Origin of the sequence: Gordonia lacunae, assembly GCF_002149015.1 — a bacterium.
Taxonomy (GTDB): domain Bacteria; phylum Actinomycetota; class Actinomycetes; order Mycobacteriales; family Mycobacteriaceae; genus Gordonia; species Gordonia lacunae.
The window spans coordinates 1-115,343 of the sequence record NZ_NGFO01000012.1; the positions used below are offsets into that span (position 1 = coordinate 1).

At 69.4% G+C, this 115,343-nt stretch carries 106 protein-coding genes and 1 riboswitch (1 of these 107 running past the window's edge); of the genes, 65 read left to right on the forward strand and 41 right to left on the reverse strand.

Features of this window, described 5'->3' with window-relative positions; translation table 11 throughout:
* Together CA982_RS11865 and CA982_RS27190 are read left to right on the forward strand one after the other, a co-directional pair.
* The coding region (locus tag CA982_RS11865) for an integrase core domain-containing protein (protein ID WP_144066021.1) at positions 1-529 on the forward strand (529 nt) is incomplete at its 5' end.
* A gap of 328 nt (positions 530-857) precedes the next feature.
* Positions 858-1,100, forward strand: coding sequence for an Ltp family lipoprotein (locus CA982_RS27190; RefSeq protein WP_244176233.1), 243 nt, complete (start codon positions 858-860; stop codon positions 1,098-1,100).
* 162 nt (positions 1,101-1,262) lie between these two features.
* Here CA982_RS27190 and greA read toward each other — a convergent pair whose 3' ends face one another.
* From greA to CA982_RS11885, 3 genes are all read right to left on the reverse strand, one after another.
* On the reverse strand, positions 1,263-1,754 hold the full coding sequence (gene greA, locus CA982_RS11875; protein WP_004020945.1) for a transcription elongation factor GreA: 492 nt from the start codon (positions 1,752-1,754) through the stop codon (positions 1,263-1,265).
* Positions 1,755-1,883: 129 nt separating this feature from the next.
* On the reverse strand, positions 1,884-2,660 hold the full coding sequence (locus tag CA982_RS11880; protein ID WP_086535540.1) for a queuosine precursor transporter: 777 nt from the start codon (positions 2,658-2,660) through the stop codon (positions 1,884-1,886).
* Positions 2,657-3,154, reverse strand: coding sequence for a DUF4307 domain-containing protein (locus tag CA982_RS11885; protein ID WP_086535541.1), 498 nt, complete (start codon positions 3,152-3,154; stop codon positions 2,657-2,659). The genes CA982_RS11880 and CA982_RS11885 overlap by 4 nt, the downstream gene beginning before the upstream one ends.
* A 48-nt stretch (positions 3,155-3,202) precedes the next feature.
* Between CA982_RS11885 and mca the strand changes: the two genes are divergently transcribed.
* Genes mca through CA982_RS11900 form a run of 3 tightly spaced genes read left to right on the forward strand, consistent with a single transcriptional unit; the run spans position 3,203 to position 4,948 of the window.
* Complete coding sequence (mca, locus tag CA982_RS11890) at positions 3,203-4,099, forward strand: mycothiol conjugate amidase Mca (protein WP_086535542.1); 897 nt, start codon at positions 3,203-3,205, stop codon at positions 4,097-4,099.
* Positions 4,099-4,422, forward strand: coding sequence for a hypothetical protein (locus tag CA982_RS11895; protein WP_086535543.1), 324 nt, complete (start codon positions 4,099-4,101; stop codon positions 4,420-4,422). The genes mca and CA982_RS11895 overlap by 1 nt, the downstream gene beginning before the upstream one ends.
* A 22-nt stretch (positions 4,423-4,444) precedes the next feature.
* A complete protein-coding gene (locus tag CA982_RS11900) occupies positions 4,445-4,948 on the forward strand; it encodes a TspO/MBR family protein (protein ID WP_086535544.1) in 504 nt (167 codons plus the stop codon).
* Here CA982_RS11900 and rocD read toward each other — a convergent pair.
* Positions 4,931-6,193, reverse strand: coding sequence for an ornithine--oxo-acid transaminase (gene rocD / locus CA982_RS11905; RefSeq protein ID WP_086535545.1), 1,263 nt, complete (start codon positions 6,191-6,193; stop codon positions 4,931-4,933). The genes CA982_RS11900 and rocD overlap by 18 nt on opposite strands.
* 97 nt (positions 6,194-6,290) lie before the next feature.
* On the opposite strand from rocD, the gene CA982_RS11910 reads away from it, so the two are divergent.
* Both CA982_RS11910 and CA982_RS11915 read left to right on the forward strand, forming a co-directional pair.
* A complete protein-coding gene (locus CA982_RS11910; RefSeq protein WP_086535546.1) occupies positions 6,291-6,737 on the forward strand; it encodes an Lrp/AsnC family transcriptional regulator in 447 nt (148 codons plus the stop codon).
* A gap of 247 nt (positions 6,738-6,984) precedes the next feature.
* Positions 6,985-8,073, forward strand: a complete 1,089-nt coding sequence (locus CA982_RS11915) for a 3-deoxy-7-phosphoheptulonate synthase (protein ID WP_086535547.1) — start codon at positions 6,985-6,987, stop codon at positions 8,071-8,073.
* A gap of 219 nt (positions 8,074-8,292) precedes the next feature.
* Here the strand turns inward: CA982_RS11915 and CA982_RS11920 are convergent, their stop codons facing one another.
* The 4 genes from CA982_RS11920 to trhA form a co-directional block, all read right to left on the reverse strand.
* Positions 8,293-9,861 (reverse strand): alkaline phosphatase D family protein, encoded by a 1,569-nt coding sequence (locus CA982_RS11920; protein ID WP_086535548.1) that lies wholly within the window; start codon positions 9,859-9,861, stop codon positions 8,293-8,295.
* A 111-nt stretch (positions 9,862-9,972) separates the two neighbouring features.
* Positions 9,973-11,460 (reverse strand): PepSY-associated TM helix domain-containing protein, encoded by a 1,488-nt coding sequence (locus CA982_RS11925; RefSeq protein ID WP_425269074.1) that lies wholly within the window; start codon positions 11,458-11,460, stop codon positions 9,973-9,975.
* 108 nt (positions 11,461-11,568) lie between these two features.
* Positions 11,569-12,120 carry a hypothetical protein gene (locus tag CA982_RS11930; protein WP_244176235.1) on the reverse strand — a complete coding sequence of 184 codons (552 nt, stop codon included), beginning with the start codon at positions 12,118-12,120 and terminating at the stop codon, positions 11,569-11,571.
* A gap of 59 nt (positions 12,121-12,179) precedes the next feature.
* Positions 12,180-12,848: a PAQR family membrane homeostasis protein TrhA gene (gene trhA / locus CA982_RS11935; RefSeq protein ID WP_086535549.1), complete on the reverse strand. Its 669-nt coding sequence runs from the start codon at positions 12,846-12,848 to the stop codon at positions 12,180-12,182.
* A 133-nt stretch (positions 12,849-12,981) separates the two neighbouring features.
* Here trhA and CA982_RS11940 point away from each other — a divergent pair, with 133 nt between their 5' ends.
* A complete protein-coding gene (locus CA982_RS11940; protein WP_086535550.1) occupies positions 12,982-13,764 on the forward strand; it encodes an isoprenyl transferase in 783 nt (260 codons plus the stop codon).
* Positions 13,765-13,792: 28 nt separating this feature from the next.
* Here the strand turns inward: CA982_RS11940 and pdxR are convergent, their stop codons facing one another.
* Positions 13,793-15,259 (reverse strand): MocR-like pyridoxine biosynthesis transcription factor PdxR, encoded by a 1,467-nt coding sequence (gene pdxR / locus CA982_RS11945; RefSeq protein WP_086535551.1) that lies wholly within the window; start codon positions 15,257-15,259, stop codon positions 13,793-13,795.
* Between the two features lie 83 nt (positions 15,260-15,342).
* Between pdxR and CA982_RS11950 the strand changes: the two genes are divergently transcribed.
* Entirely contained in the window at positions 15,343-16,122 is a 780-nt protein-coding gene (locus tag CA982_RS11950) for an SDR family oxidoreductase (protein WP_086535552.1), read from the forward strand.
* Positions 16,119-16,628, forward strand: coding sequence for a carboxymuconolactone decarboxylase family protein (locus CA982_RS11955; RefSeq protein ID WP_244176236.1), 510 nt, complete (start codon positions 16,119-16,121; stop codon positions 16,626-16,628). Before CA982_RS11950 ends, CA982_RS11955 begins: the two co-directional genes overlap by 4 nt.
* Here CA982_RS11955 and coaA read toward each other — a convergent pair.
* Complete coding sequence (gene coaA, locus CA982_RS11960; RefSeq protein ID WP_086535553.1) at positions 16,600-17,541, reverse strand: type I pantothenate kinase; 942 nt, start codon at positions 17,539-17,541, stop codon at positions 16,600-16,602. The genes CA982_RS11955 and coaA overlap by 29 nt on opposite strands.
* A gap of 97 nt (positions 17,542-17,638) precedes the next feature.
* Between coaA and CA982_RS11965 the strand changes: the two genes are divergently transcribed.
* The 5 genes from CA982_RS11965 to CA982_RS11985 all read left to right on the forward strand — a co-directional run bounded on the left by CA982_RS11965 (position 17,639) and on the right by CA982_RS11985 (position 24,347).
* Positions 17,639-18,871: a DUF885 domain-containing protein gene (locus tag CA982_RS11965; protein ID WP_086535554.1), complete on the forward strand. Its 1,233-nt coding sequence runs from the start codon at positions 17,639-17,641 to the stop codon at positions 18,869-18,871.
* 87 nt (positions 18,872-18,958) lie between these two features.
* On the forward strand, positions 18,959-20,266 hold the full coding sequence (gene glyA / locus CA982_RS11970) for a serine hydroxymethyltransferase (RefSeq protein WP_086535555.1): 1,308 nt from the start codon (positions 18,959-18,961) through the stop codon (positions 20,264-20,266).
* A gap of 44 nt (positions 20,267-20,310) precedes the next feature.
* Positions 20,311-21,177 (forward strand): acyl-ACP desaturase, encoded by an 867-nt coding sequence (locus CA982_RS11975; protein WP_086535556.1) that lies wholly within the window; start codon positions 20,311-20,313, stop codon positions 21,175-21,177.
* A gap of 356 nt (positions 21,178-21,533) precedes the next feature.
* Positions 21,534-22,826 (forward strand): RNA 5'-3' helicase PhoH2, encoded by a 1,293-nt coding sequence (phoH2, locus tag CA982_RS11980; protein ID WP_086535557.1) that lies wholly within the window; start codon positions 21,534-21,536, stop codon positions 22,824-22,826.
* Positions 22,827-23,369: 543 nt separating this feature from the next.
* Positions 23,370-24,347: a L,D-transpeptidase family protein gene (locus CA982_RS11985; RefSeq protein WP_086535558.1), complete on the forward strand. Its 978-nt coding sequence runs from the start codon at positions 23,370-23,372 to the stop codon at positions 24,345-24,347.
* Positions 24,348-24,728: 381 nt separating this feature from the next.
* Here the strand turns inward: CA982_RS11985 and CA982_RS11995 are convergent, their stop codons facing one another.
* Positions 24,729-25,634, reverse strand: coding sequence for a universal stress protein (locus CA982_RS11995; protein ID WP_086535559.1), 906 nt, complete (start codon positions 25,632-25,634; stop codon positions 24,729-24,731).
* A 136-nt stretch (positions 25,635-25,770) separates the two neighbouring features.
* Complete coding sequence (locus tag CA982_RS12000; RefSeq protein ID WP_086535560.1) at positions 25,771-26,418, reverse strand: response regulator transcription factor; 648 nt, start codon at positions 26,416-26,418, stop codon at positions 25,771-25,773.
* A gap of 159 nt (positions 26,419-26,577) precedes the next feature.
* On the opposite strand from CA982_RS12000, the gene CA982_RS12005 reads away from it, so the two are divergent.
* Positions 26,578-28,299 (forward strand): GAF domain-containing sensor histidine kinase, encoded by a 1,722-nt coding sequence (locus CA982_RS12005; RefSeq protein ID WP_086535561.1) that lies wholly within the window; start codon positions 26,578-26,580, stop codon positions 28,297-28,299.
* 323 nt (positions 28,300-28,622) lie between these two features.
* Here the strand turns inward: CA982_RS12005 and CA982_RS12015 are convergent, their stop codons facing one another.
* From CA982_RS12015 to glpX, 4 genes are all read right to left on the reverse strand, one after another.
* Positions 28,623-29,324 carry a PIG-L deacetylase family protein gene (locus tag CA982_RS12015; protein ID WP_086535563.1) on the reverse strand — a complete coding sequence of 234 codons (702 nt, stop codon included), beginning with the start codon at positions 29,322-29,324 and terminating at the stop codon, positions 28,623-28,625.
* A gap of 5 nt (positions 29,325-29,329) precedes the next feature.
* Positions 29,330-30,736 (reverse strand): class II fumarate hydratase, encoded by a 1,407-nt coding sequence (locus CA982_RS12020; RefSeq protein ID WP_086535564.1) that lies wholly within the window; start codon positions 30,734-30,736, stop codon positions 29,330-29,332.
* 6 nt (positions 30,737-30,742) lie between these two features.
* Positions 30,743-32,440: a fumarate hydratase gene (locus CA982_RS12025; protein ID WP_086535646.1), complete on the reverse strand. Its 1,698-nt coding sequence runs from the start codon at positions 32,438-32,440 to the stop codon at positions 30,743-30,745.
* Between the two features lie 117 nt (positions 32,441-32,557).
* Entirely contained in the window at positions 32,558-33,553 is a 996-nt protein-coding gene (gene glpX / locus CA982_RS12030; RefSeq protein ID WP_086535565.1) for a class II fructose-bisphosphatase, read from the reverse strand.
* 130 nt (positions 33,554-33,683) lie between these two features.
* Here glpX and CA982_RS12035 point away from each other — a divergent pair, with 130 nt between their 5' ends.
* Together CA982_RS12035 and CA982_RS12040 are read left to right on the forward strand one after the other, a co-directional pair.
* Positions 33,684-34,262, forward strand: a complete 579-nt coding sequence (locus tag CA982_RS12035; RefSeq protein WP_086535566.1) for a DUF4245 domain-containing protein — start codon at positions 33,684-33,686, stop codon at positions 34,260-34,262.
* A gap of 57 nt (positions 34,263-34,319) precedes the next feature.
* Complete coding sequence (locus tag CA982_RS12040) at positions 34,320-34,640, forward strand: hypothetical protein (RefSeq protein ID WP_086535567.1); 321 nt, start codon at positions 34,320-34,322, stop codon at positions 34,638-34,640.
* On the opposite strand, the gene CA982_RS12045 is transcribed toward CA982_RS12040, so the two are convergent.
* From CA982_RS12045 to CA982_RS12055, 3 genes are read right to left on the reverse strand one after another with little or no spacing between them, the layout of a single operon-like run.
* On the reverse strand, positions 34,641-34,886 hold the full coding sequence (locus CA982_RS12045; RefSeq protein WP_086535568.1) for an exodeoxyribonuclease VII small subunit: 246 nt from the start codon (positions 34,884-34,886) through the stop codon (positions 34,641-34,643). It abuts the gene before it with no gap.
* Positions 34,883-36,220 (reverse strand): exodeoxyribonuclease VII large subunit, encoded by a 1,338-nt coding sequence (gene xseA, locus CA982_RS12050; protein ID WP_086535569.1) that lies wholly within the window; start codon positions 36,218-36,220, stop codon positions 34,883-34,885. The genes CA982_RS12045 and xseA overlap by 4 nt, the downstream gene beginning before the upstream one ends.
* Positions 36,217-36,936, reverse strand: a complete 720-nt coding sequence (locus CA982_RS12055; RefSeq protein ID WP_086535570.1) for a lipid droplet-associated protein — start codon at positions 36,934-36,936, stop codon at positions 36,217-36,219. Before CA982_RS12055 ends, xseA begins: the two co-directional genes overlap by 4 nt.
* Before the next feature lie 52 nt (positions 36,937-36,988).
* Between CA982_RS12055 and CA982_RS12060 the strand changes: the two genes are divergently transcribed.
* The gene (locus tag CA982_RS12060) at positions 36,989-37,936 is read left to right on the forward strand and encodes a 4-hydroxy-3-methylbut-2-enyl diphosphate reductase (protein WP_086535571.1); all 948 of its coding nucleotides are present in this window, start codon (positions 36,989-36,991) and stop codon (positions 37,934-37,936) included.
* A 43-nt stretch (positions 37,937-37,979) separates the two neighbouring features.
* On the opposite strand, the gene mycP is transcribed toward CA982_RS12060, so the two are convergent.
* A complete protein-coding gene (gene mycP, locus CA982_RS12065) occupies positions 37,980-39,377 on the reverse strand; it encodes a type VII secretion-associated serine protease mycosin (RefSeq protein ID WP_086535572.1) in 1,398 nt (465 codons plus the stop codon).
* Positions 39,377-40,930: a type VII secretion integral membrane protein EccD gene (eccD, locus tag CA982_RS12070; protein ID WP_086535573.1), complete on the reverse strand. Its 1,554-nt coding sequence runs from the start codon at positions 40,928-40,930 to the stop codon at positions 39,377-39,379. The genes mycP and eccD overlap by 1 nt, the downstream gene beginning before the upstream one ends.
* A 97-nt stretch (positions 40,931-41,027) precedes the next feature.
* Between eccD and eccCa the strand changes: the two genes are divergently transcribed.
* The 12 genes from eccCa to CA982_RS12130 all read left to right on the forward strand — a co-directional run bounded on the left by eccCa (position 41,028) and on the right by CA982_RS12130 (position 56,279).
* Positions 41,028-45,107, forward strand: a complete 4,080-nt coding sequence (gene eccCa, locus CA982_RS12075; protein ID WP_086535574.1) for a type VII secretion protein EccCa — start codon at positions 41,028-41,030, stop codon at positions 45,105-45,107.
* A gap of 13 nt (positions 45,108-45,120) precedes the next feature.
* Positions 45,121-46,494 carry a type VII secretion-associated protein gene (locus tag CA982_RS12080; protein ID WP_086535575.1) on the forward strand — a complete coding sequence of 458 codons (1,374 nt, stop codon included), beginning with the start codon at positions 45,121-45,123 and terminating at the stop codon, positions 46,492-46,494.
* A gap of 237 nt (positions 46,495-46,731) precedes the next feature.
* Positions 46,732-47,175 carry a 50S ribosomal protein L13 gene (gene rplM / locus CA982_RS12085; RefSeq protein WP_058250710.1) on the forward strand — a complete coding sequence of 148 codons (444 nt, stop codon included), beginning with the start codon at positions 46,732-46,734 and terminating at the stop codon, positions 47,173-47,175.
* The gene (gene rpsI / locus CA982_RS12090) at positions 47,172-47,708 is read left to right on the forward strand and encodes a 30S ribosomal protein S9 (RefSeq protein ID WP_086535576.1); all 537 of its coding nucleotides are present in this window, start codon (positions 47,172-47,174) and stop codon (positions 47,706-47,708) included. Before rplM ends, rpsI begins: the two co-directional genes overlap by 4 nt.
* 2 nt (positions 47,709-47,710) lie before the next feature.
* Positions 47,711-49,057, forward strand: coding sequence for a phosphoglucosamine mutase (gene glmM / locus CA982_RS12095; RefSeq protein ID WP_086535577.1), 1,347 nt, complete (start codon positions 47,711-47,713; stop codon positions 49,055-49,057).
* Positions 49,054-49,758, forward strand: coding sequence for an HAD family hydrolase (locus CA982_RS12100; protein ID WP_086535578.1), 705 nt, complete (start codon positions 49,054-49,056; stop codon positions 49,756-49,758). The genes glmM and CA982_RS12100 overlap by 4 nt, the downstream gene beginning before the upstream one ends.
* A gap of 221 nt (positions 49,759-49,979) precedes the next feature.
* Positions 49,980-50,357 (forward strand): hypothetical protein, encoded by a 378-nt coding sequence (locus CA982_RS12105; protein ID WP_086535579.1) that lies wholly within the window; start codon positions 49,980-49,982, stop codon positions 50,355-50,357.
* On the forward strand, positions 50,354-51,574 hold the full coding sequence (locus CA982_RS12110) for a prolipoprotein diacylglyceryl transferase (RefSeq protein WP_086535580.1): 1,221 nt from the start codon (positions 50,354-50,356) through the stop codon (positions 51,572-51,574). The genes CA982_RS12105 and CA982_RS12110 overlap by 4 nt, the downstream gene beginning before the upstream one ends.
* The gene (locus CA982_RS12115; RefSeq protein ID WP_086535581.1) at positions 51,571-51,831 is read left to right on the forward strand and encodes a hypothetical protein; all 261 of its coding nucleotides are present in this window, start codon (positions 51,571-51,573) and stop codon (positions 51,829-51,831) included. Before CA982_RS12110 ends, CA982_RS12115 begins: the two co-directional genes overlap by 4 nt.
* Before the next feature lie 10 nt (positions 51,832-51,841).
* A complete protein-coding gene (locus CA982_RS12120) occupies positions 51,842-52,831 on the forward strand; it encodes a dienelactone hydrolase family protein (protein ID WP_086535582.1) in 990 nt (329 codons plus the stop codon).
* 100 nt (positions 52,832-52,931) lie between these two features.
* Positions 52,932-54,794, forward strand: a complete 1,863-nt coding sequence (gene glmS, locus CA982_RS12125; protein ID WP_086535583.1) for a glutamine--fructose-6-phosphate transaminase (isomerizing) — start codon at positions 52,932-52,934, stop codon at positions 54,792-54,794.
* 9 nt (positions 54,795-54,803) lie between these two features.
* Positions 54,804-56,279, forward strand: coding sequence for an NAD(P)H-hydrate dehydratase (locus CA982_RS12130; RefSeq protein ID WP_086535584.1), 1,476 nt, complete (start codon positions 54,804-54,806; stop codon positions 56,277-56,279).
* On the opposite strand, the gene CA982_RS12135 is transcribed toward CA982_RS12130, so the two are convergent.
* Complete coding sequence (locus tag CA982_RS12135) at positions 56,227-56,745, reverse strand: hypothetical protein (RefSeq protein ID WP_244176239.1); 519 nt, start codon at positions 56,743-56,745, stop codon at positions 56,227-56,229. The two genes, CA982_RS12130 and CA982_RS12135, sit on opposite strands and share 53 nt — an antisense overlap.
* Before the next feature lie 126 nt (positions 56,746-56,871).
* Between CA982_RS12135 and alr the strand changes: the two genes are divergently transcribed.
* The 8 genes from alr to groL all read left to right on the forward strand — a co-directional run bounded on the left by alr (position 56,872) and on the right by groL (position 64,152).
* On the forward strand, positions 56,872-58,056 hold the full coding sequence (alr, locus tag CA982_RS12140) for an alanine racemase (protein ID WP_086535585.1): 1,185 nt from the start codon (positions 56,872-56,874) through the stop codon (positions 58,054-58,056).
* Positions 58,053-59,192: an alpha/beta fold hydrolase gene (locus CA982_RS12145; protein ID WP_086535586.1), complete on the forward strand. Its 1,140-nt coding sequence runs from the start codon at positions 58,053-58,055 to the stop codon at positions 59,190-59,192. The genes alr and CA982_RS12145 overlap by 4 nt, the downstream gene beginning before the upstream one ends.
* The gene (gene tsaE / locus CA982_RS12150; RefSeq protein ID WP_086535587.1) at positions 59,189-59,665 is read left to right on the forward strand and encodes a tRNA (adenosine(37)-N6)-threonylcarbamoyltransferase complex ATPase subunit type 1 TsaE; all 477 of its coding nucleotides are present in this window, start codon (positions 59,189-59,191) and stop codon (positions 59,663-59,665) included. The genes CA982_RS12145 and tsaE overlap by 4 nt, the downstream gene beginning before the upstream one ends.
* Positions 59,662-60,372, forward strand: a complete 711-nt coding sequence (gene tsaB / locus CA982_RS12155; protein ID WP_086535588.1) for a tRNA (adenosine(37)-N6)-threonylcarbamoyltransferase complex dimerization subunit type 1 TsaB — start codon at positions 59,662-59,664, stop codon at positions 60,370-60,372. Before tsaE ends, tsaB begins: the two co-directional genes overlap by 4 nt.
* Entirely contained in the window at positions 60,369-60,878 is a 510-nt protein-coding gene (rimI, locus tag CA982_RS12160; RefSeq protein WP_086535589.1) for a ribosomal protein S18-alanine N-acetyltransferase, read from the forward strand. The genes tsaB and rimI overlap by 4 nt, the downstream gene beginning before the upstream one ends.
* The gene (tsaD, locus tag CA982_RS12165; RefSeq protein WP_086535590.1) at positions 60,875-61,921 is read left to right on the forward strand and encodes a tRNA (adenosine(37)-N6)-threonylcarbamoyltransferase complex transferase subunit TsaD; all 1,047 of its coding nucleotides are present in this window, start codon (positions 60,875-60,877) and stop codon (positions 61,919-61,921) included. Before rimI ends, tsaD begins: the two co-directional genes overlap by 4 nt.
* Positions 61,922-62,116: 195 nt before the next feature.
* A complete protein-coding gene (groES, locus tag CA982_RS12170) occupies positions 62,117-62,416 on the forward strand; it encodes a co-chaperone GroES (RefSeq protein WP_004019185.1) in 300 nt (99 codons plus the stop codon).
* 119 nt (positions 62,417-62,535) lie between these two features.
* Entirely contained in the window at positions 62,536-64,152 is a 1,617-nt protein-coding gene (gene groL / locus CA982_RS12175) for a chaperonin GroEL (protein WP_086535591.1), read from the forward strand.
* Positions 64,153-64,254: 102 nt separating this feature from the next.
* Here the strand turns inward: groL and CA982_RS12180 are convergent, their stop codons facing one another.
* Entirely contained in the window at positions 64,255-64,551 is a 297-nt protein-coding gene (locus CA982_RS12180; RefSeq protein ID WP_004019187.1) for a WhiB family transcriptional regulator, read from the reverse strand.
* 415 nt (positions 64,552-64,966) lie between these two features.
* Here CA982_RS12180 and CA982_RS12185 point away from each other — a divergent pair, with 415 nt between their 5' ends.
* From CA982_RS12185 to CA982_RS12195, 3 genes are all read left to right on the forward strand, one after another.
* Complete coding sequence (locus CA982_RS12185; RefSeq protein ID WP_086535592.1) at positions 64,967-65,908, forward strand: hypothetical protein; 942 nt, start codon at positions 64,967-64,969, stop codon at positions 65,906-65,908.
* A 175-nt stretch (positions 65,909-66,083) separates the two neighbouring features.
* Positions 66,084-66,671 carry a sigma-70 family RNA polymerase sigma factor gene (locus CA982_RS12190; RefSeq protein WP_086535593.1) on the forward strand — a complete coding sequence of 196 codons (588 nt, stop codon included), beginning with the start codon at positions 66,084-66,086 and terminating at the stop codon, positions 66,669-66,671.
* Entirely contained in the window at positions 66,655-67,740 is a 1,086-nt protein-coding gene (locus CA982_RS12195) for an anti-sigma-D factor RsdA (protein ID WP_086535594.1), read from the forward strand. The genes CA982_RS12190 and CA982_RS12195 overlap by 17 nt, the downstream gene beginning before the upstream one ends.
* 112 nt (positions 67,741-67,852) lie before the next feature.
* Here CA982_RS12195 and CA982_RS12200 read toward each other — a convergent pair whose 3' ends face one another.
* Positions 67,853-68,242 (reverse strand): DUF5319 domain-containing protein, encoded by a 390-nt coding sequence (locus CA982_RS12200; RefSeq protein ID WP_064571630.1) that lies wholly within the window; start codon positions 68,240-68,242, stop codon positions 67,853-67,855.
* 147 nt (positions 68,243-68,389) lie between these two features.
* On the opposite strand from CA982_RS12200, the gene guaB reads away from it, so the two are divergent.
* The 4 genes from guaB (at position 68,390) to CA982_RS12220 (ending at position 74,213) form a co-directional block, all read left to right on the forward strand.
* The gene (gene guaB / locus CA982_RS12205; protein ID WP_064571629.1) at positions 68,390-69,901 is read left to right on the forward strand and encodes an IMP dehydrogenase; all 1,512 of its coding nucleotides are present in this window, start codon (positions 68,390-68,392) and stop codon (positions 69,899-69,901) included.
* An 87-nt stretch (positions 69,902-69,988) separates the two neighbouring features.
* On the forward strand, positions 69,989-71,146 hold the full coding sequence (locus CA982_RS12210; protein WP_086535648.1) for a GuaB3 family IMP dehydrogenase-related protein: 1,158 nt from the start codon (positions 69,989-69,991) through the stop codon (positions 71,144-71,146).
* A 257-nt stretch (positions 71,147-71,403) separates the two neighbouring features.
* A complete protein-coding gene (locus tag CA982_RS12215) occupies positions 71,404-73,182 on the forward strand; it encodes a GMC family oxidoreductase N-terminal domain-containing protein (RefSeq protein WP_425269077.1) in 1,779 nt (592 codons plus the stop codon).
* 95 nt (positions 73,183-73,277) lie between these two features.
* Complete coding sequence (locus CA982_RS12220; RefSeq protein WP_086535595.1) at positions 73,278-74,213, forward strand: epimerase; 936 nt, start codon at positions 73,278-73,280, stop codon at positions 74,211-74,213.
* A gap of 26 nt (positions 74,214-74,239) precedes the next feature.
* Here CA982_RS12220 and CA982_RS12225 read toward each other — a convergent pair whose 3' ends face one another.
* Genes CA982_RS12225 through CA982_RS12235 form a run of 3 tightly spaced genes read right to left on the reverse strand, consistent with a single transcriptional unit; the run spans position 74,240 to position 76,184 of the window.
* Complete coding sequence (locus CA982_RS12225; RefSeq protein ID WP_086535596.1) at positions 74,240-74,842, reverse strand: energy-coupling factor transporter transmembrane component T family protein; 603 nt, start codon at positions 74,840-74,842, stop codon at positions 74,240-74,242.
* Positions 74,839-75,513 (reverse strand): energy-coupling factor ABC transporter ATP-binding protein, encoded by a 675-nt coding sequence (locus CA982_RS12230; protein WP_086535597.1) that lies wholly within the window; start codon positions 75,511-75,513, stop codon positions 74,839-74,841. Before CA982_RS12230 ends, CA982_RS12225 begins: the two co-directional genes overlap by 4 nt.
* Before the next feature lie 23 nt (positions 75,514-75,536).
* A complete protein-coding gene (locus CA982_RS12235; protein WP_086535650.1) occupies positions 75,537-76,184 on the reverse strand; it encodes a biotin transporter BioY in 648 nt (215 codons plus the stop codon).
* A 187-nt stretch (positions 76,185-76,371) separates the two neighbouring features.
* On the opposite strand from CA982_RS12235, the gene guaA reads away from it, so the two are divergent.
* Complete coding sequence (gene guaA, locus CA982_RS12240) at positions 76,372-77,919, forward strand: glutamine-hydrolyzing GMP synthase (protein ID WP_086535598.1); 1,548 nt, start codon at positions 76,372-76,374, stop codon at positions 77,917-77,919.
* Between the two features lie 76 nt (positions 77,920-77,995).
* Here guaA and CA982_RS12245 read toward each other — a convergent pair whose 3' ends face one another.
* Positions 77,996-78,241, reverse strand: a complete 246-nt coding sequence (locus CA982_RS12245; protein WP_086535599.1) for a hypothetical protein — start codon at positions 78,239-78,241, stop codon at positions 77,996-77,998.
* Entirely contained in the window at positions 78,238-79,860 is a 1,623-nt protein-coding gene (locus tag CA982_RS12250) for a PspC domain-containing protein (RefSeq protein ID WP_086535651.1), read from the reverse strand. The genes CA982_RS12245 and CA982_RS12250 overlap by 4 nt, the downstream gene beginning before the upstream one ends.
* A 171-nt stretch (positions 79,861-80,031) precedes the next feature.
* Here CA982_RS12250 and CA982_RS12255 point away from each other — a divergent pair, with 171 nt between their 5' ends.
* Together CA982_RS12255 and CA982_RS12260 are read left to right on the forward strand one after the other, a co-directional pair.
* Positions 80,032-81,321 carry an ATP-binding protein gene (locus CA982_RS12255; protein ID WP_086535600.1) on the forward strand — a complete coding sequence of 430 codons (1,290 nt, stop codon included), beginning with the start codon at positions 80,032-80,034 and terminating at the stop codon, positions 81,319-81,321.
* Positions 81,318-82,022 carry a LuxR C-terminal-related transcriptional regulator gene (locus CA982_RS12260; RefSeq protein WP_086535601.1) on the forward strand — a complete coding sequence of 235 codons (705 nt, stop codon included), beginning with the start codon at positions 81,318-81,320 and terminating at the stop codon, positions 82,020-82,022. Before CA982_RS12255 ends, CA982_RS12260 begins: the two co-directional genes overlap by 4 nt.
* Before the next feature lie 21 nt (positions 82,023-82,043).
* Here the strand turns inward: CA982_RS12260 and CA982_RS12265 are convergent, their stop codons facing one another.
* Complete coding sequence (locus CA982_RS12265) at positions 82,044-83,309, reverse strand: serine/threonine-protein kinase (RefSeq protein WP_086535602.1); 1,266 nt, start codon at positions 83,307-83,309, stop codon at positions 82,044-82,046.
* A 77-nt stretch (positions 83,310-83,386) separates the two neighbouring features.
* Here CA982_RS12265 and CA982_RS12270 point away from each other — a divergent pair, with 77 nt between their 5' ends.
* The 4 genes from CA982_RS12270 (at position 83,387) to CA982_RS12285 (ending at position 88,625) form a co-directional block, all read left to right on the forward strand.
* Positions 83,387-84,412 carry an Rv2578c family radical SAM protein gene (locus CA982_RS12270; protein ID WP_086535603.1) on the forward strand — a complete coding sequence of 342 codons (1,026 nt, stop codon included), beginning with the start codon at positions 83,387-83,389 and terminating at the stop codon, positions 84,410-84,412.
* 260 nt (positions 84,413-84,672) lie between these two features.
* Positions 84,673-85,503, forward strand: a complete 831-nt coding sequence (locus CA982_RS12275) for a hypothetical protein (RefSeq protein WP_086535604.1) — start codon at positions 84,673-84,675, stop codon at positions 85,501-85,503.
* Complete coding sequence (locus CA982_RS12280) at positions 85,503-87,185, forward strand: DNA polymerase Y family protein (protein WP_086535605.1); 1,683 nt, start codon at positions 85,503-85,505, stop codon at positions 87,183-87,185. The genes CA982_RS12275 and CA982_RS12280 overlap by 1 nt, the downstream gene beginning before the upstream one ends.
* A gap of 210 nt (positions 87,186-87,395) precedes the next feature.
* On the forward strand, positions 87,396-88,625 hold the full coding sequence (locus CA982_RS12285) for a UPF0158 family protein (protein WP_086535606.1): 1,230 nt from the start codon (positions 87,396-87,398) through the stop codon (positions 88,623-88,625).
* A gap of 1 nt (position 88,626) precedes the next feature.
* Here the strand turns inward: CA982_RS12285 and CA982_RS12290 are convergent, their stop codons facing one another.
* From CA982_RS12290 to CA982_RS12300, 3 genes are all read right to left on the reverse strand, one after another.
* Positions 88,627-89,709, reverse strand: a complete 1,083-nt coding sequence (locus CA982_RS12290; protein ID WP_086535607.1) for an alanine racemase — start codon at positions 89,707-89,709, stop codon at positions 88,627-88,629.
* Entirely contained in the window at positions 89,706-91,646 is a 1,941-nt protein-coding gene (locus CA982_RS12295) for an SDR family oxidoreductase (protein ID WP_086535608.1), read from the reverse strand. Before CA982_RS12295 ends, CA982_RS12290 begins: the two co-directional genes overlap by 4 nt.
* Positions 91,647-91,803: 157 nt before the next feature.
* Positions 91,804-93,813, reverse strand: coding sequence for a heavy metal translocating P-type ATPase (locus CA982_RS12300; protein ID WP_086535609.1), 2,010 nt, complete (start codon positions 93,811-93,813; stop codon positions 91,804-91,806).
* A gap of 93 nt (positions 93,814-93,906) precedes the next feature.
* Between CA982_RS12300 and CA982_RS12305 the strand changes: the two genes are divergently transcribed.
* From CA982_RS12305 to CA982_RS12320, 4 genes are all read left to right on the forward strand, one after another.
* Positions 93,907-94,269, forward strand: coding sequence for an ArsR/SmtB family transcription factor (locus CA982_RS12305; RefSeq protein ID WP_086535610.1), 363 nt, complete (start codon positions 93,907-93,909; stop codon positions 94,267-94,269).
* Positions 94,270-94,375: 106 nt separating this feature from the next.
* On the forward strand, positions 94,376-95,176 hold the full coding sequence (locus tag CA982_RS12310) for an enoyl-CoA hydratase (RefSeq protein WP_167383355.1): 801 nt from the start codon (positions 94,376-94,378) through the stop codon (positions 95,174-95,176).
* Positions 95,177-95,234: 58 nt separating this feature from the next.
* On the forward strand, positions 95,235-98,522 hold the full coding sequence (locus CA982_RS12315; RefSeq protein WP_086535611.1) for an error-prone DNA polymerase: 3,288 nt from the start codon (positions 95,235-95,237) through the stop codon (positions 98,520-98,522).
* Between the two features lie 70 nt (positions 98,523-98,592).
* Positions 98,593-98,820, forward strand: a complete 228-nt coding sequence (locus CA982_RS12320; protein WP_004021704.1) for a DUF167 domain-containing protein — start codon at positions 98,593-98,595, stop codon at positions 98,818-98,820.
* 56 nt (positions 98,821-98,876) lie between these two features.
* Here the strand turns inward: CA982_RS12320 and CA982_RS12325 are convergent, their stop codons facing one another.
* Both CA982_RS12325 and CA982_RS12330 read right to left on the reverse strand, forming a co-directional pair.
* The gene (locus CA982_RS12325; RefSeq protein ID WP_058250672.1) at positions 98,877-99,341 is read right to left on the reverse strand and encodes a tRNA (cytidine(34)-2'-O)-methyltransferase; all 465 of its coding nucleotides are present in this window, start codon (positions 99,339-99,341) and stop codon (positions 98,877-98,879) included.
* Between the two features lie 55 nt (positions 99,342-99,396).
* Positions 99,397-100,338, reverse strand: a complete 942-nt coding sequence (locus CA982_RS12330; RefSeq protein ID WP_244176241.1) for a serine/threonine dehydratase — start codon at positions 100,336-100,338, stop codon at positions 99,397-99,399.
* A 75-nt stretch (positions 100,339-100,413) separates the two neighbouring features.
* On the opposite strand from CA982_RS12330, the gene CA982_RS12335 reads away from it, so the two are divergent.
* From CA982_RS12335 to CA982_RS12345, 3 genes are all read left to right on the forward strand, one after another.
* A complete protein-coding gene (locus CA982_RS12335) occupies positions 100,414-101,289 on the forward strand; it encodes a bifunctional methylenetetrahydrofolate dehydrogenase/methenyltetrahydrofolate cyclohydrolase (protein ID WP_208617933.1) in 876 nt (291 codons plus the stop codon).
* A gap of 101 nt (positions 101,290-101,390) precedes the next feature.
* Positions 101,391-101,663 carry a DUF3017 domain-containing protein gene (locus tag CA982_RS12340; RefSeq protein WP_167383356.1) on the forward strand — a complete coding sequence of 91 codons (273 nt, stop codon included), beginning with the start codon at positions 101,391-101,393 and terminating at the stop codon, positions 101,661-101,663.
* Between the two features lie 167 nt (positions 101,664-101,830).
* Positions 101,831-103,396 carry an Hsp70 family protein gene (locus CA982_RS12345; protein WP_086535613.1) on the forward strand — a complete coding sequence of 522 codons (1,566 nt, stop codon included), beginning with the start codon at positions 101,831-101,833 and terminating at the stop codon, positions 103,394-103,396.
* Between the two features lie 50 nt (positions 103,397-103,446).
* On the opposite strand, the gene metX is transcribed toward CA982_RS12345, so the two are convergent.
* Together metX and CA982_RS12355 are read right to left on the reverse strand one after the other, a co-directional pair.
* Positions 103,447-104,601, reverse strand: a complete 1,155-nt coding sequence (gene metX, locus CA982_RS12350; protein WP_086535614.1) for a homoserine O-acetyltransferase MetX — start codon at positions 104,599-104,601, stop codon at positions 103,447-103,449.
* A gap of 16 nt (positions 104,602-104,617) precedes the next feature.
* Positions 104,618-105,955, reverse strand: a complete 1,338-nt coding sequence (locus tag CA982_RS12355) for a bifunctional o-acetylhomoserine/o-acetylserine sulfhydrylase (protein ID WP_086535615.1) — start codon at positions 105,953-105,955, stop codon at positions 104,618-104,620.
* Between the two features lie 62 nt (positions 105,956-106,017).
* Positions 106,018-106,138, reverse strand: a riboswitch (SAM riboswitch).
* Positions 106,139-106,406: 268 nt separating this feature from the next.
* Here CA982_RS12355 and CA982_RS12360 point away from each other — a divergent pair.
* The gene (locus CA982_RS12360) at positions 106,407-108,122 is read left to right on the forward strand and encodes a cutinase family protein (protein WP_086535616.1); all 1,716 of its coding nucleotides are present in this window, start codon (positions 106,407-106,409) and stop codon (positions 108,120-108,122) included.
* Positions 108,123-108,227: 105 nt separating this feature from the next.
* Positions 108,228-109,517 (forward strand): MFS transporter, encoded by a 1,290-nt coding sequence (locus CA982_RS12365; protein WP_086535617.1) that lies wholly within the window; start codon positions 108,228-108,230, stop codon positions 109,515-109,517.
* A gap of 73 nt (positions 109,518-109,590) precedes the next feature.
* Here CA982_RS12365 and bfr read toward each other — a convergent pair whose 3' ends face one another.
* Together bfr and CA982_RS12375 are read right to left on the reverse strand one after the other, a co-directional pair.
* Complete coding sequence (gene bfr, locus CA982_RS12370; RefSeq protein WP_004021693.1) at positions 109,591-110,076, reverse strand: bacterioferritin; 486 nt, start codon at positions 110,074-110,076, stop codon at positions 109,591-109,593.
* A gap of 100 nt (positions 110,077-110,176) precedes the next feature.
* Complete coding sequence (locus CA982_RS12375) at positions 110,177-110,359, reverse strand: (2Fe-2S)-binding protein (RefSeq protein ID WP_010841902.1); 183 nt, start codon at positions 110,357-110,359, stop codon at positions 110,177-110,179.
* Between the two features lie 144 nt (positions 110,360-110,503).
* Here CA982_RS12375 and CA982_RS12380 point away from each other — a divergent pair, with 144 nt between their 5' ends.
* The 3 genes from CA982_RS12380 to CA982_RS12390 all read left to right on the forward strand — a co-directional run bounded on the left by CA982_RS12380 (position 110,504) and on the right by CA982_RS12390 (position 113,611).
* A complete protein-coding gene (locus tag CA982_RS12380) occupies positions 110,504-111,355 on the forward strand; it encodes an exodeoxyribonuclease III (protein WP_086535618.1) in 852 nt (283 codons plus the stop codon).
* Between the two features lie 23 nt (positions 111,356-111,378).
* Positions 111,379-112,434 carry a tryptophan--tRNA ligase gene (gene trpS / locus CA982_RS12385; RefSeq protein WP_086535655.1) on the forward strand — a complete coding sequence of 352 codons (1,056 nt, stop codon included), beginning with the start codon at positions 111,379-111,381 and terminating at the stop codon, positions 112,432-112,434.
* A 76-nt stretch (positions 112,435-112,510) separates the two neighbouring features.
* Positions 112,511-113,611, forward strand: a complete 1,101-nt coding sequence (locus CA982_RS12390; protein ID WP_086535619.1) for a YhjD/YihY/BrkB family envelope integrity protein — start codon at positions 112,511-112,513, stop codon at positions 113,609-113,611.
* A 36-nt stretch (positions 113,612-113,647) separates the two neighbouring features.
* On the opposite strand, the gene CA982_RS12395 is transcribed toward CA982_RS12390, so the two are convergent.
* Positions 113,648-114,955 carry a D-alanyl-D-alanine carboxypeptidase family protein gene (locus CA982_RS12395; RefSeq protein ID WP_086535657.1) on the reverse strand — a complete coding sequence of 436 codons (1,308 nt, stop codon included), beginning with the start codon at positions 114,953-114,955 and terminating at the stop codon, positions 113,648-113,650.
* A gap of 10 nt (positions 114,956-114,965) precedes the next feature.
* Positions 114,966-115,343, reverse strand: partial view of a type 1 glutamine amidotransferase gene (locus tag CA982_RS12400; protein ID WP_086535656.1) — the 3' portion only. Its footprint extends 399 nt past the window's final position; 378 of the gene's 777 nt are visible here — the last part of the coding sequence; its start codon lies off the right edge, out of view — the gene reads right to left on this strand; it ends in the stop codon at positions 114,966-114,968.

The window sequence follows — 115,343 nt, forward strand, 5'->3', positions numbered from 1 at the left end:
GCGCATGCTCGGTCGAACCCAGGGCAATCACAACTCGCAAGCAGATAAAAGTTCAGGACGCCGTAGCACATGGGGCGATCCGCTGCGGGGACACCATTTCCTGCACACCGCCCTCGATGCCCACTCCCGACTGGTGTACTCCGAGATTCTGGCTGACGAACGCAAACAGACCGCCGCCGACTTCTGGGAACGGGCCAACGCCTGGTTCCTGGAGTGCGGATTCACGGTCCGGAATGTACTGACTGACAATGGGTCCTGTTACCGATCCCACGTCTTCCGTGACGCGCTCGGTGAGGTCAAGCATCGCCGGACCCGCCCCTATCGGCCACAGACCAACGGCAAGGTGGAACGGTTTCACCGCACGCTGGCCGATGAGTGGGCCTACGCGCGGCTCTACACCAGCGACGCCGAACGCTGCGCTGAGTACTCAAGCTGGCTGCATCACTACAATCACCACCGCGGCCACACCTCACTCAAAGGTCGATCACCCGCCGACCGCGTACCTAACCTCTCAGGTCAGTACAGCTAGATCTGACTGCCAGACCTCAACTCGACCGGCAGACCTCGATCGACGTCTGGCGGTCGCGTTGACGTCTGCCGGTCGAGTGCTGCGGATCGACATCACGAAGGGCCACAACGATGACCGGCCCCCAGAATGTCCGCTCCCACCGTTCTCCCGGTGCTACGCCGGCCGCATCACACCCGCCGGCGGCGCTCCGTATATGGCCCTGGCTCATCGCCGGAGTCAGCGGCGTCTGCGGAATTGCATTGACACTCGACGACGCACCAGCCACCGCGGCGTCCGGGTTCGGAGACACGTCGTACACCTGGCGAAGGCGAAGGACTACTTGTCGCTCATGGCGTTCTCGAAGACGGGTTTGATCGAACAGCTGGAGTACGACGGATTCTCGACTGCTGACGCGACGTACGCGGTGGCCCAGGTGGAGGCCGACGGAACGGTCGACTGGAACGATCAGGCTGTGAAGAAGGCCCGCGATTACCGGTCGAAGACGGCGTTCCCGCGGCAGGGCGTGATCGAGCAGCTCGCGTACGAGGGCTTCACCTCCGCGCAGGCGGTCTACGGGGTCGACAACGCTTAGGGTTCACCGACGCCTGGCTGCCAGACCCCAACTCGAATCCTGGACCTCGGTCGAAGTCCATCGGTCGAGTGGAGGTCTGCCGGTCATGGCATCAGAAACCCACAGTCCGAAAACACGAAGCCCGGGACGACGGTGTCGTCCCGGGCTCACATCGAGTGTCGATCAGCCGTGGTACGGCTCCGCGCTGACCAGGGTCACCTTGATGGTGGCGCCGCTGGGCACGGAGTACTCGCGGGTCTCGCCGACCTTGGCGTCGATGAGGGCGGCACCGAGCGGCGAGCTGGGGGAGTAGGTCTCCAGGCCGCCCTGGCCGCTCTCCTCGCGGGTGGCGATGAGGAAGGTCTCGGTGTCCTTCTCGTCACCGTCGTAGTAGACGGTCACGACGGAACCGGGCAGCGCCACGCCGGACTGGGTCGGCGCCTCGCCCACCTTCGCGTTGTTGAGCAGTTCCTGCAGCTGGCGGATGCGCGCTTCCTGCTGACCCTGCTCTTCGCGAGCGGCGTGGTAGCCGCCGTTCTCCTTGAGGTCGCCTTCTTCGCGGCGCTCGTTGATCTCGGCGGCAATGACCGGACGGTTGGCGATCAACGAATCGAGCTCGCTCTTGAGGCGGTCGTGCGACTCTTGGGTCAGCCAGGTCACCTGGGTGTCGGTCATCGGTCACTCCTTTGTGTTGTCCGCGGCCCCGGGCGACCGTTTACACCAGGGGCATATGGACTGCTATAAATGCAGCAACACGACCCCTCGCGGAGCCGTGTATCCGTTCATGGTACCAGGTGATGAGACCTATGGCACATCGGTTGCGCTGCGCGACGCCGTCTGGAGTGCGTCCTGATAGGTCGGTTCGGCCCGCTTGAGCCATCCCACAACGAAATACGTCAACGGCATGATGATGATCTCGACGAGCGTCTTCCAGATGAAGCCGACGATCGTGTAGTTGACGAAGTCTCCCCAGGTCGAGATACCCAGGGCGGTGGCAGCGATCGAGCAGAAGACGAGGGTGTCGGCGAATTCGCCGACAATCGTCGATCCCAGCAAGCGCGCCCACAGATGACGTTCCCCGGCGCGTTCCTTCATTTTGACCAGGACGAAGGAATTGAGGAATTCGCCCACGACATATCCGGCCAATCCGGCGAGCAGGAATTGTGGGACGACTCCGGCGACCGTCTCGAAGGACTCCTGGCCCTCGTAGAAATCGGCCGCCGGCAGATGAATGGTGAGCCAGAAACACAGTGAGGCGAGGATCAACACCGCAAACCCGGCGAGAATCGTCCGGCGCATGGCCCGGAACCCGTAGACCTCGCTGATCACGTCACCCAGGACGTAGGCGAGCGGGAACAGGAAGAAGGCGCCGTCGGTCACCAGGCCGTTCATCTGGATCGGACCCAGATCGATGTGGAGCCAGTCGTCGAACAGCACCACACCCTTGGTCCCGGTGACGTTGCTGATCAGCATGACGCCTACGAACAGTGCGACCAGGAGGGGGAAGTAGCGGCTGCCGATCGAGGCGAAGGCGGCGCGCGGTACCTGCGGTTCGTTGCGGCCGGTCGGGGGAGCGGTCACTGATCCGACGGTTTCAGGTAGGCGGGCACGTCGAGCGTGCAGCCGAACACCTCACCGATGACCGGCGGCCTCGACGTCGTGATCTCGGTGCGGACGCCGATGCGCTCGGCGGCGTCGGCGGGGATCAGGATCTCGCGCCGGCCGGTCTCTCCGCCGTCGCGCGAACGTCCGCGCACCACACAGGCAGCGGGCCGGCTCGGATCGGAACGTTCGACCGTGAACTGCACGGCGACGGTCGAGTCGTCGAGGATCTCGTAGCCGGTGGCCTCCCCGGTCACGTCGGCAGAGGAGAACTTGCTGTAGCCGATGACCGCGAGCGCCACACCCGCCACGACGACGAGGACCGACAGGGCGACGAACCAGCGACGACGACCCCGGGCGGTCTCCGAATGCTCCGGGTAGGTGGCGCGCGGACCGCTGTGCGGTCGTGCCGTGTCAGGCGTCGTGCGTGGTGCGTCACCGGCGTCTGCGGCGCCCCCGTCCGAACTGTTCACGCGTCAATACCTACCATGGGAGGAGTAGCGATCCGAAGGTGAGGAACTGTGACCGAATCCCACGTCGGCGACCCCAAGTCGGGGGTGTTCCGTCTGATGGCGGTGCATGCGCACCCAGACGACGAGTCGAGCAAGGGTGCGGCGACGACCGCAAAGTATGCGGCCGAGGGCAACGAAGTGCTCGTGGTCACACTCACCGGCGGTGAGCGTGGCGACATCTTGAATCCGGCGATGGACCGGCCGGGCATCAAGGAGCGGATGACCGAGGTCCGTCGCGAGGAAATGGCGAAGGCCGCCGAGTCGCTCGGTGTCCGGCAGACCTGGCTGGGCTTCGTCGACTCCGGGCTGCCCGAGGGCGACCCGCTGCCGCCGCTGCCGGAGGGGTCGTTCGCGACGGTGCCCCTCGAGGAAGCCACCGAGGCCCTGGTACGCGTGGTTCGCGAGTTCCGCCCCCACGTGATCATCACCTACGACGAGCACGGTGGTTATCCGCATCCCGACCACATCCGATGCCACGAGGTGTCGGTCGCGGCCTACGAACGGTCCGGCGATCCGGACGCGTTCCCCGGGACCGGCCAGCCGTGGACGGTGTCGAAGCTCTACTACACCCACGGTTTCATCCGCGACCGGATGGTGCTCTTCTCCGACGAGTTCGCGCGGCACGGCCAGGAGAGTCCGTTCGCCGAGTGGCTGAGCAAATGGGACCCGAGCCGCGGCGACCTGATGGGTCGCGTCACCACCCAGGTCGAGTGTTCGAAGTACTTCCCGCAGCGCGACGACGCCCTGCGTGCGCACGCCACGCAGATCGACCCGAACGGCGTGTTCTTCGCGGTGCCGCTGGAATGGCAGCAGCGCCTGTGGCCGACCGAGGAGTTCGAGCTCGCCCGGACCCGGGTCAAGACCGCGTTGCCCGAGACCGACCTGTTCGCCGGGATCGAGGCGTGATGAACAGCACCATCGTGAACACCGTGATGGTCCTGGCGGAGGAGCCGCAGGGTCCGGAGTTCGGCAAGGCCTCACCGCTGGGCCTGCTCGTGATCCTGTTGCTGCTCGTCGGCACCGCGTTCCTCATCTGGTCGATGAGCCGACAACTGAAGAAGCTGCCCGCCTCCTTCGACACCGAGCATCCCGAACCCGACCAGGCCTTCGACGAGGGCACCGACTCGCCCGGTCCGGCCGAGCCGGGCACCGCGACCCCGGACGTGCCCGGCTCCCCGGATGCCACGACGGCCGCCGGCACCGACGACCGACGGCCCGCCGACACCTGAGTCGAGGCGTACAAGTGGAGTCATGCGCATCTCCACCCTGATCGGTACGTCACTCGCGACCGCAGCCGCGGCGGCCGTCGGCAGCGTGGTGACCACACCGGCGGTCGAGACCTGGTACCCGAAGCTGGCGAAACCGTCGTTCGTGCCGCCCGACTGGGCCTTCCCGGTCGCGTGGACCGCGCTCTACGCCGACATCGCCGTGACGTCCGCCGTCACTCTGGACGACCTGGACGAGAACGGTGATCACGGACAACGGCAGAGGTATCTCGCGGCGCTCGGCGCGAACCTCGTGCTCAACGGCGGCTGGAGCTGGATCTACTTCGGCCGGGGCGCACTCGGAACCGCGTCGGTCGCGGCGGCGGCGCTCACCGTGAGCAGTGCCGATCTCGCCCGGCGCACCGCACAGACCAACCCGGCGGCAGGTGCCGCACTGGCCCCTTACCCGGCGTGGTGCGCATTCGCGGCCGTGCTCTCGACGAGCACCTGGTGGCTCAACCGTGGCCGGCGGTCACCGGCGGTCTCGTAGGGTCAGAGCGAATCGTTCCATCGCCCAGTCGATCTCGGACTCGGTGATGACCAACGGCGGCGCGAGACGCAGCGTCGAGCCGTGGGTGTCCTTGGCCAGGACGCCGCGTTCGGAGAGCTGCCGACAGAAGTCCTTGCCGGTGCCGAGCGCGGGGTCGAGGTCGATGCCCGCCCACAGTCCGAGACCCCGGACCGCCACCACACCGTCCCCGACGAAGTCGCGCAGCCGCTCGTGCAGGCGTTCACCGAGGGCGGCCGCCCGACGCTGCCAGGTTCCCTCGGCGAGCATGTCGACGACGGTGTGACCGACGGCGGCGGCGAGCGGGTTGCCGCCGAACGTCGATCCGTGTTCACCGGGATGCAGGACGCCGAGAACGCTGCGGTCGGCCACCACTGCCGACACCGGCAGCAACCCGCCGCCCAGCGCCTTTCCCAGGAGGTAGACGTCGGGTTCGACACCCCAATGCTCCACCGCGAACGTCCGGCCGGTGCGGCCGAGGCCGGATTGGATCTCATCGACGATCAGCAGCGCGGTGCGCTCGTTGCAGAGGGCCCGTGCCCCGGGCAGATAGTCGTCGGGCGGAACGATGACACCGGCCTCGCCCTGGACGGGTTCGAGGAGGACGGCCACGGTGTTCTCGTCGATCACCGCGTCGAGCGCGGCCAGATCGCCGAACGGGACGCGGACGAATCCCGGTGTGTACGGACCGAATCCGGTATATGCCGCCGGATCGTCGCTGAACGAGACGATCGTCGTCGTGCGGCCGTGGAAGTTCCCGCCGGCCACGACGATCGTGGCGCGGCCGTCGGGAACGCCCTTGACGTCGTAACCCCACTTGCGAGCGACCTTGATGCCGGACTCCACCGCTTCGGCGCCGGTGTTCATCGGCAGGACCATGTCCTTGCCGCACAGGGAAGCCAGTGCGGCGCAGAACGGTTCGAGTCGATCGGACCGGAACGCGCGGCTGGTGAGGGTGACCCGCGCGAGCTGATCGAGTGCCGCGGCGACGATGCGGGGGTGGCGGTGACCGAAGTTGACCGCGGAATAGGCGCCGAGACAGTCGAGGTGACGGCGCCCGCCGACATCGGTGATCCAGGCCCCCTCGGCGGTGGCCGCGGTCACCGGCAGGGGCGAATAATTGTGCGCTACATGAGGTTCGGGTAGATCGTCGGTGGTCGGCCGGCCGGCCGGAGCAGACGCGCCGAGCCGGCCGGGCGGGCCGGCGGCCGGGCTCGTCATTGTCATGGATCGAGCGTATCTTTGGGCTTCGGTGCAAACAATCGACGTTTCTTGCGCGATCATGCAACAGATCGTCGAGAATCGGTGACGGAGGGGGCTTCTGTTGCGACCACTGGACGATCTCGACGAGCAGGTACTCGCGTGCCTCACCCGGGATGCTCGCGCGACATACCAGCAGGTCGGGGACCGGGTCGGACTCTCGGCTCCCGCGGTCAAACGACGCGTCGACCGGCTGGTTGCCGACGGCGTCATCCGGGGCTTCACCGCCATCGTCGACCCCCAGGCGATGCAGTGGACCACCGAGGCCTATGTGCTCGTGTACTGCCGGGGCAACATCTCGCCCGAACAGCTCGAAGCCGCGTGGGAGCCGATCCCCGAAGTCGTGAGCGCCGCGACCGTCACCGGTCAGGCCGATGCCATCCTGCGCGTCATGGCCCGCGACGTACGGCACCTCGAGCAGGCACTCGAACGCATCCGAAGGGCGGGTCCGGTGGATCGATCGGAGTCCATTCTCGTCCTCAGCGAGCTGATCGACCGGGGACACCCGTGAAGACGGAACGCGAAAATCCTGTGCTAGTGTGGTCGCCGTGATCAGCACCGTGCGCGCGTATTGGCGCTTTATCGAGGCTCCGGGTGGGGCCACGATGAAGCGTTGATCTGACGCGCGTACGACACACCCGGAGCCCGAGCAGCGACCAGACGGTCGCTGCTCTTGTCATTTGAGCGGGGCTCCGACCACACCCAGGGCATGCCTCGTCACCACATCGACACGGGCATGACCTCGAAAGGCACACAACGTGACCACCTTGCCGGACCTCCCGATCCGATCCGACGACAACGCCGAATCGACCTCCGACCGTCGGATCCGGGCCTTCCGTCCGATCCCTTCGCCCGACACCGTCCGCAGCGAACTGCCGCTTTCCGCACGACGCGCCGTCGCCGTCCAGCGCGACCGGGACGAGATCGCCGACATCCTCGCCGGGCGTGACGACCGCCTGCTCGTCATCGTCGGACCCTGTTCGGTCCACGACCCGATCGCGGCCATCGACTACGCCCGACGCCTCGCGCCGCTGGCCGATGCCTACGCCGAGCGTCTCAAGATCGTCATGCGCGTCTACTTCGAGAAGCCGCGCACCACGGTCGGGTGGAAGGGTCTGATCAACGACCCCGGGATGGACAACACCTTCGACGTCGAGCGTGGCCTGCGCACCGCCAGGTCGCTGCTGCTCGACATCATCGACCTCGGCCTGCCCGTCGGTTGCGAGTTCCTCGAACCGACCAGCCCGCAGTACATCGCCGACGCGGTCGCGTGGGGTGCCATCGGCGCCCGCACCACCGAGTCGCAGGTCCACCGTCAGCTGGCGTCGGGTCTGTCGATGCCGATCGGGTTCAAGAACGGTACCGACGGCAACGTCCAGGTCGCCATCGACGGCGTGAAAGCCGCTGCGGCCGAACATGTCTTCTTCGGAGTCGACGACTTCGGCAACGGCGCCGTGGTGGAGACCGCGGGCAACGAGGACTGCCACATCATCCTGCGCGGCGGCACGCGCGGCCCCAACTTCGACGCGGAGTCGGTCTCGGCGGCCACCGAGTCGCTGGCCGCGGCAGGGCTGCCGGCCCGGGTCATGATCGACTGCTCGCACGCCAACTCGGGCAAGGACCATGTCCGCCAGGCGGAGGTCGCCACCGAGATCGCCACCCGCCTCCGCGCGGCGCGCGACGCCGGTGAGCCCTCGACCGTCAGCGGCGTCATGCTGGAGAGCTTCCTCGAGCCCGGCGCGCAGTCGACCGAGGCCACCCCGCTGGTGTACGGCAAATCCGTCACCGACAAGTGCATGGGCTGGGAGGCCAGCGCTCAGGTGTTGGCGGCGCTGGCGCGGGGGTAACCCTTCGTGGCCCGGCGGCGTGCGCTCCTCACAGCTCGGTATCTGCGGCCCGGCGGCCGTCGTGGACCACTCGAGCACTCCGCTCCCTGAGGAGGCCGGAGCTTGCGGAGGGCGCGTCAGGGAGCGCTGGATCAGCAGATCTCTCCGGCTCGGGACCAGGGGCTTCGCGGTGCTTTCGGATCAGGGATCAGGGATCGGTGGGTGTGTGCTTCTCTCGGATCAGACCACGTCGACCTCGGCGGTCGCGTCCGGGATCGTGATGAGTGCTCGACGCCGTAGCGTTCCGCGCGGTGACCGTACGGACGGCGCCACGCGGAACTCGGCCTCCCACCGGTCGGAGTGGATCCGATTCAGCAGGTAGCCGCGCTGTGAGTTGCCGAACCGGACGTGGGGCGAGGCCTCCTTCAGGCGGCGGTCGCCGTCGTCGCTGTCCTCGCCGTCGCCGCCCGAGGTGATCGACGTCGCGGCGAGTTCGACTCCGCGCGTGGTTGATTCATCGGTGTACGAGGTCCGGAGGTCGGCGACCACGCTGCGGTGGATGTCGCCGGCGAGGGACACCAGGTTGCGAACGCCGCGATCCGCGGCGCCGTCGAGCACACGGGTGCGCGAGGCCTCGTAGCCACTCCACCCGTCCATGCTGACCGCTCGGGTCGCACCGACGGTCCGGGCGAGGTCGGCCATCGGAACCTGCTGGGCGAGCACGTCCCATCGGTGTCGGGAGGACGCAAAGCCGTCGAGCAACCACCGTTCCTGCTCGGCGCCGAGGATCGTCCGGGACGGGTCCGCGGTGAACGCGTTCTGACCGGTGTCGTTGTCCCCGTTGGCCTGATCGCTGCGGTGACTGCGGGTGTCGAGAAGGGTGAGGTCGACGAGGTCCCCGAAACCCAGCCGCCGGTGCGCACGGATGACTGTTCCGTTCGGCCGGGCGGCGATCCGCACCGGGGTGTTCTCCCACCAGGCGCGGAGGGCGCGTGCTCGACGGAGCGCGAACGCGGTCAGCGGTGTGCGGTCCTCGGGAAACGCTCCCGCCCAGTTGTTGTCCACCTCGTGGTCGTCGAAGGTGATCACGAACGGCGCCATCGCGTGGGCGAGTTGCAAGTCCGGGTCGGACTTGTACAGCGCGTACCGTTCCCGGTAGTCCTCGAGGTCGACTGCCTCCCGGGTCGCCGAGAGAGGAAGAGTGGCAGCGGTTCTCGCGCCACCCCGGGCGGGGATCGGCTTCTCGTAGATGTAGTCGCCGAGGTGCAGGACCACATCGGGCGCATGGGCGGCCAGGTCGGCGTAGGCGTGGTAGTAACCGTCGGCCCAGTTCTGGCAGGACGCCACGGCCAGCGTGAGCGTGTCGACTCGTGCGAACGGGGCCGGCGCCGTTCGGGTTCGCCCGACGGGGGAGATCTCGCCGAGGGCCCGAAAACGGTAGAAGTAGTCGGCGCCGGGCGCGAGGCCGCGGACGTCGACGTGCACGCTGTGTCCCCACTCCGGCGTCGCGTGGACGGTTCCGCGTCGCACGACCCGCGTCATCGACTCGTCGGCGGCGACCTCCCAGTCGACCCGGACCGGCCGCGGACCCATGCCGCCGCCCGGCGCGAAGGGGTTGCGGGACAGGCGCGTCCACAACACGACCCCATCGGGGAGGGGATCGCCGGACGCGACGCCGAGACCGAACACGCCGCCGGAATGGGCCGGGGAGGGTACTGCCGGCGACGTGCCACCCAGCAGACCCGGGGTGAACGCCAGACCGGTGACGAGCGCCGACCAACCGAGGAATCGACGTCGCGATGTGCCCATGGGCCCACCCGACCAGGATCACCTGACCTGGATCGCACACGCAGGCGGCGGGGACATGATCGGGAGGTGAAGTCTGCGACCACCGCGCCCACCGGCCCCGCCGCCTGACGGTCAGTTCAAGAGCCGGTTCGATTCGGCCCGGGAGCGTCTCTGTCGCTCACGGATTCCGAGAGCGACGTCGACCGCGAGGAAGGCCAGCAGGCTGAGTCCGAGCAGCGGCACGAACCAGCCCACGACGACCGCCACCACGCAGACCGCGATGGCCGCCGGTACGGGCGCCCGCCGCAGCGCGCCGCGAGCCGGGGGCCGGCCCACCGCGAGTGCGCCGGAACGTCGTGGCCGTCGTTGCCACCACATCTGGTAGCCGCGCACGATGAGCACCACCAGCGCCATCGCGAGGAGCAGGAGCGCGAGCTGGCTCACCCAGCCGAACAGGATTGCCATGTGCAGCGCGATGCCCCAGGTGGTGAGTTTCGCGGCGAGCGGCCAGTCGGCGAACCGGGAGACGTCCACGACCCCGCCGGTCGCACCGTTCACCGCGACCGAGTCCTGGCCGAACTGCCAGGGTTGCCTGGTCTGCGCGACGGTGAACGCCGTGTCCGGGGTGGCCGGCACGGTCACCTCGACCTTCCCGTCCACTCCGGCGCGCCGGGCGGTGTCGAGGACGCGATCGAGTTGTGTCACCGATTCCCCGGACGCACTCGGCAGGTCCGGCATGTGCCCGCTGCGGTCCCCGTCCCCGTGGCCGCCGTGGTCCCCGTGACCGTCGGGTGCCGACGGCGTCGCCGACAACGCGGTGTCGACGCCGGGCGTCGTCCAGCTCAGGGCGGTGCGGAGTTCGGAGACGTTCTCGCCCGCATACTTCGACCACGTGAGGCCGGTCGCGGACAGGAAGACGAGTCCCACCGCGATCCACACGCCGATCACCCCGTGGCGGTTCCGGGTTCGGTTGCGTCCGGTCGCCGACCGGTCGACGGTGACCAGTTCGGCGAGACGTCGCCGGCGTCGGGCGCGGAATGCCGTGATCCAGAGGACGAGACCGCCCAGGGCGATCACCCACAGCCAGGAGGCGGCGAGTTCGCTGTAGATCCGGCCCGGTTCGCCGAGATGGAGATTGCGGTGCAGTTCGCTGAGCCAGGTGCGCAGCGGCAACGACGCACTGCTGCCGTAGGACACCAACTCGCCGGTCGACTCGAGGGTCACCGGGTCGATGAACACGGCGAGACGCTTCGACGCCCCCAGCGCCGGGTCGTCGAAGAGAACCCGGGTGGTGTCGCCGGTCTCGGTCGATGGTCGTACCGCGGACAGGGTGAGGTCCGGACGGAGCCGGACCGCCGCGTCGACCTGTTCGGCGACCGGGCGGGTATCGCCGGTGCTGTCGGTGTGCAGCTGGTCGCGGTACACGACCTGTTCGACCGACGGTGCGATCGCGTAGAGCCCGCCGGTGATGGCCGCGACGACCAGGAACGGGGCGATGAAGACACCGGCGTAGAAGTGCAGGCGTCGTACCAACGGCTGCCAGGTGGATGGCGCGGGGGAGTGGACGGCGGCGTCGCCGCCCTGGTGGTTGTCGGGACGGGACAGGTTGGGTAGGGACACGTGTTGGCCTCTCGAGCGGAAGACGGCACGCGGCATCGACCACGATCAGATGGGATGACGGACGCGCACCGACCGGCCCGTCGGGTGACGGGTCGGCGGAGGAATGGATCAGCGCGTGAGTGCCGGCGGGCCGCGGGTGTCGAGAGCGGCGATGGCGCGCAGACGGGGCCGCGCATCTGGGTGGGCCGAGCGGGGGACGAGCCCGGTGAGCTCGTCGGCGGGAGGATCGAGAACGGCTCGGATCAGCGCCACGATCGCGGTCAGAACGGCCAGGAGAGCCGGTTCGGCGACCCGGATCGCGGCCGCTGTGAGTAGTGTCGCGACCGCATGCACCAGCAGCATGGACTGGCCGGGGGCATGCGTGACCGCCGCCGCGGCCGTGTGATGGGCGGCGGACGCGTCGAGCGCGGTGAGAGAGACGTGCGCGAGCAACTGTCCGGCCGCCAGGAGACCCATCGTGGTGAACCACCCCGGACGGCGCCGGGACATCGCGCCGATCGCCCAGCCGAGTGCGGTGCAGGCCGCGGTCATGATCACGAGCGACGTCGTGGCGGGAAGAGCGCCACCCGCGAGTCCGTGCGCGGCCACCGCGGTACTCGCCGACAGCGCGCCCACGACCCCACCGCGGAGGCGGTGGATGGCGCGCATGTCCGGGTTCACGCAAGAAGCATAGCGATGGCGGACTCGTCCGGACCGCGCACGGTCACCGAAAGGGCAGGTCAGCCCAGTACGAGGAGCCAAGCAGCGACGTAGTGCAGCAGGGCTGCGACCGCCGTGCAGGCGTGGAACACCTCGTGATGGCCGAACGTCTCCGGCCACGGATCGGGCCAGCGCGCCGCATAGAGGATGCCGCCGACGCTGTACAAGACGCCGCCGAGCGCGAGCAGGACCATGACGAGGACGCCGGTTTCCCCCACGAGCGCCGGGGCCACGGCCACGATCACCCAGCCGAGCACGATGTAGAGAGTCACCCCGAGCCAGCGCGGCGCCCCGGGCCACGCGATCTTGAGGGTCGCACCGGCCGCGGCGCCCGCCCAGACGATGCCGAGCACCCACCAGCTCGTCGGCGAGGGCAGGCCCAGAGCGCAGAACGGTGTGTAAGTGCCGGCGATGAACAGGAAGATCATCGCGTGGTCGGCGCGCTTCATGCGGGTCCGGGCACGTGCCGTCTTCCACGGAATCCGGTGGTAACCGGCACTGATCGCGAAGAGCCCGAGCACGGTGACCGCGTAGACGGCGCACGGCACGACGGCGACCGGGTCGCCGACCGTGGCCGCGCCGATGACCAGGGCGAGACCGGCGACCGCTGCCACATAGGCGGAGTAGTGGTGGATGACTCCGCGCAGGCGTGGGCGGACGTCGGCCGGCGCATTCAGCAACGTGCTCACCCAACCTACGGTACCGTAACTTCGCGCATCGGCGGCATGGCCGGCCGCACCGCCGGTGGCCGGCGGGATGCGTCCCGGCGCGTAAGGTGTCCTGCGTGACACGAGGCCGAGACGACGCCGGGACGATCCGACGATGAAGCTACTGCCGGATCGACTTCGACGCCCCGTCCTCTCGGTCTACGAACGCCGGCTCATCCAGCTGCTCGACACCGAGCGTCTGCCGCGTCACGTCGCGATCATCTGCGACGGCAACCGCAGGTGGGCCCGCGAAGCAGGTTTCGAGGACGTCAGTCACGGGCACCGGGTGGGCGCACAGCGGATCGCGGACATGCTCGGCTGGTGTGCGGGCCTGGGTATCGAGGCGGTCACCATCTACCTGCTCTCGACCGAGAACCTCAACCGATCGTCCGACGAGCTGGACGCGCTCCTCGAGATCGTGCCGGACATCGTCGACGAGATCTCCGCGCCCGAGGGCGAGTGGCGCATCCGCATCGTCGGCACCCTCGACGCACTGCCCGAGCCGGTGGCCGGACGCCTACGGGCGGCCGCCGACCGGACCGCCGAACGGCGCGGGATGAACGTCAATGTCGCGGTCGGGTACGGCGGGCGGCAGGAGATCGTGGACGCGGTTCGCGCGCTGCTCGAGGAGAAGGTGGCTGCCGGGGCGAGTGCCGCCGAGATGGTGGACGCGGTGACCGTGGAGGCGATCGACGCCAATCTCTATACGAAGGGTCAGCCCGACCCCGACCTGGTGATCCGGACGTCCGGGGAGCAGCGGTTGTCGGGATTCCTGTTGTGGCAGAGCGCCTATTCGGAGATCTGGTTCACCGACGCCTACTGGCCGGAGTTCCGCCGCGTGGACTTCCTGCGCGCCCTGCGCGACTATTCCGCGCGGAGCCGGCGGTTCGGCAAGTAGCTCATCCGGCCTCGGCCCGGTCCGGTGGTCAGCGGCCGACGTAGTCGGCCAGCAACCCGGTCAGAGCGCCCAGGTCGGTGCTGAAGGTCGACGCCGCGGGAGTCCCGAAACCGACACCTATCCCACCGGAGGGCAGCGGATCGGCATCGGGATGCCGGAACAGGGACTGTCCGGTCACCGCGATCCCGCGCTCGTACGCCCGGTGCACGATCGCCCCTTCCTCGGCGTGCGCGACGGGGATCAGGGCGTGCAGGCCCGCGGCGATGCCGGGCACCTCCAGGCCGACCCCGGCCAGAGCTTTCACCAGCGCGTCGCGACGGGCGCGGTAGGCCTGACGGCTGCGGCGGATGTGCCGGTCGTAGGCGCCCGAGTCGATGAGCTCGGCCAGCGTCAGCTGGTCGACGATACTCGCGTCGGCTTCGCGGAGTCCCTTGCCGGCCAGGATCGGTTCGACCAGATGTGCGGGGGCGGCCAGCCAGCCGGCGCGGACGGCCGGCGACAGGCTCTTGCTCAGCGAACCGGTGTGGATGACGACGTCGGGTCCGAGGGCCTGCAAGGCGCCGACGGGTTCGCGGTCGTAGCGGAACTCGCCGTCGTAGTCGTCTTCGACGATGACGGCGCCGGTCCGTCGCGCCCAGTCGACGACCTGCATGCGCCGGGCCGGGGAGAGTGCGACGCCGGTGGGGAACTGGTGGCTGGGGGTCAGCAGCACCGCGGTGGCGCCGGTGCGTTCGAGTTCGTCGATCACCATGCCGTCGGAATCGATCCGCACCGGCACGACCCGGGCCCCGCCGCGCTCGAGCGCGTGCCGGTGGAAGGGGAGGCCGTGGCTCTCGACCGCGACGACACCGTCGATCACCGTGCGCGCCAGCAACTCCAGCGCGGAGAGGACCGACGTGCCGAGCACGATCTGGTCCGGGCCGGTGCGGACACCTCGCGTGCGGGCGAGGTAACCGGTGAGCGCGCCTCGCAGCTCCGCGCGCCCGCGCGGATGAGCCGGGGCGAAGGCGTCGTCCGGCGTCTCGGTGAGCGCGCGACGGGTGGCACGGATCCAGTCGTTACGCGGGAACATGCCGGCACACGGCCGCCCGAGCGAGAAGTCGTGGCGCAGTGCGGGCCGGGCGGTGGAGGCGCCGGGGTCGTCGACGGCCGGTGGGCGCGCGGCGCCGTCGGCGACCCGGGTGGCCGATCCCTGTCGGGCGGTCAGCCACCCCTCCGCGATGAGTTCGGAGTACACCGCCGAGACGGTGCCGCGCGCCAGGCCGAGGTCTGCGGCGAGGGATCGGTAGGGCGGCAGTGCGGTTCCCGCCGGCAGACGGTCGTCGAGGATCGCCGAGCGCAGTGCCTCGGTGAGGGCCCGACGCCGGGTGGCACCCCGTCCGCGGGCGCCCGCGGCGGGATCGGGCTGCAGATCCAGGAAGAGGTCCGCCCCGAGCCGCTCGGCGACTTCGGCCCAGGGATCGGGAGCAGTCGAATTGACCCGTTTTTCTGCCATCGGATTGGACCACTTTCTTGAGCTAATCGCGGCTTAGCCTAAACCCAGAAACTTCCAGATGTCCGTCCTTGAGGAGGAACGAGATGAAGATCGTGGTCGTGGGAGCCAGCGGCGCGCTGGGGAGTCGGGTCGCCGACCTGCTCGTCGAGCGCGGGCACGAGGTGGTGCGCGCCCATCGCGCGAGCGGTGTCGACGCCTACACCGGAAGCGGTCTGGCGGCGGCGTTCGACGGTGCCGACGCCGTCGTCGACTGCCTGAGTCTCCAGACGCTGAAGGCCGCGGAGGCCATCGACTTCTTCGAGACCACGGCGACCCACGTCGGGCGCGCCGCCACTTCCGCGGGCGTCGCGCACGTCGTCGTGGTGTCGATCGCCAACGCCGACGATCCGGCGGTGAACGGCAAGTTCGGCTACTACCAGGGGAAGGCGGCGCAGGAAGCGGCCTACGCGAAGGTTGTGGACCCCGCCGCGCTCACCATCATCGCCTCGGTGCAGTGGTTCGAACTCGCCGAGCAGATGATGTCCACGATGCGGTTCGGTCCGATCGCCGCGGTGCCCCGGATGCGGTGCGCGCCGGCAGCCGTGGCCGACGTGGCCGTTGCGGTCGCCGACGAGGTGACCTCGGGCCCATCGGGCAGGCGCAAGGTCGAGGTGAGCGGGCCGGTGCCGATGGATCTGGTCGACGTCGCGAAAGCGGTTGCCGCACAGACCGGCTCGCCGCGCTGGGTGCTGGGCGTGCGGTTCGGTGGGCCGGCGATCCGGGGCGGCGGGCTCGTGCCCGCCGACCCGGATGTGGTCACCACGACGACACTGGACGGGTGGCTGGCCGGTCGCGAGCGCGCCGCGGCCGGGGGCCGGCGATGAGCGCGGGCACCCGGCCGGCCACCAGAATGTGGATACCGCAGGACAATCCGTCCGTCTACAAGGCTCTCGTCGCACTGCAGCGGGCGGCATCGGCCGGCGTCGATCCGGTGATCGCCGAACTCATCGTGATCCGGGCGTCGCAGCTCAACGGGTGTGCCTACTGTCTGCACATGCACACCTCCGATGCCCTGGCCAAGGACATCGATCCTCACACACTGATGCTCATCGCCGCGTGGCGTGAGGCCGGTCCGACGTTCACGCCGGCCGAGCGGGCCGCGCTCGCCCTCACCGAGAGCGTCACGCGGATCGGAGAGAACGGCGTACCCGACGACGTGTTCGACTCGGTGCGTGCGCATTTCGACGCCGCTGAGATGGGTCAGCTGGTCGCCTCGATCGTGATGATCAACGCCTGGAACCGGATCGCGCTCGCCGGCGGCTATCCGGCCGGACTCGACGAACGCCGAGCCGCGTCGTCGGTCAGAGCTTCCGCAGACGCACCCGGTTGATCGAGTGGTCGTAGTCCTTGCGTAACACCAGTGACGCCCGCGGCCGGGTGGGCAGGATGTTCTCGATCAGGTTCGGGCGGTTGATCGAGGTCCACAGATCCCGCGCCGCGGCCGTCGCCTGGGTGTCGGTCAACGACGCGTACGCGTGGAAGTGCGAGTCCGGATTGGCGAACGAGGTCGTCCGCATCTGGAGGAAGCGCGAGATGTACCAGGACTCGATGTCGTCGATCTTGGCGTCGACGTAGATGGAGAAGTCGAAGAGGTCCGACACCATCAGCGTCTCGCCGGTCTGGAGCACGTTGAGGCCCTCGAGGATGAGGATGTCGGGCTGGCGCACATAGTGATAGACGTCGGGCACGATGTCGTAGGCGAGGTGCGAGTACACCGGCGCGGCGACCTCGCGAGCACCCGACTTCACCTCGGTGACGAAGCGGAGCAGTGCCCGACGATCGTACGACTCGGGAAATCCCTTGCGGTGCAGGATGCCCCGGCGCTGCATCTCGGCGGTGCGGAGCAGGAAACCGTCGGTGGTGACCAGGTCGACCTTCGGATGCGATTCCCAGCGGGCGAGGAGGGCGGCGAGAACACGTGCGGTCGTCGACTTCCCGACCGCCACGCTGCCGGCGATCCCGATGACGAAGGGGACCTGACGGTTGGTCTGCCGCTCGCCGAGGAAGGTGGAGGTCGCCGCGAACAACCGTTGTCGCGCAGCGACTTGCAGGTGGATCAGACGGGAGAGGGGCAGATAGACGTCGGCGACCTCGTCCAGGTCGATCTGTTCACCGAGGCCGACGAGTTCGGCCAGTTCGTCCTCGTTGAGGACCAGGGGCATGGACTCGCGGAGTTCACGCCACTGCCTCCGGTCGAGTTCCAGGTACAGACTCGGATCCCGATCGGTGGCGTTGCGGGCCATCAGGGCAGCTCCGCCGATGTCGGATCCGCCGCTCCCGGAGTGATCATGCGTACAGCTTAGGGCGGCATGGATCGGCGCCGATCGGTAGCCTGCCGATATGCCGTCCTCGACCGTCGCCGACGCCACCCGCGCCCGGAACCCGCTGGTGACCGAGTACCTCCGACTCGGACTCGCCTTCGATCGCCTCGAACGGGGCTTCGTCGACGCCTACACCGGGGATCCCGCCCTGAAAGCGGAGGTCGAGAACGCGCCGGCGCCCGATCCGGTCCGGCTCGCCGAACGCGCCCGCGCCCTGCTCGCCGACCTGCCCGGCGCACTCGACCCGGCCCGCGCCGAGTTCGTCGGCGCCCACCTGCGCGCCCTGGAGTGCTCGGCGCGCACGTTCGCGGGCGACGATGTCGGGTTCGTCGACGAGGTGCGCGCCTATTTCGACGTCGACATCGAGATGGCCGACCCGGGCCGTTACCGCCAGGCCCACGCCGAACTGGCAGAGGCGCTCGGCGTCCCGGGCGCCACGGGCGACGATCTCCGGAACGCCTATGCCGCGCACCGGCGTGCCGATGAGATCCCGGCCGAGCGGGTGGACGAGTGCGTCCGCGCGTTCAGCGGCGCGCTCCGCGAACGGGTCCGATCGGCATACCCGTTGCCGGACAACGAGATCGTCGAATTCGAGGTCGTCGCCGACAAGCCGTGGTCGGGATTCAACTACTACCTCGGGGACTACCGCTCGCGCGTGGCCATCAACGCCGACCTCACGCAGTACATGTCCTCGCTGCCGGCCCTCATCGCGCATGAGGCCTACCCCGGACACCACACCGAACACTGCCGCAAGGAGCAACTCCTCCTCGGTGCCGGACACGACGAACAGTCCATCTTCCTGGTCAACACGCCGCAGTGCCTGATGGCCGAGGGCCTGGCCGATCACGCCCTCGCCGCGATCGCCGGCACCGACTGGGGTGCGTGGGCGCAGGAGATCTACGCCGATCTCGGCCTCCGCTTCGACGCCGAGCGCGCGATGGCGGTCGGACGCGCCACGGCCGGACTCCTGTCCGTCCGGCAGGACGCCGCGCTCATGCTGCACGACCGCCACGCCGACGCCGACACCGTCGCCGAACACCTCCGGCGCTGGCTCTTCGCCCCCGAGGAACGGGCACGGCAGATGCTGCGCTTCCTCACCTCACCGCTGTGGCGCGCTTACATCAGCACCTATGTCGAGGGTTACCGGCTGCTCGGGGAGTGGCTCGACACAGCCGACGACCGCGCGGCCGCATTCGGACGCCTGCTCGACGAGCCGCTGATCCCGGCGAGTCTGCGCCGCGAACTGCGGTAGACACTCGGCCCGCTCGCTTCGCTCCCGGCGCCCGGTCAACTCGGCCCGCTCGCTTCGCTCCCGGCGCCTGGTACCTAGAATCGGGGCATGACCGCGAACCCGTCATCCCTGAACTCGATGTCCCTGGCCGAGCTCGACCCTGATGTCGCCGCCGCCATGAACGGCGAACTCAGCCGCCAGCGCGACACCCTCGAGATGATCGCCTCGGAGAACTTCGTGCCGCGCGCGGTCCTGCAGGCCCAGGGCAGCGTGCTCACCAACAAGTACGCCGAGGGATATCCGGGCCGCCGCTACTACGGCGGTTGCGAGTACGTCGACGTCGTCGAGGACATCGCACGCAACCGGGCGAAGGAACTGTTCGGTGCCGACTTCGCGAACGTGCAGCCGCATTCGGGCGCCCAGGCCAATGCCGCGGTGCTGCAGGCGCTCATGGAGCCGGGGGAGACCATGCTCGGTCTCGACCTCGCCCACGGCGGTCACCTCACCCACGGCATGCGCCTGAACTTCTCCGGCAAGCTCTACGAGAACGCCTTCTACGGCGTGAGCAAGGAAGACTTCCGCATCGACATGGACGAGGTGCGCAAGATCGCCCTCGACGTCAAGCCGAAGGTCATCGTGGCCGGCTGGTCGGCCTACCCCCGGACCCTCGACTTCGAGGCGTTCCGCGCCATCGCCGACGAGGTCGGCGCCCACCTCTGGGTCGACATGGCGCACTTCGCCGGCCTCGTCGCCGCCGGACTCCATCCGTCGCCGGTGCCGCATGCCGACGTCGTGTCCTCGACCGTGCACAAGACGCTCGGCGGGCCGCGCTCCGGGATCATCCTCGCCAAGCAGGAATGGGCCAAGAAGCTGAACTCGGCGGTGTTCCCCGGTCAGCAGGGCGGACCGCTCATGCACGCGATCGCCGCCAAGGCCGTCGCCCTCAAGATCGCCGGCACCGAAGAGTTCGTGGAGCGCCAGCAGCGCACCCTGTCCGGCGCCCGGCTGCTCGCCGAGCGTCTCACCGGCGCCGACGTCGCCGAGGCCGGGGTCTCGGTCCTGACCGGCGGCACCGACGTCCACCTCGTCCTCGTCGACCTGCGCAACAGCGCGCTCGATGGGCAGCAGGCCGAGGACCTCCTCCACCAGGTCGGCATCACCGTCAACCGCAACGCCGTACCCTTCGACCCCCGCCCGCCGATGGTCACCTCGGGCCTGCGGATCGGGACGCCGGCGCTGGCCACGCGCGGTTTCGGCGACGAACAGTTCGCCGAGGTCGCCGACATCATCGCCGGTGCGCTCGCGGCCGGTGACGCCGCCGACGTCTCGGCGCTGCGCGGGCGTGTGTCCAAGCTCGCGCTCGACTTCCCGCTCTACGAGGGTCTCGAGGAGTGGGGCCTCATGAGCCGGATCTGACCTCCGATTGCCCGGCCGGGTACCGCGTCAGTATCCTTTCGACGATGAACGCCCTCACTGAAGACGACCTGATCATCGCGCTCGAGAAGGCTCTTCCCGAGATCGCCGACGACCACCAGTCGGCGGCGAGTCCGTGGAATCCGCACGACTGGGTGCCGTGGGACGACGGACGCAACTTCGGGTTCCTCGGCGGCTCGGACTTCGACCCGTCGGAGGCCTTCCTGTCCGACGAGGCACGCGCCGGGCTGCTCGCGCTCCTGCTGACCAAGGACAACCTGCCGTCGTATCACCGGGTGCTGGCCAAGCATTTCCCGGCCTTCTCCGACTGGCGGCAGCTCGTGGGCGTGTGGACCGCCGAGGACAACCGGCACGCCATCGTGCTGCGTGACTACCTCGTCGTCCGGCGCGCCATCGATCCGGTGGACGCCGAGGAGCGTCGTCGCATCCACGTCACCCAGGGTTACCGGCAGGTCCCGGAGCAGGTCGACCCGCTCGGACCGCTCGACGTGCTCGCGCTGATGGCCGTGCACGAGAACCAGTGCGTGCACTTCATCAAGCGCCTGTCGGCGGTCGCCGGCGACGAAGCACTCGTCGAGATCCTGACGAAGATCGCCAACGACGATCAGGGGCAGGCGACCACCTTCGGGGCGTTCCTCAATGCCGGGATCATCGCCGACCAGGATGCCACCGTCCTCGCCATCGACAGCGCGCTGTCGCTCGACGAGCCCATCGGCCACGACATCGCCGACTTCGACGCCGAGCGTGCACTCATCGCCGACTACGAGAACGCGGACGTGAAGGCGGCCATCGCGGCGGCACTGGCCGACGCGGTCAAGCTCGACACCGTCTCGGGTCTCGGCGACGAGGCGGAGGCCGCGCGCACCCGCATCCTCGCGCGCACCGGCCGCTGACCTCTCGCGCCACCGCGACGGCGTCGCGAACGTGAACACGGCGCCACCGGGACGACAAAAGTCCTGGTGGCGCCGTGTTGCGTCTCCGCTCAACACGATACGGCGGTTTACCCACAATTCACGCCGACACACCCGATTCCGGCGCGCCGCCACGGGTTTTCGCGCGTACGTTGGCGAGTGACGGACCGCGGGGAAGCGGTTCGTTCGGGAGGTTCAATTCGTGGTTTGTGCGAGCAACGCGAGGGGGCCGGCCCCGGTCCTCGTCCACCTCGGCTGACGCCGGGACATCGGACAACTGGACCGCCGGTCGACCAACACCGGTTTGTGCGGGTGCCGCACGAATGTAGGAGCCCCACGTGACCACACGCACCTACGTCCTCGATACCTCCGTGCTGCTGTCCGACCCCTGGGCGGTCATGCGCTTCGCCGAACACCACGTCGTGCTGCCGTTGGTGGTCATCAGCGAACTCGAGGGCAAACGTCACCACCACGAACTCGGCTGGTTCGCGCGTGAGGCGTTGCGCATGCTCGACGACATGCGACTCGAACACGGCCGGCTCGACCTGCCGCTCGAGATCGGCGACGACGGCGGCACCCTCCAGGTGGAGCTCAACCACACCGACCCCGCGGTGCTGCCCGCCGGATTCCGCACCGATTCCAATGACTCCCGCATCCTCGCCTGCGCCCTCAACCTGCGTGCCGAGGGCAAGGACGTGACGCTGGTGTCCAAGGACACGCCGCTGCGTGTGAAGGCCGGCGCGGTGGGGCTGGCCGCCGACGAGTACCACGCCCAGGACGTCGTCGTCTCCGGGTGGGCGGGCATGACCGAGCTCGATGTCGACACCACCGCGATCAACACACTGTTCGCCGAGGGTGTCGTGGACATCGACGAAGCCCGGGAACTGCCGTGTCACACCGGAATCCGATTGCTCAGCGCGACCTCGAGTGCGCTGGGCCGCGTGAACGCCGACAAGCGGGTGCAGCTGGTACGCGGCGACCGCGAGGCCTTCGGACTCCACGGACGATCGGCCGAGCAGCGCGTCGCTCTCGATCTGCTGCTCGACGACAGCGTCGGGATCGTGTCGCTCGGAGGCAAGGCGGGCACCGGGAAGTCGGCGCTGGCGCTCTGCGCCGGCCTGGAAGCGGTCCTGGAGAGGCGGACGCAACGCAAGGTGGTCGTGTTCCGTCCGCTGTACGCGGTCGGTGGGCAGCAGCTGGGTTACCTGCCCGGTAGTGAGTCGGACAAGATGGGACCGTGGGCACAGGCGGTGTTCGACACCCTCGAGGGACTCGCCTCGCCGGAGGTCATCGACGAGGTCCTCAGCCGCGGGATGCTGGAGGTCCTGCCGCTGACGCACATCCGTGGCCGATCGCTGCACGACTCGTTCGTCATCGTCGACGAGGCGCAGTCTCTGGAGCGCAATGTGTTGCTCACCGTTCTCTCCCGGCTGGGTTCGGGGTCGCGGGTGGTGCTCACGCACGACGTCGCGCAGCGTGACAACCTCCGGGTGGGGCGTCACGACGGGGTGGCCGCGGTCATCGAGAAGCTGAAGGGACACCCGCTCTTCGCGCACATCACGCTCACCCGCAGCGAGCGGTCGCCGATCGCCGCACTCGTGACCGAGATGCTCGAGGAGTTCGCACCCTAGTCACCGGGCTGCCGGTCTTTTCGCACGAATGCTCGTGCGACTCAACAGGACAACGAAAACCAAGGGCCGCGTCGACTCGCGTGGAGTCGACGCGGCCTTCGGTGTCAGATCAGGCGGTCGGCGGTTCGATGGGAGTGAAGTCGCCGAGTGCATTCAGGAGGTCGACGATGGCGGTGAGCAGTTCGACGTTCTCCAAGGATGTCATTGTTCTCCCTTTGATCGAATGGCTATCCGGTGGACGATCACCTTTATCAGGTGCCGTCGTTTGCGACAGTAATGATTCGATAACAAACACGCAAATAAAAGTCCGGCTATTTCATTGTGCTCCGAATTCTGATTTCCGAAATAGTTCTGTCATCTGCGTCGCGAAATATGACAATTCACCGTTTTCATATCGAGAAACGCGTTGTCCCGCCTACGCGTGGGCCGGGTGAAGGGCGGCTCGGTCGACACCCGATCCGAACCGCACCGTGACCAGGACGTGACTCATCGACTCTTGCGCACTGTCACACTGGTGTGGTGCAGAAGTTACTGATGAGGCAAATGAGACTGCTGGGACTACTGGTGATCGCGGTGCTCGCCGCGACTGTCGGCGGTGCCGGCCAGTCGCTCGCCGCCCCAGAGACAACTACACCTGGAACGACGACCCCGGGGACGTCCCCGACGCCGAACCCGGGAGCGACGCCCGGATCGGGTGTCCCGCTGCTCGACGGGATCCTCGACCAACTGGCGGGCGGGACCGGATCGGCCGACGGGACCGATGGCACCGGCGCGCCCGGAACGAGCGGGCCGACCAGCCAGATGATCGTCGTCACGGCCCCCAAGGCGTCCGACACCACCGCCACCCTGACGGCGTTCGACAAGGGTGCCGACGGTGGTTGGAAGCCGGTCATCGGCCCGACGAAGGCGTTCCTCGGTTCGCTGGGCATGGGGGAGCCGAAGGACAACGTCCACCGGACGCCGCAGGGCACCTTCCCGCTCGACCAGGCGTTCGGCCGCGCGGCCAATCCCGGGACCAAGATGCCCTACCTCAAGGTCGACCAGCAGGACTGGTGGGACTCGAACATGAAGTCGCCGACCTACAACACCCACGTGCGGCAGCCGCAGAGTCCGGGCGGGGACAGCGAGAACCTGTACAACTCCGGTCCGGTCTACGACTATGCGGTCAACATCGCGCACAATCCGCAGCGCACCCCGGGCCGGGCCTCGGCGATGTTCCTCCACGTCACCAACGGTGAACCGACCATGGGCTGTGTCGCGATCGAACGCGAACTGATGAAGCAGATCCTCGCGTGGCTGGATCCGGCGAAGAATCCCAAGATCACCATCGGCGTCAACCAGGGGGCACCGGCCGGCGAGGCGCCCGGAGCAACCCCTCAAACCGCTCCGGGCACGACGCCGCCGGGGGCGACACCGCCCGCTACGTCGGGTGTCCCGGGTGCCGACGTCCTGACCGGTCTGCTGTCGCAGCTCGTCGGCGTGGTTCCCTCGCTCTTCGGGCTCGCCGGTCAGGCGGGCTGACCGGGCAAGCGCGGTCGGCTCAGGACGACGACAGGCTCAACCGGGCGCATCGGCACCCAGGGCACCACGTGGTGTCGGTGCCGAGGTGCCAGCCGTTGACCCGGGCGAGGTCGTCCAGTGCGGACCGTCGAAGGGGAGCTCGGACGGTGAAGCTGCGTCCGCAACTGTCGCAGTTCCGGTCGAAGGGGGACCCTTTGGTTTCCACGAGTGCGGAAACAACTGTCATGTCGGTGGACCTCTGTCGTTCGGGGACGTATCGGGTCGCGGTCGTCGGAGAGCCCTCCCACACTCGGACGAGCGACCATTCCAGTCTCAGCATATGTGATGTAGATCTCAAGGGTCCAATGACACATCGTTCGGTGGACGGCGCCCGGGACCGGGTCATCGACCGAACGGGATGACCATGACGGGGCACCGGGCCCGCTGCAGGACGGCGAGCCCCGTCGACCCCAGCAGCATGCGTTCGAAGCCACCGCGCCCGCGCGCACCGACCACCACCATTTGCGCGGCCTGGGCGTGGTCGAGCAGGGCCCGCGCCGGACGGTCCTGCACGATGGAACACCGCACCCGGACCGCCGGATGGTCTTGCCGCAGCATCGAGAGCTCGTCGTCGAGCCAGGCCGCCACCCGGACGCGCAACCTGCGCCAGGCGACGAGGTCGTGGTCGGGCGACAGCGTCGTCGGGTCCCGATCGGTCCCGTCGGAGTCGGTCCAGGCGTGGACAACGGTGAGGGGGACGCCGCGAACCGCAGCCTCGGCGAAGGCCGCCGTTGCGGCCCGGCGACTCGCGGGCGAGCCGTCCACGCCGACCACCACCGCGGCCGACATCCGCTCCCGCACAGCCGGGACCGGGTCGCGGACCACGGTCAACGGACACCGACAGTGTTCGGCGAGTGCGACCGCGACCGAACCCAGCACCACCGGGTCGCCCGCGCGATGACCTCGATTGCCGACGACCAGCATCCGTGCCGCCGACGAGGCGTCGAGCAGGGTGGGAATCGGTGGTGCGCACTCGACCCGGGTCGCGACGGACTCGGCCGGCGGGGTCTCCGCGACCGCACCGCTCGACTCCGCGATCGCACGGCGCGATGCCGACAGGGCCTGCTCGGCGCGCCGCCTCAGCGGCTCGAGGGCCTGCGGGCTCTCGGCGACGAGGCCGGCCGACGGGCAGGCGGCGGAGATGAGTTCGACCGGCGAACCGTGCAGCCGGGCATCGCGCGCGGCCCAGCACGCCGCCGCGCGGGCGGTGGCCGAACCGTCGATCCCGACGATCGTGGACGCAGTCAACGCGGCTGCCCCCTTCTCAGGTCGCACACCGGGTGACCCCCGTGGGGTCCGTTCCTTCCAGTACACGACCCTGCCGCCCGGCGCGCATGCGACGAAGATCCCCCATCGTGAGGACCAAGGACCCTGTGCGGAGGGCTCAGCGCCGTCGATCGCGGTTCGCGGCCTTCGCCGCGTACACCGCCGCCTGGGTGCGTCGCTCCATCCCGAGCCTGCTGAGCAGACGTGAGACGTAGTTCTTGACGGTCTTCTCCGCGAGGTGCATCCGCGCCGCGATCTGACGGTTCGTCAGGCCCTCCCCGAGGAGGGCGAGCAGTGTCCGGTCCTGCTCGCTGAGCCCGTCGTCCGCCGGCTTCTCGGCGTCCTGCCGCGCGCGCAAGCGGTCCATCAGGGCCGCGGCGGCGCGATTGTCGAGCAGCGAGCGCCCGGCTCCCACGTCGGCGATGGCCCGTGCCAGCTCCATCCCGGTGATGTCCTTGATGACATACCCGCTGGCCCCGGCGAGGATGGCGTCCATCATCGCCTCGTCGTCGGTCAGGGAGGTCAGCATGAGGCACCGCAGGCCGTCGACGCGGCTCAACAGCTCGCGGCACAATTCGATGCCGTTGCCGTCGGGCAGCCGGACATCGAGCACGGCGACGTCCGGTGAGACCGCGGGAATCCGCGCCAGTGCCTGCGCGACGGTCGCGGCTTCGCCGACCACCTCCACGTCGGACACGGAGTCGAGGAGTTCGACAAGACCCCGGCGGACGATTTCGTGGTCGTCGACCAGGAAAACCCTGATCATGCCGTCTCCTTCCGGCAACGGACTCACAGATTGTACGGCGCAGCGACCGACATCGCCGAATGTGCGCACGGCGAACAAACGATTTCCCCGGATTTCGTGGTCCGAAACCTCGTTGACCGAAGCGCGGCGGGCGAATTCGTCTCTGACTATGATCCGAATATGGTTTCCGAATTCTCGGAACTCGACCCGAGATCGCTCGAATTGCAGAAAGCGCTGTCGCAGATGCGATTGCGCGAGTTGCTCGACGAGGTCTCCGACCGGATCAGCCAGATCGCCGACGTGCGCGATCAGACCGATGGACTCCTGCAGGCGATGCTTGTCGTCAGCTCCGGACTCGACCTGGAAACCACACTCGAATCGATCGTGGCGTCGGCGATCCGACTGGTCGACGCCGAGTACGGGGCGCTCGGCGTGCTCGGGAGCGGCCACCACCTGTCCGCGTTCCTCTCGCAGGGCATCGACGACGAGACCCGCGTGCTGATCGGCAACCTGCCCACCGGGGGCGGCGTCCTCGGCCTGCTCATCGACCAGCCCGAACTCCTGCGCCTGTCCGACCTGTCCGAGCACCCCGAATCGGTGGGTTTCCCCGCGAACCATCCGCCGATGACGAGCTTCCTCGGCACGCCCATCCGGGTTCGGGACGAGATCTTCGGCAACCTCTACCTGACCGAGAAGAAGAACGGCGGCGTCTTCACCGAGGACGACGAGGTGGTGATCCAGGCGCTGGCCTCGGCGGCCGGGATCGCGATCGACAACGCCCGGCTCTACGAGCAGGCGCAGAACCAACTGACCTGGATCGAGGCCAACCGCGACGTGATGACCGAGTTGCTGACCGGCGCCGATCACCAGGATGTCCTCGAGCAGATCGCCCGGAAGGTGCTGAGCCTCGCCGACGCCGACCTCGTCTTCATCGCCGAACCCCACGACACCGAGGAGCCCGTCGAACTGATCGACGAACTGGTCATCACGGTGGCCGAGGGCGCCGACGGTCACGTCTTCCGCGGCCAGAGCATCCCCATCACCGGCTCGACGTCGGGAACCGCGTTCGTCCAGCGGACCCCGGTACTCCGGAATCACCTGGAGTACGACGTGGGTGATTCGACGCGCTACGGGCCGGTCATGGCCGCCCCGCTGCGCACGGCGGATTCCACGAGGGGGGTGCTGATCGCCATGCGGGCCGACGGACGGGAACCCTTCGCGCGGGATCTGCTCGGGCTCAGCGCGGACTTCGCCGATCAGGCCGCTCTGGCACTGCAGCTCGCCTCCGCGACGTTGCAGACCCACCAGATGCGGGTCCTCGAGGATCGCGAACGCATCGCCCGCGACCTGCACGACCACGTGATCCAGCGGATCTTCGCCGAAGGTCTCAGTCTGCAGGCCACGCTGCAGCGGACGCATTCACCCGACATCCGCTCGCGCCTCACCCGCTCCATCAACAATCTGCAGGACATCGTCCAGGAGGTGCGGACGACGATCTTCGATCTGCAGGCCGAGGACATGACGGTCACGCGACTGCGGCAGCGCGTGCAGGAGGCCATCGATCAGCAGATCGACGACCTGCCGATACAGATGCACGTGCGGACGTCGGGACCCCTGTCCGTGGTCGACCCGCCACTGGCCGAGCACGTCGTCGCGGTGACCCGCGAGGCGGTCAGCAACGTCGTCAAGCACGCCCGGGCGACCACGGTGACGGTGTCGATCGCGGTCGCCGACGAACTCGTCGTCGAGGTCATCGACGACGGCGTCGGCCTGCCGTCGGACGTGACCCCCAGCGGACTGCGCAACCTCGCACTGCGGGCGGAGAAGGTCGGCGGCGAGTTCACGCTGACCACCCCGCCGGACGGCGGCGGTGTCGCGCTGCGGTGGTCAGCGCAGCTCTAGCGACGTCTCGGTCTCGGCCGGCAGCCGCCAGGCCGAGGTCCGCTCGGTCAGCCAGGCCAGTGAGTGCAGCCCGGTCAGCACCCCGAAGAGCACCAACAGCCACACCGACAATCCGATGATCGCGCATGCGGCGAAGGCGGCGAACAGAACGACGAGAACGGCCGTGAAGGTGATGACGGTCCCCCTGGGAGAGGCGTGCTCCGACGGTGCGCGGAGAAACGGACCCCCACACCATCCACCGGCGGCGCGCCCGGCGGGAGGGGCCGAAGGTCATCGACGCGAGGGCCAAGGACCAGAAAACCGCAGGCCGCCGCCCGGCGGGATCATGCCGGGCCTCGGGCGGGCCGACCTCGCTTCAGTTCGAAGCCGGCCACGTGGCCGCGGGGGCCGTCGTCGCGCGGGGCCGTCGCCATCTCGATCTGTGCCCGAGCCTGATCGAGCACCGGGGTGTCCGGGTCGAGGACCGAGAGGTACCGGTCGTGCGCGGCGAGGGCGTGCACAGCCGTGTCGACCTGATCCTCGACCTCGACGACGTGGGTCGCCGCCGGGCCGTTCTCGAACAACCACGACGGTGGGGACTCCAGGGCGTCATAGGCGTCGAGCACCGCCTCGGCGAACTCCATGTGGTCGCGCTGGTTCGGCATCCCCGGCGCCCATTCGGGACCGCCGAACAGCGACACGATGACCTGCGGACGGACGCGTTCGACGGTCTCGGCGATCTTGGCCCGTAACTCGGGGACGTTGCGGATGTCGCTGTCGGGAAAGCCCCAGAACTCGACCTCGTCGACGCCGACGATCGACGCCGACGCGCGCTGCTCGGCTTCCCGCAGCGGGCCGCATTCGGCCGGCGCCAGACCCTCGATGCCCCGCTCGCCGCTCGAGGCCAGCGCGTACACGACGCGGCGGCCCTCACCGGTCCAGCGGGCGACGGCCGCCGCCATCCCGTACTCGGGATCGTCGGGATGGGCGACGAGCACGAGCGCGGTCTGCCAGTCGGTGGGGAAGGGGAGCAGTTGCGCCGCCACGGTTCTCAGCGCTCCCGGTCGAGGTTGGCCATCTTCAGCACGTCGAGACGCGCGTCGAGTTCGTCTTCGGTCAGCGTGTCGCCGACCAGCCCGCGGGCGAGGACGGTCTCGCGGATCGTCGTGCCCTCCTTGAGGGCCTGCTTGGCCACGGCCGCCGCCTCCTCGTAACCGATGGCGCTGTTGAGCGGCGTGACGATCGAGGGGGAGCTCTCCGCGAGTGTGCGCAACCGCTCGGTGTTGGCCTGCAGCCCGGCGATGCACCGGTCGGCGAACAGCCGGGAGACGTTGGCGAGCAGCTTGAGCGATTCGAGGACGTTGCGCGCCATCATCGGGATGTAGACGTTGAGTTCGAAGGCTCCGTTGCCGCCACCCCAGGTGACCGCGGCGTCGTTACCGATGACCTGCGCCGCGACCTGTGTGACCGCCTCGGGCAGAACGGGATTGACCTTGCCGGGCATGATGGAGCTGCCCGGTTGGAGATCGGGGAGGAGGATCTCGCCGAGTCCGGTGAGCGGACCCGAGCCCATCCAGCGGACGTCGTTGGCGATCTTGGTGAGGGACACCGCGATCGTCTTGAGCTGACCGGAGAGTTCGACGAGCCCGTCGCGGGCCGCCTGTGCCTCGAAGTTGTCCTTCGCGAGCGACAGGGACTCGACGCCGGTCAACCGCACGAGTTCGGCGACGACCTTGGTGCCGAAACCGTCCGGTGCGTTGAGGCCCGTGCCGACGGCGGTACCGCCGATGGGCAGCTCGCCGACGCGGGGAAGGGTGGCGGTGATGCGTTCGATGCCCGCCTCGACCTGGCGTGCGTAGCCGCCGAACTCCTGTCCGAGCGTGACCGGCACGGCGTCCATCAGGTGCGTGCGGCCGCTCTTGACGACCTCACGCCACTCGGTCGCCTTGTCGCCCAGTGCGTTTCGCAAGTGCTCGAGGGCCGGGATCAGGTCGGTGACGGCCGCCTCGGTGGCGGCGACGTGCGTCGCCGTCGGAAAGGTGTCGTTGGACGACTGGGACATGTTGACGTGGTCGTTGGGGTGGACGTCCACGCCGCGTGACTTGGCGATCGACGCGATGACCTCGTTGGTGTTCATGTTCGAGCTGGTGCCCGAACCGGTCTGGAACACATCGATCGGGAACTGGTCGTCGTGGAGACCGTCGGCGATCTCGGTGGCCGCGGCGACGATCGCCTCGGCCTTCTCCGCGTCGAGGAGGCCGAGGTCGGAGTTGACCGTGGCGCAGGCCGCCTTCAGCAGTCCCATCGCCCGGATCTGCGTCCGCTCGAGCGGGCGTCCGCTGATCGGGAAGTTCTCGACGGCTCGCTGCGTCTGGGCCCGCCACAGGGCGTCGACGGGCACCTGGACCTCGCCCATGGTGTCGTGTTCGATGCGGTACTGCTGGCCTGCCTCGGTCATCGGTGTCTACTCCTTAGATCGGATCCTTATGCCGCTCAGCGGGACGTTCACGGCCCCGCTCGGGTCGGTGAAAAAGTCGTTGCCCTTGTCGTCAACAACGATGAACGCGGGAAAATTCTCGACCTCGATCTTCCACACGGCCTCCATGCCGAGTTCGGGGTACTCGATGATCTCCTGGCTCTTGATGCAGTCGAGCGCCAGACGTGCCGCGGGCCCACCGATCGAACCGAGGTAGAAGCCGCCGTGCGAGCCGCAGGCCTCGGTCACCTGCTTGGACCGATTTCCCTTGGCCAGCATGACCATCGAGCCGCCGGCGGCCTGGAACTGCTCGACGTAGCTGTCCATCCGACCGGCCGTCGTCGGCCCGAACGATCCCGACGCCATGCCCTCGGGGGTCTTCGCCGGCCCCGCGTAGTAGACGGGGTGGTCACGCAGGTAGTCGGGCATCGGTTCGCCGGCGTCGAGGCGTTCCTTGATCTTGGCGTGGGCGATGTCGCGCGCGACGACCAGCGGTCCGGTCAGCGACAGGCGCGTCTTGACCGGATACTCCGAGAGCTGCGCAAGGATCTCCGGCATCGGCCGGTTGAGATCGACCTCGACCACCTCGCCGCCCGAGATGTCCTCGGCCACACCGGCTGCCGGCATGTAGCGGGCCGGGTCGGTCTCGAGCTGCTCGAGGAAGACACCGTCGGCGGTGATCTTGCCGAGGGCCTGACGGTCGGCCGAGCACGACACCGCGATCGCCACCGGACACGACGCGCCGTGGCGGGGCAGACGGACCACCCGCACGTCGTGGCAGAAGTACTTGCCGCCGAATTGCGCTCCGATGCCGAAGGACTGGGTGAGTTTGACGACCTCGTCCTCGAGCTCGAGGTCACGGAATCCGTGCGCCGACATCGAGCCCTCCGTGGGCAGGTTGTCGAGATAGTGCGCCGACGCGTATTTGGCGGTCTTGAGCGCGAATTCGGCTGACGTGCCACCGATCACGACGGCCAGGTGATACGGCGGGCAGGCCGCGGTGCCCAGCGAGCGGATCTTCTCGTCGAGGAACTTCAGGATGCTCTTCGGGTTCAGGATCGCCTTGGTCTCCTGGAACAGGAACGACTTGTTGGCGCTGCCACCGCCCTTGGCCATGAACAGGAACTTGTACTCCGGACCCTTGGGTCCCTGCTCGGTCGCGTAGATCTCGACCTGCGCGGGCAGATTGGAGCCGGTGTTCTTCTCCTCGTAGGTCGTCAGCGGGGCGAGCTGGGAGTAGCGCAGGTTGAGCTGGGTGTAGGCGTCGTAGACACCCCGGGAGATCGCCTCGGCGTCGTCGGTGCCGGTGAGGACCCCTTCGCTCTTCTTGCCCATCACGATCGCGGTGCCGGTGTCCTGGCACATCGGCAGCACGCCGCCGGCGGAGATGTTGACGTTCTTGAGCAGGTCGAGGGCGACGAACCGATCGTTGCCCGACGCCTCCGGGTCGTCGATGATCTTGCGCAGCTGTGCGAGGTGAGCCGGGCGCAGGTAGTGACTGATGTCGTGCATGGCCTCGGCGGTGAGCCTCCGGATGGCCTCCGGGTCGACCTGCAGGAAGGTCCGGCCGCCTGCGGAGAACGTGGACACACCGTCGGTGGTGATCAACCGGTACGGGGTCTCGTCGGCGCCAGTGGGGAGCAGATCGGAGTAGAGAAACTCGGGGGCTGAGGCTGGTTTACTCACGGACCGCATCGTATCGCCCACGAGAACGGCCCCACGCCAGAGGTTGACCCGGGAAGGCGCCGGGACATTCGGCCCGCTCGCTCCGCTCCCGGCGCCGGCGAGGGGCCGAATCGGGTCTCAGAGATCGATGCGGGAGTAGCCGCGGAGCTTGGCCGGCTTGTGGACGGCCTCGATGCGCCGGACGGTGCCGGACTTCGAGCGCATCACCAGCGACCGGGTCGTGGCGCCGTTGGGCCGGTAGGTGACGCCGCGCAGCATGTCGCCGTTGGTGACACCGGTGGCGCAGAAGAAGGCGTTCTCGCCGCTGACGAGGATGTCGTTGGTGAGGACCCGGTCCAGATCGTGGCCGGCGTCGATGGCCTTCTGGCGCTCTTCGTCGTTACGGGGCCACAGCTTGCCCTGGATCTCGCCGCCCATGCACTTCATCGCCACCGCGGTGATGATGCCCTCGGGCGTGCCGCCGACGCCCATCAGCATGTCGACGGTGGAGTAGTCGTCGGCGGCCGCGACCGCACCGGCGACGTCGCCGTCGGAGATGAGGCGGATCTTGGCGCCGGCCTGGCGGATCTCGCCGATGAGGTCGGCATGGCGCGGGCGGTCGAGGACGATGACCGTCAGGTCCGCGACGTCGATGCCCTTCGCCTTGGCGACCGAGTTGATGTTCCACTCGACGGACTCGTTGATGTTGATGGCGCCCTTGGCGTCGGGGCCGACGGCGATCTTGTCCATGTAGAACACGGCCGAGGGGTCGTACATGGTGCCGCGTTCGCTGACCGCGATCACCGAGATCGAGTTGGGACGCCCCTCCGCCATCAGCGTGGTGCCGTCGATCGGGTCGACCGCGACGTCGCAGTCGGGGCCCTCGCCGTTGCCGACCTCTTCGCCGTTGTAGAGCATCGGCGCCTCGTCCTTCTCGCCTTCGCCGATGACCACGACACCGCGCATCGACACCGAGGAGAGCAGTTCGCGCATCGCGTCGACCGCAGCCCCGTCACCGCCGTTCTTGTCGCCCCGGCCGACCCATCGCCCGGCCGCGAGGGCAGCCGACTCGGTCACGCGGACCAACTCCATCGCGAGGTTGCGGTCCGGGGCCTGATGGGTGCTGGCGGTCATGGGCAATCGACTCCTCTGTCCGGCGCTGATCCGTGCGCGCCGAGTGATTGTGGCGGTGGTCTCAGACACCATCCTTGCATGTCACACCGGGCATTCGGTCAGTGACCCTGCTGGTGGGATACTCGGCGCCATGGCAGACAAACCCCGCATTCTCATCAACGGCAAGGACATGTTCTGGTCGTTGGTGCCGTTGCTCGCGCTCTGTGCGCTGGTGCTGATTGCCTCGGGGAACTGCTCGATCGGGGCGTCGAAAGACGTGGCCGACAGCAAGCTGCCGCCGTTCGACGTGGTCAGCGCATTGAACGCCGATGCGAGTCAGCTCCCGTTCCCGATCCGCCGCCCGCCGACGCCTCCGGGATGGCGGCCCAACTCCGGTTCGTCGGATGCGATCGAGGGGCACCGGATCAGCACGGTGGGCTGGTTGAGCAGCGGTGGCGCCTACGTCCAGCTCAGCCAGACCGATGCGCCGGAGGACGTGTTCGTGCCGTACCTCGGTGGCAGCCGGGGTGATTTCGGCGACATCGCCGGCACCGGTACCCGGCAGTCGGGCGGACGCCAGTGGGTGACCTACGAGACGGCGGAGGGCAAGAAATTCTGGATCACCGATCTCGGCGACGTACGCATCGCGGTGCTGTCGCGGGGCAGCGATGCCGACATCGAGACGATCGCGTCGTCGGTGGTCGCGCAGGAGCCGCTGCGAGTGGGGTAGCGCACTACTCGTGAGAACTCGGACCGCAGTTCCTAGCGTCGTCTCCAGGAGGCGCTCATGGATGGGGGAACCGGGTTCGGCCCGCACGTCGCGTGGGCGCGACTCGTGCTGGTCGCGGTTCTGGTACCGCTGGTCGTGACCGGTCCGGTGCCGCGCGCCGACGCACTCGTCACGCCCGCTGCCGGGGTCGCGGTGACAACACGGGCCCCGGGCGTCGTCGGGCCGGTGTCCGGACCCGCTGTGGGGCGGCCGCTGTCCTCCCCGACGAGAGGTGGGGAGGATCGTCGGCCGGCCCTCGTGCCCGCGGGTGCGCGACCGACTGCCGACGCTGCTCGCGCCAGCGCCCTCGACCACGAGTTGCTCGCGCGGTTCGACTGATCAGTCGTCGTCCTCGTCGTCGGAATCGGCGCTCTTCTCGGAGATGACCGCCTCGATGCGTTCCCGGGCTCCCCGCAGGTGCTCCTCGCAGCGCGTGGCGAGGGCCTCGCCCCGTTCCCACAGTGCCAGCGAAGCGTCGAGATCGAGCCCGCCGTGCTCGAGCGTGGTGACGATCTCGGCGAGCTCGTCCCGTGCTTCTTCGTACCCGAGTTCCTCGATCGGGGTGAATGTCTCGTCGGTGCTCACGCGTCTCCTCCGTCTTTCTGCGCCTTCGTCGGTCCGGTCGCGCCGCTCGTACGGGATCGTGCGCGGGAGCGTCGTGGGGCCGGTCCGTCGACCCGGGCGGTCGCGGCGCCGTCGGCGACCCGGATGCGCAGCGGCGCACCCGGTGGCAGGTCGTCGAGGCTGCCGACCACGTGCGGTGGGTCGGTGTCGGTGCGCTGGACCACCGCATAACCGCGTGCCAGGGTCTGGGCGGGACCGAGGGTCGACAGTCGGGCAGCGAGGTGGTCGGCGCGTCGGTCCTCGGAATCGATGTGCCGCAACACATCCCGACGCAGCACGCGGACCAGTTCGGCCACCCGGGCGGCTTCGGAGTCCACCAGCACCCCGGGGCGAGCCAGCACCGGACGGGCCCGGAAGGACGCCACGACGCCGGACTCCCGACGCACCCAGTTGCGCAGCGCCTGCGCACTGCGGCGACGCAGGTCGGCGATCCCGGCGAGTTCGGCCTCGACATCGGGGACCACTCGTTTGGCGGCATCCGTCGGCGTCGCCGCCCGCAGATCCGCGACGAAATCGAGCAGCGGATTGTCCGGCTCGTGCCCGATCGCGCTGACCACCGGCGTCCGGCACCGCGAGACCGCGCGCAACAACGCCTCGTCGGAGAAGGGGAGCAGGTCTTCGACGCTGCCCCCGCCGCGCGCGATGATGATGACCTCGACGTCGGGGCTCGCGTCGAGTTCGGCGAGATGGGTGAGGATGCGGGCGACGGCCGTCGGGCCCTGCACCGGCGCCTCCCGGATGTCGAAACGTACATCCGACCAGCGCGCCGTGGCCACGCTCACCACATCGTGCTGCGCGGCGCTCGCACGACCGCTGATCAGGCCGATGGCCCTTGGCAGGAACGGCAACGGTCGCTTGAGGCGCGCGTCGAAGAGTCCCTCGGCGGCCATGAGCTGACGCAGTCGTTCGATGCGCAGCAGCAGCTCGCCGATGCCCACCGCCCGGATCTCGCTGACCCGCAGGGACACCGTGCCGCGGCCGGTGTAGTAACTGGGCCGGCCCAAGACCACCACGGAACTGCCGTCGGTCAACGGAACCTCGGTGCGCGCCAGCAGATCCGGGCTGCACGTCACCGAGATCGAGATGTCCGCGGCGGGATCGCGCAGGGTGAGGAACGCGGTCCGAGTCCCCGGCCGCCGACTGATCTGGGTGACCTGACCCTCCACCCAGATCTGTCCGAGCCGGTGTATCCAGTCGGCGATCTTGGTGTTGACCGTCCGGACCGGCCACGGATGCTCGGCCGAGTTCGGCGAGGAGGAACGTCGCGGTGTGTCGCTCGTGTCGGACCCGGTCACGCTTCGGTGGAGCGCTTGTTCTGCGCGGCGATCCGGTTCTCCAGCATCGTCACGAACGGCGCGCGGTTGCGGGCGGCCTTCTCGTAGTCGACGAGGGCGATCAGGTCCTCGATGGCGACCGAGCGGAGCCGGGCGCGCAGTTGCGCGAGTGTCAGGGTGTCGTAGTCGATGAGTTCGACGATCTCGGGCCCCGAGCCGTCGGAGGCACCCACCGCCTCGGTGCCCGGTACCTCGGCCGCGACGACTTCGTCGGGGGTCGAACTGTACAGCGCGAAACGTCCGGCGTCGGCCCGCGGCGGCGCGGCGAGATCGGCGTCGGTGGCCGCCTCCTCGACCTCCTCGTCGATGGTGGTCGGCGCGGGGGTCTTCGGTGCCAGGGCCTTGGCTGCTGCGGGCTCGGGCGCAGCGGGCTCGGGTGTCGGTGCCGGCGCGGCGGGAGCGGGCGTCGAGTCCGGCTCGGGGGTCGTCGCCTCGTCCTCGTCGAAGCGCGCCCACTCGGGCTGTTCGTCGGGCCGGTCGAAGAACATCTCCAGGGCGGCATCGCCCTTGATGGCCAGTTCGGCGATGTTCTGCTGCGCCCGCATGCCGGCCTGCAGTGTCTGGCTGACCGCGGTCATCGGCAACGTGATCAGCAGCGCCGGGAGCTTCCGCGTCTCCTCGAGAGCGGTGACGATCAGACCTGCGGCTATCCGGGCCGGGTATGGTGCGCGATCCATGCCAACACTCTGCCATCACGAGCAACGCCGCGTAACCCGTACCCTGGGAAGCATGTCTGAGACGAAGCGTGTCCTGCTCGCCGAACCCCGCGGCTACTGCGCTGGTGTCGACCGTGCGGTGGAGACGGTCGAGCGTGCCCTCGACAAGCACGGCGCTCCCGTCTATGTGCGCAAGGAGATCGTGCACAACCGGCACGTCGTGGAGACCCTCGCCGAACGCGGTGCGATCTTCGTGGGTGAGACCGACGAGGTGCCCGAGGGCGCGATCGTCGTCTTCTCCGCGCACGGGGTCTCCCCGCTGGTCCACCAGACCGCCGCCGAGCGCAACCTGCGGACCATCGACGCGACCTGTCCGCTGGTCACCAAGGTCCACCAGGAGGCCAAGCGGTTCGCGCGCGACGACTACGACATCCTGCTGATCGGCCACGAGGGTCACGAGGAGGTCGAGGGCACGGCCGGTGAGGCCCCCCAGCACATCCAGTTGGTCGACGGCCCCGACAGTGTGGACTCGGTCACGGTGCGCGACGAGTCCAAGCTCGTCTGGCTGTCGCAGACGACCCTGTCGGTGGACGAGACCATGGAGACGGTCCGGCGCCTGCGGGAGAAGTTCCCGCTGCTCAACGACCCGCCCAGCGACGACATCTGCTACGCCACCCAGAACCGTCAGGTGGCGGTGAAGGCGATGGCGCCCGAGTGCGACCTGGTGATCGTCGTCGGCTCGCAGAACTCCTCGAACTCGGTGCGGCTCGTGGAAGTCGCGCTGCAGGCGGGCGCGAGGGCCGGCCACCTGGTGGACTACGCCCGTGAGATCGACGAGTCGTGGCTCGAAGGTGTCCGCACCGTCGGTGTCACCTCCGGCGCCTCGGTGCCCGAGGTGCTGGTCCGCGGTGTCCTCGACTATCTCGCCGAGCGGGGCTACGGCACGGTTGAGACGGTCAACACGGCCAACGAGACGCTCACCTTCGCGCTGCCGCGCGAGTTGCGCCCGGCACGTACGTAGAGCGGACGTCGACGCCACCGGCGTTGCGCGTGTCGCGGCGAGGTCAGAACTCGTCCGGGTCGAGCTTGCGCACCCGCCGATGAGGTAGAGCGATCGCCAGGACGGCCGCGATGACGATCGCTGCGCCCGCGCTCCCGATGATCGCCACGTTGCGGGCGCTGTGATCGGGCGGCCGCGCCACCGGCGGGGCGGCGATCGGCGCCGACGCACGGTCCGGCTGCTGATCGGCGGGCAACTCGGCGGTGAGGGCGGCGACCGGGTCGACGACGCCGTGCCCGATCCGCTGGTCGCGTCCGGTACCCGGCGAGTGGGCGGTCTCGATGATGCGGTCCATCACCTCGCGCGCCGACAGCTCGGGAAAACGCGACCGGATCAATGCGGCCGTGCCCGCGACGTACGGCGCGGCGAAACTGGTGCCGATCAGGGGAACCGGCCCGGCGTCGCTCTCCTGCGCCGACGCCAACCGTCGCGAACCGCGGCGGCTGTCCAGGCTCACGATCTCGGTCCCCGGGGCCGCGACGCTCACCCATGGCCCGTGCAGGCTGAAGTCGCTGGGAGCGCCGGTGTCGGCGTCCACGGAGCCCACGGTCAGGACGTACGGCGAGTACCACGCGGGGCTGGCGATGGTGGAGACCGACCGCCACCCGTCCGGATCGTCGGCGGCGGGGGACGGATTCTGGTTCTGGCAGGCGCCGTCGCGGGTCAGGTTGCCGGCCGCCACGACCACCACCACGTCGCGGTCGTAGGCGTGCCGGATGGCCGCGCCGAGCGCGCGATCGTCGACCGATTCCGACGCGGGAGCGCACGCCACCTCGGAGATGTTGATGACGGTGGCGCGCAGGTCGACCGCACGCACGATCGCATGTGCCAGGGTCCGGATCGATCCGTACCCCGACCCGACCACCGGCGCGCCGTCGTCCCGGGCGCGATCGTCCTTCTTCTGGAACGCGCTGCTCGACTGGCGGATGGCGATGATCGACGCCGCGGGCGCCACGCCGGCGAACGCGTCGGAGGCGCTGGGCCGGGCGGCGATGATGCCGGCCACCAGGGTGCCATGGGCGTCGCAGTCGTCGAGCCCGCTGCCGCCCGAGACATAGTCGCCACCGGCGACCACACGGCCGAGCCGCGGATGCGGTGTCACCCCGGTGTCGATGACCGCGACCCGTTGACCCTGCCCCCGGCTGAACCGCCAGGCTTCGGGGAGGTTCATCATCGACTGTGCCGCAGTCGGTTTCGACACGTTTCGAGTCAGTTCCGCGGTATTGCACAGATGCCGCTGCTCGGTCGGTTCCGGCGGTGCGACAGGAGCCGACCGGATCAGGGCGCCGGGATCGATGCGCGGCGGGGTCACCGCCGCGGCCGGCGACGCCGACGCCGCGATCAGCGCTGCGACCAGAGCCGACCCGAACATCCCGGCGCTGCGGATGCGCATGTCGCGCATCAGATCTCGCGGACCATACGATACAGATCGAGCAACCAGAGCAGCAGCGGCACGATGAGCGCGACGAGGATGTACTCGCCGATCTCCGCCCAGCGGCGCATCACGGGGGAGAAGTCCTGGTTCGGCGCGACGACACCGAAGACGAACGCGGCGATCACGACGAGGACGCCGAGCGCGAAACCGATGACCGGCCACCGGTCGTCGCCGAAGGCGAGCCCGGTGATCAGCGTGACCACGACGAGCGAACCGCCGACGATGAGGATCCCGGCCTGGAACAGATCGCTGTGGGACCGGCCTCGCAGGCACAGGACGACGCCGATGATCGCGGCGTACACGGCGTTGCGCCATTCGAATCCGGCGAGCGGGGATGCGGTGAGGACCGCCGCGATCGCGGTGATGACGGTCAGGCCGCCGACGATCCCGGTCAGATAAGCGTTGGCCAGATAAGAACGACGTTCCAGCGCATCGGCTTTCGGCAGCGCGGTCGCGCCGATCGCCCCGATGCCCTCGATGGCCGGGCGCGGTTCGATGTCCTTGACGTCGATGGCGGCGCCGGCCGTCGGGACCGGGGGCAACGGGAGTTTGGCGAGCAGGATGGTGGTGCGGGGCGCGAGTCCGATCAGGAGGAGGCCGACCGCGGCGATGACGGCGGCGACATCGGGCACCGGTGCATCGATGAGGAGCCGGGCCCCGGAGCCGGCCGCACCGAGCAGGGCGGCGCTGGTCACGGCGCTGTGCGCAGTCGCGCCGACGGCGGTCATGCGGTAGCTGACGACCGCGGCGACGAGTGTGAACGCGAAGCCCAGGGTCAGGTGGGCGGCCCCGAACGATCCGGGCGTGAGGATCATCCCGGTGACCAATGCCATGGGTGCCGCGCACAGCGACAGGACGGTCGAGGTCTGCTCGTCGCGGTAGTACCGGGACACGATCGTCGAGGCCGTGACGAAGCCGACGACCGCCAGGCCCGACAGGCCGGCGAACCACAGGGCGCCGGTGTCGGACCGGATCGCGGCCAGCGATGTCGCCGCCGCGACCGCGGCGACGAGAGCGAGTGCGTAACCGACGCGGCGAGCGGCGGCTGCGGTCCAGTCGACGAACTGGGATTCGTTGAGTCGGGCGACGGCGTCGACCACGTCGTCGAACAGCACCGGGGACTCCCCGGTGCGCGTCGAGGTCAGCAGGAGCAGGTCGCCGTCGCGGATGCCCGACTCCGACAGCGACCGGTGCAGCGGGAGCGGTTCCTGCCCGACGAGGGCGAGCGTCCATTTGTTCTGACGGTCGTGCGGGCGTCCGGGATTGCGCGCGTCCGCGTCGGGATCGTCGGGGTCCGACCGTGCGGGATTGCGCGATTCGATCTGGGCGACCAGATCACCGATGAGTCCCGCGACGGGGATGCCGGCGGGGAGTCCGACGTCGAGCTGGGTGTTGCCGCCCAGTACCGACACCCGTACGAGTTGGGGCTCGACGGCCGCCTCACTCCGCCGACGGTCCCCGGTGTCCGCGTCGGCGGCGCTGGTCGGGTACCCCGGTGCGAATCCGTCCACAGACGACATCAGGTCAATCCTCCCCCTGGGTTCAGCAGCTAACATAACCAACCTCAGCGGGTTCGACCGCCCGGGGATACACAGCGCGACATGTCAGGGGGGACGTGTGGTCACGACGACCGAGGGTTTTGTGCGTCGGCCGCGCATCACACCGCCACGCACACCCGGCGGCGAGGTCAACATCCAGGCGCCACCGGATGTACCGCGGGTGGTGCCGGGCAATCTCCTGATGAGGCTGCTGCCGGTGGTGATGGTCGTCGCGGTGGTCGGCATGGTGTCGCTGATGGTCGTCACCGGCGGACGCAACATCCTGTCCAACCCGCTGTTCATGATGTTCCCGCTGATGATGCTGATGTCGATGTTCGGCATGTTCGCCGCGGGCGGGCGCGGCGGCGGCAAACGCGCCGGTGAACTCAACGAGGAGCGCAAGGATTACTTCCGCTACCTGGGCCAGCTGCGCAGTCAGGTCTTCGAGACGGTCGACAACCAGCGTGCGGCGCGCACCTGGAGTCACCCGGATCCGCGTGCGCTGCTCGACGTGATCGGCAGCAGGCGGATGTGGGAACGCCGCCCGAGCGACGCCGACTTCGCCCATGTGCGGGTGGGTGTGGGCGTCCAGCGCCTGGCCACCCGGCTCATGCCGCCGGAGACCGGGCCCCTCGAGGACATCGAGCCGGTGTCGATGGTGGCCCTGCGCCGGTTCGTGCGCACGCATTCCGCGGTGTACCGCCTGCCGACCTCGATCTCGTTGCGCGGCTTCCCCGCCGTCAACATCGAGGGCGCCCGGCAGGAGACCCGTGAACTCATCCGGTCGATGATCGTGGAGCTGTGCGCTTTTCACGGTCCCGATCACCTGCACATCGGCATCGTCACCGGTGATCCCGCGGGGGAGGCCTGGGACTGGGCGAAATGGCTTCCGCACGTGGGACATCCGACGCTGCGAGACGGTGTCGGCGCGATGCGGATGATCTATCCGACGCTGGCGGACCTGGAGAACTCGATGGCCGCCGACCTTCTCGAGCGCGGCCGGTTCAGCCGGTCGGCGCCGCCGAACGCCCATCGCGCACACCTCGTGGTGATCATCGACGACGGGTACGTCGCCGGCGACGAACGGATCATCAACGACGCGGGCATGGAGGGGGTCACGATCCTCGACCTGACGGCACCGCCGGACGGTCTCGCGGTGCGGCGCGGACTGCAACTCGTCGTCCGCGGCGGCAAGGTCTCGGCGCGCAGCGCGGCCGGTGTCGAGGAGTTCGCCGACATGGACTCCCTCACGATTCCCGAGGCCGAGGCGATCGCCCGCCGCATGGCGCGTTACCGGCTGGCCACCGCGGCGACGCTGGCCCACCTCGAGTCGGAGGCGACCTCGGCCGACCCCGGCCTGCCCGCGCTGCTGGGCATCGACGACGCGGCGCGGTTCGATCCCGCCACCGCCTGGCGTGGCCGCACCGGCCGGGAGCGCCTGCGCGTGCCGATCGGTTACACGCCGACCGGCGCGCCCGTCGAGATCGACATCAAGGAGAGCGCGCACGGCGGCATGGGCCCGCATGGCTTGTGCATCGGCGCCACCGGATCGGGCAAGTCGGAGTTCCTGCGCACGCTGGTGCTGGCCATGCTGGCGACCCACTCGCCGTCCGAGCTGAATCTCGTGCTCGTCGACTTCAAGGGCGGCGCGACGTTCCTCGGTCTGGAATCCGCGCCCCACGTCGCCGCGATCATCACCAACCTCGAGCAGGAACTGTCGATGGTCGACCGCATGAAGGACGCGCTCTCCGGTGAGATGAACCGGCGCCAGGAGGTGCTGCGGGCGGCGGGCAACTACGCCAACGTCGCCGACTACGAGCGTGCCCGCGCCTCCGGGGTGCGGCTCGATCCGCTGCCCGCACTGTTCATCGTCGTCGACGAGTTCTCCGAACTGCTCTCGCAGAAGCCGGATTTCGCCGAACTGTTCGTCGCGATCGGACGACTGGGCCGTTCGCTGCACATCCACCTGCTTCTCGCGTCGCAACGCCTCGAAGAAGGAAAACTGCGGGGCCTGGACTCGCACCTGTCCTATCGGATCGGTCTGAAGACCTTCTCCGCCAACGAATCCCGGTCGGTTCTCGGTGTGCCCGACGCGTATCACCTGCCGAGTGTGCCGGGTTCGGCGTACCTCAAGTGCGACTCGGCCGACCCGATCCGGTTCAACACCTCCTATGTGTCGGGTGCCTACTACTCGCCGACGGTCACCGAGTCGTCCGATCCGAGCACCACGGCGCCGCTGCGACGCGGGAACCTGAAGGTGTTCACCGCGCTACCCGTGCCGTTGGACGAGGGTGCGTCGCGGTCCCTGCTCGATCAGGCCGAGAGTCTGCTCGACGAGGAGCCACCCGCCCCCGAGGTGCCCACCGACTTCGAACCGGTCTCGGCGCCGGTGCCCACGCTCATGGAGACGATCGTCGACCGCCTGGGCGGCGCCGGGCCGCCGGCGCATCGCGTGTGGCTGCCGCCGCTGGACTCCTCGCCGACCGTGGAACACCTTCTCGGTGAACGGGACTGGTCCCAACCCGCGGTTCCGGGAAACCTCACCGTCCCGATCGGTGTGGTCGACCGCCCCTACGATCAGCGACGCGACCCACTCGTCATCGACCTCGCGGGTGCCGCGGGCAACGTGGCGGTGGTCGGCGGTCCGCAGTCGGGCAAGTCGACGACGCTGCGCACGATCATCCTGTCGGCCGCCGCGTCCCACACGCCCGAGCAGGTGCAGTTCTACTGTCTCGACTTCGGCGGCGGCAGTCTGGCCGGACTCGCCGGGCTCCCACATGTCGGGTCGGTCGCCTCGCGCGGCGACATGGACGCGGTCCGACGGACGGTCGCCGAGGTCGCGGCCGTGGTCCGGTCCCGCGAGCTGCTGTTCGCCCGGCTGGGCATCGAGTCGATGCGCGACTACCGGGCCCGGCGGGCGTCGTGGTTCCGGTCCGGTGTCACCTCGTCGACAACCGACCCGCTGGCCCAGGACCGGTTCGGCGACGTGTTCCTCGTCCTCGACGGCATGAACGTGCTGCGGACGGAACTGGAATCGCTCGAGGAACAGATCACCGCGATCGTGGCCCAGGGGTTGAGTTACGGCGTGCACGTCATGGTCACCGCGTCCCGGTGGGCCGAGGTTCGCCCGGCGGTCCGCGACCTCATGGGCACCCGCATCGAGCTGCGCCTGGGTGATCCGATGGATTCCGACATGGGGCGTCGCGCCGCCGCGCTGGTCCCGCAGAACCGTCCCGGCCGCGGCCTGACCGGGCAGGAACTGCACATGCTGATCGCCCTGCCGCGCCTCGACCCGGTCAGCAGCGCCGAATCGCTGCCCGCCGGCGTCGCGCAGTCGGTGGAGAGACTGACCACCGCCTATCCGGGCCGTGCGGCGATGGCCGTGCGCAAACTGAGCACCGAGATCGACTACGCAGCGGTGCAGCGCGCGGTCGCCGACGCCGGGCTGACGCTCGCACCCAACCAGGTCGCGATCGGTGTGGGTGAGCTCGAGCTCGCACCGGTGGTCCTCGACTTCACCGCTCAGCCGCACTTCATGGCCTTCGCCGATGTCGAGCACGGCAAGACCAACCTGCTGCGGACCATCGTGACCGGCCTCGTCGCCGGCGCCTCGCCCGAGCAGGTCAGGATCGTCTTCGTCGACTACCGCCGCACCATGCTGGGGATCATCGACGGCGACCATCTGGCCGGGTATGCGAGTTCGCCCGACCGCGCGGCGTCGATGATGACGGAGCTGGCGGCCTACCTGAAGAACCGGATGCCGCCCGAGGACGTCACCGTTCAGCAGCTGCGGGACCGTACCTGGCTCGAGGGCCAGCCGGAGGTGTACGTCGTGGTCGACGACTACGACATGGTGGTGACGTCGACGGGCAATCCGATGCTGCCGATCATCGAACTGGCCTCGCACGCCCGCGACATCGGACTGCACGTGGTGCTCGCCCGACGCTCCGGCGGTCTGGGACGGGCCATGTTCGACCCGCTGATCGCACGCCTCAAGGATCTGTCGTCGGACATCCTGTTGATGAGTGGCGACCGTGACGAGGGATTCATCACCGGGCGGTCACGACTGCAGTCGCTGGTACCCGGCCGCGGCGAACTCGTGTCGCGCATCCGGCCTCAGGAGATGATCCAGGTCGCTCATCTCCCGGTCGGCGACTAGGACGGATTCGACGATGACGGGAGCGGGTGGGGCGCCGGGATCGGACGTGGGACCCGCGCACCGGTCAGGACCGCGGGACCCCCGCCCGGCCGTCGTCGACCTCGCGTTCGGGTCGCCACTGATCTGGGAGCCGGCGGGCGGTCTGCGCCGGGTGGACCGCGACGTGCGGATGTTGCTCGAGTCGGTGGATCACATGAGCGTCGTGGTCGACGGCCGGCGTGACCACCTGCGGCAGGCGTGGCGACGGGTCTTCGCCGACCTCGGCCTGCCCGCGGGCCGGCCGCTGGTCGTCGGGCACCCGAGTACCTGGGGACCGCGTCGCGTGTCGACTCTCGCGGACCTCGGCGACGCGGGCGCACCGGTGTCGTTGCTGCCGCGGGCGGTTCTCGTCGCCCGCAGTCACGCCGACCTCACCGTGCAGCGCTGCGCCGTCGTCGAGACCACCCACCTGCCGCGGCCGCCGGCCGACCCCGCCCGCCCGCAGCCGTCATGGTGGGACGTGCAGATCGTGGGCCGGGGTCCCGACGGCTGGGCCGTCGAACGCTCCGGGATCCTCCGTCCCGGGGCCGATCATCCGTCCACCCCGGTCGACGGCGAGGGGATCCACGTCATCGACGACTCGGTCGAGGCCGTGTTCGTCGACGGGGAGGCCCCTGATGAGGTGTCCGCGGCGATCGACGTCATCTCCGCGCACGCGGTCGCGGGACGCGTCGTCGCCGTCGACCGCGGTCTTCTCGTCCGGCTCGGGCACCGCACCGGCGGCGCCGCGGACGACGCGGTGGACCTCGGGCGCGACCCTCGCCCGCCGGACTCGCCGCCGGTCGGCGGCACGAGACGGCGGTCGCGTTCACTGCTCGCCGCCGCGGTCGTGGCGGTCCTCGTCGTGAGCGGAGCGGTCGGGGTGGGGCTCTGGCAGCGCGAACCAGCGTCGGGTGCGTCGTCGGCGGATGTCCGCCTCGGGCGCGCGACGCTCACGGTGCCGGGGGACTGGCGCCAGGCCGACCAGGACACCCCGAGCGATGCGGCCGACGACCCGTCGACCACCCGCGCGGTGTTCGTCGACCCCGACGACGGTCGGCGCATCATCGCCGTGCTCACCGAGGTGCGCGAGGGTTCCACCCTGGCTTCGGTGGCCGGTAGCCTGCGCAACCGGATCGAGCAGCGCGGTGACGACGTCGTCACCGAGTTCTCCGCCACCACCCGCTTCGCCGGCCGCGACGTCATCGGCTACCGCGAGGCACCGGCGTCGGGTGGCGCGATCCGCTGGTACGTCGTCGTCGACGACGGCCTGCAGGTCTCGATCGGCTGCCAGGCGGGTACCGCGGCCGAGCCGGCCGAGACCGAATGCGCGGAGGCGGTCCGGTCGGTCCGGGTGTCGCCGTCATAGGACAGGCCGGCGCCGTTTTGAATCTGGCCGGAGGCCGGTGCCGTTTTGACCCTGGTCGGAGGCCGGTGCCGTTTTGACCCTGACCAGCACGGTCGCGTAGCCTGGATCGCTGGTGCTCGGCACCTGGTGCGCACGTGTGTGTCCAGGTCAGCGGAGGCCCGGGTCCCCACTGGTCGCCGGGAACAACCTCTGCCGTGCACCCGACCAGCACCCACAAGACAAGAGTTGAGGACAACTGTGCCTACCTACACCCCGAAGGCCGGTGACATCACGCGTACGTGGCATGTCATCGACGCCGAGAACGTGGTGCTCGGCCGGCTGGCCGTGCAGGTCGCGAATCTGCTCCGCGGCAAGCACAAGCCGACCTACGCCCCGCACATGGACGGCGGCGACTTCGTCGTCATCATCAATGCGGAGAAGGTCGCGCTGACCAGCAACAAGGCCGATCGCAAGCTGAACTACACGCACTCGGGGCATCCCGGTGGCCTGAAGTCCCGCACCACGACCGAGCTGCTCGCCACCTACCCCGAGCGCGTCATCGAGAAGGCCGTCAAGGGCATGCTGCCGTCGACCAAGCTCGGCCGCGCCATGGCGTCGAAGCTGAAGGTCTACGCCGGCCCGAATCATCCGCACGCGGCCCAGCGCCCCGTCCCCTTCGAGATCAAGCAGGTGGCCCAGTGAGCAACGAGAACATCAACGAGGCCGTCGAGGCCGTCGAAGAGGCCGCTGTCGCCGAGGCTGCTGTCGAGGTCGTGGAGGCCGTCGAGGTCGCCGCTGACGACTACGAGACCGCCGCTGCCGAAGACGTCCGCGAGCCGATCGTCATCGATCGTCCGATCCAGACCGTCGGCCGTCGTAAGGAAGCCGTCGTCCGCGTCCGGATGATGCCGGGCGCCGGTGGGTTCACCCTCAACGGTCGCTCGCTGGAGGAGTACTTCCCCAACAAGGTGCACCAGCAGCTCATCAAGGCGCCGCTGGTCCTCGTCGAGCGCACCGAGTCGTTCGACATCTTCGCCAAGCTCGTCGGCGGCGGCCCCTCGGGCCAGGCCGGCGCGCTGCGTCTCGCCATCGCCCGCGCACTCATCGAGGTCACCCCGGATGATCGTCCCGCCCTGAAGAAGGCCGGCTACCTCACCCGTGACCCGCGTGCGGTCGAGCGCAAGAAGTACGGCCTCAAGAAGGCCCGCAAGGCGTCGCAGTACTCCAAGCGCTGATCTTGGCACGCCTTTTCGGAACCGACGGCGTCCGAGGCCTGGCCAACGCGGAGCTCACTCCCGAGCTCGCGTTGCGCCTGGCCTCGGCCGCCGCGGTCGTTTTCGCAGAGAGTTCCGCGACCGAGTCGCACCGTCGTCCGCGTGCGGTGGTCGGACGTGATCCGCGCGCATCCGGCGAGATGCTGGAGGCAGCGGTGTGTGCGGGGCTCGCCGCCACCGGAGTCGACGCCGTCTGTGTCGGCACGGTGCCGACCCCGGCGGTCGCCTTCCTGACCGCGGACTATCACGCCGACTTCGGGGTGATGATCTCCGCGTCGCACAATCCCATGCCCGACAACGGGATCAAATTCTTCTCCGCCGGCGGGCACAAGCTCGACGACGACGTCGAGGACCGCATCGAGGCGGCGATGGATGACGACATCATCCGTCCGATCGGTGCCGCGGTCGGACGCATCGTCGCGGCGCCCGATGCCGGCGATCGCTATCGGCATCACCTCGCCCAGGCCATCGACACCCGGCTGGACGGGCTGACCGTGGTCGTCGACTGCGCGCACGGCGCGGCGTCGGAGCTCGCGCCGCAGGCCTATGCCGACGCCGGGGCGACCGTCATCGCCATCCACGCCGAGCCGGACGGCCTGAACATCAACGCCGACTGCGGGTCCACACACATGGACAAATTGCAGGCGGCCGTGCTCGAGCACGGAGCCGACCTCGGACTGGCTCACGACGGGGACGCAGACCGTTGTCTCGCAGTCGATTCCACCGGTCAGATCGTCGACGGCGACGCCATCATGGCGGTGCTCGCGACGTCCCTGAAGGATCAGGGCAAGCTCCGCGAAGATGTGCTCGTGGCCACGGTGATGAGCAATCTCGGCCTCCACATCGCGATGCTCGAGGCCGGGATCACCGTGCACACCACCGGGGTCGGGGATCGGTATGTCCTCGAGGAGCTGCGCCGAGGCGGTTATTCGATCGGCGGTGAACAGTCGGGTCACATCGTCGTCCCTGGTTCGGGTACGACGGGTGACGGAATCCTGACCGGGCTCATGCTGATGGCGCGGATGGCCTCCACCTCCGCCCGGCTCGCCGACCTGGCGGGCATCGTCACCGTGCTGCCCCAGGAACTGATCAACGTGCGCGTCGCCGACAAGCACGCGGTGTCGCAGTCGCAGGCGGTCCGCGAGGCCGTCGCGGCCGCCGAGGCCGAACTGGGCGAGACCGGCCGAGTCCTGTTGCGGCCGTCGGGAACCGAGCAACTGGTTCGCGTGATGGTGGAGGCCGCGACCGCCGATCAGGCGTTGTCGGTGGCCGGTCGGCTTGCCGATGTCGTCCAGGGAGCCGGGGCGTGACCGGTCCGACGCCGCGGGCAGTCTTGTTCGACTTCTCCGGCACCCTGTTCCGCTTCGAGGCCCGCGACGAGTGGTTCGCCGACCTGCGTGACGACACCGGCGCCGAGTTCGACCGCGACCGCCAGGCGGACATCATCCGGCGCATGGTCGCACCCGTCGGCCTGCCGGACGGCATCGTCGGGGACGATCGGCATGCCTGGGAGTCCCGGGATCTCGATCCGGCGTTGCATCGCACCGGGTACCTGGCGTTATTGCGCGCAGCCGGCATGAGCAATGCCGACCATGCGAACGCGCTCTACAACCGAGTGCTCGATCCGTCTTCCTGGGTCCCGTTCGCCGACACCGTCGCGGTGTTGCAGAAGCTCAGCGCCGCACAGGTTCCGGTCGGGATCGTCAGCAACATCGCCTTCGACCTGCGCAAGGTCCTGGCCTTGCAGGGCGTCGAGGATCTCGTGGCCGCATTCGCGCTGTCGTACGAGGTGGGGGCGATCAAACCCGACCCCCGGATCTTCCAGGCCGCCCTCGACCCGCTGGGCGTACCGGCGGACGAGGTGCTGATGGTCGGGGACAGCGAGACCGCCGACGGCGGAGCCCGCGCCCTCGGATGTTCTTTCGCGCTGGTGCACGACGTCCCGGCCGCCGAGCGGCCCACCGCTCTGCTCGATGCCGTGACCTCCCACGGCATCCGATTCCGCGACTGAGTCGAACCCGAGCCCGGCCCGGGTGCCCTGCTCGCGCACCTCTGCCCGGGCGCCGTCGACAGGGCGCACTGGCGGCGCGGGCGGGGGTGGGCGACAATTCCCTGCGGGTTCGGCGCTCGGATGGAACCGTCGAGCGCCGCTGTGCGTCCTAGTGTGCAGGACGCGGGTTCGCGCCCGGACGGAGCCGGCGCTCCGGTCGAGCACGTCGGGAAGGGGGCGGCATGAGCGTCAGCGGGGGAGACGATGGGTCGCGCCGTGTCTCCATGGACACCGCCCAGGTGACCGCGGTGTCGGCGTACTACCGCAGGTCAGCCCTGGTGTTGTCGGCAGTCGCCGACGACCTGGCCACCCACGACTTCGGGGCCTGGGCGCGTGACTCCGGCACATCGGGTCAGGACTCCGTCACGTTCGGTCCGTCGGCCGCGGTGTACGCCCGGATGAGTTCGACCCTGACACGCCGCTTGCGGGTGCAGGCCGCGGCCGCCGCGGCGCTGGCCGGCTCGCTACGCAACAGTGCGCTGGCGATGGCCGACGGGGACGTCGATGCGGCGGTCGAGATCGCGCGAGCACTGCCCGCCGCGGGAACGGACGTCCGGTGAGGCGCGGCGCGGACTCGCTGTCGGTGCTGAAGTCCGACGCCCGGGACGGGGTCGAGGCCCTGATCGAGCTTCTGTCGGCCGGGCGCCTGATGGGGGTCGGCGCTCCCGACGACGCCACCATCCGCAACGGACTCCGCGTCGTCGACGGGTTCGACATCGCGGCCCTGTCCGCGGACAGTCACGTACTGCAGTCGGCGCACCGCGCCGTGTCCGAACAGCTCCACCACCTCCCCGAACAACGGGTCCGCCTCGACGACGGCTGGAACAGTGAGTCCGCGGCGGTGGCAATCGCCACGGTCATCGATCACCAGCGTCGTGCGGAGTCGGACCTGCACATCCTGCGTACCCTCACCGAAGCCACCTCGGCCGCGGCGTCGGGTATCGACCGGCTGCTGCGCACCTTCTATCTGACCCTTGCCCGGTTGACGGCACCGACCGCTGCCGGGGTGCCGCCCGCCGAGCTGCCGCGGGCGGTGCTCACCGGCCGGGTGCCGATGGGGGTGGCGATCGAGGACATCTCGTCGAGGCTCGCCCTGTTCACCACGTCGCTGGAGACCACGACCCGGGGCGTCGCCGGGATCCTCGACCTCCTGAACCGATCCGTCGACGGCATCGACGACGAGGCGTATCCGGTGGATGCCGAGAGCCCGCGCGATCCGCCGGTGCCCCCGGCGGGCCGGCCGGCCGTGGCGGTCACCGGGCCGCCGCCCGCCGCGCCCGCATCCGCCGCCCACGCCTGGCTCGCCGAATCGACCACCACCGCCCCGGCCACCACCGCCGCGCCCACCGATGACTCGACCACCGACGGCTCGTCGCGGGAGATCGGGGCCGCCACCGCGGCCGCCGTGTCCGGGTCTGCGGTATCGACTCCGCCACCCGAACCTGTCGAGGCCGCACGCGTCCACCGCGAACCCGACGACAGCGTCGACATCCCGTTCCGGCTGGGTGGCGCCGAGGGACACGAGCCGCCTGGGGCGCCGGCCGCCGAGGGGGCGACCGGTGCGAGCGCGGTGACCATCGACAACCGAGATGCAGAACGGGCGTCGTCTGAACCGGTTGTCTCGGAACCTGCTGCGTCGGAACCTGCTGCATCGGAATCGGATTCACCGAGCACGGAGGCGCCGGTCTCTGATTCTGTCGCGCCGGATTCGGGGTCGACTCCCGCGGCCCCGGCGGACAGGTCGTCGGGAGATCTCGCATTGGCAGGTGACCAGTGAATCTCGCCGACCAGATCGAGGCACTGGCCCGCTCCAGCACCGCGGGCGTCGCGGAGGCATCACACCTGTTCTCCGCGCGACAGCGGGATCTCGAACTCGCGATGGACGACCACCGTCGTCGCGCTGTGCGGTCGGAGACACAGCGGCTGCGCGACGACCTCGAGAGCGCCGCCGACGCCGCCGACGCCACCCCGGGCATCATGTTGCCGGCCGACGTGGCCGACGCCAGTCCCCATCTGCCGCCGCCGAACACATAGGCTGTCTGCTGTGCCAGGCAAGAAGCAGCAGAAGCCGACGCAGTCGCCCGCGAAGCTGATGTCCGCGCTCGCCCGACGCGGCCCTCATCGCGTGTTGCGCGGCGACCTCGGGATCGTCGGGACGCCGGGTGTCGTGTTCACGCCCGCCGAGGGCGAACGACTCCCGGCCGTCGCATTCGGCCACGGGTGGATGACGTCGGTCGAGCGATACCGCGACCTGTGTCATCACCTCGCGTCGTGGGGGATCGTCGTCGCCGTCCCCGCGGGTCAGCGCGGCCTGCTGGTGTCCGACGACGCGATGGCCGCCCAGTTGCGCTCGGCACTGTCGATCGTGACCCGGGTCCCGCTCGGTTTCGGCGAGATCACCGTCGACCCGCGCAAGATCGGGTTCGCCGGCCACGGCTTCGGAGCGGCCGCCGCGGTGCTGGCCGCGTCGGAGGGCGTGCTGCACGGCCAGCCGCAACCGCAGGCCCGGGGAGTGGTCGCGCTGTTCCCGGCGCCGACGACCTCCTCGCTGCTGCCCGCGGCCCGGCGGGTGAGTGCTCCGGGACTCATCGTGTCGGCGATCGGCGAACTCGACACCATCGACGGCAACGCGCTTCCGCTGGCGCAGTCGTACGGATCGGAGTCGACGGCCGACCCCCGGCCCGCCGCGGTGCTGCGTACCCCGCCGGGCGCCACTTCGCGCGGACTGGTCGAGCACCGGTCCATCACATCCCTGCTCGGCGGCAACGGCGCCGACAAGAAGACCCACACCGCGGTACGTGCCCTGACCACCGGGTTCCTGCTGCACACTCTCGACGACGACAGCCGGTACGAGGCCTTCGCCGACGCCGACACCGTCCTCGGGAAGGTGCCCGCGGTGGATCTCGACGACCCGCCGGAGATCCAGGACAAGATCGCCAAGTTGCTGGGCGCGAAGGAACGCAAGCGCCGCCGCGCGGCGAGCCCGGTGCCCTCCGGTGCGCCGAACGCAGTGGTGCCCGACACCATCGAGTGACGGCCGTGCCGGCGTACCCGGTCGGGGCCGGTTGTGACCCCGGCTCGGGACCCGACGCGGCGCGCTGCCACTCCCGCGTCCGCAGGTACCCTGACTAGCTATGTGTGGAATCGTGGGATACGTGGGGCGACGCGATGCCCTGGACATCGTCGTCGACGCGCTGCGACGGATGGAATACCGCGGATACGACTCGGCGGGCGTCGCGATCCTCGACGGCGAGGGAAGCACCGCCATCCAGAAGAAGGCGCTCCGACTGGAGAACCTGGAGAAGCAGATCGCCACGGTCGGCCGCGAGTCGCTGTCGGGAACCACCGGGATCGGACACACCCGCTGGGCCACGCACGGCAAGCCGACCGATCGCAACGCGCACCCGCACGCCAGTGACGACGGCAAGCTCGCCGTCGTGCACAACGGCATCATCGAGAACTACGCCGAACTGCGCGCCGAGCTCGAGGAGGACGGCGTCGAGTTCGCGTCGGAGACCGACACCGAGACCGCCGTGCATCTGGTGTCGAAGTACTACGCCCTGGGTCCGACCGCCGGCGACTTCGTGGCCAGCGCCTACGCCGCGCTGCGTCGTCTCGAGGGCGCCTTCACCCTCGTGTTCACCCACGCCGACCACGCGGACACCATCGTCGCGGCTCGGCGGTCGACACCGCTCGTGGTGGGTGTCGGCAAGGGCGAGATGTTCCTCGCGTCGGACGTGACGGCGTTCATCGAACACACCCGGGATGCAGTGGAACTCGGCCAGGACGAGGTCGTGGTGATCACCGCCGACTCGTACACGGTCAGCGACTTCGACCAGAACGTCCGGGCGGGCAAGCCATTCCACATCGACTGGGATCTGGCGGCCGCGGAGAAGGGCGGCTACGACTTCTTCATGCTCAAGGAGATCGCCGAGCAGCCGCGCGCGATCGCCGACACCCTCCTCGGGCATCTGCAGAACGGCCGCATCGTGCTCGACGAGCAGCGCCTGACCGACGATGACCTGCGTGACGTCGACAAGGTGTTCGTGGTGGCCTGTGGTACCGCCTATCACGCCGGTCTGCTCGCCAAGTACGCGATCGAGCACTGGACCCGGCTCCCCGTCGAGATCGAACTCGCCAGTGAGTTCCGGTACCGCGACCCGGTGCTCGACCGGTCGACGCTGGTCGTGGCGATCTCGCAGTCCGGTGAGACCGCCGACACGCTCGAGGCGGTCCGGCACGCGAAGGACCAGAAGGCCCGCGTCCTGGCCATCTGCAACACGAACGGTGCGCAGATCCCCCGGGAATCCGACGCGGTTCTGTACACCCACGCCGGCCCGGAGATCGGCGTCGCGTCGACCAAGTGCTTCCTCGCACAGATCGTCGCCGCCTACCTCGTGGGGCTCGCGCTGGCGCAGGCGCGGGGCACCAAGTACGCCGACGAGGTCGCTCGCGAGTTCGCGGCCATCGAGGCGATGGCCGATTCCGTCGCGCAGGTGCTGGACACGATGGAACCGGTGCGCGAACTCGCTCGCTCGCTGGCTCACCACAACACCGTGCTGTTCATCGGCCGCCATGTCGGTTATCCGGTGGCGCTCGAGGGCGCGCTCAAGCTCAAGGAACTCGCGTACATGCACGCCGAGGGCTTCGCGGCTGGCGAGCTCAAGCACGGGCCGATCGCGCTGATCGAGGACGGACTGCCGGTGATCACGGTCATGCCGTCCCCGGACGGCCGCGCGGTGCTGCACTCCAAGATGGTCAGCAACATCCGCGAGATCCAGGCCCGCGGCGCGCGCACGATCGTCATCGCCGAGCCCGACGACGTCGCCGCGCGTGCCGTCGCCGACGAGTTCATCCCGATCCCGAAGACGCCGACGCTGCTGCAGCCGCTGGTCTCGACCGTGCCGCTGCAGGTGTTCGCGGCGAGCGTTGCCCAGGCCCGTGGGTACGACGTCGACAAACCACGGAACCTGGCCAAGTCGGTGACCGTCGAATAGTCGACCGGCATGCCGATCCGGTATCTGACGGCTGACGAGGTCCGCGACGCCGAGCGGGCCTCGGGGGACCTGCTCACCGGCGGCGTCCTGATGCGCCGGGCGGCACACGGGGTCGCCCAGGTGATCGCGGCGGAGCTGAACCGGACCGGCGGTTGCTACGGACGGTCGGTCGGCGTTGTCGTCGGTGCCGGGGACAACGGCGGCGACGCGCTGTTCGCCGGCGCCGAATTGTGCCGCCGCGGAGTGCGGGTCGATGCGGTCCTGCTCGCCGCGGACAGAGCCCACTCCGCCGGCCTGGCGGCATTCCGCGCCGCCGGCGGGCGGACCGGTGAGCGCCTGCCCGATGCACTCGACGTCATCGTCGACGGCGTGGTCGGCCTCGGTGGCCGGGGTCCGTTGCGGACGAAGGCCGCCGAGATCTTCGCGGGTGTCGATTCGGAGACCGTCGTCGTGGCGGTCGATCTGCCGTCCGGGGTCGATGCCGACACCGGCGAGGTCCACGACCCGGCGGTTCGTGCCGACCTCACGGTCACCTTCGGGGTGCGGCGTCGCGCGCACCTGCTCGCCGCGCCGCAGTGCGGGCGAGTCGTCCTGGTCGACATCGGCCTCGACGACGTCCTGCCCGAGACGGGCCGAGGCGGCGCACCGACCCTCAGCTCCCTCTCCGACGACGAGATCGACTGGCCCACACCTGATCCCGGGGACGACAAGTACACCCAGGGGGTTGTCGGGATCATCGCCGGATCACATCGGTATCCCGGCGCCGCCGTCCTCGCGACCGGCGCGGCGGTGACCGCGACGTCGGGCATGACCCGATTCGTCGGGTCCGCGCACGCCGAGGTGGTGGCGCGGTGGCCGGAGGTCGTCGCGACCCCCGACCTCGCCGACGCCGGACGTGTCCAGGCGTGGGTCCTCGGCCCCGGGATGGGTACCGATGATGCGGCCGCGGCGACCCTGCGCACGGTTCTGGGCACCGACCTGCCGGTCCTCGCCGACGCCGACGCACTGACCCTCATCGCCCGCGATCCGGGGCTCGTCGACGGGCGGACGTCGCCGACCCTGCTGACACCCCATGCGGGCGAGTTCGCCCGGTTGACCGGCACCGAGCTGGGCGCCGACCGTCTCGCCGCCGTCGCCGGTCTCGCCGCGAGGTGGAGCGTGACGGTGCTGCTAAAGGGGCGCATCACGCTGGTCGCCGACCCGACGGGTCACGTCCTCGGCAACGACGCCGGGTCGTCGTGGGCTGCGACGGCCGGGGCCGGAGACGTGCTGTCGGGGATCGCCGGGGCGCTGCTCGCCGCCGGGAGATCGCCCCGGATCGCCGGTGCGGCGGCCGCGCGCGTGCACGCCCGGGCGGCCGAGCTCGCGAGTGGTGGCGCGCCGATCGGGGCGTCGGCCCTGCTGTCGGGGCTGCGTCCGGCGATCCGCGAGTTCACCACGCGGTCAGCACGAACACGAGTGGATACAGCGCCGTCAGCGCGGTGAAGGCGGTGACCGACGACAGCACGATCGCGTCGGCGACGGTGCCCGCGCGCCGCAGCGCGCCGTGCCGGATGCGCTGGGTGAACGAGATGGCCAGTCCCGCGCACGCGGCGATCGCCGCGACGACCCCGACGCCGAAGGCGATCAGGGCCGCGACGCCGTAGGCGTCGGCGGGTTCGCCGGCCATCGCATGGCCGAGGGCGAGCAGGAAGAGAACCCCGGCGGTGACGAACGCCACCCAGGCGATCGCATTGGCGGTCCATGACGACAGCGAGGCCCGCAGACCCGGACGGTCGGGGCCGGCGGACGGGATGACCGGATCGACGGGGGAGAAGGCGGCGAGGTCGTGGACGCGGGGCGGGGGCACGAGGTCGGCGGGGACGAACACGGCGGTGGCCTGCGGATTCGGGGTGTTGTACATGATGACTTCCGTGGGTGCGGCGACGGTCGGGACTGCGTTGGCGTCCACTCAACCGTCCCGGCCGACGCTCCACATCGGTGTGATTACTCAGACCCCGTCCGTAGAACGTCGCCCACCTCTCGCTGCAGGCAGCCGGGACGAGCCGTACCGGGCCATCTGGGACAATGAACGGCGATGACTTCCCCTGCTCTGACCGCGACCGTCGATCTCGCCGCGATCGCCCACAACGTCGGCGTGCTGCGTGCCGTGTCGGGTACCGACGTGATGGCGGTCGTGAAGGCCGACGCCTACGGCCACGGCGCACTCCCCGTGGCGCGAGCTGTGCTCGCCGCGGGTGCCACCGAACTCGGTGTCGCGCACCTCACCGAGGCCGCCGCACTCCGGGCGGCCGGCATCGACGCCCCGGTCACCGCCTGGCTGCACACGCCGGGTGCCGACTTCGCCGGTGCGATCACCGACCGCATCGACATCGCGCTCTCGTCGATCGCGCAGCTCGAGGCGGTGATCGCCGCCGCGCGGCGTATCGGACAGCCCGCCGTCGTGACCGCCAAGGTCGACACCGGCCTCAATCGCAGCGGCGTCGCGGTGGACGAGTGGTCCGACTTCGCGGAGCGGGTCGCGAAGGCACACGCGGACGGATCGGTGATCCTGCGCGCGGCGATGTGCCATCTCGCGCGCGGCGACGAACCCGAGCATCCGTTGAACGACGCCCAGGCGCAACGGCTCGACCTCGCGGTGGCCGATCTGGTCCGGCTGGGGGCGGCGCCGCAGGTGGTGCACATCGCCAACTCACCGGCGGCGCTGACTCGTCCGGATCTCGCCCGTGACCTCGTCCGTCCCGGGATCGCCGTGTACGGCCGCACCCCCGTGCCCGCGCAGGGCGACTTCGGACTGATCCCGGCGATGACGCTGACGGCGCGCATCGCACTCGTGAAGAAGGTCGCCGCGGGGCAGGGCGTGTCCTACAGCGAGACGTGGATCGCGCCGCGGGACACGATGGTGGCCGTGGTCGCCGCGGGATACGCCGACGGGGTACCGCGACTGTTGTCGGGCCGCATCCGGGTCCGGATCGGCGATCGGATGTTCGACGGCGTGGGCCGCATCTGCATGGATCAGCTGGTCGTCGATCTCGGACCGGACGGGGCCGGCGTCCGCGAAGGGGACGAGGCCGAACTGTTCGGTACCGGAGCCGCCGGTGGCCCGACCGCGAAGGACTGGGCGGACGCGATCGGCACCATCGACTACGAGATCGTCTCTCAGGTCGGGACGCGGGTGGTCCGTCGCTACGTCGGCGCGGGGGCCGTCGGGGTAGATTCCGAGGACACGGCGAAACCCGAGAACGCGGGGACCGGACAGTGAGCGGGGCACCACTGGTGGACGATTCCGAACGCGTCGGACTGCTGGCCGGGGTGGCGGGCATCGCCGCCCTGGGGGGCATGGCAGCCGTCGGAGCTGCGCGCAACATCGCTCGCAAGAGCGTGGTGGGCCGCCCGGATCCGCACGCCGATGTCGATCTCACGGCGCTCTACGGCGAGCGGGCGACCACGGTCACCACCGATGACGGCCTGGAGCTCGCGGTGCGAATCGTCGATCTCGGGACGGTGACGGCCGACTCCGCGCCCGACCTGACGATCGTGTTCGTGCACGGCTTCAGTCTTCGGTTGTCGAGCTGGCACTTCCAGCGCGAGCAACTGGCCGTGGAGTGGCGCGACCGCAACTACCGTCTGGTGTTCTTCGACCATCGCGGTCACGGGGAGAGCGATCCGGCTCCGACCGAGACGTGCACGATCGCGCAGCTCGCCGACGACGCGGCCGCCGTGGTCCGGGCCACCGTCCCGGTCGGACCCGTTGTCCTCGTTGGGCATTCGATGGGTGGCATGACCCTGATGGGCCTCGCCCGCCGCCACCCGGCGCTGTTCTCGACCCACGGTCCGGTCGCCGGGGTGGGTCTCGTGGCGACGGCATCGCGCGGTCTCACCGACGCCGGACTCGGTGAGGGACTGCGCAATCCGGTGGTGGATGCCTTCCGGATGAGTGTCCGCCGCGCGCCGCGCCTGGTGCAGGCCGGACGCGGGCTGACCCGCTCGGCACTCGAACCGGTACTGGTCGCGGCGAGTTTCGGGCCGACATTCTACAGTCCGGCGCTCGGCGCCGCGGTCGACAAGATGATCCAGAGCACGCCGATCGAGACCATCGTGAACTTCCTGCACGCGTTGGAGATCCACGACGAATCGACCGCGCTGCCGGTGATCGCGCAGGTTCCGACCACGGTCGTGTGCGGCGACCGGGACCGGCTCACGCCGCTGCGCAACTCGGTGCGGATGTACTCCCAACTCGGTGCCGACTCGCGCCTGGTGGTCGCCAAGGGCGCCGGGCACATGGTCCAGATGGAGGAGCCGCGCCTGGTGAGTGACGCGATCGCCGAACTGGTCGACCGCGCGCGGGTCGCGCTGCCGGCTCCGCGCCGGCGCTGGTGGAAGCGGGGCCGGGGATGAGCGGAGTGGGTCCCAGCGGTACCCGCGAGCTCCCCGACGTCGCGGACACCGAGGCCTTCGGCGCCGAGCTGGCGTCGACCCTGACCGCGGGGGACGTGGTCATCCTCGACGGTCCGCTGGGTGCGGGTAAGACGGCGCTGGCCCGCGGGATCGGGGCCGGGCTCGGCATCGTGGGCCGGGTGACCTCGCCGACCTTCATCATCGCGCGTGAGCATCGACCGGGCCGCCCGGACCGGCCGGGGATGGTCCACGTCGACGCCTACCGGCTCGGCGGCACCGGCAACGGTGCGGGGGTCCTCGACGAGCTCGACGCCCTCGACCTGGACTCCGACCTCGACGAAGCGGTCGTCGTCGTCGAGTGGGGTGAGGGGGTGGCCGAGCGCCTGGCCGACCGGCATCTCGTCGTGCGGCTGCGCCGGAACGTCGACACCGATGTCCGACATGTGGAGTGGGAGTGGGTGAGCGCCGAATGAGCGACGGTCTGGTGCTGGCGGTCGACACCGCCACCGATTCGGTGGTGGCCGGAGTGGCCGCCCTGCACGCCGGCGAGGTCCGGGTCCTGGCCGAACGTGCCGTCGCCGACCATCGACGGCACGCGGAACTGCTCACCACCCTCATCGCCGAGAGCCTCACCGAATCCGGCACCGCCCGAACCGATCTGACCGCGGTCGTCGTCGGCTGCGGGCCCGGTCCGTTCACCGGGCTGCGGGTCGGCATGGCGACCGGTGCCGCCTTCGCCGATGCGCTCGGGATTCCGGCGTACGGCGTGTGCTCACTGGATGCGCTTGCCGCCGAAGCGGATCGGGACGTTGTCGACGCCGGGTCACGGACTCTCGTGGTGACCGATGCGCGCCGGCGGGAGGTGTACTGGGCGCTGTACGAGGGTGGTCGGCGTCTGCGCGGTCCGGAGGTGGCCGCGCCCGCGGTGGTCGCCGAGGAACTCGCCCCCGACTGGTCTGCGGGACGGATCCGGGTGGTCGCGGGTTCCGCGGCTCATCTCGAGTCGGCCGGCTGGACCGGTGCCGCGCCTGCGATCGCGGTGCCGACGGTGCGCGGGCTCACCGCGGCCGCGGCCGCCGGCATCGGCGCCGGCCGGATGCCCGAACCCCTTGTCCCGCTGTATCTCCGACGCCCCGACGCGGTCGAGCAGAAGGATCGCCGGGCGGGTGCGGCGCGATGACCACACCCGAGCTGGTGATCGACGCCCTCACCTACGGCGACATCCCCCGCTGTGCGGCGCTGGAACGTCAGATGTTCGCCGACGACTCGCCGTGGCCGGCGGCGGCCTTCCGGGCCGAGCTCAACGCGCCGTACAACACCTACTTCGCGGCGCGGGAACGCGCGGGCGCCGACGTCATCGGTTACGCCGGGATCTCCCTGCTCGGACAGCCGGACGCCTGGGAATGCGAGGTCCATACCATCGCCGTCGATCCGGACCATCGGGGCCGGGGAGTGGGCAAGGCGCTCCTGGAGGCCATGCTCACCGTCGCCGACGAGAACGATGCCCCGGTGTTCCTCGAGGTGCGCACCGACAACGACGTGGCGATCGCGCTGTACTCGCGGCACGGCTTCAGCACCGCGGGTCTCCGGCGCAACTACTATCAGCCGTCCGGCGCCGATGCCTACACGATGTTGCGGCTCCCGGTGTCGGGCCGGCCGCTCGAACCGGAGGAGGGCCCGGCGTGATCGTTCTGGGCATCGAGAGTTCCTGCGACGAGACGGGTGTCGGCGTCGTCCGGTGGACGCCGGGCGACGGTGACACGCCGGGATTCGCGACGATGCTCGCCGACGAGGTGGCATCCAGTGTCGACGAGCATGCGCGGTTCGGCGGCGTGGTCCCCGAGATCGCCTCCCGTGCGCACCTGGAGGCGATCGTCCCCACGATGCGCCGGGCGCGGGAGGCCGCCGGGATCGACCGACCCGACGCCATCGCGGTCACGATCGGTCCGGGCCTCGCCGGTGCGCTGCTCGTCGGCGTGGCCGCGGCAAAGGCGTACGCGCTCGCCTGGGATGTGCCGCTGTACGCGATGAACCATCTCGGCGGTCACGTCGCGGTGGACACCCTCGAGCACGGACCCATGCCGGAGTGCGTCGCCCTGCTGGTGTCCGGCGGCCACACCCACCTCTTGCACGTCACCGACCTCGCCGAGCCGATCGTCGAACTGGGCACCACGGTCGACGACGCCGCCGGGGAGGCCTTCGACAAGGTCGCCCGTCTGCTCGACCTCGGCTTCCCGGGCGGTCCGGCACTCGATCGCGCGGCCTGCGCCGGCGACCCGGGTGCGATCGCCTTTCCGCGCGGGATGACCGGTCCCCGCGACTCGCGGCACGACTTCTCGTTCAGCGGAGTGAAGACCGCGGTCGCGCGGTATGTGGAGAAGTGCGGGCGCGACGGCGCGGAGGTGCCCGTCGCGGACGTGGCGGCCTCGTTCCAGGAGGCGGTCGCCGACGTGCTGACCATGAAGGCGGTCCGCGCGTGCGGTGACCTCGGGGTGGACACCCTGGTCCTCGGGGGCGGCGCGACCGCCAATTCGCGCATCCGGTCGTTGGCCCAGGAGCGCTGTGACTCCGCCGGCATCGAGCTGCGGGTGCCGAAGCCGCGGCTGTGCACCGACAACGGGGTCATGATCGCGACCCTGGGTGCTCATGTGATCGGCGGGGGAGCCGAGCCCTCGCCGCTGACCGTGGCGTCGGACCCGGCGATGTCGGTGCGCGTCAGCCAGCTGTAGCCGAGGGTGGCCGGACGGGTTCGCGGGGAGCGAACACGTCGGGGTTTTTGCAGCCTCCACCCTTGAGTGCTGGCACTCGCATGTATAGAGTGCTAGTTGGCGCTGAGCGAAGCCTCGGATACCCGCGACGACGAGGTTTTACAGGGCCGTGAACGTGCAGATTCTTTCTCAGTACGAAAGTTGAGGACTCACATCGTGGCGAGCGTGAACATCAAGCCGCTTGAGGACAAGATCCTGGTGCAGGCCGTCGAGGCCGAGACGACCACCGCCTCGGGCCTGGTCATCCCGGACTCCGCCAAGGAGAAGCCGCAGGAAGGCACCGTCATCGCTGTCGGCGAGGGTCGGGTCACCGAGCAGGGCAACCGCGTCCCCGTGGACGTCAAAGAAGGCGACACCGTCATCTACAGCAAGTACGGCGGCACCGAGATCAAGTACGCCGGCGAGGAATACCTGATCCTCTCGGCACGCGACGTCCTCGCCGTCATCGGCAAGTAGGACCGGCCGAGTTAGACTCCGCGAGCCTTTATCGCGTCTCACATCGCCCCGGCGCCCCGTGCAGGGGTACCGGGGCGATGTGCGTTGCGGCGACCGGCTCCCGCTGAAGAAAGTGATTCATGGCCAAGCAGATTGAATTCAACGAAACCGCTCGACGGGCGCTCGAGCGAGGCATCGACCAGCTCGCCGACACCGTCAAGGTCACCCTCGGCCCCCGCGGACGGCATGTCGTCCTCGCCAAGGCGTTCGGCGGACCGAGCGTCACCAACGACGGCGTCACCATCGCGCGCGACATCGAACTCGACGACCCGTTCGAGAACCTCGGCGCGCAGCTGGTGAAGTCCGTTGCCACCAAGACCAACGACGTCGCGGGCGACGGCACCACCACCGCAACGGTTCTCGCGCAGGCGATGGTCAAGGCGGGCCTCCGCAACGTGGCCGCCGGGTCCAACCCGATCGCCCTCGGGCAGGGCATCAGCAAGGCTGCCGATGCGCTCAGCGAGGCCCTGCTCGCCGCCGCGACCCCCGTCTCGGGCGAACAGGCGATCGCGCAGATCGCCACCGTGTCCTCCCGGGACGAGGAGATCGGCGAGATGGTCGGCAAGGCGATGACCGCGGTCGGCGCCGATGGTGTCGTCACCGTCGAGGAGAGCTCCGGACTGAGCACCGACCTCGAGATCACCGAGGGCGTCCAGTTCGACAAGGGCTTCCTCTCGCCCTACTTCGTCACCGACGTCGACAGCCAGGAAGCGGTCCTCGAAGACGCGCTCGTGCTGCTCTACCGCGACAAGATCAGCTCCCTGCCGGAGTTCCTGCCGCTGCTGGAGAAGGTCGTCGAGGCGGGCAAGTCGCTGCTCATCGTCGCCGAGGACGTCGAGGGCGAGCCGCTGTCGACGCTCGTCGTCAACTCGATTCGCAAGACGATCCGCGCCGTCGCCGTCAAGGCGCCGTTCTTCGGTGACCGCCGTAAGGCCTTCCTCGAGGATCTCGCGGTCGTCACCGGCGGAACGGTGGTGTCCTCCGACATCGGCCTGAGCCTGTCGACCGTCGGCCTCGAGGTGCTCGGCTCGGTCCGTCGCGTCGTGGTCACCAAGGACGCCACCACCCTCGTCGAGGGTGCCGGTACCAAGGACGCGATCGCGGACCGTTCGGCCCAGCTCCGGCGCGAGATCGAACAGTCCGACTCCGATTGGGACAAGGAGAAGCTCGCCGAGCGTCTGGCGAAGCTCTCCGGTGGTGTCGCCGTCATCCGTGTCGGCGCGGCCACCGAGACCGCCCTCAAGGAGCGCAAGCACCGAGTCGAGGACGCCGTCGCCGCGGCCAAGGCCGCGGTCGAAGAGGGGATCATCCCCGGTGGTGGCTCGGCCATCGTGCAGGCGTCGAAGAAGCTCGACGCGCTCGCCGAGTCCCTCACCGGCGACGAGGCCCTGGGTGTACGGGTCGTCCGCGACTCCGCGCGGGCGCCGCTGTACTGGATCGCCGCGAACGCGGGCCTCGACGGCGCGGTCGTGGTCGACAAGGTCGCCGGCGCGGCCGACGGCTCGGGGTTCAACGCCGCGAGCCTCACCTACGGCGACCTGGTCGGCGAGGGCATCATCGACCCGGTGAAGGTCACCCGGTCGGCGGTCGTCAACGCGGCATCGGTGGCCCGGATGGTGTTGACCACCGAGACGGCGATCACCGATCAGCCGGCCGACGAGCCGGCCGGTCACGCCGGACACGGGCACGCGCACTGACGTAGACCCTCGGGTCGCGCAGCCGACGAACACGAGAGCCGGGCATCCTCGCGGGGATGCCCGGCTCTCGCCGTTGTCGGGTGGGCCCGTTCGCCCAGGGCCTCAGCTGGCCATCCGGCGGCCGACGCCGCGCTTCATCAGGATGCTGCGCTCGGACTCGGAGAGACCGCCCCAGATGCCGTACGGCTCCGCCACCGCGAGCGCGTGCTCCCGGCACTGTGCGATGACCGGGCACTGGTGGCACATCTCCTTGGCTCGCCGCTCACGTTGCGCTCGGGCCCGGCCGCGCTCGCCGTCGGGATGGAAGAACATGGCCGAGTCGACGCCGCGGCAGAGTCCTGACATCTGCCAGTCCCAGATGTCAGCGTTGGGGCCGGGGAGATGATTGGGCTGAGGCATGACAGCTACTCCTTGTCGTGGGCCGCACCGAGGTGCTCGGTGAGAAACGTCGATTTCCTGCAACGCTGAACTCACATTAAGCGGGCCTGAGAAATGGCGTCAATAGGCTCGAAATGGGACGTGATTGCCGCGAAAGTCTCAGAAATGTTAACGGCGGGTTAGGCCGTCCCGGCCGGATAGCACAGGGGTGTCGAGGGGTTCGGGCGGCCCCCGGATCGGGTGACTGAACCCGTGATGACCAGCAAGTTCACCGGGCGTGGCGTACTCTCTGTCCGGTGCGGCGCGCGCTGGGGTGTGGTGACGTCGATCGAACCGATTTACATGTCGGAAATCTTCCGATGATGCACCCGTGATCTGTCCGGAGAATTAACGTTGGGAATCGTTCGTTAAATTCATGCAAACCAAAAAAGTTCGAGTGACCAAGAACACCCGGATGACGCTCGAGAACGCCGTTGAACTGCGTCGACACCCGTCGGCCGTGCCGGTGACGGCCCCGCTGCTACGGGCCTGGGCCGACGCAGTCTCCGCCGGCGGACGCGGGGACTACGCCGGCGCCCTCACAGCGCTCACCGCGCTGGACCGGGTCCTCGGCCCGCCGACCGGCCTCGCGGCGTCTGTCGAGCCGCAGACCGCACTGCTCTCGCTCTGCCAGAGCACCCGCGCGTCGCTGATCCGGCAGGCCGGGCGTCACCGGATCGCACACGGAATCGACGGCCGGGCCCTCCTCACCGTCGGCGTCGCCGGCGCTCGGGCGTCGACGGAACCGCCGGGTCCGGCGGAGGTGTCGCTCACCCGCGCCGCGGTCGCCGACGGACTCGTCGGGCTCGCGGCCGACAATCTCGGTCTGCTGAGGTTCGAGGCCTCGCGCCGGCTGCTCGACCGGGCGAGGGCAGTCCTCGACCCCGCGGACGGCCCGCCGCACGTCGGCTGGTCATGGCGGCCCGTCGACGCGGACTGGGCGACGGCGACACGCTGCCGATTGCGCTGGGAGTGGGTGAATGCCGAGCTCGGCCTCTATCGCGGCGACGTCTCCACCGGTCTGGACCATGCCCGGGCGGGGGCCGTGCTGATCCGGGAGATGACCGAAGCCCGAACCCCGGTACCGGCTCGGCATCGCATCAAGACCGAGCTCATCGCCGCGGCTGCCACCGCCGGTGGCGGGGATCGGGGCGGCGCGGCGACGCTCGCGCGGCAGGTCGCCGACGATGCTCGCGACGAGGGACTTCGCCCGCTGGAGTGGGCGGCGTTGAGCCTGTTACTGGGTTCCGGGTCGGCGTCGGAGGACGACGCCGCGCGCCACCGTGTGCTCCGCGCCACGCTGATCGGCAAGGGCATGGCGCTGATGCCGGGGGGTTGATCGCTAAGGTGTGTTGGGGTCTGCCACGTCATCGCCGCCGGGGACGTCGGGGAACGCTGCTCACGAGGCGCGGTCCACGACGGTCGCCACCGGCGGCGTCACCGTGTCGGGGCCCGTACCAGGACTGGCGGCGAGGCCGGTTGGCCGATCTGTAACACGGGGATTCCTACGCGCGATGAAGTTGACAGGTGGTGAGTTGAACGACGCCGTCCGGGCCGCGGGCCAAGGCGATCGTGCCGCTCTCACGTCAGTTCTCGAAAGCGTGCAGGAGCCGATCCTGCGCTACTGCCGAGGACGCATCGGGGTCGGGGAACGTCATCTGTTCTCCGCCGACGACATCGCGCAGGAGGCATTGATGGCGGTGATGACCGCACTGCCCCGTTATCGGGACCAGGGCAAGCCGTTCATGGCCTTCGTCTATGGCATCGCGTCGCACAAGGTCGCCGACGCCATGCGGGTGGCGGCGCGGGTGAAGTCGGACCCGGTCGAGGAGATCCCCGAGGTCTCGCACGTCGCCGGCGGTCCAGAGCAGTTCGCCATCGACGCCGACGGCAGCAGACGGATGAGAGCCCTGCTGGGCATCTTGCCCGAGAAACAGCGCGAGGTGCTGGTCCTGCGCTTGATCGTCGGTATGTCGGCCGAGGAGACCGCCCAGGCCATCGGCAGTACCGCGGGAGCGGTACGAGTCGCCCAGCACCGGGCACTGGCGAAATTGAAAGACGAGTTGAGACGGACAGGAGGTCACGATGAGCGGACAGTCTGATTGGCGTAGACGCCGTGTCGTCGGCGGTGACCAGCCGAATCGACCCGGCCAGCCACCCACGCATCGGCGTGCGCCGGGCTCGAGCGGTCCGGCGCCTGTCGGCCCCGGACCCCGACCGTCGGATTCGGTCCCGTCGGGCGCGGACCCCGCGTTCGGTCCGGCCTCTTTCGATCCCACCGCCGGTGACGACGCCCTGGACCTCTCCGAGGTCAACTTCGACGAGAATTTCCTCGACGCGCTCACCCGCGACGTACCGGTGCCGACCCGCGACGCGGCCGAATACCAGCTGGCCGAGATGCTGTCGGGCTGGAAGTCCGAGATCATGGCCACCCCGGAGCCGGAGCTGGTGTCCGTCGACGACGTCGAACGGGCGATCGGGACCACCGAGCGGGCCAGTCGCGGCCGCCGGATGGTGCGCCACCTGCGCGTCGTGTCGGGTGCAGCCGCCATCGTCATCGTCGCCGCCGCCGGCCTCACCGTGCTGTCGGAGGGTTCGCAGCCCGGCGACCCGCTCTGGGGCATCAAGCAGGTCGTGTTCGCCGAGGCCGCGTCGCAGACGCAGGCCGCGCACGACGTCCGCAACAATCTCGAGCGTGCCGAGGCCGCGATCGCGGCCGGTGATCCGGGCGCGGCGGCCAGCCTGCTGGCCGAGGCGCAGAAACGCATGGGACCCATGGACAACGAGATGCGCGACGAGATGACCGACTGGATGAACCGCATCCGCGCGGGCGCCGGTCTGCCGACGGAGGTCACCGATCCCGCGTCGTCGACGGGTGCCGAACAGCCGGCCACGACCGAGCCGACGCGGCCGGATCTGACCAGCCGCGAGGACGAGCCGTCGTCGCCCGGCGAGTCGACCCCGCCCGGTGGCGGAACCGACGAGCCGACCACGCCGTCGGAGCAGACGAGCGAGCCGCAGGAGCCCTCGACCGTCCCGTCGTCGAGTCCCCCGGCACAGCCCTCGACGCCGTCCTCGAGCACCAAGGTCACGCGCTACCCGGCCGAGTTCCCCGAGATCCCGTGGACCCCACCGCCCGGTGTGGACGCATCGGGTCGGCCGATCGGCTGACCCACCGGGACCACGACCCACGAGTGAGGCCCTGCACCGAACCGGTGCAGGGCCTCACTCGTGTGGTCTGACCGACGACTTGGGTCGCGGTGTCGCCGAGGTGTCCCGGCCGTCAGCGTTCGTCGTCGAGATGGCTGCGCGCATCGGCATACCCGCGGCAGTAGTCCCAGGTGACGTAGGCGTCCGGACGGGGATCCACCGCCGGCTCATGGGGCCGGACGGTGCCATCGATGAGAAGCTGGATCAGGTTGGCGCGCAACATGTCCCAGTCGTGGTAGTGGTCCTCGTGGCAGTCTTCGCAGACCACGACGAGACCCCGCACACCGCGATTGGCCAGCAATGCCTCGTAGAGTGCGAGATCGGCGAGATCCTCTTCGACCGCGAGCCGTTCGTTCTCGTCCAGCGGGATACCCGGTTCCACGCTGTCCAGTGCGGATGCGGGATCGCTGGGATCGTCGGCGAACGGATCCGGCGGGAGGCCGGGTGGCAGGTGGTCACGCACCACACCACCGTAGCCGATCCGCGGCCGGTCGCGCCGCAGGCATTCACCGCTTCCGGCGGCAGTGGTAGGAGTGGGTCAGGCGGTCTCACCGGCACGAAGACGCCTGTGTGACGATCGCCGCACCAGGGGAGTCGATACGATGGTCCGATGACTGCTGTTCGTACCGGTGGAGACGATCCCGGCAAGGTCGCGATGCTCGGCCTGACCTTCGACGACGTCCTGTTGCTGCCCTCGGCGTCGGACGTGATACCCAGCGAGGTCGACACCTCGTCGCGGGTGACCAAGAACGTGACGTTGCGGGTCCCGCTGGTGAGTTCGGCGATGGACACCGTGACCGAGTCCCGGATGGCGATCGCGATGGCGCGCGCCGGCGGAATGGGTGTCCTGCACCGCAACCTGTCGATCGAGGAGCAGGCCGGCCAGGTCGAGACGGTCAAGCGCTCCGAGGCCGGCATGGTCACCGATCCGGTCACCTGCACGCCGTCCCACACGCTCGCCGAGGTGGACGCCATGTGTGCGCGCTACCGCATCTCGGGCCTGCCGGTCGTCGACGACAAGGGTGAGCTCGTCGGCATCATCACCAACCGCGACATGCGCTTCGAGGTCGACCAGAGCCGCCCGGTCGCCGAGGTCATGACCAAGGCGCCGCTCATCACCGCCCAGGAGGGGGTCTCCGCGGAGGCTGCGCTGGGACTGTTGCGCCGGCACAAGATCGAGAAGCTGCCGATCGTCGACGGCAACGGCCGCCTCACTGGACTCATCACCGTCAAGGACTTCGTCAAGACCGAACAGCATCCGCTCGCGACCAAGGACTCCGACGGACGGTTGCTCGTCGGTGCGGCCGTCGGCACCGGCGATCCGCAGTGGGACCGTGCGATGGCCCTGGCCGACGCCGGCGCCGACGTGATCATCGTCGACACCGCCCACGCGCACAACCGGCTCGTGCTCGACATGGTGGCCAAGCTGAAGGCCGAGGTCGGCGACCGGGTGGACGTCGTCGGCGGCAACGTGGCGACCCGTGAGGCCGCGCAGGCGCTCGTCGATGCCGGTGCCGATGCGGTGAAAGTCGGCGTCGGGCCGGGCTCGATCTGCACCACCCGCGTCGTCGCGGGCGTCGGCGCTCCGCAGATCACCGCGATCCTCGAAGCCGTGGCGGTCTGCCAGAAGGCGGGTGTACCCGTGATCGCCGACGGTGGGCTGCAGTACTCCGGCGACATCGCCAAGGCGCTCGCCGCCGGCGCGTCGACCGCGATGCTCGGTTCGCTGCTCGCGGGCACCGCCGAGGCGCCGGGCGAGCTGGTCCTGGTCAACGGCAAGCAGTTCAAGAGCTACCGCGGCATGGGCTCGCTCGGTGCGATGCAGGGGCGCGGGCAGGCGAAGTCGTACTCGAAGGACCGCTACTTCCAGGACGACGTCCTCAAGGAGGAGAAGCTGGTTCCCGAGGGCATCGAGGGACGCGTGCCGTTCCGCGGCCCGCTGTCCCAGGTCATCCACCAGCTGGTCGGCGGCCTGCGTGCCGCCATGGGTTACACCGGCGCGTCGACGATCCCGGACCTGCAGACCGCACGGTTCGTCCAGATCACCGCGGCGGGACTCAAGGAGTCCCATCCGCACGACATCACACTGACCGCCGAGGCACCCAACTACTATTCCCGCTGAACTCCCCGAGGTCGTTCCCGCCGGATGCGTCCGCCGGGCCAGGCCGTAGGGTCGTTGTGCAGCTGAACTCCGCAGAAAGGCGCAGTGGTGCGTGACCTCGTCGAAATCGGCATGGGCCGGACAGCCCGACGGACCTACGAACTGGGCGACATCAGCATCGTCCCGTCCCGTCGGACCCGTTCGTCCAAGGACGTCTCCACGGCGTGGCAGATCGATGCCTACCGGTTCTCCTCACCGATCCTGAGTCATCCGACCGATGCCCTGGTGTCGCCGTCGGTCGCGATCGAGCTCGGCAAGCTCGGCGCGCTGGGTGTCCTGAACGGTGAGGGCCTCTGGGCCCGTCATCGCGACGTCGAGGCGAAGATCGCCGAACTCGTCGCGATCGCCGCCGAGGACCCGGATCCCTATGCGGCGGTTCGCCATCTGCAGAAGCTGCATGCGGCGCCGCTCGACAGCGGTCTACTCGGCGAGGCCGTCGCGCAGGTCCGGGAGGCCGGTGTCACCACAGCCGTTCGGGTGAGCCCGCAGCACGCACCGGAACTGACCCCCGCGCTGCTGGCCGCCGGGGTGGAGATCCTGGTGGTGCACGGCACGATCATCTCGGCCGAGCACGTGGCACAGGTCGATGCCGACGGCACCCAGCGGGAACCGCTGAACCTCAAGACCTTCATCGCCGATCTCGACGTACCCGTCATCGCGGGCGGCGTGCACGACCACCGCACCGCGCTGCACCTGATGCGGACCGGCGCGGCGGGCGTCATCGTCGGCTACGGTTCGGCCGCGGGAGCCACCACGACCGGCGAGGTCCTCGGCATCGGTGTGCCGATGGCGACCGCCATCGCCGACGCCGCTGCCGCGCGTCGCGACTACCTGGACGAGACGGGTGGTCGCTACGTCCACGTCATCGCCGACGGCGACATCCACAGCTCGGGTGACCTGGTCAAGGCGATCGCCTGCGGCGCCGACGCCGCCGTTCTCGGAACCTCGCTCGCCGCAACGAGTTCGGCGCCCGGCAACGGCTGGTACTGGCCGTCGGCCGCCGCTCACCCGGACACCCCGCGCGGCGCGCTCCTGCAGGTCGCCGCGGACGAGGACCGTCCGAGTCTCGAGCGGGTGCTCAACGGGCCGTCGGACGATCCGTACGGCGAGTTGAACGTCGTCGGTGCGCTGCGTCGGGCCATGGCGAAGGCCGGGTACTGCGACCTGAAGGAGTTCCAGCGCGTGGGGTTGTCCGTCCACGCCTGAGTGACCCCGAGCCCGCTGGCTCATGACGGCCGTTCGCACCCTGTGGTGGGGTTGCGGCGGTGGGCGTACGCCGCCACCGCTCCCTGTGGTGGGTTTGCGGCGGTGGGCGTACGCCGCCACCGCTCCCTGAGGAGCGCCCGGAGCTTGCGGAGGGCGTACGCCGCCACCGCTCCCTGAGGAGCGCCCGGAGCTTGCGGAGGGCGTGTCACGAAGGGTTAGGGTGACCTGGGTCTCTTTATATGACAATGCGCGTTAGTATGTTCGCCATGGGATTCGACAGGTCGACCGAGCACGCCACCGACTTCGACGTTCTGATCGTCGGCTCCGGGTTCGGCGGCAGCGTGAGTGCGCTGCGGCTCGTGGAGAAGGGGTATCGCGTCGGCGTCGTCGAGGCGGGTCGTCGTTTCGAGGACGGGGACTTCGCCAAGACCAGCTGGCGCCTCAACCGGTGGCTGTGGGCGCCGAAGCTCGGCCTGTACGGCATCCAGCGCATCCACGCCCTCAAGGACGTGATGATCCTGGCCGGTGCGGGGGTCGGCGGCGGTTCCCTCAACTACGCCAACACCCTGTACAAGCCCCCGACGCCGTTCTTCACCGATCCGCAGTGGAACCACATCACCGATTGGGAGGACGAGCTCGGTCCGTACTACGACCAGGCTCGCCGGATGCTGGGTGTGGTCACCAACCCGACGGTCACCGCCTCTGATCGTGTGGTCGCCGAGGTGGCGGCCGAGATGGGTGTCGGCGACACGGTGACCCCGACGCCGGTCGGCGTGTTCTTCGGTGCGAAGACGGGTCTGTCCGGGGCGCCCGGCGAGACCGTCGCCGACCCGTACTTCGGCGGTGCGGGGCCGGCTCGAACCGCCTGTACCGAATGCGGCGCTTGCATGACCGGGTGCCGGGTGGGTGCCAAGAACACCCTGCTGAAGAATTACCTCGGTCTCGCCGAACGCAACGGCGCCACCATCATCGACCGGACCACCGTCGACTCGCTCAACCGCCGCCCCGACGGCGTCTGGGAGGTGGGTACGCATCACTCGTCGTCGTGGGGGCCGCTCGGGCGTCGCCGGCGGACGATCACCGCGGGCCAGGTGATCCTGGCGGCCGGTACGTTCAACACCCAACGACTGCTGCATCACGCGAAACTCGATACGCTGCCGCAGATCTCGGATGCGATGGGCCGGCTCACGCGCACGAACTCGGAGTCGATCCTGGGTGCGATGGGTTCGCGGATCGATCCGGAGAACGACTACTCGCGGGGAGTCGCGATCACCTCGTCGTTCTATCCCGCGCCGAACACCCACATCGAACCGGTTCGATATGGCAAGGGGTCCAACGCGATTGCGTACCTGCAGACCCTGCTCACCGACGGCGGGACACGGCGTCACCGGTTCGGCCAGTTCCTGCGCCAGGTCGCCCGCAACCCGCTGCTGCTGGTGCGGTTGCTCGTGGTGCGGCAGTGGAGCGAGCGGACCGTCATCGCGCTGGTCATGCAGAACAACAACAATTCGCTGACCACATTCGTCCGCAAGCGTGGACCGCTGCGTTACGTCACCAGCGAGCAGGGCCACGGTGAGCCGAACCCGACGTGGATCCCGGAGGGCAACGAGGCGACTCGCCGGATCGCGGCGAAGCTGAACGGCGGTGTCGCAGGCGGAACGTGGGGCGACATCGTCAACATGCCGCTGACGGCGCACTACCTCGGCGGGTGCGCGATCTCCGACGACCCGGACAACGGTGTCATCGATCCGTACCAGCGCGTGTGGAACTACCCGACGCTGCACATCGCCGATGGTGCGTCGGTGTCGGCGAACCTCGGCGTCAATCCGTCGCTGACGATCTGCGCGCAGGCGGAGCGCGCAGCGGCACTGTGGCCGAACAAGGGCGACCAGGATCAGCGCCCGGCACAGGGTGACCCGTACCGCCGGCTCGAGCCGACGACGCCGCGGTCGCCGGTGGTCCCGGCCGACGCGCCGGGTGCCCTGCGGTTGCCGATCTTCCCGGTCCCCCCGATGACCGCTCAGCGGATCTCCTAGCGTCGACGCGCATGGGACGCGCACTGTGAGTACGCGATCCCGTTCGGCGTCGTCGCCGGGGTAGTGTCGGCGTGCACTGCCGAACGGGGGAACGCATGTCGGGCACAGAGTCGCTGACCGTGGTGTTGGCGGGCGGAAGTGGTGCGCTGGGAACGCATCTGGCGACCGATCTCGCCGCGCGCGGACACCATCCGGTCATCTTGACGCGGCGGATCGATCCGTTGGCGCCCTTCGAGCAGGTGGTCTGGGACGGCAAGACCCAGGGCGATTGGGTCGAAGCGATGGTCGCGGATCGGCCGACGGCGGTCGTGAACCTCGCGGGCAAACTCGTGGACTGTCGCCCCACCGACGCCAACATCGCCACGCTGCGGAGCAGTCGTGTCGACGCGACGCGCGCGCTCGTCGCCGCATCCCGCGAACGTACGACGCCGGTCTCGTACTGGGTGCAGTCCAGCACGACGGCGATCTGGAGCGACGCGGGGGACCGGTGGTGCACGGAGTCGACGCCGGTCCCTCTCGGCCTGCCCCAGATGACCGGTGTCGCGCAGCCGTGGGAAGACGCGGTGGAGGGCGCGAACACCGATCACCTGACCGTGCTGCGTACGTCGATCGTCCTGGACGCGGATGCCCCCGCCATGCGCCGGCTCGTCGGCCTGACGAGATTCGGGCTCGGCGGGCGGGTCGGCGACGGCCGGCAGTGGTTCAGCTGGATTCACATCGACGACTGGCTCACGATCGTCCGCGCGGCACTGCGCGTGGACGACGCGGTGTCCCTGCCCGACGGCGTGATCGTCGCGGCCAGTCCGAATCCGGTGCGCAACGCCGAACTCATGGCGATGCTGCGCGCGGAGATCGGGCGCCCGCCGGCGCCGCCGACGCCGGCCTGGTTGCTGAAACTCGGTGCGGTGCTGTTGCGTACGGACCCGGCACTCGGACTCACGGGACGCCGCGCGCGGTCGGACGTCCTGGCCGACGCCGGGTTCGAGTTCCGTTTCCCCCGGCTCGAGGCCGCACTCTCGGATCTGCTCTGAGCCCTCGTGCGACGCGGGGCGGGGAGTCAGTCCAGTCCGCGCGCGGTCAGGGTGTCGGCGAAGCCGTCGGCGGTGCGCAGCGCGGCGAGCACGACCGGAGCGACGAGGATGCGCGGACCGGGTCGGAGTCCGCGCGCCTTGCGCGCCTCGTCGACCTCCCGCACCACCTCGACCATCAGCGGGATCGCCCGGATGGTCAATGCCAGTGCGAGGGCGATGAGGTCGACGCGTATCCCGAAGCGGGCGAGGGGGCCGAGTGCGCGGACGATCGTGTCGAGCATGTCCGTGGTGCGGGTGGTCAGCGAGACGACGGCCGCCAGCGCAACCGACAGTGCGAGGACACCGCAGATGACCACCGCCCGTCGCCAGTCGGTGAAGACGACCTGGAAGGCGAAGATGAACACCAGCAGCCACACCAGCGGTCGGAGCTGGCGCCAGGCCTCGCGGGGCCCGATGCCGGCCAGTGCGTAGACGGCCGCGACCCCGGCCGTGGCGATGCCGAGCGCGGTGAGCGAGCGGACCGCCAGCGACAGCACCAGGATCACCACGCCCATCGCGACGAACTTGACGCCCGCGGGCAACCGGTGCAGCACGGTGTTGCCGGGCCGGTAGACGCCGAGGACGTTCACGCCATCATCTCGCGGTAGGCGGCCAGCGCGGGCCGAGGTTCGTCGTCGGCGACAATCCGCCCCTCATCGACGACGATGACGCGGTCGAAGTCGGCCAGGATGTCGAGGTCGTGGCTCACGACGACGAGCTGCTCGTCGAGCGTGGCGAAGACATCGGTGAGCATGCGGGTGTTGCGCAGGTCGAGCAGGGTGGTGGGTTCGTCGGCGACGATGATCGCCGGGTCGGTCACGAAGATCGACGCCAGGGCGAGGAGTTGCTTCTGGCCGCCGGACAACCGCTGGGCGGGATGGTCGGCGTGGTCGTCGAGTCCGAAGCGGGCGAGCACCTCGCGAGCGCGCTCGAGGCGCGCCGCTTTGTCGAGATCGGTTCGGCGCAACGACAGTTCGATGTCCTCGCGGACCGTCGGCATGATGATCTGCCGGTCCGGGTCGGAGAAGATGAACCCCACCCGGCGTCGGACCTCACGTTTGTTCTTCGCGACCGGGAGCCCGTCGACGGTCACGGTCCCGGAGTCGGGCACGACGAGCGCGTTGATCATCCGCGCCAGGGTCGACTTCCCGCTCCCGTTGGCGCCGACGATCCCGATCCGGTTCTCCGACAACGTCAGTGAGACCTCGCGCAGGACGACGCGGTCGCCGTAGGCGTGGGAGACGTCGGTGAACTGGATCATCGCCGGTGGGGTGGGGCGACTTCTCAGCCGGCCACGGAGCCGGATCGGCGCGCGCGCAACGGCTCGATGAGGCCGGGCCGGCCGCGATGGACCTGGGCCGCGACGAGGGCCGCGACGACGCACTTGGCGATGTCGCCCGGGATGAACGAGCCGTTGGTGGCGATGGCGGCCCACACGGTGAGATCGGTACGGATGAGCAGGCCGGCCACCCCGCACGCGTACAGCACGACGATGCCGCCGAGTGCGTTGATGGCGATGCCCCACAGCACGCGGTACTTCCCGGAGCCCGTCGACCCGCCGGTTGAGCCTGTCGAAACCATCATCGCGGTCAGCACGCCGATGACGATCACGGCCGGCAGGAACCCGATGAAGTACCCGGCGGTCGGGGACGACAACGCGGTGAGGCCGTTGCGTCCGCCCGACAGGATCGGGAGTCCGGCGATCGCGAGGACCATGAAGATGACCACGGCCAGCGTGCCCTTCCGCGGGCCCAGGACTGCGCCGGCGAGGATCACCCCGAGCGACTGGAACGTGATGGGCACACCGCTGGTGCCGATGGTGATGGTCCCCGGCAGGCCGAGCGCGGCGATCAGCGCGGCGAACACGGCGGCCTGGGTGAGGTCGCCGATGCTCAGCGACCAGCGGTTGGGAGATTTCGGCGATGCAGTCATGTCGATTCCGGAGTATTTCACGCGGGGATCGCGGGTCCGCATCCGCCGGGCGGGGTGACCAGGGACGGGCGCCGGTCCGCCCACTAGACTCGGCCCGGTGACAGACTCTTCTGCGACAGATTCCGCTGCGACAGACTCCGCTGCGAACTCGTCCTCCGCCGAGGATTTCCTCGAGGGTCCGCGGCCGGTGCTCGTCGTCGACTTCGGTGCGCAATACGCGCAGCTGATCGCTCGCCGGGTGCGCGAGGCGCGCATCTACTCCGAGGTGATCTCCCACGACGCCCCGATCGAGAAGATCCAGGAGAAGGACCCGGTCGCGATCATCCTGTCGGGTGGTCCGTCGTCGGTCTACGCCGAGGACGCGCCCGACCTCGACCCGGCCCTGTTCGACCTCGACGTCCCGGTGTTCGGCATCTGCTACGGATTCCAGGCGATGGCCGACACGCTCGGCGGCGAGGTCGCCAACACCGGCGGGCGCGAGTTCGGTCGCACGACGCTGACGGTCAACGGTGAAGGTGTCCTCCATCAGGGGCTCTCGGACACCCAGCCGGTGTGGATGAGCCACAACGACGCCGTGCAGAGCCCGCCCGAGGGGTTCACCGTCACCGGGTCGACGCCCGGTGCTCCGGTCGCATCCTTCGAGAACCTCAAGCGCCGCATGGCCGGGGTGCAGTACCACCCCGAGGTGCTGCACACGCCGCACGGCCAGCAGATCCTCACACGCTTCCTCTACGAGATCGCCGGCCTCGAGGCCACCTGGACCGCCGCCAACATCGCCGATGCGCTGATCGACGCGGTCGCCGACCAGATCGGCGACGGACGGGCCATCTGCGGACTCTCCGGCGGTGTGGATTCCGCCGTCGCGGCCGCGTTGGTGCAGCGGGCCATCGGGGATCGGCTGACGTGCGTCTTCGTCGACCACGGGCTGCTGCGCGCGGGTGAGCGCGAACAGGTGCAGCACGACTTCGTGGGCGCGACCGGCGCCAAACTGGTGACCGTCGACGCCGCGGAGGTGTTCCTTCGCGAGCTGGCCGGCGTGAGCGACCCGGAGACCAAGCGCAAGATCATCGGCCGGGAGTTCATCCGGTCGTTCGAGGGTGCGGTCAGCGAGGTACTCGGCGAGGAGGCCGAGGCGGGGGAGAAGGTGGACTTCCTCGTGCAGGGCACGCTCTATCCCGACGTCGTCGAGTCCGGCGGTGGTAGCGGGACCGCGAACATCAAGAGCCATCACAACGTCGGGGGGCTACCCGACGACCTCGAGTTCAGCCTGGTGGAACCGCTGCGGCTGCTCTTCAAGGACGAGGTACGTGCGGTCGGCCGCGAACTGGGACTGCCCGAGGAGATCGTTGCCCGCCAGCCGTTCCCCGGACCGGGCCTGGCGATCCGGATCGTCGGCGAGGTCACCGGCGACCGACTGGAGATGCTCCGCAAGGCCGACCTGATCGCGCGCGAGGAACTCACCGCCGCGGGACTCGACGCACAGATCTGGCAGTGCCCGGTGGTCCTGCTGGCCGATGTACGCAGTGTGGGCGTCCAGGGAGACGGCCGGACCTACGGTCACCCGATCGTCCTGCGCCCGGTGTCGAGTGAGGACGCGATGACGGCCGACTGGACGCGCGTGCCCTACGAGGTGCTCGAGATCATCTCGACCCGCATCACCAACGAGGTGGCCGAGGTCAACCGCGTGGTGCTCGACGTGACGAGCAAGCCGCCGGGCACCATCGAATGGGAATGAGCCGATGAGAAGCGGCCGGTGGCAGATGCCACCGGCCGCTTCTCTGTCTGCGCGAGGATCGGGACCGGTGTCGCGGTCAGCGCCGGGAGCGGGTCCCGGACACGATCAGCAGCAGTCCGATCAACAGTCCGATCCCGACCGCGACCCACCCGAGGTCGGCGGCGTCGGGCAGTGCCGGCCCGTCGGCGAGCCCCCATCCGGCCACCGCGAGGGCCGCGATCCCGAGGAGTCCCAGCCCCGGTGCGCGATGGGTCGACCCGCATCCCTGGTGGTCGGGGGTGGCCGCGGGGTCGTCTCCGTAGGTGTTGTCGGGTGCGTTCATCGCAGGACCTGGACCTCTCCCATGCCGGTGCGTGCGTCGATCTGCAGGACCGGGCCGTCGGTGCCGTCGCGCCCGCCGTCGAGCCCGGTGGGGCAGGTGTAGTCACCGATGCCGGTCTGGCAGTTGGCACGCACGTTCATCGTGTCGGGAACGTGGACCCGGATGGTCCCGACGCCGTTCTCCAGGCGCACCGTTCGGTCCGCGCTGAGATCCACCTCGCGCAGGTCCAGGGTCATCTCGCCGACGCCGAGCGAGTACTCGGCCTGGATGTCGTTCTCGGTCAACGGCTTCCATTCGCGCTCACCCGCCCCTCCGGCGGGCAGCGGGCCGGACAGTCCGCTCACTCCGGAGATCACCGTGGTGACCACGACGGCGGCACCGAGGACGATCGCGATGGGCACGAGGCCGGTGCTGTGCTCCCCGGTCCGGCGCCGCACGACAGCGGCGACCAACAGTCCGGCACCGACCACCGCGAGGCAGATCGACAGGATGTGGGGCACGGTGAACCAGTCGGCGCCGATCTGGTGCAGGGCCGCGCCGATGGCGCCCGCGATGATCGCGAGACCGATGATGACCAGTGTCAGAGGTGAGCGTCGGCGTCTGCGGGCGGGCGGTTCCGCCGGGCTGGCCGGTTCGGGCAGATCCCAGGCGAACCGCGCCGCCCCCAGCGGATCCCACGCGGGCGGACTGGCGTCGAGGTCGGCGACCTCGATCGCCCCGCCGTTCCCTGAGGTGCGAGGAGCGTCAGCGAGGGGCCCACCGTTCCCTGAGGTGCGAGGAGCGTCAGCGAGGGGCCCACCGTTCCCTGAGGTGCGAGGAGCGTCAGCGAGGGGTCCACCGTTCCCTGAGGTGCGAGGAGCGTCAGCGAGGGGCCCACCGTTCCCTGAGGTGCGAGGAGCGTCAGCGACGAGCCTCGAAGGGCTCTTCGTCAGTTCGACGCCCGGCGTCGGAGCGGCCGCATGTTCGGTGGTCGGGTCCCCGGTCGTCGGCCCCGATGTTCCGGTCAGCTGTCCTCCCGCGGTCTGTGGGCCGGGCGCGGTGGCGGACCCGTCGTCGGCCGGATCGCTGCTCATCCCGCGCGGTACCCAGCGTTCGAACTGTCCGGCGGCCGGTGGCGGTACGACGATGTCGGTGACCGCCGCGGTGTCGATGCTGGTGCCGACCGGCGGGGTCGGGGTGCGCAGATACAACAGGAACCAGCCGCCGAGCATCAGGATCGCGCCGACGAGTCCCCCGGAGCCCCATGTCCGGTTGGGTCCCACGGAGGTGACGATGACGATCGCCAGTACGACCAGGAGGATGACCTGGGGGTTGCCGAGTCCGTGCATCGAGCCGTGCGAGGTGTGACCGGCCCGCGCGGTGTCGACCCGGAGCGCATCGGCGCGGGCGCGCCCGGCGCCCGGGAACGCTATCCAGGCCGCGAGATACAGGATGAGTCCGCTGCCACCGAAGAACGCCGCCACCACGAACGCGACCTTCACCAGCGTCGGGTCCACGCGGTAGCGGGCGGCGATGCCGGTGCAGACGCCGGCGATCGTCCGATCGTCGGGCCGATACGGGCGGGTCGACCACATGCCCTGGATCTGCTGCTGGAACTCCTTGGTGTCCATGACGATCATCGTGCCGCCCACCGGGCCCCGGACACATCGGGTGATCCCCTGAATTGTCCCCCGGAGAAACCCGGTGTGCGGGGGTGGTGGAGCGACACACCCTGAGATCGACACGCACGAACCGGGGTTGACCCCGATGTCGCGGAGCCGATCGCATGGGACGATCGAGGAGTGAGTCGAATGGAGGTCGAACCGGTCCCGAGGCTGGTGCGCCGCGACGGCGGGCGAGTGGTCGCCGGTGTCGCCGGTGGACTGGCCGACCATCTCGGTGTCGACGTGTTCCGTGTGCGGATCGTGTTCGTGGTGCTGGCCGCGCTGGCCGGGGCCGGTGTCGCCGCCTACGGTCTGCTCTGGTTCTTCTGCCCGCAGGGCGACGACACCGCGCCACCGGCGCCGGGTGTGCGTCGTCAGTCTCTCGGACTGGCGATGATCGGGCTGGTGGCGATGGCCGTGGTGGGGTTCGCGGCGTCGGGGACCCCGGCGTCGTACCTCGTCCCGTTCGTCTTCATCGCGCTCGGCGCCAGCCTGGTGTGGCGTGAGTTCGACACGTCCCACCGCGCACCGCGCACCCCGCTGCTCACCTGGACGCGGCTGATCGGCGGGGTCGCGCTCGTCGTCGGCGGACTGGTCGTCGTGGTGGTCGCGGGCGATCGCAGCTTCGGCGGACTCAATTCGACGATCCTCGCGGTCGGCGCGACCCTCATCGGCGTCGTGTTGCTGACCGTGCCCCTGTGGATGCGGTTGCTGCGCACGCTCAACGAGGAGCGCTCGGCCCGGATCCGGAACGCCGAGCGTGAGGAGATCGCCTCGCATCTCCACGACTCGGTCCTGCAGACCCTGGCATTGATACAGAAGAAAGCAGGCCGGCCCGAGGAGGTGGCGCGGCTGGCCCGGAGCCAGGAGCGTGAACTGCGGGCCTGGCTCTTCGGTGATCCGGCGACCGAACGCGGTTCCCTGGCGGCAGCGCTGCGCAGCGTGGGCGCCGAGGTCGAGGACGCCTACGGTATCGAGGTGGAGATCATCACCGTCGGTGATCTGCGTCCGACCAACACCCGGGACGCCAAACGCTGGTCGGCGCTCGTCGGTGCGACACGCGAAGCACTGGTCAACGCCGCCAAGCACTCCGGCGAGCGTGCGGTGGACGTGTACGGCGAGATCACCGACGACGAGGTCGAGGTGTACGTGCGTGACCGCGGCGTCGGGTTCGACCTCGCCGCCGTCGACGATGACCGGCAGGGCATCTCCCGCTCGATCCGCGCTCGTGTGGAACGAATGGGCGGGCGTGTGCGGATCACGTCGACGCCTGGACGCGGAACCAACGTCGGGCTCATGATGCCGCGCGGTGACGGGGGGTCGGTCGAGGAGAGATCCGACGAGGAGAGATCCGAACACGGTGAGCGGACCACCGAGATGACCACCGAGATAACGATGGATGCGGTCGCCCCGACCGACAACAGGAAGGCACGATGACAGCGAGTTCGACGAGCCCCGCCCCCTCCGGTCCCGTCACCGTCTACCTGGTCGACGACCACGCGGTCTTCCGCTCCGGGGTCCGTGCCGAACTGGCCGACGAGCCGGGCCTGCGCGTCGTCGGTGAGGCGGGTGCCGTACCCGACGCGATCGACGGAATCGTCTCGACGGCCCCGGACGTGGTCCTCCTCGACGTCCACATGCCGGCCGGCGGCGGGGTGGCGGTCCTGCGCGGCGTCCTCGATCGGATCGGTTCTGCTACACCGGGTTCGGTACCACCGGTGTTCCTCGCGCTGAGCGTGTCCGACGCCGCCGAGGACGTCATCGCGACCATTCGTGCCGGCGCCCGCGGTTACGTGACGAAGACGATCGCGGGCGCGGAGCTCGCCGATGCGGTCCGCCGGGTCGCCGACGGCGACGCGGTCTTCAGTCCACGGCTCGCGGGCTTCGTCCTCGACTCGTTCACCGGGAAGTCCTCGGCCCCCGAACCGCCGCTCGACCCCGAGCTCGACTCCCTGACCAGGCGAGAACTGGAGGTGCTGCGTCTGCTCGCGCGCGGGTACACCTACCGCGAGATCGCCGAGGAACTGTTCATCTCGATCAAGACGGTCGAGACCCACGCATCGAACGTCCTGCGCAAGACGCAGCAGTCCAACCGCAACGCGCTCACCCGGTGGGCGGCGACCCGCCACATCGGCTGACCGCCCACCGCGTTCGACCGCTCAGCGCAACAGCGCGATCGCGAGGACGACGACCACGGCGAGCACCGCGAAGAACACGAAGATCGACACCGCGAGTGCGGTGCTCGACGTGCCCGACGGCTGCGCCGGCGGACCGTACGACGGCTGGCGGCTGTCGGACGGATGGTGCTGCGCCGTCAGTGGTCTCGGTGTCGACGAGTGCGGTTGCGGCGTCGACATGATCGTGGGGGACATGCCCTGGCGGGTACGCGGCAGGTCGCGGGAGCCGCGATCGGCGGACATCGTCGGGGCGTACGGGGGCAGGGTGGCGCCGGCCGGGCGGTGCGGGCCGGTCGTGGACGATCGGTTGGTCCGCTGCGACCAGACCGGCGTACCCGCTCCCGGTCGGGTGATCAGGCCGGTCAGGACCTGATCGCGGCTGCCGCGGGAGCCGGCCGCGAACGAGGTGAGCAGGTCGCGTGCCTGGCTCATCGTCGGGCGTTTGGTCGGGCTGGGTTCGAGGAGGCGCAGCAGTACCGGTTCGAGTTCGGCGGCATTCTGCATGGGATTGATGCGGGCACGTGCGACCTTGTGCAGCAAGGCGATCGAGTTGTCGTCGACGCCGAACGGCGGCTGGCCCTCGACCATCGTGTAGATCGTCGCGCCCAATGAGTACACGTCCGAGGCCTCCTGCGGATCGGCTCCGCGGGCGACCTCGGGGGCGAAATACGCCGGCGTCCCGGTGATCACGCCGGTCTGGGTGAGGGTGACATCGTCCTTGGCGCGGGAGATCCCGAAGTCGGTGATCTTGACCAGGCCGGTGTGGCGGCCGCCCTCGGCGATGAGGATGTTGCCCGGTTTGATGTCGCGGTGCACGATCCCCGCGGCGTGGGCCTCGACCATCGCATCAGCCACCTGGGCGCCGATCTGAGCGGCTTCGGCGGGTGCGAGAGTCTTTGTGGCGTGGAGGATCTGGGCGACGCTGCGTGAGGGCAGATACTCCATGACCAACCAGGGTTCACCGCGGTCGAGGGCCACATCGTGCATGGCGATCGCGTTGCGGTGGGAGAGTTTGGCGGCGATGCGCCCCTCCCGCATCGCCCGCTGGCGCACGTTGTCCGCGGAGTCCTCGGTCAGGCCTTCGGTGGAGACGACCTGTTTGACGGCGACGTCACGGTCGAGGAGCTGGTCGCGGGCGAGCCACACGGTGCCCATGCCGCCCCCGCCGATCCGCGACTTCAGGCGGTATCGTCCGGCCACCAGATACTGGGGACCCGGGGCATGGTGGGGTCCGGCGGTCGTCGACATACGGAGATGATAGCGGCGCGGACGTCGCGGCGGGCACGCACTTGACAGCCCACTCGTACGTATGTTCGACTCGGACCATGCGATGGTCCGATCAGGCGGTGGAGGTCGACGACGGGTCGCTCCCCGGGCTGAGCCGGTCGGGTCTGGTCCGGTCGGTACGGACGCCCGAGTTCGAGGGTGTCACATTCCACGAGGTGTTGGCCAAGAGTGCGCTCAACCGCGTCCCGGAGGCCTCGCAGCTACCGTTCCAGTTCACGGTCAACACCTTTCGCGGGTGCACGCATGCCTGTCGCTACTGTTTCGCCCGTCCGACGCACGAATACCTGGATCTCGACGCGGGGACCGACTTCGACACCCAGGTGGTCGTGAAGCTCAACGTGGCGGCGGTGTTGCGCAAGGAACTCAAGCGCAGGTCGTGGACCCGGGAGACGGTGGCGCTGGGGACCAACACCGATCCCTATCAGCGGGCCGAGGGGCGATACCGGCTCATGCCGGGTGTGATCTCCGCGCTCGCCGAGTCCCGGACGCCGTTCTCCATCCTCACCAAGGGCACCTTGATCCGTCGTGATCTGTCGCTGTTGCGTCAGGCCGCGGGGGAGGTGTCGGTCAGCGTCGGGATCTCGCTGGCGATCCTCGATCCGGATCTGCAGAAGAAGATCGAACCCGGGACACCGTCACCGCAGGCCCGGCTCTCGCTGATCCGCGACCTCGCCGACGCCGGGATCGCGCCGCATGTGATGGTGGCCCCCGTCATCCCGTATCTCACCGACTCCTCCGCGCATCTCGACTCCTTGCTCGAGGCCCTCGCCGACGCCGGTGCGTCGGGCGTGACCGCGTTCCCGATGCATCTGCGGTCCTCGACGAAGCCGTGGTTCCTGGAGTGGCTGGCGGAGGAGCATCCGGCTCTCATCCGCCGCTACCGAGGGCTGTACGGGCGTGGCGCCTACGTCACCCCGGAGTATTCGTCGTGGCTCCGTGACCGGATGAAGCCGCTGGTGCACCGGCACGGTCTCGCGGGGTCCGGTGGTCTCCGGCAGGCGGGTCGGGACACGTCGACGACGGTGGCCGCCCCCGAGTTGCAGCACGCCCTCACCCTGTTCTGATCGCTGTTGTTCTGAGCCGGCGCGGCCCTGATCTGCGCCGATTCGGCGTTTGTGCGTATATCTGCTGCCGCACAACGGATTCCGACTTCGGTTGACGCTTGTCGGTGGTTGGTTCTACTCTCGAATAATCGAAACAGTGTTCGAATGATCTGCGGCCGGGGGTACCCCTCGGGATCACTCGGAAACTGTTCGAGACCTTGGTGGCGCGCACCTTCCCGGCTCGCTCGAGTACCTCATGTCGACTGGAGGGTGTCCGAGAAATGGATGTGTCAGCTGGTGTTGCCGTGACCGATGTCGCGGCCCGTGGACGCGCCGACGAGCTGGCGGGGTTACGTCGGCGGATGGCGGCCATGTCCGGCCGGCCCGACCAGCGGGTGGTCGAGGTCCGCGATCGGGCAGCGGGTGTCCTCCCGGTGCCTGATTCGTTGTCGGATATTCTGCCGCACAACGGGATTCCGCGGGGTACGGTGGTCGGTCTCGATGGTGCCCGCTCGGTGCTGGTCGCGATGATCGCAGCGGTGACCCGTGCCGGTGGGCAGGTCGGGATCGTCGGGTTGCCGCGGTTGAGCTTGTTGTCGGCGGCGGAGATGGGTGCCGACCTGTCCCGTATCGCCACCATCCCCGATCCCGGTCCCGATCCGGTCGAGGTGGCGGCGGTCCTGCTCGACGGTATGGATCTGGTGATCCTGGACCTGGCGGGCGACGGCGTGGGGACTCGCCCGCGGAACGAGATGGTGGCCCCCTCGCGTGCCCGGGTGGTCATGGGCCGCGTGCGCAAGCAGTCGTCGGTGCTGCTGGTGACCGGCGGCACCTGGCCGGGCGCGCAGCTGGCCATCGAGGCCCGTGTCCTCACCTACCGGCACAGTCCACAGCCACCGAGCCGGACCGCTTCCCGCGCAGCCGGTCTCGATTCCGCGCGCAGTGGCTACGGCCGCATCGGCGGGATGCGGTTGCAGGTCACGGTGTCCGGCCGCGGCCGGCAGTCCGAGAGCACCGAGGTCGAGCTCCTGGCGGCGGGTCACGGCGCCGACCGCACGGTCGAGATGGTCGCGGCGACGAGTACCGCCCCGGTGCTCGCGGTGGCGAACTGATGCCCCCCGGGGAGGCGGGGGCCCGGCGGATTCTCGCGCTCTGGTGCCCGGACTGGCCGGCGATGGCGGCCTCGGCCGAGGCGGACCTGCCCCCACTGCATCCGGTGGCGGTGCTGTCGGCGAATCGGGTGGTGGCCTGCTCGGCGTCCGCCCGGGCGGCGGGTGTCCGTCGCGGGATGCGCAAACGCCAGGCGCAGGCGGCGTGCACGGAGATGACCGTGGTCACCGCCGACGAGAACCGGGACGGGCGGTTGTTCGAGCCGGTGGTCGCCGCGGTCGCCGAGGTGATACCTGCTCTCGAAGTGCTCCGGCCCGGCCTCCTGGTGATCGCCGGCGACCGCGCGGCCCGCTATTTCGGGGGGATCGAGGCCCTCGCGGAGGAGCTCGTCGACGTGGTGTCGGCATGTGGCATCGAGTCGCAGGTCGGCATCGCCGACGAGATCTTCACCGCCGTCCTCGCCGCCCGGCACGGGCATCAGGTGGAGCCCGGAGGCGACCGGGAGTATCTCGCCGGCCGGCCGGTCGCCGATCTCGCCGTCGAACCCAGCATGAGCGACCCGTCCCGGGCCGATCTCGTGGAGTTGCTGCGCCGACTCGGGATCGGCACGATCGGTGCCTTCGCCGACATGTCCGTCACCGACGTCGCCACCCGGTTCGCCCGGGATGCGGTGGTCGCGCATCGGCTCGCCAACGCGTTGCCAGGGCGCGTCCCCTCGTCCCGCGGTGTGCCGGCCGAACTCGACGTCGACCACACCTGTGACCCGCCGGTCGACCGCATCGACGTCGCGGCGTTCATCGGCCGTACCCTCGCCGACACGCTGCACCGACGTCTCCGTGATGCCGCGGTGGCCTGTACGCGACTCACGATCATCGCGACCACCGAACGCGGACAACAGCATTCGCGAACCTGGCGGTGCGCCCAGCCGCTGACGCCGGAGACGACCGCGGATCGTATCCGATGGCAACTCGAGGGGTGGTTGACCGGCGCGGCGCGGCAGGGTAGCAAGGCCCGGGGGAGAGGGGTGGGGCGCGTCACGGCGCGGGACACCCGGCCCGACTCGCCGATCGTCCGGTTGCGGCTCGAACCGGTCGAGGTCGTCGAGGCCGGTGCCCTGCACTACCAGCTCACCGACGATCTCTCTCGTGGCGGGTTGGCCGGTGAGCCGGACGTGGAGGAGCGCGCCCGGCGTTCGCTGGTGCGGATTCAGGGGCTGCTGGGCGGGGACGCGGTCCGCATCCCCGTGCTGAGCGGCGGTCGCGGACCCGCCGAACGGATCACGATGGTCTCTCTGGGCGATGAGCCCGCTCCGCGCCGGGACCCACTGGCGCCATGGCCCGGTCGTCTTCCGCAGCCCAGTCCGACGGTGTTGGTGGAGACCGAGATCCACGTGCTCGACGCCGTGGGGCAACCGGTGAAGGTGACCGATCGCGGCGCCTTCACCGCCGAGCCGGTGACCGTCGCGCTGGCATCGTCCCGGGCGCGCCGATCGAGCTGGGGTCTGTGCTGGTGGGCCGGGCCCTGGCCGGTCGGGAGCGCAGACCGGCCGGCCGGGGCATCGGTACCCGTCGGAACCGCCGAGACCGGACTGATCGCGCGGGCACAGGTGCTGCTCGACGATTCGCGTGCCCTGTTGCTGTGCTACCGAGCCGGGGAGTGGGTCGTCGAGGGGGTCTATGAGTGAATTCTGATGAACCGTGACGTTCTCAAGCCGATGACCAGGACTGGCTGTGAAGGGTTCGGATACATACGACACGACGATGGGCGGGTCGGTCACGGCACCGAAGCTGGGGCCAACATCCTTGAGGTGTACGGCAGCGCCGGTCAAGCCGGCGAGAAGAACGCTCGACGGTGAACGCGTGCGCCGACGCCTCCGAGATGTCAGTCTCGACGCATGGCACGCACGTGGTTGTCGGTGACCGTGGAACTGCTCGGTGGTCGGGGGACGGAGTTGTGGCCCTGGCCCGGAAGGGTTTTCGCGGTCGGACCGGCGCACACCTTCAGGGATCTGGCCACCGCCGTCGACGACGCGTTCGCCCGATGGGATCGTTCCCATCAGTCACTTTTCACCCTGGACGACGGCAGGTTGGTCGCCGATGCCGCATTCGGTGCCGAGTTGGCCGGCGGTCCCGGTGGCTCGATCTCCGAGCCCGTCGACATCGCCACCGCCAAGGTCTCCCGGTTCGTGGAGCCGGGCACCGAGTTCCAGTACACCTTCGATCTCGGCGACGAGTGGACCCATCGGTGCGTCGTGGGGGATCTGAAGGTCGACCCACTGGACGTGTTGGGAATCCAACCGAAGGCGCCTCTCGCGTACTTCGGCTGGGGCGACATCCCGGATCAGTACGGTCGTCAATCGGCTGATGGTGACGTCGAGACGCCAGCACGCCCCACCGTTCCCCACCCGATGCTTGTCGGCGAGTGGCCCGCTCAGCGGGAGATCCGCGAACTCGATCTGGGCGAGGTGCGCGGATCGATCGCATCCGCCGATGCCGATCGTTTCCTGGATGCAGTCACCGGATGCGATCTGGACGACGCGCTCGAGCAGGTCGGCCCCGGGGTACCGATGGCGCTGCAGAAGCGACGCGAGCGAGCCGAGCCGGTGGCGGTGTCGATCGTCGAGCGATTGAACAGACGAGGTGAGGCCGGCGACGCCGAACTCGCCGAGGAACTGCTCGCGAGCCTGCGCGGGGAACCCGCACCGGGACGGCCGATAGCGGTGGATCTCGAGTTGCTCAGCGACCAGATGGAGGGTGATTTGAACCGGTCGACCGGCGGGTTCATCGACCTGAACACCGGTTTCGTGTACGACGACGAGATGCTCGAGCCAGGAGTCTTCGACGAGGAGATCGACATCGAGGAGGAGCCGGATCGCTGGCTGCGCTTCGGCTGCATCGGTTCGCGCGACAGTTGGCGGGACATGGCAGAGTTCGCCACGCGCATCTCCGATCCTGACCTGCGGAATCGTCTGGAACGCGCGATAGAGGGGCGAGGTGCGTTCCGCAGGTTCCGGGACGTCGTCCACGAAGCGGGTGTGAGTCAGCGTTGGTACGCGTTCTCCAGCGACCGCAAGTTCGGGCGGGCCCGCGAGTTCCTGGTCCGCGAGGGCATCCGGCCGATCTGACTCAACTGTTGCGCCCCCGCGCGATGACCGGCCAGCGGCTGTCCGAGCCGTCGATCGCCACCAGTTCGTCGACGAGGTTGACCGCGTTGCAGACGTGATTCGGTACCACCCGGATCACGTCGCCCAAGCGGGGGATCGACGCCGATTCCGCCGGGAACTCCACCACGGCATGATGTTCGGACAATTGCACGACACGAGCGTCGGGGTGGTCGAGGAGCCGTCCGTGGCCGGTCGCCCAGGCGGCCCGGTCGGCACCGAGGATCTTGCTGCCCGCGTCGACGACGATCCGTCCGGGCTCGCTCCGCACCACGGTGGCGACCGCGGTCAACGCGACGTCGTCGAATCCGCAGGCGCCGATCTCGACCTGCTGGGCGTCGTTGAGGGGGTATACGCCCGGCCGGATCTCGGTGAGCACGCCCGCATACGACGGGTCGCCGACGAATTCGATGGTGGGTGTGGACCCGCCGCTGCGCACCCGGGGTTCGATTCCCTCCGCTCGCAGACTCTCCGCCGCCGTACGAAGCGCCGCCACCTCCTGTTCCGCGGCCCGCCGGCGGGTGTCGCCGACGCCGTAACCGTGACCGGGGAAGGTGAACACGCCGACGACGTCGAGTCCGGCTGCCACTCCTGCCGCCGCGACCTCACCGGCCCTCTCGGGTGCGGTCCCGGTGCGGTGCTGTCCGGAGTCGACCTCGACCAGGGCCTCGATCCGCTGCTCGCCGAGCAGGGCCCCGAGATGCCGGGCGCCCTCGACGGAGTCGATACCCACCCGCAGCGACAACCGGTTCGCGAGGGCGCGCACCCGGGCTGCTTTCGCCGGGGTCGGCCAGATCGGGTAGGCGATGAAGATGTCGGTGCACGAGGTGATCTCGACCGCGTCGGCGAAGGCCTCGGCTTCGCCGATGGTCGCCACCGCCAGGCCCGTGGCGCCGAGATCGACCTGCATGCGGGCGATCTCGGCGCACTTGTGGGTCTTGGCGTGCGGACGCAACTCGACGCCGATCGATCGCGCACGGTCGGCGAGTGACGCGAGGTTACGCGTCATGCGGTCGACGTCGACCTCGAGATAAGGGGTGTCGATCACGAATTCTGCCCACCGGCGCGATCCGAACGACCAAGCGCCGCTGCCGATTCACCGAACACGAGATACTCCTGGTGCAGGATCCGGGTGGTCAGTGCGGGAGTGACCCGGTGCCCGATCTCGGCGACGAGCCCGACGAGCGAGTCGACACGTTTGGGCCGATCGACGATGGCGTGCAGGACGCGCGCCGCGGCGCGGTCGACGTTCCAGGTCCCGGGCTGATTCTCGTAGGCCTTGGTGGGTGCGATCATCCGCGTCTTCACCAGGGGAAGACGGACATTGGAGAAGGTCACATGGTCGGAGACGGTCTCGGTACCGGTGACGTCGCTGAACGCCTCCAGTGCGGCCTTCGACGCCGCGTATGCCCCGAATCGCGGCCCGCGCGACTGCACCGCGACCGACGTCACGTTCACCACGTGGCCTGCCTGCCGGGCGACCATGTGCGGCAGTAATCCGAGCACGAGGTTCACCGCGCCGAAGTAGTTGACCGCCATCACCCGGTGGTAGTCGTGCGACCGATCCACCGAGTTCAGGGTGGCTCTACGGATCGACCGCCCGGCGTTGTTGACCAGGACGTCCACGTGACCGTGCGCGGCCAGGACGGTCTTGACCAGCGCGTTGACCGACTCCTCGTCGGTGATGTCGCACTGGTACGAGGTCACCTGGCCGGGCGGGATGCCCTTCTTGCTCGTGGTCGAGTTCAATTCCTCGGTCGCCGAGGCGAGTTCTTCGGCATTGCGGGCGACGATGAGGACGTTTGCACCGCGGGCGACACACATCCGGGCGGTGGCCTTGCCGATCCCGCTCGACCCTCCGGTGATGAGGATGTTCTTGCCGACGAGCGGCCCGCGCGGATCGGCGCGACGGTTGCGCGACCGGTCGAGGTGTCGCGACCAGTAGGTCCACAGGCGCGGAGCGTATTCGGCGAAGTCGGGCACGGTGATGCCGAGGTCGTGCAGAACCGCGACGGTGGTGTCGGCGCGGAAGTCGACCGGGATCGTCACCGCATCGAGCAGTGCCCCGGGGATCCCCTGCTGAGCGGCGACGAGGTTGCGTCCGACACGCGCGATCCCCATGCCGGACAACGCCATCACGGGTTCCACCGCCGACCGCGGGATGGCGTCGAAGCCGCGCGGGGCGCGGAAGGCCGGTGCCAGGGCGTTGTACATCTCGGTGGTCGTGAGCGACTTCGGGTCGCTGAGATGGAACACCAGTCCGCTGCGGGTGGGATTGACGCCGATGAGTGCCACCATCGCGTCGGCGACGTAGTCGACGGGCACGATGTTCAGCGTGCCCAGGTCGGGCATCGGCAGCCGCAGAACCGAGGGCAATCGGCCGAGCGCTCCCAGATGGCCGAAGAAGTAGTAGGGACCGTCGATCTTGTCCATCTCGCCGGTACGCGAGTCACCGACCACGATCGACGGCCGGTAGACGCGCCAACGGAGTCCCTCACGTTCACGGACCACGCGCTCGGCCTCGAACTTGGTGCGGTGATAGGCGGTCGGGAATCCCTGTCCGACTTCGAAGTCCATCTCGGTGAAGCGTCCACGGTGGTCACCGGCCACGGCGATCGAGGAGACGTGGTGGAACAGCGCATCGTGTGCGATCGCGAAGTCGGCGGCGCGCGAGGTCCCGACCACGTTGGCGGCACGCTGGGACTCCGCGTCGGCGGCCATGTCGTAGATCGCGGCGAGGTGGATGACATGGTCGATCGCGGGGACCGCGTCGGGTGCGATGCCGAGTCCGGGCGCGGTCAGGTCGCCGACCACGGGTGTCACGCGGTCACCGGCGCCGAGGTCGTCGAGCATCGCGACGAAGGCCGCGCGCGACGACTCGCGTACCAGTGCGTGGATCGTGTCGTCGGGAGAGGCTGTCAGGAGACGGTCGAGAACGCGTCGTCCGATGAATCCGCTGCCCCCGGTGATGAAGTAGCTCGTCATGTGAGAGATCCCATCAGATGGGCGGGCCGACGGCCCGCTGGCTGTCCGCGCCCCGCGGGCCGCGGATCTGTCTGGTACTCAGAGTGACACTAACTTGCGGTGATGGCAACGACTACGCGCCTCGGCGTCGCGCACCCGAATGCGTCGACCGTGCGTCTCATTCCGTCGACTGTGCACCCGATCGCGTCGACTGTGCGCCCGAATGCGTCGATTGTGCGCCCGATCGCGTCGACTGTGCACCCCGATCACCCGACCAGGCCGACCGCCGGAGCAGGCGGGCGCCGTTGAGGGCGACGAGCACGGTAGAGCCCTCGTGGCCGGCGACGGCCAGCGGAAGGGGCAGGGTTCCGATCAGATCCCAGGTCACGAGGGTGACGATCACCGTGGCGGCGATGCAGAGGTTGGCGATCACGTAACGGCGTGCCAGGCGCGACAACCGGATCAGGGCGGCGACCGCGGTGAGATCGTCGCGCACGATGATCGCGTCAGCCGTTTGAACTGCGAGATCGGCCCCCCGGCGGCCCATCGCGACGCCGGTCCCGGCTGCCATGAGCGCCGGTGCGTCGTTGATCCCGTCGCCGACCACCAGCACGTGCCCGCCCGCCTCGGCGACGACCCGGACCTTGTCCTCCGGCAGCAGGTCGGCGTGTACGTCGTCGATGCCGGTCCGAGCGGCGACATCGGTCGCGACCGACGGACGGTCGCCGGTCAGCAGCAGGACCGGACCCGACGTGACGTCGCCGATCAGACGTACCGCTTCGGCCGCATCGTCCCGGAGGCGGTCGACGAGCTCGATCCGGCCGATCTCCCGGTCGTCGACGAGCACGCCGACCACGGTGCCGGTCGAGTCGGCGAGGGTGCGCTCGACGGTGACCCGGCGTCCACCGACCGTGCCGGTCACGCCGCGCCCGGGCAGTGCCCGGAAGTCGTCGACCGCAGCGACGTCCAGCCCCCGGTCGGCCGCGGCCGTCACGATCGCGCGACCCAGCGGGTGCTCGCTGGGGTGCTCGACCGCTGCGGCGAGCGCCAGCACCTCCGACGGCTCGCGACCACCGAGTGCCGTCACGTCGACGACCTGCGGACGCCCCTCGGTCAGGGTGCCGGTCTTGTCGAAGGCGACGACGGACGTGCGTCCGACCGACTCCATCACCGCGGCGGATTTGACCAGGACGCCGTGGCGACCCGCGTTGGCGATCGACGCCAGCAACGGCGGCATCGTCGACAGGACCACGGCGCAGGGTGAGGCCACGATCATGAACACGATGGCTCGCAGGAGTGCCTCGTCGAAGGTGCTGTCGAACAACACCATCGGGATACCCAGTACCAGTAGCGTGGCGACCACGACGATGACGGAGTACGCCTGCTCGACCTTCTCCAGGAAGAGCTGGGTCGGTGCCTTCGTCTCGGAGGCCTCGGCGACGAGTGTCGCGATGCGGGCGATGACCGATTCCGACGCCGGTCGGGCGACCTCGACGATCAGGGCGCCGGTGCCGTTGACGGTGCCGGACAGCACGTCGTCGCCTGTTTCGCGCACGACGGGGACCGACTCGCCGGTCACCGCCTGCTGGTCGACCTCGCTCCGGCCTCGCCGAACCACTCCGTCGGCGCCGATGCGTTCGCCGGGGCGGACGAGGATGCGCTGCCCGACTTCGAGGTCGCGACAGTCGATCTCGCGTGTCGTGCCGTCGGCTGCGGAGAGGGTGGCCCGCTCGGGGGCCAGTCCGAGCAGGGCGGTCACCGAGTCCGCGGTGCGCTGGGTGACGACGACCTCCAGTGCACCCGAGGTCGCGAAGATCACGATCAGCAGCGCACCGTCGAAGACCTGTCCGATCGACGCGGCCGCGATGGCGGCGACGATCATCAGCAGATCGACGTCGAGTCGTCGTTGCCGCAGTTCCTGCAGGCCGGACCGGGTCGGTTCCCATCCGCCGCTCAGGTAGCACGCGAGATACGCGGTCCACCAGGACCATTCGGGTGCGTCGCAGAGTTGGAGCAACCACCCCGCGAGGAACAGTGCCAGTGCGATGCCCGCCCAGCGCACCTCGGGCAGCCGGAGCCCGGTCCGCAAGATCGACGGTGGGGCGGCGTTCGCGCGTTCGGTTCTTCGTGTCCGTGTGGCGTGGGCTGCCGCCCGTTCCGTCGTCTCGGTCGCCTCCGCCGTGCCCATCGCGTCTCCCGTCTGCCGTGACCGTCGCTGTCGACAGTAACAGTTCATATGAAGAGGTTTTCATGTGATGTCGAGCCGGTAGCATCTCGCTGCATGGGACACGGCATCGACGAGGGGATGCGGCCGGCTGCGCGGCTCGACCCGGAATCGGCCGCGCACGTCGCCACCACGCTGCAGGCGCTGGCGACCCCGAGCCGACTGCTCATCCTCACCGAACTGCGCTCCGGTCCGCGTTCGGTCACCGACCTCGCCGACGCCGTCGGTATGGAGCAGTCAGCCGTCTCCCATCAGCTCCGGTTGCTCCGCAATCTCGGGTTGGTCACCGGCACGCGGTCCGGCCGGTCGGTCAGTTACAGCCTGTACGACAGTCATGTGGCCCAACTCCTCGACGAGGCGGTCTACCACAGCGAACACCTGCGTCTCGGGCTCGCCGAGCGTCCGCAATCGGCGGGCTGATCCGGCGGCGCCCGATCCGGTGCCACAATGCTCTCCAGCGCCAGGTGTGGTCTCGACGGCTCGCCCGGAATGCACCTGCGGCAGTCGACGAACCGAAAGGCATCGCATGAGCAGTGATCGAACGGACACGCCCGGAGAGCCGCCGCTGCTGATCGAACACTCCGGACGGGTGCGCACGCTGGTTCTCAACCGTCCGGAGGTCCGGAATGCGCTCAGTTCCGGCCTGATCGACGCTCTCCGTACCGAGTTGGCGAACGCGGGTCGCGCCGACGACGTCGACGTGGTCATCCTCACCGGTGCGGGGTCGGCGTTCTGCGCCGGGCTGGATCTGGCCGAGTTGGGCTCGTCGACCGAGAGCGCTCGACTACTCGATCATGCGGACGTGCCCGTCGGGCATCCGTGGCGTCCGATCCCGAAGCCGATCATCGGCGCTGTCAACGGCGTCGCCGCCACCGGTGGCCTAGAGCTCGCCCTCGCGTGTGACGTCCTGATCGCGTCCGACCGGGCCCGCTTCGTGGACACCCATTCGCGGGTCGGGGTCTTGCCGGGCTGGGGTCTGACATCCCGATTGCCGGAGGCGGTCGGCCGAGGTTTCGCCCGACGCATGAGCTTGTCCGGGGAGTTCGTCGATGCGGAGACGGCGCTGCGGGTCGGTTTGGTGACCGAGGTGGTGGCCCACGATCGGCTGATGGCCTCGGCGATGGATCTCGCGATGTCCATCGCCGGGAGTGACCAGCTCGCGGTACGGACCATGCTCGACTCGTATCGGCGTGCCGAGCAGCATCTCGTCGGCCCCGCGCTCGACGCGGAGAAGGACACGTCGGTCCAGTGGATGGCAGATTTCGACCCCGCCCGGGTGGCCGATCGTCGGTCCGGCATCGTCGAGCGGGGCCGGGCCGGCAGGTGAATCGGCCCCGGGGCCACTCCCGCTGTCGTGTCGAACTAATGTTCGATACGCTTGCTGTGTGGGCTGGGATCAAGGACCACCGACGTGGTCGGAGATGGAGCGGGTGCTCGCGGGTCGGGCGCCCGGCAGTGCCGACCGGCCCGGCACCGAATTCGGTCCCGATCTCAGTGAATGGGCGCCGTTCCCCGGCGACGGCGGAGACAGCCCGGCCTGGTCGCGCAAGCGCGGGGCCTACCAGGCCGAGGACATCTCCCGTGGCACCTCGGCGGTGCCCTACGCCGAACTCCACGCGCACAGTTCGTACAGCTTTCTCGACGGCGCGTCGATGCCGGAGGAGCTGGTCGAGGAAGCACAACGACTCGGTCTCCGTGCCCTCGCCGTCACCGATCACGACGGGTTCTACGGCATCGTGCGCTTCGCCGAGGCGGCCCGCGAGTTCGAGATGCCGACGGTTTTCGGTGCCGAGCTGTCGCTGGAGCCCGACGTCGCGCGGACCGGCCAGAACGATCCGCCGGGGGAGCATCTGCTGGTCCTCGCCCGGGATGGCGAGGGCTACCGACGCCTGTCGCGGACCATCGCCGACGCGCACATGGTCGCGGGTGAGAAGGGGCTGCTGCGCTACGACCGCGAAGCCCTGGCCGGTGCCGGCGGCGGACACTGGCTCATCCTCACCGGTTGCCGGAAGGGCGCTCTCCGTCGTTCCCTCGATCGCGGCGGCGTCCCGGCCGCCGAGCAGGCCCTGCGGGAACTGATCGAGACCTACGGGCACGACAACGTCGTCGTGGAACTGACCGCGCAGGGCATGGCCGACGACGACGAACGCAACGCGGTGCTCGCCGGCCTCGCCGCCGACGCGGGGGTGCCGACCGTGGCCACCACCGGCGCCCACTTCGCCGCACCCCGACGCCGGCGGCTGGCGATGGCGATGGCCGCCGTCCGGGCTCGCACCGACATCGACACCATCGCCGGGTGGATGCCCGGGGTCGCCGGAGCGCATCTGCGCAGCGGTGACGAGATGGCCCGGCTGCTGCCCGCGCATCCCGACGCCATCGACAACGCCGTGGGCATCGCCGCGGACTGCGCATTCCATCTCGGTCTCATCGCGCCGCAGTTGCCGCCGTTCGATGTCCCCGACGGGTACACCGAGGCGAGCTGGCTGCGCGAACTCACCATGACCCGCGCACGACGCCGGTACGGCACCCCGGCCGAACATCCGCAGGCCTACCGGCAGATCGAGCACGAGCTCGCGATCATCGAGACGCTCACCTTTCCCGGCTACTTCCTGGTGGTCGCCGACATCGTCGACTACTGCAAGGACAACGACATCCTGTGTCAGGGCCGGGGGAGTGCGGCGAACTCGGCCGTCTGTTACGCCCTGGGGATCACCAACGTCGACCCGGTCGCCAACACACTGCTCTTCGAACGGTTCCTGGCCCCCGAGCGCGACGGTCCGCCGGACATCGACATCGACATCGAATCGGACCGACGCGAGGAGGCCATCCAGTACGTCTACCGCCGCTACACCCGGGCCCGCAGCGCGCAGGTCGCCAACGTCATCACCTACCGGGGGAAGTCGGCGATCCGGGACATGGCCCGGGCGCTCGGGTACGCGCCCGGTCAGCAGGATGCCTGGGCCAAGATGCCCGACACCGCTCCCGCCGACGTCGCCGAGCTGGCCGGTGAGATCCTCGGTATGCCAAGGCATCTGGGCATCCACTCGGGAGGCATGGTGATCTGCGACCGGCCGATCGCCGATGTCTGCCCCACCGAGTGGGCGCGGATGGAGAACCGCAGCGTGCTGCAGTGGGACAAGGACGACTGTGCTGCCATCGGGCTGGTCAAGTTCGACATGCTGGGTCTCGGCATGCTCTCCGCGCTGCACTATGCGATCGACCTGGTCGCCGAACACAAGGGCATCGACGTCGACCTCGCCACCCTCGACCTCGGCGAACCCGCCGTCTACGAGATGCTCTGCCGCGCAGACTCGGTCGGCGTGTTCCAGGTGGAGTCCCGTGCGCAGATGGCCACACTCCCGCGGTTGAAACCGCGCTGCTTCTACGATCTCGTCGTCGAGGTGGCCCTGATCCGGCCCGGCCCCATCCAGGGCGGCTCGGTGCATCCGTTCATCAAGCGGCGCAACGGGGAAGAGGCGGTGACGGTCGAGCATCCGTCGATGAGCAAGGCACTCGAACGCACCCTGGGAGTGCCGCTGTTCCAGGAGCAGCTGATGCAGCTGGCCGTCGACGTGGCCGGATTCGACGCCTCCGAGGCCGATCAGTTACGCCGGGCGATGGGGTCCAAACGGTCGCCGGAGAAGATGGAACGTCTGCGGCAACGCTTCTATGAGGGCATGGAGAACCTGCACGGCATCACCGGGGACACCGCCGACCGGATCTTCGAGAAGATGGCGGCCTTCGCCAATTTCGGTTTCCCGGAGAGTCACTCGCAGAGCTTCGCGTCACTGGTGTTCTACTCGTCGTGGTTCAAGCTGCACCATCCGGCGGCATTCTGCGCCGCGTTGCTGCGCGCCCAGCCGATGGGTTTCTACTCGCCGCAGACCCTGGTGGCCGACGCCCGGCGGCACGGTGTCGCAATCCATCGTCCCGACATCAATGCCTCCCTCGCGCACGCCACCCTGGAGAACGAGGGACTCGACGTCCGGCTGGGACTCGACGGGGTGCGTGGGATCGGGGAGGATGCGGCGCAGCGCATCGTCGAACGGCGGTCCGACGGCCCGTACCTCGACATCACCGATCTCTCCCGCCGCGCCCGGCTGACGACGAAGGAACTCGAGGGGCTCGCCGGTGCCGGTGCCTTCGACGGGTTCGGTCTCAGCCGGCGCCAGGCCCTGTGGGAGGCGGGAGCCGCCGCGACGGTCCGCGACGACCAGCTGGCCCTGGAGTCGGCGCAGGCGACCCCCACCCTCCCGGGACTGTCCGACGTCGAACTCGCGGCCACCGACGCCTGGGCCACCGGGATCACACCCACGTCGTATCCGACGCAGTTCCTGCGTCCCCGGCTCGACGCGATGGGTGTCCTGGCCGCCGACCGGCTCCTGTCGGTGCCCGACGGTTCGCAGGTGCTGATCGGTGGTGCGGTGACCCACCGTCAACGACCCGCCACCGCATCCGGGGTGACCTTCATCAACCTCGAGGACGAGACCGGAATGGTCAACGTGGTGTGTTCGGTCGGCCTGTGGGCGCGGTACCGTGTACTCGCGCAGACGGCGCCCGCACTGCTGGTCCGCGGACGGGTGCAGAACGCCGAGGGTGCTGTGACGGTCGTCGCAGATCGTCTGCAACGCATGGATCTTCGGGTCGGAAGCAGATCCAGGGACTGGCAGTAGGTCTCGGCCGGGGGGAGTGCCGGGTGTCCGAGACGAGTCGGTGTTCGAGAACAATCAGGGAAAGAAGTCGATGCCGCAACAGGTCGTGGTGACCGTCAAACCGAAGAGCAGCAAGGGCCCGTTGGTCGAGACGGGGCCCGACGGCGCGATCACCGTCTACGTCCGTGAGCCCGCCACCGAGGGCCGGGCGAACAAGGCCGTCTCCGAACTGTTGGCCGCCCACCTCGGCGTTCCCAAGAGCAAGATCGCGCTCATCGGCGGTGCCACCGCGCGCACCAAGCGCTACCGCGTCGGCTGATCACCTTCTCGTCGGTTGAGCCGATTGCCCCGCTGGTTGAGCCGAGTCGAAATCACTCAGACAGCACCGGCGAAACCGTGCTGCCGCCACGCCTCGTAGACGACGATGCTCGCGGCGTTGGCGAGGTTGTGGGAACGACGGCCGGCGAGCATGGGGATGCGCACCCGGTCGGTCACCTCGGGTTCGTCGAGGACCTCCGCCGGCAACCCGGTCGGTTCCGGGCCGAACAGCAGCACGTCACCCGGCTGATAGTCGACGTCGGTGTGATACCGCTCGGCGTGGGCGGTGAAGGCGAAGACCCGCTCGGGCTTCAGCGTCGTCCAGGCGGTCACCAGGTTGGGATGCACCGTGACGTTGGCCATCTCGTGATAGTCGAGTCCCGCCCGTTTCACCTGCGCGTCGGACATCGAGAAACCGAGCGGTTCGATGAGGTGGAGTTCGCACCCGGTGTTGGCGGCCAGCCGGATCGCATTGCCCGTGTTGGGCGGGATGCACGGCTGGTAGAACATGATTCGGAACATGATGGTGTCAGCGTAGTCGGTGCCGTGCGGCGCGGATCTCACTCGACCCCGTCCCTCACACCGCCAACGCGGTGTTGGCCCCGCACAGCACGAGGCACAGCGTCGAATCGGGTTGCGGCCGAACGAGTCCCGAGACCACACCGGCGACCGCGGTGGCGGTGCCGTGTTCGACCAGGATGCGATGGGAGTCCCAGAGCATCCGCCGCGCCGCGATGATCTGGTCGTCGGTCACCAGGACGCTGCCCACGGCCGGGTTCCCGGCGACGGCGTTCCAGCACAGGTCGCCGACCCGGGTCGCGCCGAGGGAGTCGGCGGCGACGCTCTCCAGCTCGACGGGCACGGGAGTGCCCGCCGCCAGCGCCTGATGCAGACACGACGCACCCAGCGGTTCGACGCCGACGATGCGATCGCCCGGACGCAGCGTCGCGGTGAGGCCGGCCAGTAGTCCGCCACCGCCGACACAGACGACCGTCGTGAGCGGGCCGGGCACGTCGTCGATGTTCTCGAGGCCGATCGTGCCGGCACCGGCGACCACATCGGGGAGATCATAGGCGTGCAGCGCGAGCGCGCCGGTCCGCTCCGCGAGTTCCTCGGCCGCGTCGGCTGCCTCGGAGTAACGCCGTCCGATGAGGTGGATTCGCGCACCCGCGGCGCGCAGCGCGTCGATCTTGACCGGCGGTGCCGTCTCGGGGATCACCACGGTGACCGGGACTCCGACGATCCGCGCCGCGACCGTCGCGCCGATCGCCGCATTGCCGCTGGAGGCGACGAGGACACCGGCGTCGGTCAGGATCCCCTGTTCGCGCGCGTGCAGGGTCGCCCACAGACTGCCCCGCGGCTTGAAGCACCCGCCGAGCTGGGTGTACTCGAGTTTGAGGACCACCTCGACCGGACCGTCGACGGTGTCGATGGCCGTGCGCAGCGTCGGCGTGCGACGCAGATGCGGAGTGATCGCCGCGCGGGCGAGATCGACGTCGACAGGCACCACGGTCACCACCCCGACACTAGTGGTGCATGACCGGTCCGTCCGTCGATGACGGAATACGCGGGGACGAGTGGAAGAATGTCGGGCGTGACCGCGATACGACTCGATGGGAAGACCACGCGCGACGAGATCTTCGCTGATCTGGCCGAGCGGGTGGAGAAGCTCCGGCTGGCGGGTGTCACCCCCGGTCTCGGGACCGTCCTGGTGGGCGATGACCCGGGCTCGCACTCCTATGTGAAGGGCAAGCACGCCGACTGTGCCCGCATCGGGGTCGCCTCGATCCGCAAGGATCTCCCGGCCGATGCCACCACCGAACAGCTCAACTCCGCGATCGACGAGCTCAACGCGGATCCGGCCTGCACCGGCTACATCGTGCAGTTGCCGTTGCCCCGGCACCTCGACGAGAACGCCGCCCTGGAGCGGATCGATCCGCTCAAGGATGCCGACGGGCTCCACCCGATCAACCTCGGGCGGTTGGTGCTGGGCAAGGAGTCGACCCTGCCGTGCACCCCGCGCGGTGTCATCCACCTGCTGCGCCGCTACGACGTCCCGCTGGCCGGTGCCCGGGTCACCGTCGTCGGGCGCGGGGTCACCATCGGCAGGCCCATCGGTCTGCTCCTGACCCGCCGCAGCGAGAACGCGACGGTCACCCTGTGCCACACCGGCACCACGGATCTCGCCGCCGAGATCGAACGCGCGGACATCGTGATCGCCGCCGCGGGGGTGCCGCACCTCATCACCGCGGACATGGTCAAGCCGGGAGCCGCGGTGGTCGACGTGGGCGTCAGCCGCACCGACGAGGGCCGTCTCGTCGGCGATGTCCATCCCGACGTCTGGGAGGTCGCCGGCCACGTGTCACCGAATCCCGGTGGCGTGGGACCGCTGACGCGTGCGTTCCTGCTCGTCAACGTGGTCGAACGCGCGGAGCAGACGCTTGCCGGCGGAGGTGGCGGCGACGCGTGACCCGAGACGAGCACCAGAGTGAGTCCGCTCACTCCGAGCCGCGCGGCGACGAGCACTCCCGCCCAGGGGGCCGGACCCACGGTCCCACCGACGGCACCCGTCTGCGGGCGGTGCTCGTCCAGCTCCCATATCTGCTGGTGATGCTGGGTGTCCTGGCCGCGGCGCTCCTGGTGATGTTCGACCGCTGGCGGCGCGGATCGTTCGTCTTCGGGGCCGCGTTGCTCGTCGGCGCCGTGCTCCGTGCCTTCATCCCGTCGTCCCAAGCCGGTTTACTGCAGGTCAGGGGCAAGTCGTTCGACGTCACGGTGATGGCCACCGTCGGTGGCGTGATGCTGTGGCTGGCGGCGTCGATCGACTCTTTGGGCACGGATTGATTACAATAGAGACCTGAGCGTGACCTGACGGCCAGTCGTCCGCTCGACCAGGCACTTTCCGTTGCCCTGCCGTAGACGCACCGACCGCTGGAGTTTGTATCACTGCATCACCAACCGACGACACCGTGAGTGAAGTGACGTCCCTGGGCGTGTCAGCAGGTGCTGGCATGATCCACTACGTCCTCCTGACGCGTGACGATCTCGGTCGCAGTGTGGTCGATTCGCGTGTCATCGACGTCGACCCGACCGACGGTCTCGATTCCGCCGGTCGCGTGAATGCCGGCATCGACGTGATGCTGACCGCCGCCCGCGAAGCCGGGACGAGGGTCGGGCCCATCGGGGTCGCCGCCCGCACGGGCAGTCAGCGTCGGCAACTGCGCTCGAGGGGTAGCGGCCCCCGACGCCAGGTCCGCCTCGCCGGCGAGGACGAGGCCGTTCTCGCCTACCTCGCCGACACCGGCGAGGTCGACCGCTTCACCGCCGCGGTCGTCGTCGACTGCGGTGACACCGGCATGTCGCTCTACACCGTCGACCCCCGCGAGGGTCGGATCGGCACTCCCGAGCACTCGACGGTTCTCAGCGGCCGTCGACTCGACCGGTCCATCGTCGACCAGCTGACCGCCGACAACCCGGCCCTCGGCGAAGCCGGCCGCACCCGCGCCGATCGCAGCGAACTGCGCAGCGCCTGCCGGACCGCGAAAGAAGAGATCGCCTACGGCGGTTCCTCCGCCGCAGAGTCCGTGGTCGCCGTCTCGGCGAACGCGGGACGCGTGTCGCTGTCCGCCGCTCACGTCGAGCAGGCGATCGAGCCGATGATCCGGGACGCCCGGGAGGTGTTCGACCGGTACGTCGCGGCCGCAAGGTCCCGCGGCGTGCGTCCGGACGCGGTGGTCTTCATCGGTGGACTCGCCAACCTCCCCGCGGTGCGCGCCATCGCCTCGGAGCACGATCTGGAGGTCGTCAATCCGGCGGCTCCGGAGTTGGTCGTGGCCACCGGCGCGGCCCTGCTCGCCGCCCAGAGTTACTCGGGCGCAGCACGTCTCGCGTTCATCGGCGGCAAACCGCAACGCGAATGGCTCTCCGCGACGCCGATCGCGGTCGCCGGCGCCGTCATCGCCGCCACACTGATGACGATCTACGCGGTGAGCTCGTCGTTCGCCGATCGTCCGGCCGTCGATCCGCAGCCGTCGGTGAGCAGCGTCCCCCCGGCCGCGGCAACCAGTGACAGCGAGCCGCCGGTCGCCCCGCGGCCCACCTCTCAGCCCATCACCCGGATCCCGGCCGAACCCGTCGAGCCGACCGTCGTGCCCCCCGTTCCGACACAGCAGCCCGTGCCGCAGACCGGCTGGAACGACCCGCCGGCGTGGGCGACCACGGAGTTGCCGCCGACGCGACCGTCGACGAGCACCAGTACCCGCACGTTGTCGCCGTTCCCCTGGCCGGACCTGCCGTTCCCGCCCGGTTCGACGCCGACGATCCCGCCGGACCTGCTGCCGCCGGGTTTCCGTCCGCCGAGCGCCGCGCCCACGCCGCCACCACCGACGTACTCGACGTCGACGCCGGAGTCCTCGCGCGGTGGTTCGGCGCGGCCGAGCAGTACGCGCGCCCAGGGGTCGACCCAGGCGCCGTCGGTGTCCGGACAGCCCGCTGAGCGGGCAGGGGAGTCGGCGCCGCAGATCCCGCCGTCGTCCCAGCCCAGCAGCCCGGTGCCCACGGTTCCCGCGCCCCGCTGACCCGACGCCGCCGAGACGACGCTGTGTGAGGGCCGGATCGGGGCGTGCGGTCAGGCGTCGCGTCGCGCGAGTTCGACCGTGCGCTTGAGCAGGTCGCTGATCGCATCGAATTCGGTCAGGAATCCGTCGTGACCGGTCTCGGAGTGGACGACTTGGAGACCGCCGACGCAGTTGCCCAATTCCTCGGCGAGTTCGACCTGGAGCCGGATCGGGTAGAGGCGGTCGGAGTCGATTCCCCCGACGATCACCGGAACGGTGCACTCGTTGAGCGCCTTGGCGACTCCACCGCGACCGCGGCCGACATCGTGATGGTTGAGGACCTCGGTGAGGACGACGTAGCTCGCCGGGTCGAAGCGCGACATGAGCTTCGACGCCTGATGGTCGAGGTAGCTCTGCACGGCGTAGCGCCCGCCGGTCAGGGGATTCTCGTCGCCCTGGGCGTCGTTGGCGAACCGGCTGTCGAGCTCGGGCTCGCTGCGGTACATGAGGTGGGCGATTCGACGCGCGATTCCCATGCCCTGCAACGGGCTTCGTCCCGTGCCGTGATAGTCGCCGCCGTACCAGTCCGGGTCGGCCTTGATCGCGGCGATCTGAGCGGATTGGATACCGATCTGGTCCGCGGTCGCGCGGGCGCCGACGGCGAGGACGAGCGCGCTACGCACGCGGTCGGGGTACTCGATGACCCACTCGAGGGCGCGAGCGCCACCCATCGAGCCGCCGAGAACCGCACCGACACTGGTGATGCCGAGGCGATCGAGCAATGCCACCTCGGCCCGGACCTGGTCGAGGACGGTGATCTGCGGGAAGCGTGAGCCCCACGGACGGCCGTCGGGGGCGATGGATCCCGGGCCGGTGGACCCTTTGCAGCCCCCGAGGACGTTGGCGGAGATCACGCACCACTCATCCGTGTCGATGGCCTGCCCGGGCCCGATCAACCCGTCCCACCATCCGGCCGAGTCGTGATCGGCGTCGGCGGGACCGGTGACGTGCGAGTCGCCGGTCAGCGCGTGGAGAGTGAGGATGACGTTGTCGCGGGACGGCGACAACGTCCCCCAGCGCTGGAACGCCAGGGTGACGTCGTCGATCCGTGCTCCGCTGTCGAGAGGCAGCGATCCGATGGGGATGCCGACGAGTTCCCCGTCCGGGAGGGACTCCCAGTCGGGCTGATCAGACGCTGTCGCGTTCAGGTCGATACTCACCGACAAAGCTGCCTCACCTGGTTCACTTGGCCGCCGCGAATCCCTGTTCGAGGTCGGCCACGATGTCGTCGATTCCCTCGATGCCCACGGCCAGCCGGACCAGCCCGGGGGTCACGCCGGCGGCGAGTTGCTCCTCGGGGGTCAACTGACTGTGCGTCGTCGAGGCGGGGTGGATCACCAGCGACCGCACGTCGCCGATGTTGGCGACGTGGCTGTGCAGGCTGAGCGCGTCCACGAACTTCTTGCCGGCGTCCACTCCGCCCACGATCTCGAAGGCGATGATCGCGCCCTGTCCCTTGGGGGCCAGTTCCTGACCGCGCTTGTACCAGGGCGAGGACTCCAGGCCCGCGTATGCCACCGACTCCACCTGGGCGTGCCCCTCGAGGAAGGCGGCGACCTTCTGCGCGTTGGCGACATGGCGCTCGATGCGCAGGCTCAGGGTCTCCAGCCCCTGAGCGAGCAGGAACGCGTTGAACGGCGCGATGGCCGCACCGGTGTCACGCAGCCACTGCACGCGGGCCTTGAGCGCGAACGCGGGCGCCCCCAGGTCGGCGAAGACGGCCCCGTGATAGCTGGGGTCCGGGGTGGTGAAGCCGGGGAACAGGTCCTTCCCGTCCCGCTGGACACGCCAGTCGAAGGTCCCGCCGTCGACGATGACGCCGCCGATCGCGGTGCCGTGTCCACCGATGTACTTGGTGGCCGAGTGCACGACGATGTCGGCCCCGTGGGCCAGCGGGTTGATCAGGTACGGCGTCGCGACGGTGTTGTCGATGATCAGCGGTACGCCGTTGCGGTGCGCGACCTCCGAGATGCCGGGGATGTCCAGGATCTCGTTGTTGGGGTTGGAGATCGACTCACCGAAGAAGGCGCGGGTGTTGTCCTTGACCGCGGCCTGCCACGACGCCGGATCCTCGGGATCGTCGACGAAGGTCACCTCGACACCCAGCTTGGGCAGCGTGTAGTGGAAGAGGTTGAAGGTGCCGCCGTACAGACGCGGACTCGACACCACGTGACCGCCGGTCTCGACGATGTTGAGGATCGCGTAGGTCTCCGCAGCCTGACCCGAGGCCACGAGCAGTGCGGCGACGCCGCCCTCGAGCGCGGCGATCCGCTGCTCGACCGCATCCTGGGTCGGATTCATGATGCGGGTGTAGATGTTGCCCGGTTCGGCGAGTCCGAAGAGGTTGGCCGCGTGCTGCGTGTCGTTGAAGACATACGACGTCGTCTGGTAGATCGGCAGCGCACGGGCGTTCGTGACCGCGTCGGCGGCCTGTCCGGCGTGGATCTGCTTGGTCTCGAAGCTCCAGTTGTCGGCTGGAGTGGTGCCGTCGGCGGGGGTGCCGTCAGGGGCATCAGACATGGCGATTGATCACTTTCTACGGTCGGCAGGGCCAACTCGACCCTGTTGGGGTCCGACCTTCGGACCCGCGCTTGCCGGGGATCGCCAGTGCGATCCCGCAACCCGGTCATCACCCGGAGCACCCCACCGCGGTTGGAGGGTTGCCGATCAGCCAGCCGGGGCTTGACGCTGATGCTCATGACCTGGCGACAAGGATATAACACGGATGTGAGTGCCAGAGAACCGTCCCGGTCAGGCCGCGCCCAACACTGTCCAAGCGCACCGTGTGGGTGGCATGAGCTGTCCTCCGACCGAGTGAAATCGCATGTGGTCAGATGGATAATGCCTGCTCACGGTCATTAGCGACCCTCAACGTGCTGTCGGTTTCACCGTCGCGGACCTAGCGTTCGGCTCAGCCCCGGCTGCGTCGGAGGGTTCCGATCGGGTGGTCCGGGTTCGCACAGGAGCGCCCATGGCCGCGATCGCTCATCTCCGGACCCGACGGGCCTCGCCGGCAATCGCCGCCCTCACCGTCGTCACGGTCGGGGCAGCCCTCTGTCTGTCCGGGATCGCTCCGGCCACGGCCGCGGAGTGCAGCGACACGGGCGCGGTCATCATCGTGGCCGGAACCAATGACCCGGAGAGCGCCCACCTCGTCGGCGTGGAGCAGCGCTATACCGGTAAGACGCCGGCGGTGGTCGACGGCGACGTGGTCATCGTCGGCGACCCGGGGAGTCCGTATCTCGCCGAACCCAAGGACGTGATCCACGTCGGCTACCCGACTACGCTGTGGCCCCTCGGTGCGGCCGGATACGACGACAGCACCGGCCAGGGCAGGAGTGCGACGGCATCGGCGATCGCCGGCTATCAGCAACGATGCGGCGCCGAGTCCGACATCGTGGTCGTCGGCTACTCGCAGGGTGCCCGTGTCGCGGGTGACGTCCTCGCCGACATCGGCAACGGACGCATCATCGAGCAGGTCGTCGCGACCGACGAGAACGGCGAGGTCATGCTCGACGAGCAGGGCTATCCGGTTCTGGTCGACATCGTGGCCGGGGCCGTCTCCGGCGAGCTCTACGCGGACCCGCGGCGCGCGGGCGACCGGACCGGACGCGGCATCGAGCTGTCGTTGATCGGCATCATCCCCGGTCTGACGATGGCCGGACCGCGGGGTGGGTCGGTGACCGATGGCGGCTTCGGCGCACTCGAGGGCCGGGTGGTGTCGGTCTGCATCGAGGGCGATCCCATCTGTGATCTGCCGGATCCGATCCACGATCCGATCGGCGCGATCGACGGCCTGCTCGGCTACTTCACCAAGCACAACCGGTATCCGTTCCAGATGTATCGGGACCCGCGCGCCGCGACGTGGAACGACGGGCGAGTGGTCCGATGCGATCCGGAGACCGCGATCTGCATGGTCGCCGCGGAGTCCGCATTCGCCGAACTCGTTCAGGGGTGGGTGCGCGATGTCGGCCACGCCGGCGACATCGGGGACTTCCTGTCCGGTCGCCCGACGATCAGCCCGCCGTACGGCATCGAACTCGCCGACCTGCAGCCGGTGATCCGGCTCGTGCAGGATCTGCTGCCCCCGCTGCCGACGCTCGGGTACGGCGCCTACCTGCCGGATCTGTTCGTCGTCGAGGACATCCTGGCGGGCATCCTGACGCTGTCGCCGTCGCGGTTCGTCGACGGCGCCACCGCCCTGGCCGCGAGCCTGCGCAGCATCGTCCTGCTGCCGGTGAACTTCGTGCGGTACTGGGCGGGCGCGATCATCGGACCGGTGGCACCGCAGACCGGCACCGTCACCGTCCTCGCGGCCGATACGGCGACCCTGCGGTCGTCCACGTTGACCAGGCTCGCGACCGCGACCGACGACCCGATCGAACCGGCCCGCGTGGAGCCGACGACCGTCGTCGGCGCCTCGGTGCCGCCGCCGGCGACCCCGGCCCCGGTGGACGACCCACCCGCCGACGCTGCCGGTGCGCCCACCGGCGCGGACGACGCGAGCGGTACCGAGGCGCCCGACGAGAACCCCGCCCCGGCGCCCGTCCGCGACGAGGTCCCGGCCGCCACCGATCCGTCGGCGGGCGAGCTGTCCGGAGACGAGTCGATCGGAGAAGCGCCGGTGGGGGACGAGCCGGCGGGGGACGAACCCGAGTCCTCCGACACGGCCCCTGCGGGCGCCTGACCGAGGAGGGTCGGCCGGCGTGGCGACAGGGCGGACACGGCGCGTGTGAATGAACTCACCACCTTGTGAGGAATCAGGTCCTCCCGGCCAGGGTTGGCATGAACCGTGCCTGACGCTCTTTCGACCACCACCGATGCCCCGGCCGCCGTATCTCTGACGGATCGGTCCACCGCCCCGGAGGTCCACCCGTCTGGGGGGACCTCTGCCGGCGTGTCCCGACGGGTACGTCGCTGGACGATTCTCGCGCTGGCGCTGGGCGGTTTCGGGATCGGGACGACAGAGTTCGTCGCGATGGGTCTGCTGCCCAACATCGCGGGATCACTCGGAGTGTCCGAACCGACTGCCGGACATGTCATCTCGGCATATGCGATGGGCGTGGTGGTGGGGGCTCCGCTGATCGCGGCGCTGACCGCGAGGATGTCCCGGCGCACCCTGCTGATCGGCTTGATGGTGGCGTTCACGGTGGGCAACCTGGCCACGGTCCTCGCGCCGGATTACGGACTGCTGCTGGTGGCGCGGTTCGTCGCCGGCCTGCCGCACGGCGCCTACTTCGGTGTCGCAGCGCTGGTCGCCGCGCACCTCGCGGGCCCGCGAAACCGTGCCAAGGCCGTGGGCCAGGTGATGCTCGGCCTGTCCGTTGCCAACGTGTTCGGCGTGCCGGCGGCCGCCTGGCTCGGGGAGACCTTCGGCTGGCGGTCGGCCTTCGCGATCGTCGTCGTCATCGGGGTCGCCACCGTGATCGCATTGATCCGCGCGCTACCCGCGCTCACCGGGATGAAGACCACCGATCCGCTCACCGAGCTCGGCGCACTCAAGCGGTCGCAGGTCTGGTTCACGCTCGTCATCGGCACCGTCGGGTTCGGCGGGATGTTCGCGTTCTACACCTACCTCAACTCCGCGCTGACCACCGACACGGGACTGTCGGTATCGGTCGTGCCGTTCGCGCTGATGCTGTACGGACTGGGCATGGTGACCGGCAACTTCGTCGGCGGCTACGTCGCCGACCGCAGCGTGCCGGTGGCGATCCTCGGTGGTCTCACGGCCAGCGCCGTGTCCCTCGGCGCGTTTGCGGTGCTGGCGCAGAACGCCTGGGCGGCACTGGTTCTCACCTACCTCGTGGCACTCACCGGCTCGACGATGCTGCCCGCGCTGCAGACCAGGCTGATGGACGTGGCCGCCGACGCGCAGACCCTCGCCGCGGCGTTGAACCACTCCGCCCTGAACATCGCCAACGCGGCCGGGGCCCTGCTCGGTGGGGTGGTGGTCGGCGCGGGCTACGGCTATCTCGCCCCGTCGGTCGTCGGCGTGTTGCTCGCGGTGGCCGGCATCGCCGTCACCGTCGTGGCGCTCGCGACGTCGCGACGTCACGCCCGGCGCATGGCCGCAGGTTCCTGAGCCGAGCACATCGCCCGCTCGACGACGAGGGCCGACCGGGGGATTCCGGTCGGCCCTCGTCGTCGGCTGATGGTCAGCTGTTGGTCGGCGGTGTGGCGATCGTCTTCGACAGGTAGAGCTGCTCGCCGAGCTTGTTGATCAGCTCGAGTTGCGTCTCGAGGTAGTCGATGTGTTCTTCCTCGTCGGCGAGGATCTGCTCGAGGAGATTCGCGCTCGTGATGTCACCCTTGGACCGGCACAGGGCGATCCCGGGTCGGAGTCGTTCGACGACCTCGACCTCGATCGCCATATCCGATTCGAACTGTTCGCGGATCGACTGCCCGATGCGCAGCGGCAGCAGGCGCTGGTAATTGGGGAGCGCATCGAGGAACAGGATGCGATCGGTCAGGATCTCGGCGTGGGTCATCTCTTCGATCGACTCGGCGCGGGTCTTCGCCGCGATCTCGGTCAGTCCCCAGCTCTGCTGCATCTTCGCGTGCAGAAAGTACTGGTTGATGGCCGTCAGCTCACTGGTGAGCTGTTCGTTGAGCAGTTCGATGACCTCGTCGTCGCCACGCATGTGTCAGCCTCCGGTTCGCCGTGAATGTCCGGTCGAACCGTAACACGACAAAACCCCTCGCGCGTCGTGTCGCGCGAGGTCGGTGGGGTCGGCTGTCAGGTCATGCAGCGGTCGTCGCGGTTGACGCCCTTTCGCTCAGGATGTCGTGCAGTTGGTCCAGGCAGGTTCCGCAGCCTTCGCCTGCGCCGCATCGGTCGCTGATCGCGTCGACGGTGTACGCACCTGCGTCGCAGTGTGCGTGGACCTCGTCGACCGTCACGGCGCGGCATATGCAAACGAACATCTTCGGACTCACCTTCGTGCCTGGATTAGGCAATGCTTACATACCCTGGGCGCTGTGCACAAGGGTTGCCTTACCTTTATCCGACGAGTGAGACGAGATCGCCGGGCTCTGGGTTGTCGGACCTCGCCCGTAGGATGTGGCCCCGTGCCACTCACGATCTCCACGGTGAACGTCAACGGAATCCGCGCAGCGGTCAAACATCGGTCGGAGGCCAACCGCGGCTTCCTGCCCTGGCTCGATGCCTCGACACTCGATGCGTCCGGGCTGGACGTGGTCCTGTTGCAGGAGATCCGCGCCGACGAGGAACTCGCCCGCGAGGCGCTGGCCCCGGCCCTGGCCGATGGGTGGCATCTGACGATGAGCCCGTCGAGCGTCAAGGGTCACGCGGGTGTCGGTGTTCTGACACGCACGGCCCCGTCGACGGTGCGGGTGGGGTTCGGGAGTGCCGAGTTCGATGATCTCGGCCGTTACCTCGAGGTCGACATCGACACCGATCTGGGGCCGCTGACCGCGGCGAGTCTGTACGTCCCCAAGGGGGCCGCACTGTCCGACGCCGAGAAGGACATCGCCAAGCACGACGAGAAGGTCCGCTTCATGGACGAGTTCGGCGCCCATCTCGGCCGGCTGGTCCGTCGCCGTCGGCACGTCGTCGTGGGCGGCGACTGGAACATCGCGCCCGCCGAGGCCGACATCAAGAACTGGAAGGGCAATCTCAAGAGCCCCGGTTTCCTGCCGCACGAACGTGCCTGGGTCGGCGGTCTGCTGGCGGCCGGGTGGCACGACGTCGTGCGCGAGCTGTTCCCCGACGACGCCGGTCCCTACTCCTGGTGGTCGTGGCGCGGAAAGGCCTTCGACAACGACTCCGGGTGGCGTATCGACTACCAGCTCACCAACACGAAGCTGGCCGACCGCGCGGCCAAGGCCGAGGTCGCACGTGCGGCGGCATACGACCTCCGCTGGTCCGACCATGCTCCGGTCACCGTGCGGTACGAGTGACCGGGTCTGACAAACTGAGCGTCATGACCAGCGACGCAGAACGCACCGGAGCCCCGTCGGCCGGTGCGGTGCCGACCCGCCCGCGCGTGCTGTCGGGCATCCAGCCGACCAGCGATTCCTTCCACCTCGGGAACTATCTCGGTGCGGTCCGGCAGTGGGTGGCGTTGCAGGACGACTTCGACGCGTTCTACTTCATCCCCGACATGCACGCACTGACCGTGCCGTTCGATCCGAAGGTGCTGGCCGAACGCACCCGCCTGAGTGTCGCGCAGTTGCTCGCCGTCGGTGTCGACCCCGAGCGGTCGACCATCTACGTGCAGTCCCACATCCCCGAGATCGCCCAGCTGACGTGGGTCCTGTCCTGCATCACCGGTTTCGGCGAGGCGAGCCGGATGACCCAGTTCAAGGACAAGTCGGCCAAGCAGGGCGTCGACGCGGCGGGTGTCGGTCTGTTCACCTATCCCATCCTGATGGCCGCCGACATCCTCGCGTTCGGAGTCGACCGCGTGCCGGTCGGCGAGGACCAGCGGCAGCACCTCGAACTCACCCGTGATCTGGCGCAGCGCTTCAACTCCCGCTTCGGCACGGTGCTCAAGGTGCCGCAGGCGCACATCGTGTCCGAGTTCGCCAAGATCTACGACCTCCAGAACCCGACCGCCAAGATGAGCAAGTCCGCCGAGACCGACAAGGGCCTGATCAACCTGCTCGACGATCCGAAGCGGTCGGCGAAGAAGATCCGCTCCGCCGTCACCGACACCGGGTCGGAGATCCGGTTCGATGTCGCCGAGAAGCCGGGCGTCTCCAACCTGCTGACCATCCAGTCGGCCCTGTCCGGCGTCGGCGTCGACGACCTGGTCGCCAAGTACGAGGGCAAGGGGTACGGAGATCTGAAGGTCGACACCGCGGAGGTGCTCGCCGAGTTCGTGACGCCGCTCCGCGGACGGGTCGACGAGTACCTGTCCGATCCGGCCGAACTCGATGCCGTCCTGGCCCGGGGCGCGGCCCGCGCTCGGGCGGTTGCGTCCGAGACGCTGGCGTCGGTCTATGACAAGGTGGGGTTCCTGGCGCCTGGCCGGTGACACCGGACCCGCAGGACGCCCGTGCTTGGATCGCACAGGGACGCACGTCCCGAGCTCTGACCAGGAAGGCCGTTTCATGACCTCCGCGCCAGACCCGGCGAAGTCACCGGTAGACACTGCGAAATCGGCTGTGGACAAAGGGATGTCGGTCGTCGACAAGGGCAAGTCGGCCTTCGCCGCGGCGCGGGAGAGATGGCCCGCCGTCGAGCACCTGGTGCAGACCGTCGAACGCTACAACGACCGGCGCGGAAACGTGTACGCCGCGGCCATCAGTTTCAACGGCATCCTCGCGCTGGTCCCGATCATCATGGTGGTGTTCTCGGTCGCGGCGTTCGTGCTCGCCAACCAACCCCAACTGCTCGACGACCTGCAGAAGGCCGTCGTCGAGGCCGCGCCCGGCAAGATGGGCGAACAGCTCAGTGAGGTCATCGATTCGGCGATCTCCTCGCGCGCGGCGGTCGGGATCGTCGGTCTGATCGGTGCCGCCTTCACCGGGATCGGGTGGATATCCGGCGTCCGGGTGGCCTTCACCGAGATGTACGGGGGCCGCGTCGACCGCAACCCCGTTCTGTCGAAGGTGTGGGACCTCCTCACGTTCGCGTTGCTGGGCATGGCCTTCGCGGTGACGATGGCGCTGACGACCCTCGGGAACAGCGGGCTCACCACCACGATGCTCTCCTGGGTCGGACTCGACGACGCGTCATGGGCCCCGGTCGTGGTCCGGGCGGTCGCGATCATCGTGTCCGTGGTCGCCAGCTGGCTGCTCTTCACGTTCGTGCTCGCGCGGCTTCCGCTGGTGCCGTTGCCCATGACGCACGCGATGAAGGCCGGCTTGGTCATCGCGATCGCTTTCGAGCTGATGAAATCGCTTGGCGGGCTCTATCTTCAATCGGTTCTCGGCTCGCCGGCCGGGGTGGCCTTCGGCCCGATCTTCGGCGTCTTCGTCTTCGCGTACCTGGCGTCGCGGATCGTGCTGTACGCCACCGCGTGGTGTGCGACCGACCCCATCAACAGCTCGTATCAGGTCGTCGAGGACCCCGACGCGGAACTTCGGCGGCCGGTGGTCATCTCGCCGACCGTCGAGGTGAATCCGGCACCCCGCGCGGCTGCGCTCGCGGCCGCCGCCGGCGTGGGCGCGGCAGCTGCCGCGCTCGTCGGGGCCCTCCGGCGACGCTGACGCCCGCGTCCCCGGGCGGGACGCTCGGGTCGTGGCTCAGCGTCGACCGGCGAATCGCAGGCCCAGCAGCAGCAGGGCGACCGCCACGAGCGCGGCCACGAGGCCGATCAGAATCTGGACCGAGGTGGACGATGCCCGATCGGAACCCGCTGCCGTGGCGCGTTTCTCGGTGTACGGTTCGGGCGCTGTCGACGACGCCCCATCGGTCGTCGTCGCCCCGTCGGACGACGACGGCTCGACGAGGCGGCCCACCGAGATGGCGGGGTCGGTTCGGAAGCCGTAGTCGAACATCGACTCGGCCTGATCCCAGTACAGGTCGCCGTCGACGGACAGGCCGAACATCTGCACGATGATCACCGTCCGGCCGTCCCGTTCGGCGGCACCGACGAAGGTCTTGCGCGCGTCGTCGGTGTAGCCGGTCTTGCCGCCGATGATCCCCGGATACCCGTCGAGCAGAAGGTGATTGGTGCTGTACATGTCGTAGGCCGGATGATCCTTGTCGCCCGGGACGTCCGGGCGCCGCGGATACCCCGGAAAGCGAAAGGTACGCATCGCGATCATCTCGCGGAACGTGGGTTCGGCCAGTGCGGCACGGAAGAACAGCGCCAGGTCGTAGGGCGACGACGACATCCCGGCGGCGTCGAGACCAGACGGGCTCGCGGCCCGCGTGTCATGGGCGCCCAGCCGTTGTGCCCGATCGTTCATCTTCTCCAGGGCGGCGTCGACGCCGCCGAGCTCACGCGCGAGGGCGTGCGCGCAGTCGTTGCCCGACACCAGCAACAGGCCGGTGAGCAGATCGCGCACGGTGTAGACCCCGCCCGGTCCCATGCCGCACGAGTCGCCCTCGGCGCTCCAGTCCTCGGGGGTGGGTACAACCCGTGTGGCCAGGTCGAGTTCGTCGAGGGCGACGAGGGCGAGTAGCACCTTGATCGTCGACGCCGGCCGATAACGGCCGTGGGGGTCCTTGGCGGCGATGACCCGACCGGACTCGAGGTCGGCGATCAGCCAACCCGCCGAGGTCAGGCGGGGCGGGACAGGTCCGGCGGCCGGGTCGGCGACGACGCCGCAACCGGCGAGCTCGTCACCTCCGACCGCCGGCGTCGGAACCGGGAGGGGAGTGGGGGCCGCCGAACCGGGCGCGACGACCTCGGATTCGTCGACGGCGGGCGGGGTCGCGACCTTGTGCGGACAGTGATCGGTGGCCGGAGTGGTGACGGTCGGTGGTGGCGGGGCCGGCAGCGGGACGGCGACGGCGGGATCGGTTCCGACGACCAGGCCCAGGAGACCGAAGCTCAGCACGGCGACGAGTGCGCACGCGGTACGACGAGTCCACGTCGAGGTCATCGGCCGCACGTTACCAGCGAGAGCGGCCGTTGCCGACGACCTCGTGCAGCCATCGCCGCATCACCGCATCCGCCATCGGTGCGGTCACGCTCTCGATGGCCGCCGCCGCGGCGGGAAACCGGTCGGTGGCGGGTTCGCCCAGGACCTCGGCCACCGAGGACCGTGACTCCGGATGTGACAACCAGTCGCCGACGAGTCGGCCGCCGGCCTCGAGATGGAACTGCACGCCATAGCAGTTGTCGACGCGGAACAGTTGGGTGACGCAGGACTCCGAGGATGCGAGCAGAGTCGCCCCGGGCGGCAGGGTGACGGTGTCGAAATGCCACTGCACGGTGTCGATCTCGCGAGGTGTGGGTTCGATGACCGCGCCGCCCCACACCGGATCGGA

Excerpts from the sequence above, each read along its gene's own strand:
- CA982_RS27190 (WP_244176233.1), top strand. The coding sequence starts at position 858 with ATGGCGTTCTCGAAGACGGGTTTGATCGAACAGCTGGAGTACGACGGA.
- greA (WP_004020945.1), bottom strand. The coding sequence starts at position 1,754 with ATGACCGACACCCAGGTGACCTGGCTGACCCAAGAGTCGCACGACCGC.
- CA982_RS11895 (WP_086535543.1), top strand. The coding sequence starts at position 4,099 with ATGAACAGCACCATCGTGAACACCGTGATGGTCCTGGCGGAGGAGCCG.
- CA982_RS11900 (WP_086535544.1), top strand. The coding sequence starts at position 4,445 with ATGCGCATCTCCACCCTGATCGGTACGTCACTCGCGACCGCAGCCGCG.
- rocD (WP_086535545.1), bottom strand. The coding sequence starts at position 6,193 with ATGACAATGACGAGCCCGGCCGCCGGCCCGCCCGGCCGGCTCGGCGCG.
- CA982_RS11920 (WP_086535548.1), bottom strand. The coding sequence starts at position 9,861 with ATGGGCACATCGCGACGTCGATTCCTCGGTTGGTCGGCGCTCGTCACC.
- CA982_RS11940 (WP_086535550.1), top strand. The coding sequence starts at position 12,982 with ATGAAGCTACTGCCGGATCGACTTCGACGCCCCGTCCTCTCGGTCTAC.
- pdxR (WP_086535551.1), bottom strand. The coding sequence starts at position 15,259 with ATGGCAGAAAAACGGGTCAATTCGACTGCTCCCGATCCCTGGGCCGAA.
- CA982_RS11950 (WP_086535552.1), top strand. The coding sequence starts at position 15,343 with ATGAAGATCGTGGTCGTGGGAGCCAGCGGCGCGCTGGGGAGTCGGGTC.
- CA982_RS11955 (WP_244176236.1), top strand. The coding sequence starts at position 16,119 with ATGAGCGCGGGCACCCGGCCGGCCACCAGAATGTGGATACCGCAGGAC.
- coaA (WP_086535553.1), bottom strand. The coding sequence starts at position 17,541 with ATGGCCCGCAACGCCACCGATCGGGATCCGAGTCTGTACCTGGAACTC.
- CA982_RS11965 (WP_086535554.1), top strand. The coding sequence starts at position 17,639 with ATGCCGTCCTCGACCGTCGCCGACGCCACCCGCGCCCGGAACCCGCTG.
- glyA (WP_086535555.1), top strand. The coding sequence starts at position 18,959 with ATGACCGCGAACCCGTCATCCCTGAACTCGATGTCCCTGGCCGAGCTC.
- CA982_RS11975 (WP_086535556.1), top strand. The coding sequence starts at position 20,311 with ATGAACGCCCTCACTGAAGACGACCTGATCATCGCGCTCGAGAAGGCT.
- CA982_RS11985 (WP_086535558.1), top strand. The coding sequence starts at position 23,370 with ATGAGACTGCTGGGACTACTGGTGATCGCGGTGCTCGCCGCGACTGTC.
- CA982_RS12000 (WP_086535560.1), bottom strand. The coding sequence starts at position 26,418 with ATGATCAGGGTTTTCCTGGTCGACGACCACGAAATCGTCCGCCGGGGT.
- CA982_RS12005 (WP_086535561.1), top strand. The coding sequence starts at position 26,578 with ATGGTTTCCGAATTCTCGGAACTCGACCCGAGATCGCTCGAATTGCAG.
- CA982_RS12020 (WP_086535564.1), bottom strand. The coding sequence starts at position 30,736 with ATGACCGAGGCAGGCCAGCAGTACCGCATCGAACACGACACCATGGGC.
- glpX (WP_086535565.1), bottom strand. The coding sequence starts at position 33,553 with ATGACCGCCAGCACCCATCAGGCCCCGGACCGCAACCTCGCGATGGAG.
- CA982_RS12035 (WP_086535566.1), top strand. The coding sequence starts at position 33,684 with ATGGCAGACAAACCCCGCATTCTCATCAACGGCAAGGACATGTTCTGG.
- CA982_RS12040 (WP_086535567.1), top strand. The coding sequence starts at position 34,320 with ATGGATGGGGGAACCGGGTTCGGCCCGCACGTCGCGTGGGCGCGACTC.
- CA982_RS12055 (WP_086535570.1), bottom strand. The coding sequence starts at position 36,936 with ATGGATCGCGCACCATACCCGGCCCGGATAGCCGCAGGTCTGATCGTC.
- CA982_RS12060 (WP_086535571.1), top strand. The coding sequence starts at position 36,989 with ATGTCTGAGACGAAGCGTGTCCTGCTCGCCGAACCCCGCGGCTACTGC.
- mycP (WP_086535572.1), bottom strand. The coding sequence starts at position 39,377 with ATGCGCGACATGCGCATCCGCAGCGCCGGGATGTTCGGGTCGGCTCTG.
- eccD (WP_086535573.1), bottom strand. The coding sequence starts at position 40,930 with ATGTCGTCTGTGGACGGATTCGCACCGGGGTACCCGACCAGCGCCGCC.
- CA982_RS12080 (WP_086535575.1), top strand. The coding sequence starts at position 45,121 with ATGACGGGAGCGGGTGGGGCGCCGGGATCGGACGTGGGACCCGCGCAC.
- CA982_RS12105 (WP_086535579.1), top strand. The coding sequence starts at position 49,980 with ATGAGCGTCAGCGGGGGAGACGATGGGTCGCGCCGTGTCTCCATGGAC.
- glmS (WP_086535583.1), top strand. The coding sequence starts at position 52,932 with ATGTGTGGAATCGTGGGATACGTGGGGCGACGCGATGCCCTGGACATC.
- CA982_RS12130 (WP_086535584.1), top strand. The coding sequence starts at position 54,804 with ATGCCGATCCGGTATCTGACGGCTGACGAGGTCCGCGACGCCGAGCGG.
- alr (WP_086535585.1), top strand. The coding sequence starts at position 56,872 with ATGACTTCCCCTGCTCTGACCGCGACCGTCGATCTCGCCGCGATCGCC.
- tsaE (WP_086535587.1), top strand. The coding sequence starts at position 59,189 with ATGAGCGGAGTGGGTCCCAGCGGTACCCGCGAGCTCCCCGACGTCGCG.
- tsaB (WP_086535588.1), top strand. The coding sequence starts at position 59,662 with ATGAGCGACGGTCTGGTGCTGGCGGTCGACACCGCCACCGATTCGGTG.
- rimI (WP_086535589.1), top strand. The coding sequence starts at position 60,369 with ATGACCACACCCGAGCTGGTGATCGACGCCCTCACCTACGGCGACATC.
- groL (WP_086535591.1), top strand. The coding sequence starts at position 62,536 with ATGGCCAAGCAGATTGAATTCAACGAAACCGCTCGACGGGCGCTCGAG.
- CA982_RS12180 (WP_004019187.1), bottom strand. The coding sequence starts at position 64,551 with ATGCCTCAGCCCAATCATCTCCCCGGCCCCAACGCTGACATCTGGGAC.
- CA982_RS12190 (WP_086535593.1), top strand. The coding sequence starts at position 66,084 with ATGAAGTTGACAGGTGGTGAGTTGAACGACGCCGTCCGGGCCGCGGGC.
- CA982_RS12195 (WP_086535594.1), top strand. The coding sequence starts at position 66,655 with ATGAGCGGACAGTCTGATTGGCGTAGACGCCGTGTCGTCGGCGGTGAC.
- guaB (WP_064571629.1), top strand. The coding sequence starts at position 68,390 with ATGACTGCTGTTCGTACCGGTGGAGACGATCCCGGCAAGGTCGCGATG.
- CA982_RS12215 (WP_425269077.1), top strand. The coding sequence starts at position 71,404 with ATGTTCGCCATGGGATTCGACAGGTCGACCGAGCACGCCACCGACTTC.
- CA982_RS12220 (WP_086535595.1), top strand. The coding sequence starts at position 73,278 with ATGTCGGGCACAGAGTCGCTGACCGTGGTGTTGGCGGGCGGAAGTGGT.
- CA982_RS12230 (WP_086535597.1), bottom strand. The coding sequence starts at position 75,513 with ATGATCCAGTTCACCGACGTCTCCCACGCCTACGGCGACCGCGTCGTC.
- CA982_RS12235 (WP_086535650.1), bottom strand. The coding sequence starts at position 76,184 with ATGACTGCATCGCCGAAATCTCCCAACCGCTGGTCGCTGAGCATCGGC.
- CA982_RS12245 (WP_086535599.1), bottom strand. The coding sequence starts at position 78,241 with ATGAACGCACCCGACAACACCTACGGAGACGACCCCGCGGCCACCCCC.
- CA982_RS12250 (WP_086535651.1), bottom strand. The coding sequence starts at position 79,860 with ATGATCGTCATGGACACCAAGGAGTTCCAGCAGCAGATCCAGGGCATG.
- CA982_RS12255 (WP_086535600.1), top strand. The coding sequence starts at position 80,032 with ATGGAGGTCGAACCGGTCCCGAGGCTGGTGCGCCGCGACGGCGGGCGA.
- CA982_RS12260 (WP_086535601.1), top strand. The coding sequence starts at position 81,318 with ATGACAGCGAGTTCGACGAGCCCCGCCCCCTCCGGTCCCGTCACCGTC.
- CA982_RS12265 (WP_086535602.1), bottom strand. The coding sequence starts at position 83,309 with ATGTCGACGACCGCCGGACCCCACCATGCCCCGGGTCCCCAGTATCTG.
- CA982_RS12270 (WP_086535603.1), top strand. The coding sequence starts at position 83,387 with ATGCGATGGTCCGATCAGGCGGTGGAGGTCGACGACGGGTCGCTCCCC.
- CA982_RS12275 (WP_086535604.1), top strand. The coding sequence starts at position 84,673 with ATGGATGTGTCAGCTGGTGTTGCCGTGACCGATGTCGCGGCCCGTGGA.
- CA982_RS12280 (WP_086535605.1), top strand. The coding sequence starts at position 85,503 with ATGCCCCCCGGGGAGGCGGGGGCCCGGCGGATTCTCGCGCTCTGGTGC.
- CA982_RS12285 (WP_086535606.1), top strand. The coding sequence starts at position 87,396 with ATGGCACGCACGTGGTTGTCGGTGACCGTGGAACTGCTCGGTGGTCGG.
- CA982_RS12295 (WP_086535608.1), bottom strand. The coding sequence starts at position 91,646 with ATGACGAGCTACTTCATCACCGGGGGCAGCGGATTCATCGGACGACGC.
- CA982_RS12300 (WP_086535609.1), bottom strand. The coding sequence starts at position 93,813 with ATGGGCACGGCGGAGGCGACCGAGACGACGGAACGGGCGGCAGCCCAC.
- CA982_RS12305 (WP_086535610.1), top strand. The coding sequence starts at position 93,907 with ATGGGACACGGCATCGACGAGGGGATGCGGCCGGCTGCGCGGCTCGAC.
- CA982_RS12310 (WP_167383355.1), top strand. The coding sequence starts at position 94,376 with ATGAGCAGTGATCGAACGGACACGCCCGGAGAGCCGCCGCTGCTGATC.
- CA982_RS12320 (WP_004021704.1), top strand. The coding sequence starts at position 98,593 with ATGCCGCAACAGGTCGTGGTGACCGTCAAACCGAAGAGCAGCAAGGGC.
- CA982_RS12325 (WP_058250672.1), bottom strand. The coding sequence starts at position 99,341 with ATGTTCCGAATCATGTTCTACCAGCCGTGCATCCCGCCCAACACGGGC.
- CA982_RS12345 (WP_086535613.1), top strand. The coding sequence starts at position 101,831 with ATGATCCACTACGTCCTCCTGACGCGTGACGATCTCGGTCGCAGTGTG.
- CA982_RS12355 (WP_086535615.1), bottom strand. The coding sequence starts at position 105,955 with ATGTCTGATGCCCCTGACGGCACCCCCGCCGACGGCACCACTCCAGCC.
- CA982_RS12360 (WP_086535616.1), top strand. The coding sequence starts at position 106,407 with ATGGCCGCGATCGCTCATCTCCGGACCCGACGGGCCTCGCCGGCAATC.
- bfr (WP_004021693.1), bottom strand. The coding sequence starts at position 110,076 with ATGCGTGGCGACGACGAGGTCATCGAACTGCTCAACGAACAGCTCACC.
- CA982_RS12375 (WP_010841902.1), bottom strand. The coding sequence starts at position 110,359 with ATGTTCGTTTGCATATGCCGCGCCGTGACGGTCGACGAGGTCCACGCA.
- trpS (WP_086535655.1), top strand. The coding sequence starts at position 111,379 with ATGACCAGCGACGCAGAACGCACCGGAGCCCCGTCGGCCGGTGCGGTG.
- CA982_RS12390 (WP_086535619.1), top strand. The coding sequence starts at position 112,511 with ATGACCTCCGCGCCAGACCCGGCGAAGTCACCGGTAGACACTGCGAAA.
- CA982_RS12395 (WP_086535657.1), bottom strand. The coding sequence starts at position 114,955 with ATGACCTCGACGTGGACTCGTCGTACCGCGTGCGCACTCGTCGCCGTG.